Genomic DNA, 115,343 nt, shown 5'->3' with positions numbered 1-115,343 from the left:
ACAACCAAAAGATGAAAATAGACTTGTCTTTTTTTGCGTTCTTTTTGGTACGGTAAGCAATAAAAAGAGGTGAGCATATGCCAATTATTCGAACACTTAAAAAAAACTCCGTTGCACAAGCCGTATTTTATGGTGTTTTAACTGGGTTATTAGGCGTTATTGCATTTATCATTATATTAAAGTTGCCGCAAGAGCCAGTAGAACCAGGGGGACAAGGAGAAGTCATTAGTACTTCGCAGCAGCAGGAGACTGAAGTAAATGAAAAGGATCTAGTCAAGCAACAATTTTTTGCACTGCAGCATGGTGTCTTTTCAAGTTTTGAAAGCGCAGAGCAATTTTTAGCATCTTATTCAACGTTAAATAAAGCGGCAATAGTTCGCATCGGAGATCAATTTTTTGTTTGGTCAAAAATTGATAATGAAAAAGTAGAAGGTGCGACTCAAACGGAGCCGAGTTCATTTTATAAGCCGTTCGTTTTGTCGAGCAGCTGCCCAAATCAAGCCGAGAAGCAGTTGCCAAAAACATTAATGGATACAAAGTTGTTAACGCTTGACCGTGTGACAAGTGAACAACAAGTTGATTTACCAGAAGATTGGAGCACTATTCTACCAGAAATTCAAAAATTATCTGAAAATGTGAGTGTAATTCGTTTACATGCATTAATTAATTATTATGAACTCGTAGATTGCGTGAAAATTGATTTTTAACGGTGGTATAGCCGTCATTTTTTATAAATCATAAAAAGCAGCCATTTTTCAAAACTCCATTTGTCGTTTACTATTAACGATAGGAGGAATGGAAATGAATTTTACTACGAATGAACAACTTGTATTAGCATCGGCATCACCAAGAAGGAAAGAATTATTGGGGATGCTCGGCGTTCCGTTTGTTGTCCACACAAGTGATGTGGAAGAGACAAGTGTACAAGCTGATACACCACAGCAATATGTGAAAGAAGTGGCGCTATTAAAAACACGGGATGTTGCGGTCAAAAATCTCGGGCAATTGATAATAGGTGCAGATACGATTGTTGTTTTTGAACAGCAAATTTTACACAAGCCGAAATCTCATGAAGAAGCGATTCGACATTTAATAAAACTAGCGAATAACCGACATCAAGTGATGACCGCAGTAGCAATCATCCAGCCTGATGGAACCGAAACGACCTTTGTTGAGGAGACAAGCGTTGTGTTTAAAAATGTTTCGAAGGCGTTAATCGAGGCTTATGTGCAAACTGGTGATCCATTTGATAAGGCTGGTGGTTACGGCATTCAGACGAGCGGTGCATTACTCGTTGATCGAATTGAAGGAGACTACAATAATGTTGTTGGTTTACCAATCGCAACATTAGTTCAAACATTGCTTACTTTACAACTACTAAAAATCTAATTTTTTAGGAGGATGTAAATGACAGTATCGCCAATTATTAATATTAAAATAAGAGATGTCCACGAGGCGGATCGACCACGGGAACGACTCATTCGTCAAGGCGCAAAAAGTTTATCCAACCAAGAGCTCATTGCCATTTTACTTGGGACAGGTACGAAAAATGAATCGGTGTTGGCGGTGGCGAACCGTGTGTTATTAAATTTTGAAAAGCTGCATAATTTAAAACACGCAACATTGGAAGAAATGAAAGATATTAAAGGGATAGGAGAGGCAAAAGCGGTGTTATTACTTGCGGCAATCGAGCTAGGGCGTCGTTTAGCTTCAAAAGATTTAGAAGAGCGCTATACAATCCGTTCACCCGAAGATGCCGCGTCTTTTTTGATGCAGGATATGACCTCGCTGCAACAGGAACATTTTGTAGTTTTATTCCTGAACGTAAAAAATCAAGTGCTACATAAGCAAACGATTTTTGTAGGAAGCCTCAATGCCAGTATCGTCCACCCACGCGAAATTTTCCGTGAAGCAGTGAAGCGTTCAGCAGCAGCGATTATTTGTTCTCATAATCATCCAAGCGGCGTGCCGACACCAAGTCCAGAAGATATTGATGTGACGAACCGCTTGTATGAGGCGGGGCAAATAATTGGCGTGGATTTACTCGACCACGTCATCATTGGGGATCATCAATTTATTAGCATGAAAGAAAAGGGATACTTTTAAGTGGGAAAATTGTCATTTTGGTCATCAATCAAAATGACAATTTTTTTAGTGGACAAGCATAATACATACATTCTTTGAATATTTGTTAATTGTTTCTGAAAAACAATGCAACTAATAAAAATTTAATTCGTCAAATGACATTATTGTTTCGCTGTATTGTTAAATCTTACATAGTAAATTTTATTTGTTTCGTGGGGAAAATAGAAATACAATAGAAAAGTAGTGTTCAACAAAAAACATTCGACAAAAGTCGAGATGCGGTGCTTGGAACACTATAATTTTTTGAATCTATCCGTTATAATAGAGCGTATGATTTTAATAATGTCATCGAAGAGATAATTGCCTAAATAGAAAGGGAGTACTTAATTTGTTTGGATTAGGAAATAAGGATGTCGGGATTGATCTTGGCACAGCGAATACACTTGTGTTTTTGAAAGGAAAAGGGATTGTTTTACGTGAACCTTCAGTGGTAGCGAAAAATACAAAAACTGGGGATATCGTTGCAGTTGGTAATGATGCGAAAAATATGATCGGACGTACACCAGGTTCGATTGTTGCCATTCGTCCAATGAAAGATGGCGTAATTGCAGATTTTGAGATTACAACAGCGATGATTCAGTATTATTTAAAAGAGGCAATGAAAGCTTCAGGTTCAAACTGGAAAAAACCAAATGTGATGATTTGTGTACCATTCGGCATTACTTCAGTAGAACAACGCGCGGTAATTGATGCATCTCGTCAAGCGGGTGCAAAAGATGCATTTACGATTGAAGAGCCATTTGCAGCGGCAATCGGTGCGAACTTACCGGTTTGGGAGCCTACTGGTTCGATGGTCGTTGATATCGGTGGTGGTACGACAGAAGTAGCGGTTATTTCACTTGGTGGTATCGTAACGAGTGAATCTGTACGTGTTGGTGGTGACGCAATGGACCACGCGATTATTGCTTACATTCGCAAAACGTACAACTTAACAATTGGTGAGCGTACAGCGGAATCAATTAAAGTAGAAATTGGTACAGCTCGTTCAGAAGGAGCGATTGAAACGATGGACATTCGTGGTCGTGACTTAGTAACTGGTTTACCAAAAACAATCGAAATTACTTCAGAAGAAATTTCAAAATCATTACACGAAGCCATTGCAGCAATTTTAGACGGTGTGAAAAAGACATTAGAACAAACACCTCCAGAATTATCTGCGGACGTAATGGAGCGCGGTATCGTTTTAACAGGCGGTGGTGCATTGTTACGTAATTTAGAAAAAGTTATTAGTGATGAAACGAACATGCCTGTATTTATCGCAGAAGACCCGTTAGATTGTGTAGCTATTGGTACAGGTAAGGCGTTAGATAATATTGATTTGATTCGTGCGCAACAATTACGATAAGGAGGACTGGCAGTGCCACATTTAACAAATAAAAAATTAATCGTTCTATTAATAAGCGTAATTTTCCTTGTGGCATTGATTGGTTTCTCTCTACGTGATCGTCATAACGCAACATTACCCGAGCAAATTATTAAAGATACAGTTGGCTTTGCGCAATCAATCGTTGCAAAGCCAACAAACTACATAACAGGTATTTTTAGAAATATTGAATCGCTGTTAAATACGTATGAAGAAAACCAGCGCTTAAAAGTACGCCTTGAAGATTTTGCCGTTTTACAGGCTGAAGTGGGCTTATTAAAGGCTGAAAATAATTCATTGCGTGAGTTAACATCAATCGAGGAGAGTTTGCGTGATTTCGACCCGATTCAGGCGACGGTCATTGCGAGAAACCCGGATCAATGGGAAGAAAAAATCATTTTAAACAAAGGTACAGCAGATGGTGTTGAAAAGAATATGGCTGTCATGACTTCGCGAGGCCTCATTGGCAAAATTGTCATTGCGACACCGTTTACTTCTGAAGTGGAACTTCTTTATACGAATAATGAAAACTATCGTGTATCTGCCATTGTACTCGGAGAAAAAAATGAAGAAATTCACGGTTTAATAGAAGGTTATGATGAAGAGCGCAACGAATTATTATTAAAGCGAATTGATTCGAATTTAAAATTAAAAGTGGGCGAAAAAGTTCTGTCTTCTGGTTTAGGTGGTATTTTCCCGAAAGGTATTTTAATTGGTGAAGTGACCGAAGTAACGACGGACGACTTTGGTTTGACAAAAATGGCATATGTGAAACCTGCTGCAGATTTCTCTATGCTAGAAAATGTTATCATTGCTAAACGTGAAACGATTGCAATTGATGGCTCAGATGGAAGTGCAACGAATGGTGATTTAACGAATGGCCCTGCCCCTGAGGAAGATGAGGAGGAGAAATAATGCTCGTTCGATTTCTAATTCCAACTGTCGCCGTTCTGTTATTTTTACTTGAATCCCAATTCGCGATGTTCTCCCCGATTGAAATTAAAGGCGCAACCATCATTTTAGTTCCGCGCTTTTTAATTTTGTATTTAATCTTTTTAGCCATTTATTATAATCGCAAAAAAGCGATGATTTACGGACTTATTTTTGGGCTCCTTTTTGATGTTTTTTATATTAATATTATCGGGCTCTATACATTTTTATATCCCGCGCTTTGTTTTCTTGCTGCATGGAGCGTGAAAAGAATCCACCCGCACCTTGCAGTTTCTATTTTTATTGCTATTGTATTAATGAGTTTGTTAGAGTTTGCGATTTATGAATTTTTCTATGTTATTCAATTTACTTCGATGGCATTACAGCCTTTCTTGTACAACCGACTTGTGCCGACTATTTTAGCGAATTCATTGTTTTTAATGATGCTAGGTTGGGCATTCAAATATTTAATTAGCGCTCGTGTGCTTCAGCGTGCACAGGAGCATTCTTAATACAATGAAGCGTGAGGTGACATGTATAGTTATGAAAAAACAACTTGTCCATATTAAAGGGACAAAAGAAGGGTTAGCACTTCGACTAGACGATCAATGTTCCTACGCGGAGTTAATTGAAGAACTAGGAAATAAAGTTACAGACGGCCACCTTGATGGTAAAATAGATGTACAATTACATTTGGGGAAACGGTATTGTACACCCGAACAAAAACAGCAATTAATTACAGCGGTAGAGCAACAGCAAAACTTACGTGTATCGAAAGTGTTGAGTGATGTCATGACGATTGAGGAAAGCAAGGACTTAATTGAAGCGAATCGCTCAGAACAATATGTTGGCATTGTGCGCTCAGGTCAAATAATACGAACGCCGGGTGATATTATCATATTAGGTGATGTCAATCCGAATGGACGTATCGAAGCAGGCGGTAGTATTTATGTGATGGGCAAGCTAAAAGGAATTGCACATGCAGGCACGGGGGGCAATGTAGAGGCGATTATTTCAGCAGCTCATTTTGAACCGACACATGTATTAATTGCCAACCAAGTTGAAGTGATGACAAATGAAAGACAGTTTATTTTAGACCATACGGATCAATTATGTGCTTATATTGGTTCGAACGGTGAAATCTGTTACGATAGAATACAAGAAGTACGAAATATCCGACCGAATTTATCGACATATCGAGGAGGAAGCTAAATGAGTGAAGAAGATCTATTACTTGCTGAAAATATTGATGAAGCAATCGCTCAAAATGCAACCTTACATAAGAAAGGGGCCGCTAATGTGGGAGAGGCAATCGTTATAACTTCAGGAAAAGGTGGAGTAGGTAAAACAACTACGACTGCAAATTTAGGTACTGCATTAGCATTACAAGGGAAGAAAGTTTGTTTAGTAGATACAGATATCGGATTGCGTAATTTAGATGTGATTTTAGGGCTGGAAAACCGAATTATATATGATTTAGTGGACGTCATTGAAGGGCGTTGTAAAACGCATCAAGCACTTGTAAAAGACAAGCGTGTGGATGAAAAGTTATATTTACTTCCAGCAGCACAAAATACCGATAAAAATGCTGTAGTACCAGAACAAATGAAAGGATTAGTAGAAGAGTTAAAGCGTGAATTTGATTATGTATTAATAGATTGTCCTGCTGGAATTGAGCAAGGCTATCGTAATGCTATAGCAGGCGCTGACCATGCGATTGTTGTGACAACACCTGAAATTTCAGCTGTTCGTGATGCGGATCGTATTATTGGCCTATTAGAACAAGAACAAATTACACCGCCGAAGCTTATCATTAACCGAATCCGTAAACATTTAATGTCTAGTGGTGATGCAATGGATATAACAGATGTAACAACGCATTTATCGATTGATTTATTAGGAATTATTGTCGATAGCGAGGACGTTATTAGCTCTTCGAATAAGGGAGAGCCAATTGTTATGAATCCAAACAATAAAGCATCAGTTGGTTACCGCAATATTGCACGTCGTATTTTAGGTGATTCTGTTCCACTCATGACACTGGATGATGAACAACCAAAAGGGATGTTCGCAAAATTGAAAGCCATATTTAAATAAGAAGAGCGAAAAGTTGTCGATTTTTTCGGCAACTTTATTTTTTTTTTTAGAAAAATGAAGTTGTCTCAAGCATCCCCCCTGTGCCGACAAGAACACTGTACTGAATAAAGTTTCACCGAATATCGACCTGTCCAGCCCATCGTGATGAATCGGATTTTTAGATGAATCATATACTAGACAAAAAGGTGGGGTGAGTACTTGAAAAAATGGCAATGGATAATCGCGAGTGTCCTATTTTTTACGATACTAGGTTTTAACACATTCGGCGATATAACAGTGAAACGGACAATCAAGAGGGTCGTATATAGCTCGGAGGACTTAATATTTATGCGCGCGGTATTGTCGGATATCGCTTTTCCAGAAAATAAACAAGTGACAGTAAATGCGACTCCCGATGAATCAATTGAGCAGCTATTAGCTTATGCGATGATTGAACGGTATAATGATGGTTTTTTACTTTCATATGAAGAACCACTTTTATTGAAAGCTTTATATGACGGACTTATTGTTTTTACGGGACATACAAAATATAACGGGAAAACGATTTCCATTATCTATGAAGATGGTACAACAGTTACGATGGGGTATGTCGATCAGCTTTCGGTATTGCCTTATATGCCTGTTTCCAAGGGGGAAGTGATTGCGGTCAAAGAAAAAGGGAAGCTTTATATTCAAATTGAAAAAGACGGGGAAGTCTATAATATAGAACAAACAACGAAGTGGCTGAAAGAACAACATACATAATATGAAAATCACTATTCATCCACTTTTTTTATTGTTGCTTCTATTGTTTGTCCTATCGGGAAATATCGCACTTTATAGCGTAATCTTAATTTCGTTATTATTTCATGAACTAGGTCATTTTATGGCGGCTAAATGTGTTGGTGCGCAAATAAAACGCTGTGTTATCCTGCCTTATGGTGGAGAAATGACAATAAAAAATGAGCATCAACTATCTTTTAAACAATTAACAATTATCGCGCTCGGAGGACCGATTGCTACTGTTTTCGGAATTGTAGTCGCCTATACATTGCCACCGATTTTACAAGAAGGATTTATAAATGCTCAAATGATCTTGCTAGTAATCAATTTACTGCCGATTTGGCCGCTAGATGGTGGGAGAATCATTTGCTATAGCATATTACAAGTTTTACCGAAATCGGTCATATTTGAAACTTATTTATCGCTATCAATTGGTTTACTTACAGTCATTATTTTAGTATCATTAATGATGCTACCAGAATCTATTTCACTCACAATCGTAAGTCTCTTTTTATGGAGCAAAGTAATAGGTGAATGGCGAACAAGGAAATATCGATCAGCATTTGAAAAACTTGTAATGAATCGGTTGACTTGATAAGTTTCCTGTGGTAGTATTTTAATGTTATTGTTTGTAGCACCCGCTACAACCGCGCTGACAGGGTTCCAAAAGTATCGCATGCGATCACCTTGTAATGTAATAACAGGCGAGTCTTAGTATATATATAGGAGGTGCATTGGAATGTACGCAATTATCGAAACTGGTGGTAAACAAATTAAAGTTGAAGCAGGTCAAGAAATCTATGTTGAAAAACTAGGTGTGGCTGCTGACGAAATCGTAACTTTCGACAAAGTTTTATTCGTAGGTGGAGAAACAGTTAAAGTTGGTGCTCCAACTGTTGCTGGCGCTACTGTAACAGCGAAAGTTGTTAAAGAAGGTAAGCAAAAGAAAATTACTGTTTTCAAAATGAAAGCGAAAAAGAACTACCGTCGTAAGCAAGGTCACCGTCAACCATACACTAAATTAGTAGTTGAAACTATCAACGCTTAATTATAAGTGAGGTGACTGGACTATGATTACAGTTACAATTAATAGCGATGCAAATCGTAAATCGTATGGATTTGAAATATCAGGTCATGCATTGTCAGATGTTTATGGACGTGACTTAGTTTGTGCAGGTGCTTCTGCTGTTTCTTTCGGAGCAGTAAATGCGATTGCACATCTTACAGGCATTACACCAGACGTTGAGCAAGGTACAGAAGGTGGTTACTTAAAGGTAACATTACCAACCGACCTAGATACTGAAACAGACGACAAACTTCAGGTTATTCTGAACACAATGGTTACGCAGTTTTATACAATGACGGCGAGCTATTCAGAATACATCGAATTGAAATACAAAATGGTCTAGGAGGTGGAACATAATGTTATTATTAACTTTAGATCTACAATTTTTCGCATCTAAGAAAGGTGTAGGTTCTACTAAAAACGGACGTGACTCAGAATCAAAACGTTTAGGCGCTAAACGTGCTGACGGTCAATTCGTAACTGGTGGTTCAATTCTTTACCGTCAACGCGGTACAAAAATTTACCCAGGTACAAACGTAGGACGTGGTGGTGACGATACTCTATTCGCAACAGTTGATGGCGTTGTAAAATTCGAACGCATGGGCCGCGATAAGAAAAAAGTATCTGTATACCCAACAGCTCAAGAAGCATAATTCCGAAAAGGGCTGCATTTATTGCAGTCCTTTTTTTAAATCAACAATGTATATTATTTGCATAGTAACAAGGATCAATTCGCTCTCGGTATGGAGCGAATTGTGTTTTTTCTAAAGAATGGATAATTGAAATTTTCCTAAAGTATTTTGCAAAGAACGAGGACAAAGACATGGTGATTATTTTTAGGAAAAATGTCGACAAACTTGCTATACTAATAACGAAACTGTAAACGGAGTGAAAAAAGTGACCGTAAAATCTTTAACAGTAAATGAAGCACTGCGTTTTGCAAACCATGATTTTTTAAATCATCTTCATTTAATTCAAATGAATTTAGATTTACAGCGAGTAAATGAAGCGAAAGAAATTATTACGCAATTATCTGAACATTGTAAAATGCTTTCTAACATCAATCAACTCAAGTTACCGAAAACCGTACAATGGCTTCAAACCGTTAGTTGGTGTTATCCTGCCATACAAATGAGCCTGTCTAGTCAAGTCGAGGCACAAGTAAATAGCAAGTATGATGAGGCAATCGTTCAATACTTGGAAAATACAATTATTCATGTACACGAAAGTTTAGACCCGTATGAACAGCAGCAACTACAACTAAGCATCGAATCAAATGAAAAAGAGTGTGATATTACATTTCATTTGACGGGCAAGTGGGAGCACTCGTTATTCCATACAGAACAGAAGATTTTAAATGTGAAAACATATGAACACACGGATACATCGTGGAAATATGTTTTGAGCATATATGAGGAGTGAAATAAATGTTTGTCGATCACGTAAAGGTTTATGTTAGAGGTGGAGACGGCGGAGATGGAATGGTTGCATTCCGTCGTGAAAAATATGTGCCAAATGGTGGACCAGCTGGTGGAGATGGCGGTCACGGTGGTAACGTAATATTTGAGGTAGAAGAAGGCTTACGTACATTAATGGACTTCCGATATAAGCGTCACTTTAAAGCAGAGCGCGGGGAACACGGCATGAGTAAAGGGATGCACGGTGCTAAAGCGAAAGATACAGTTATTAAAGTGCCACCTGGTACAGTCGTGATGAACGCAGAAACAAAAGTAGTTATCGCAGACTTAGTCGAGCATGGTCAACGAGCTGTTATTGCGAAGGCTGGCCGTGGTGGTCGTGGGAACTGTCGTTTCGTAACACCGGCAAACCCTGCACCTGAGTTAGCGGAAAAAGGTGAGCCAGGACAAGAGTTAGATGTTATATTAGAATTAAAAGTATTAGCTGACGTTGGTTTAGTAGGTTTCCCATCAGTTGGAAAATCAACATTATTATCAGTTGTGTCTTCAGCTAAGCCAAAAATTGGTGCGTATCACTTTACTACGATCGTACCGAACTTAGGAATGGTTGAAACAGATGATGGTCGCTCGTTTGCAATGGCTGACTTACCAGGATTAATCGAAGGCGCACACCAAGGTATCGGTCTAGGTATGCAGTTCCTACGTCATATTGAACGTACACGTGTTATCGTCCATGTGATTGATATGTCTGGTATGGAAGGACGCGATCCGTATGATGACTATGTCACGATTAATAATGAATTAGAACAATACAACTTACGCTTATTAGAGCGTCCACAAATTATTGTGGCAAATAAAATGGACATGCCAAATGCCGAAGAAAATTTAGAAGAGTTTAAGAAAAAAGTTGGGGATGATGTGAAAATATTCCCGATTTCAGCAGTTTCTCGTCAAGGTTTAAAACCATTATTATTTGAAGCAGCTGATTTAATTGATGTAACACCAGAATTCTTACTGCATGAAATTGAAGATGAAGAATCGGATGCAACAGTGCTTTATAAGCACGAAGGATCAGGCGGCGACTTTGAAATTTCACGCGATGATGATGGTGCATTTGTCCTTTCTGGATATACAATTGAACGTCTATTTAAAATGACTGACTTTAGTCGTGAAGATGGGATTCGTCGATTTGCTCGTCAATTACGTGCAATGGGCGTTGACGAAGAGTTACGCAAACGAGGGGCAGAAAACGGCAACACAGTTCGTTTAATGGAATTTGAATTTGACTTTGTCGATTAAGAATTAGGGGGAAAACTATGAAAAACGTTGCAAATCAACGATATTATTTAGTGCGTGAAGACGTATTAACTGACGCGATGCAAAAAACTTTAGAAGCAAAGCAGCTGTTGCAAAATGGCTCTGTTGCCTCTATCTGGGATGCTGTAAAAGAGGTCGATCTATCTCGAAGCGCATTTTATAAGTATCGTGATGCCGTTTTTCCTTTTCACTCGATTGTTCAGGAACGAATTTTAACGATCTTTATTCAATTACAAGATCGTAAAGGCACACTTGCGAAATTACTTGAAACCGTTTCAGAGGCGCACTGTAATGTGTTGACGATTCATCAAACAATACCAATTCAAGGCCGTGCCAATGTAACACTGTCATTGGATGTGACAAGTATGTCCCATGATTTAGATGATCTAATTCGTAGTTTAAAGCAGCTTGAATTTATCGAGTCTGCTGAAGTGATTAGCTCGGGAGCACTATAACCTGATTCAATAAGTAAAGGGCGTCATGTTTCGCCCTTTCTTATTTAAATGAAATATACTGAAAATTAAATTATTGGAGGGTCCAACATGTCGGAACAAAATTGGGGAAAACGTATTGCTTATTTAGGTCCAGAAGCATCTTTTACCTATTTAGCAACGAAAGGTTTATTCCCGAATGAATGGCATATTCCATATACATCCATTCCAGAATGTATTGAAGCCGTTGCGGAAGGGAAAGTCGATTTAGCGGTTGTACCAGTGGAAAATGCACTTGAGGGCTCTGTTCCTTTAACGGTCGACTATTTATATCACGAGGCAAACTTATACGTGACGGCAGAGGTCATGTCGAAAATTCAGCAACATTTACTTGTAAATAAAATATATGCAGATGATTGGGAAGCGCTAGAAGAAGTTTATTCGCATCCACATGCACTTGCACAATGCCATAAATATTTATATTATAATCATTCGCTAGTAAAGCAAACACCCTATTCTTCAACAGCGGCAGCAGCAGAACTGGTTTCGCAAACAGAAGACCGTTGTATTGCGGCAATTGCGAATGAATCAGCAGCAGAAAAGTATGGATTACATATTGCACAAAAAAATATACATGATTTTCATTTCAACCATACGCGATTTTTTGTTTTATCTAAGGAAAATACGAGACATGCACTTGTCCCATTGCAAGCACAGCCAAAAACGACATTTATGTTGACGTTACCAGTAGATAATTCTGGGGCGTTGCATCAAGTATTATCTGTTTTTGCATGGCGCAAACTGAATTTAAGTAAAATTGAATCACGTCCGTTAAAGACAGGTCTCGGGAATTATTTCTTCATCATTGATATACTAGCAGATGAAGAGGAACCGATGATGAAAGGTGCAATGGAAGAGCTTCAAGCACTTGGTTGCACGGTGAAATCACTCGGTACGTACTTCACCTACGTCACACCGGAATGAGGTGGAAAAGTTGAAAAGTATTGTACTTTTTGATGGGGAATGCAATGTTTGTGATGCAAGTGTCCAATTTATTTTAAAACATGATGCACAAGGCTATTTTCAATTTGCTTCGTTACAAAGTGAATTCGGGCAAACATTATTGAAACAATACGGCATTTCAAATGCAATGAATAGCTTAGTACTCATTGATCAAGAAAAAGCATATACCCAATCCACAGCCGCATTAAAAATTGCCAAAAACTTAGATGGCTTGTGGAAATGGTGTTATGGCGCGATTTTAATACCACCAGTGATTCGTAACACTGCGTATAATATTTTAGCCAATAATCGTTATAAATGGTTTGGTAAAAAAGAGATGTGCTTACTGCCGACGAATGAACAAAGAAAACGTTTCTTATAAAGTGAAAAGGTTGCAACCTCATACGGGGGAGCAACCTTTTTGTGTGATATGAAAACTAATCCTAAATATGCCTCGTCTAATATGTAAGGAAGGAGGGCGGCAAATGGATAGTTACCTATTTCAAACGACAACAACCCAAACAAATGAAGAAATTATCGATGAATTAATGCAAATATATGGGCAAGATGTTTTACAGCTTATTGTGCAATACGTACATAATGTAACGATTGCAGAAGATTTAACACAGGAGATTTTTATAAAATGCTATAAGGCACTCCCGACATTTCAGCAACAATCCTCGATGAAAACATGGCTTTGGAGAATCGCAATCAATCATGCAAAAGATTATTTGAAAAGCTGGTATTACAAAAAAGTGGAACTAATCGAACAAACCTATTTACAGGCACAGCCGACACTTCAAAACGTAGAAAATATCGTTGTACAGCGAGATGAAGAGGATGCGCTCGTACATGCTGTCATGCAATTACCAATTAAGTACCGGGAAGTTATTTATTTATGTTTTTACGAAGAGCAAAAGATGAAGGAGATTGCCGATGTATTACAAATTAATGAGAATACCGTTAAAACAAGATTGCGTAAAGGTAAACAATTATTGAAGAAACAGTTGGAGGGTGAGTTCAATGGATGACCGATTAAAAAACTTGAAAAAGGCGATGAATAATTCCGTTTTCTCCAAGGTGGAATTTACAGCTACTCATCAAATATATGTTCACCAACAGTTGAATGAATCACAATTAGAACAACAGATTTTGACGTTGCTCGTGGATAAAAAATCTGGAATTGAATTAGCCCAGCTATTACATACAAAAGGTGTGCAGGAAATCTTCAATAATGAGGGTATTGTTTATACAATTTTACATGAACAAGAAAATAAGGGATACATCATTTCGCAGTGGGATGACGTAGGGGGGAAATACTATCAACTGACGAAAAGTGGATTGAAATGGCTACGTTCTCAAAATCGAGAAAAAAAGACCCTCTTTGCGAGAAAGCAACAATTGTTGGAGGTGCGTCTGAATGACCATTTCTGACTTTTTAAATACGGTGACGAGCTATATCCGTTCAAATGAGGCGAAAACACATGTGCGAAAAGAATTAAAACAACATATTGAGCATGCTAAAAAAGCGTGGCTACAAAAGGGCTACACAGAGGCAGAAGCGGAACAAAAGGCCATTGAAGAAATGGGGAGTGCAAGCCAACTTGGGAAATCGTTAAATAAAATCCACAAACCAAAATGGGATTGGCTATTAATCAGTTTAATGGTGGTCATTTTTCTTTTTAGCTTCTTACCGCTACTCAATATATCGTACGGATACTATAATAGTTCGGAATTAATTGAAAAGAAAGTGTTTCATATTCTTATCGGAATTGTTTTGATTTTCGTTTTTATGTTGATCGATTACAGAAAGTTACTGCGCTTTGATCTGTATTTTTATGCTGTGGGAATGGCTATTTTAATCCTTCTTCTACTGTTTCCAAATCAGTTCGTAAATGGTCAAGCATTTTTCGCGATTGGTCCGATTGTTATGCAAGTATGGACGGCTATCCCATTTCTATTAATTGCATGGGCAGGATTTTTTACGAGAAAGCAAAGGAGTATATGGCAGCTCCTCGCTTTATTTTTCATTTCATGTTACCCGATACTAGCCAATCCTGATTTGGAAGCATTATTAATTTACGGAATTGTCGTTGCTGTTTTATTTTTATGTAGTACTTATACGAAGAAGCAAAAAATCGTTCTATTTAGCAGTTTCCTTTTTATAGGGGGAGGTTTACTGACAATTTCGATTTCTCAAGCAGCGCCGTATCAATTGGATCGCCTTAATGGTTTTCTATCACCAGAAAAAAACGCAGATGGTTCAGGTTACTATTATTTGTTACTAGAGCGAGCTATAAGTGAAGCAGGATGGTTCGGAGCGAATGAAGTTTTGGTAATCCCTGAAAGCCATACTAATTTTGCATTTGTCCAAATTGTTCATGTTTACGGGCTTGTCGTAGGGCTTATCGTTGCTAGTATCTTACTGATAGTAGCAATTCGAAGTATATGGATTGCACGCTCCATACAAAATCCATTTGGTAAAATGCTAATTATTGGTGGTGTGACACTGTATGGTAGTCAATTAATGTATGCAATTTTAATCGCGCTTGGGTTTGTTCCGATTATCGTAATCCCAATCCCTTTCATTAGTTATGGGATGATGCCATTTATTATAAATGCATTTGTAATTGGCATCATTTTAAGTGTATATAGAAGAAAAAACTATCCAAAAAGTCAATTCACCTGACTTTTCGGATAGCTTTTTTAATTTTCGACTAATATACCGAGCGCTCTTAGCTTAGCCTCTGCCAAATTTAAGTTTTCCTCAGCTGTAGCGCTTATTACGTGTAAGTGGGTACCATCTGTTAAAGCGGAAAGGAATTGTGCATTCGTTTCTTGTACCCGTTTTATAAAATGCTCTACTTCTAAACGGTTGGATACCCGAATGGACGCCGTTAACTCTCCGTAAACTGGGTGCTCTACAACGACACTTTCTACTGTTACACCGCAATCAACTAACACGAATAGCTCTTCCTTTGCTTGCTCTGCGGAATGCATGCAAACGATTTTGCGTTCAAATCGCGTCTGTTGCAAATTATGCATATAAATATAGCCTTGGCTTGTTGAAACAATTGGCTCATTTCGCGCTTTCAATAAATTCATATCATTGACAATAACTTGACGTGACACATTTGTATGCTTGGCTAAATCAGTGCCCGTAATTGGTTGCGTTGCATTTTTTAATAAGGCAAGCAGCTCCTGACGTCGCTCTTCACCTAACATTTTTTTCATTACTTTCACCTCTTCTAAAGACAAACCTCTTAATCATAGTGTAACATATAGCGCAAATTGTTGGGTCCTTACGAATTCTTTGGAGGATAATAATTTGTACGAATATGTCTTTCCCTTGGTCACGGTTAAAAACCAGTTCGTGTATGAAAAATTGTGGCAACTGAGCAATTAGCGCATATGCTATTACGAGAAAAGGGGGAAATACGTGCGAGTTCATATTGTTCAAAAAGGTGATACATTGTGGAAAATTGCTAAGCAATACTCCATAGGCTTTGAGGATTTAAAGCGATTAAATGCGCATTTAGCAAATCCTGATTATATTGTACCCGGGATGGAAATTATTTTACCTGAAGGGGGAACAAAGAAGGAAAAAGAAGTGATGCACCAGGCTGTTGTTAAGGAACAGGAAAAGAAACCGATTGTGAAGGAAAAACCAATCACTCCGACACCACCACCAAAGCCAACGTTACCACCAACGCCGACACCAATCCCAGTTCCATTACCAGTTCCGCAAAGACCTTTATGGCAAGGGGATATTTATTTCCAACCCCCAGCGGTACCTGTACAAATCCCAAATTGGCAGAATACACATGTCCATTTCCAACCAACAATTGAAACTCCGATGATGCCGTTGCCGCAACCATTACCACAACCGCAACCACAGCCTGTGCCACCACCGCCAACACCGGCACCATTGCCATTGCCGACGCCAACATTACCACCGCCTGCACCAGCACCATTGCCACTACCAACACCAACATTACCATCACCACAACCGCCGATTTATATTCAGCCGCCTATGCATCAAAATTGTATGCCACAATGTATGCCGATGATGCCGCCTAATTGTATGCCACAGTGGATGCCACCAATGCATCACAACTGTATGCCGCCGATGATGCAACCAATGCCAATGCCAATGCCAATTTGTCCAAATTGTCATGGTCTAAGAATGGAAGAGCCGCCTGCATTTATGCCGATGTATCAAGAGGAATCCCCGATGGAACATTACCATGATAGAGATCAGCAAGTTCGCCATTATCACGAAGAAATGCCAAACTCATGTGGCTGCCAACATCAGCCAATGCCACTTCCGATGCCAATGCCGAATCCATGTGGCTGCCAGCAACCACCGATGCCGTATCCAATGCCGATGCCAATGCCAATGCCGAATTCATGTGGCTGTCAGCAACCACCGATGATGCCGTATCCAATGCCAATGCTACCGCAGATGCATCCACAAATGAATCCGATGCCACATCCGCCGAAGTCATGTCATTAGTCATTAAAGAAAATTGTTGGAAGTGGGAGTCAGCTAAAGGCGATTTTTTTATGAAGTATTATGAAGATGTGTATATCGCACAAAAAGTAAAAACGATTCATAAAAAGTTGAAAAATATACAATTTCCATATCATTTAAACGTTGAAAATAATGGGGATACACATATTTTGAAGCAACGTTGGTATGAAGGAAGAAGTGCAGACTTTAGTAAACTTTCAGATCGACAAAAAACATTGGAAGCGCTACAAGCTTTGCATCAAACGAATGATCAAATCCGTTGGCAAGAAATAGATTTATTGCCATACTATGACCTAAGAGAGAAATGGTATCGTCGGTTTGAAAGGTTCATTGAGCATGAGCGAGAATTGAAAGTGTTATTGCGTGATGATTATAAAAAAATTGTAGCAATGGCTTCAGATGCACTAAATCGAATCGATGGAATTAGTACAGAATTTGAAGAACGAACACTTTTGCATGGGGATGTTGTTCATCATAATTTCATGTTTGGAAAAGATGATGTGAAGCTTGTGGATTTCGATTTAGCGGCAATGGGAAAAAGAACAGATGAACTCATTTTGTGGCTTCACCGTGTATTACCTAATGTCGAATATGATTTGAAAAGTGTCATGCAGGAACATCCTTATTTGCAACATGTCCAGCAAAAAGCGCATTTTCTGCTATTTCCGAATGAAATAATGAGAGAGGCCTTATTTTATTTGAAATTATCACCACGTCAAAAACAAGGTTGTTATCCATTTATTAAAAACTTTTCAGGCGATGTACTTCGTCATGAAAAAAAGTTAAAGCAAATGGTGTTGGAATTAGCGTAAATATAATTGTTCTAAAAGTATATCAGTGTCACTTCATGAATTGATATGCTAAAATAGCGTAGACTGTCTTGATTTTAGGCAGTCTTTCTTCATGTAAAATGCAACGTACGTTCGGTTTTGATGGGGCAGTATGTTATAATGTAAGCATGAATGTGAGGGATTGGACATGTATGATTATTTAAAAGGACAAGTGACGAGAATTACACCAGAATATATTGTGCTGGAGCAGCAAGGAATTGGTTGGCGCTTATTTACGCCCAACCCATTTGTATTTAGACAATCTGCAAGTGAGCAGCAAATATTTGTTTCGATGCAAGTGCGTGAAGATGCTCAGCTATTATATGGATTTCATAGTTTAGATCAACGTGAATTGTTTAAAAAGTTAATTCAAGTATCGGGTATTGGTCCAAAAGGGGCGCTTGCAATTTTAGCGAGTGGTAATCCAACACAAGTGATTCAAGCGATTGAAATGGAAGATGAAGCGTTTTTAATTCGTTTCCCTGGCGTCGGAAAGAAAACAGCCCGCCAAATGATTTTGGATTTAAAAGGAAAACTAGGTGCGTTGCTTGATTCAGTCGAGTTGCCAAGTTCAGAAGAGGAATTGCCGTTATTTGGTGTTAATCCGAATCAGCATGAGCTAGAGGAAGCGATGCTCGCATTAACGGCTTTAGGCTATTCTGAAAGGGAGCTAGCAAAAATCAAACCGCAGCTTGAGAATGAAGAAGGTTTATCTACAACAGATAGCTATATGAAACATGCGTTGAAATTACTATTGAAAATGAAGTGATAAGGAGTGAAAACCATGTCAGACCGCGTACTTTCAAGTGAAGCATCTGAAGCTGAACAACAACTTGAGCTTTCTTTGCGTCCGCAGCGACTTGTGCAATACATAGGACAGCATAAAGTAAAAGAAAACTTAAAGATTTTCATTGAAGCTGCAAAACTTCGTCAGGAAAGTCTTGACCACGTCCTCCTTTATGGTCCACCTGGTTTAGGAAAAACGACATTAGCAATTGTTATAGCAAATGAAATGGAAGTTCAAGTGAAAATGACAAGTGGTCCAGCAATTGAACGTCCCGGTGATTTAGCGGCGATTTTAAGTTCGCTTGAGCCAGGAGATGTGCTATTTATTGATGAAATTCATCGTTTGCCACGGGCGATTGAGGAAGTGCTGTATTCGGCGATGGAAGATTTCTGCTTAGATATCGTTGTAGGTAAAGGTCCCGAAGCGCGCTCAATTCGGCTTGACCTCCCACCATTTACTTTAATCGGCGCAACAACGCGTGCAGGCGCTTTATCGGCACCATTGCGAGATCGTTTTGGTGTTCTCACACGTTTAGAGTACTATGATGAAGATGCTTTAGCTGAAATTGTTATTCGATCTGGTACATTATTTGATGTCGAGATTGGAGGGCATGCTGCGAGTGAAATTGCGCGGCGCTCACGAGGCACACCGCGTATTGCCAACCGCTTGTTAAAACGCGTGCGTGATTATGCCCAAGTATTAGCAAATGGAATTATTTCACCCGAGCTTGCGGCACAGGCTTTAGAGTTATTACAGGTGGATCCGAGAGGGCTTGATCATATCGATCATAAATTGATTCAGTCCATGATTGAGCGTTTTGGTGGAGGACCGGTTGGCTTGGATGCACTAGCTGCTTCGATTGGTGAGGAGCGCATTACAATAGAAGATGTGTATGAACCGTATTTATTGCAAATCGGATTTATTCAAAGATCCCCAAGAGGGCGTATCGCAACGGACCTTTGCTATAATCATTTTGGCTATCCGCCAGCACAAAAAGAATAGAAGGAAGTTTTGAATTTGAAAGTAGAAGATTTTGATTTTCAATTACCAGAAGAATTAATTGCACAAACCCCACTTTTAGACCGCACAGCAAGTCGATTAATGCTTGTTAATCCAAACTCATTAGACGTGGAACATCATACATTTGCCAAAATTTTAGATGAATTCCAAGCAGGAGATTGCCTTGTATTAAATGATACGCGCGTATTGCCAGCTCGTTTAATGGGTGTGAAACAAGATACGGGGGCTAATATTGAAGTATTATTATTAAAGCAAACGAATGATGACGAATGGGAAACGCTTGTGAAGCCTGCAAAGCGTGTTAAAATCGGGACTGTCGTAACATTTGGAGAAGGTTTGCTTACGGCAACATGCACAGGGGAGCTTGAGCATGGCGGTCGTCTATTTAAATTTGACTATGATGGCATCTTTTATGAAATTTTGGAGCAGTTAGGTGAGATGCCATTGCCACCATATATTCGTGAAAAGCTGGATGACCAAGATCGTTATCAAACCGTTTATGCAAAAGAGCGTGGTTCGGCAGCCGCGCCAACAGCAGGGCTTCATTTTACGGAGCCTTTACTTGAAGCGATTCGTGCAAAGGGTGTGGAAGTCGTATTCGTGACACTTCATGTAGGACTAGGTACATTCCGCCCAGTAAGTGTAGAATCAATCGAAAACCATGATATGCACTCAGAGTTTTACAGCGTGACAGAGGAAGCAGCTGCTACGATTAATCGTGTTAAAGCAAATGGAGGCAATATTATTTCTGTTGGTACGACATCGACGCGTACGTTAGAAACGGTTGCTTCAAAAAATGTTGGAAAAATTGTTGCGGATCAAGGTTGGACAAGCATCTTTATTTATCCAGGCTATGAATACAAAGCGATTGATGGGTTAATCACAAACTTCCATTTACCAAAATCGACGCTTGTTATGCTCGTTAGCGCGTTGGCAAGCAAAGAAACGATTATTAACGCGTATGAAAAAGCAGTAGAAGAAAAGTATCGCTTCTTTAGCTTTGGCGACGCGATGTTCATTCGTCCGAAGAAATAAAATGAAATAAGCCAAGTTTGAGCTGAAAAACAAAGTACTGTTTATACTTTAGTTAGAGAGAGGAATTAAATTTACAATGACACAATCACAACCACCAATTCGTTATGAATTAATTAAAACATGCGCGCAAACAGGAGCGCGTCTTGGGATCGTCCATACACCACATGGTTCATTTGAAACACCAACATTCATGCCAGTAGGAACTCAAGCAACAGTAAAAGCGATGAGCCCTGAAGAATTAAAAGAAATGGATGCAGGTATCATCCTATCGAACACATATCATTTATGGTTACGTCCAGGAAATGATGTTGTGAAGGAAGCAGGCGGATTGCATAAATTCATGAACTGGGATCGTCCAATTTTAACGGATTCAGGTGGCTTCCAAGTATTCTCACTGAGCAAGTTCCGTAAAATTGAAGAAGAAGGCGTTCATTTCCGCAATCATTTAAATGGGGACAAGCTGTTTTTATCTCCCGAAAAAGCGATGGAAATTCAAAATGACCTTGGCTCGGATATTATGATGGCATTTGATGAATGTCCACCATTTCCTGCCACATATGACTATATGCTAGCATCTGTAGATCGTACGACACGTTGGGCACAGCGTTGTAAAGATGCGCATCAACGTTCAGATGAGCAAGGTTTATTTGGGATTATCCAAGGTGGAGAATTTGAAGAGTTACGTAAACGTTCAGCAGAGGCACTAGTTGAGATGGATTTCCCTGGTTATGCGATTGGTGGTCTTTCAGTAGGTGAGCCAAAAGATATTATGAATCGCGTATTAGACTTTACAGCACCACTTATGCCAGCAGACAAGCCACGTTATTTAATGGGCGTAGGTTCTCCGGATTCACTTATTGACGGTGCGATGCGCGGAATCGATATGTTTGACTGTGTGTTACCAACTCGTATTGCACGTAATGGTACGTTAATGACTTCAGAAGGGCGCATGGTCATTAAAAATGCAAAATATGCAAAAGATTTCACGCCAATCGATGAAAACTGTGATTGCTACACTTGTAAAAACTATACACGTGCCTATGTACGTCATTTAATACGTACAGAAGAAACATTTGGCCTACGTTTAACGTCTTATCATAACTTACGCTTCTTGATTAAATTAATGGAAGATGTACGCCAAGCAATTCGAGAAGATCGTCTTGGTGATTTTAAAGAAGAATTTTTCGAAAAATACGGTTATAACAAACCGAATGCTAAAAACTTCTAATAATTCGTCTAAAACTTGAAATACTCTACCTTTTTAATGAAATTTTAGAGTTTTTTAGCGCAAAAAATAGCAGTTTTATACTATACTAAGTAAGTGAGATAGAGAAGGGGGGAAAAGATACATGGAAGGCATATTACAATTTGCACCGATTATTATCATGTTCGTAGCAATGTGGTTTATTTTAATTCGTCCAGCACAAAAGCGTCAAAAAGCGACGGTAGCAATGCAAAACGATTTGAAGCGCGGCGATCGCGTTGTAACAGTTGGTGGATTACACGGTGAAGTCGATGCGATTGAAGATACAGTTGTATATTTAAAAGTAGATGATAACACACGTTTAAAATTTGAGCGTCAAGCAATTGGACGCGTTGAAGCAGTTTAATTGGCTTTACGTAGAAGCTGTCTACTTTAATTAGTAGACGACAAATGCCAAATAATCAATTTTAATTCAGCCATAAAAAGCTTGCGGAAATTAATTTTCCGCAAGCTTTTTTGTATAGGAAAAGGCAAAATAGCAAACGCTTAACTGTAAAAAGAGGTGTTTTCGATGAATGATTATATGTTAATTATAGGTAAAACTGTCACGTTATATTTTATTATGCTCCTAGTTTTTCGTTTGATGGGTAAACGAGAAATAGGCGAATTAAGTATAGTGGATTTTGCGATTTTTGTATTAATAGCTGAGGTCGCAGCGCTGGCACTCGCAGATATACATAATCCGTTTATTAAAGACATCTTACCGATTGGTATCCTATTTGTAATTCAGTATGTGAATTCACTGTTCCTTTTAAAAAATAAACGTTTACGAGATTTTATAGAAGGCGATCCGTCCATGGTAATCCGGGATGGTTGGATTGTTGAAATTGAAATGAAAAAGCAACGCTACAATTTGGACGATCTGTTGCAGCAACTACGAGAGCAAGGTGTCGGCTCAGTTCAAGAAGTTGCGTATGCATTTTTAGAACAGTCGGGAAAATTATCGATTTACAAAAAAGACGACCCACCATTAATTATGCCCCTTGTAATGGACGGTTATATCGACAAAAGGCATTTGAGACTGATCAATAAGGATGAAGAATGGCTTGTGCATGAATTGATGGTGCTTGGTTATACAAATATGAAGGAAATTTTTTATTGTAGCTACGAAAATGAAAAATTGTTTGTGCAATTACGAGCGCGAAAAAATTGAACGAATATATTTTAAATCATCTAAGCGAACTTGTCTTGTGAGTAACAATAGTCCGACGATAATTGCGATGGTCATTAAGCTAGACTCTAGTAGGGGTAACCCTTGTGCAAAAATTGGCTGAATGAAACAAGTTAAAATAAATAACGCATATGGCACTAAAAATATTTGAAAACCAATCGCAATCTTTTTATGTTGGCGAATAGAAGCGATGTGTAAAAAAGATGTAATGAGGACACCAAAACCGATTGCGATAATGGCACCGCGCTCCTGTATCGTTTGTTGGGAAGCTAAAATAAATAATAGAAAGAGCTTACCGACCCCACCATAAATGGAATTCATCATGGCAGCACGCGCCTCATCTGCCGCTTGTAAAATAGCATGAAGAGGGCTTTGAATATAATAAAAATAAAAAATAGGTGCTAAAATTTTCATATAACCTCGGTTTTCTTCGAGGTGAAACAATTGAACAGCCAATTCATCCCCATGTAGAAAAAAATACGTAGCTGCAAGGCAACCAATGAGTGAGGATAGCCGGAGTGACATTGCAATACGCAAATTGACTAACTTCCAATTTTGCTTTGCAAGGGCACCACTAACCGCCGGAATTAATACGATGGCGAGTGCACTTGGAATGAAGGCAGGAAACAATAGTAACGGAATATGCACGCCTGAAATAATACCGTATAACGTCGTCGCTGCGGAAGCAGTTATTCCTGAGACGGCCAAAGCTTTTAAGAAAATAATCGGTTCTAAAAACCAAGTGAATGTTCCAAATAATTTACTCCCTGCAGAAGGAAGTGCAATTCTAAAGATGGGATTCGCCGGATATTTTCGTGTCGTTTGATTTTTCATTTGACGTTTTGATTTCCAATAATAAAAGGCTAAAAATAAGAAGGAAAATACTTCGCCAAGCCCAGTTATAGCCATTGCAACTGCAGCGGTTCTTGCAGGGGCATCAGGTGTCACAAATAGTGGGAGTAATAATACGATGAGTGCAATTCGGACACCTTGTTCAAGTAATTGTGCCCAAGCTGTCGGTGCGATTTTCGTAATTCCTTGTAAATAAGCTTTTATTAAACTTGAAAAAATGACAATAGGAATCGTGCAAAGTCCAATATAAAGTGTAAAAACGATATCTTCGTTATGTAAGAGTGTTTTTGCGATAAAAGGAATGCTAAATGCAACGATTGGGAAGAAAATAAGGATGGAAATAAACGAAATTTTAATAGCCGTTTTCATGACAGATTGAATATGCTCGTCTTTATTTTTTGCATAATACTCAGCAACGATTTTTGTAACGGCAATCGGAATACCTAGTTGAATGAGCGATATAAAGAAGATGAAGGTAGGGTAGGAAGTCATATATAAACCGACTGCTTCTTCACCCGCAATCCGCATAAATTGCATTCTGTAAACAAAGCCAAACAGCTTCGAAATTAAAATAACGAACATTAGAAAGAATGTCCCTTTCATGAATGAGCCCAATTATCTTATCCCTTCTCATTTTAAATTGATTCATATACAATATCTATATGCATGAACAACGGTAGTTAAAACTTTGAACGAGGAGTGACAATAATGGCAATTCCGTATGAAAGTTTATATAAAGAAGTTCAGATTGTTATAAATAATAAAATGGAGGAATTTCAATATTTCGGGTACGATGCCATTACGAAAGAAGATTTATGGAATTATTGTATTGAAAAAAAGTGGCGAAAAAAAGATATTAATGAATTGAGATTGCATGAAGTAGTAGCTACTATATTTACAGTTACTTCATCAGAATTAATTAGTTATGCACAAGTGAAAGGTTTAAAAGAAGATACATTTCAACTTCAAATTCCAGCTGAAGAAATGAATCATTTATTTCATTTAAAGCCACCAAACGATTCAGAACAATGAGGATAAAAATAATATAGAATTATTTCGTGATAATTTGACAGGTAACTCATCCTGTTTCATAATGATATTGTTATGCTTTTTGAAGTAATGGAATTATTCTTTTCAAAAAGCGATGAGGTAGTAGGTACATAGTTTTTGGAAGGTGCATTTGCTTTTCCATCGTGCATGCATGTGCGCGAAAATGAGGAGGATTTTTAAATGAAATTAGCAAACCGTATTATTACGTTTGTTCTTGTTGTAGCATTGCTATTTACTGGAATGGGCACAACGGTCGAAAAAGTTTTAAATAACGTAAGACTCGGGCTTGATCTACAAGGTGGGTTCGAAGTTCTTTACGAGGTAGAGTCACTTGTTGAAGGGCAAAAAATAACGCAAGAGGTTTTAACAGATACAACATCTGCATTAAACCATCGAATCAATGAATTTGGTGTAAGTGAGCCAAGCATTGCAGTTGAAGGAGAAGACCGCATTCGTGTGCAACTTGCAGGTATGGATGATCAAGCATCCGCACGTGAGCTATTATCAAGTACAGCGAATTTAACTTTCCGTGACGTAGATGATAATTTATTGCTTGATGGGACAGAATTAAAAGAAGGCGGCGCAAAAGGTTCGTTTGACCAACAAAACCAACCAATCGTTACATTAACATTAAAAGATGCAGCGAAATTTGCCGAAGTGACTGAAAAAGTAAAAAATATGGGTCCAGGACGCAATCTTTTAGTCGTTTGGTTAGACTTTGAAGAAGGTGTCGACTCATATGCAGTCGAGTCACAAAAGCCACCTGCAGATCAAAAATATCAATCTGCAGCATCTGTAACACAAGTATTAAATACGACAGATGTAATGATTTCGGGTAACTTCACAGTTGAAGAAACGAAACAATTCGCTTCAGTATTAAATGCAGGTTCGTTACCAGTTAAATTAACAGAAATTTACTCAACATCAGTCGGCGCACAATTTGGTGAGGACGCGTTAAAACATACAGTATATGCTGGGATTATCGGTGTATTAATTATCTTTGCCTTCATGCTACTGTACTACCGCTTACCAGGTTTTATTTCGATTATTACATTAGCGGTATTCACATATTTAGTATTAATCGTCTTTAACGGAATTAATGCCGTGTTGACTTTACCAGGTATCGCAGCGATCGTATTAGGTATTGGTATGGCCGTCGATGCGAATATTTTAACTGCAGAACGTGTTCGTGAAGAGTTACGAGTGGGCCATTCGGTGAAGGATGCCTTTAGGTTCGGCTCTAAGCAATCATTATCTGCGATTGTTGACGCGCAATTAACAACTTTACTAGCAGCTGCAGTATTATTCTTCTATGGTACAAGCTCAGTAAAAGGTTTCGCAACAACATTAATTATCTCGATTTTACTATCATTCGTAACGGCTGTTTGGGGTTCACGTGTGTTACAAGGCTTACTTGTAAACAGTGGCTACTTCAACAATCCGGCATGGTTTGGTATTAAAAAATCACAGCAACATAATATTGAAGATGGCGTAACAACGCTTGATTTAACAACAAAGTTCGATAAATTGGACTTTGTAGGCAATCGCAAAAAGTTCTATATGCTTTCTACAATCATTTTAGCGGTAGGTATCGGAATTTTAGCTGTTTTCAAATTGAATTTAGGAATCGATTTCTCAGGTGGTACACGCGTTGAAATTGGAGCGGATAGCAAATTATCGCAACAAGAAGTGGAAGAGTACCTAGAAGAAATTGGTTTTGCTAATAGCGATATTGTCATTTCTGGTGATGCGCAAAATATTGCCGTAACACGTTATAAAGAAGACTTTAGTCAACAAGAAGTGCTTGATTTTAAAGCGCAAGTGATGGAAAAGTATGGTCAAGAACCAAGTTTAAGTACCGTTTCGCCTACAGTAGGTACGGAGCTTGCTAAAAATGCAATGAAAGCATTAGCATTCGCAGCATTAGGAATTATCATTTATGTTGCAATTCGCTTTGAATGGCGCATGGGACTTGGTGCGATTATTTCATTACTACATGACGTATTCTTCATCGTAGTCGCTTTCAGTGTATTACGTTTAGAAGTGGACATTACATTTATTGCGGCGGTGTTAACGATTGTCGGTTATTCGATTAATGATACGATCGTAACGTTTGACCGTATCCGTGAAAATATTGATCGTCATGAAAAGATTTCTACAAAAGCAGAGTTGGCAAATATCGTGAACAAATCGCTTCGTCAAACGATGGGACGTTCAGTCAATACGGTATTAACTGTTATTATCGTTGTTGTAGCGCTTATTTTCTTAGGTGCTCCTTCAATTCAAAACTTCTCGATTGCATTATTAATCGGTTTATTAACAGGTATGTATTCTTCAATCTGTATCGCAGCACAAGTATGGTATACATTAAAAGCGCGCGAGATGGACAAAAAAGGTACTGCTGTTGTGAAAAAAGAGAAAAAACAATGGGGTTCAGACGAGCCACAAGTATAATCAATAGAGTAGGACTAGCAAGAAGTTGATGATGACTTCTTGCTAGTTTTTTTGTGAGGATGTAGCTGAAAAATGGATAGAAATCGAAATGTGGTGGATAGGATTTGAAATGTGACGGATAGACTGAAGAATCAGATAGGGAAATGCGAAATTTGCATTAAAATTAAATCTATTTAATCGATGCATCCATTTGATGATCTCCTGCTGCTTCATTTCCTGAACTGATTTCGGCTTGCTTGTTTAAATCCTTTTTTAAGCGCACAATTTCATTTTTCTTTTCATTGATAATTGAGCATGCCACGTCTAATTCTTTCTGTATGCTTTTTACTTGCTGACGGCTACTAAAAATACGGAAAAGTGAAAAACAAAGGCTAATAATAACCCCTGCGAATACCGAACCGAAAATGACTAAAACGAGCGGCCATCTTGCTTCGCCGAACACGTAATTGATTGGTACTTCTGTGACATTGACCGTGGCAAAAATGGCTACAGCAATAGCAAATAGAAGTCCGATTACTAAAACCCACTGCATTTTCAAAGCACTCATCTCCTCGCATCCAAATGGTATTTTAATCTCTTTAGTTTATTTCCTTAATTAGGTGTTTATTAAACCAATGGGGCGCTTTAATTGTGATTTCAAATCTTCTGGATGGGGGTTCCCCTACTTAACCTCCATTTAAACTACAATTTTTTGAGGAAATGTAACACTCTCTCAATTATTGGGGATTTTAACACATAAATTATTCGTTGTGAGTTATTATTACAGTAGAAAAGGAGATGATTACATGAAAAAGTTAACAATAGTACTCATTATACTTATTATTTTCATTGGGATCGGTACGGTGTATTATCGAAATTTGGATAATAATTATAGCGCATTAGAGGATTTCTATTCCTTCCCTATACCAAATGACGCAGTATTAGAGGAAGCGAACGATTATGCGAATAATTACTATTGGGAACCATCTACAGGCACTTCAATTCCTATGAAATACAGGCTAGTGATTTATAAAAATGGGTGGAAGAAGGCAGGGATAGATGGAAGTAGTGTTATTTATGAAAAGAATAATTATCAATATCAAATTACTGTGGTTTATGCGAAGGAATACATCGGGATTGGAAGGAACTAAACGAATTAAAAATTGAAAAGTCGCTTGAATGTTTGAACTTTTGGGCGGCTTTTTAACTTTGATTAAGGTTAACTATGAAGTGAAAAATATCCCCCCTTATCTACCTAACATAATTCTTTTCAAAACAAGTGCGCTTTTCGGTATAATGGACTGCATGAGGAAGTGAAAAAATGATTCAATCAAAAAAAGTTTGGACAGTAAATGAGCCAGATGATCAGGCTGTAAATAAAATGAGTGAAGCATTAAATATTTCAACAATTGCTTCAAAAATATTATTAGCAAAAGGCTGCGAATCTGTTGAACAAGCACAGCAATTATTAACAGTAGATGATAGCCAATACCATGACCCATTTTTAATGGCGGGCATGGAAGAAGCGGTTGCACGGATTGAGCAAGCGCTTGATGAAGGTGAGAAAATCGTTGTATTTGGAGATTACGATGCGGATGGTATTACTAGTACAACGGTTTTACTCAATGTGCTGCTCGATTTAGGAGCGGATGTTGATTTTATCATTCCGAATCGTTTTATCCATGGTTATGGACCGAACGAAGAGCTATTTCGTGAAGTGCATCAAAAGGGCGTACAGCTTATTATTACGGTCGATAATGGAATTAGCGGGAATGATGCGATTCGTGTCGCAAAAGAGCTTGGGATGGATGTTATCGTCACGGATCACCATGAGCCGGGGGATGAGTTACCAATAGCAGATATTATTGTACATCCGCGCATTCCAGCAGGGCATTATCCATTTGGTGAACTTGCCGGTGTTGGAGTAGCCTTTAAATTAGCACACGCTTTATATGGTGAGTTACCTGATCATTTATTCGAATACGTCGCGATTGGTACGATTGCGGACTTAGTACCGCTTGTTGGGGAAAATCGTTATTTAGTACAACGTGGATTAAAGGCGTTACAGCAATCGCCAAATGCTTGGGTACCAGCACTTTGTGAAGTAAGTAGTACAGTACAAAGGGAAATTAATGAAGAAACAGTTGGCTTTTATTTTGGTCCTCGCTTAAATGCGATTGGTCGTTTAGGCGATGCATCTCCAGGCGTTCATTTTTTAATGAGTGAGGAACGGGAACAGGCAAACCAACTAGCCAAGCAGCTGAATGATCAAAATACAGAGCGTAAAAAAATCGTGGAAGAGCTGACTGAGCAAGCGATTGCGATGATTGAAACGAACCCGATGATGAAGGATAATCTTGTATTAGTCGTGGCGCAAGAAGGTTGGAATCCAGGTGTTGTCGGCATTGTAGCATCGCGCATAGTAGAAAAATATTATCGACCTACAATCGTTTTATCACTCGACCGAGAAAAAGGTACGGCAAAAGGCTCCGGCCGAAGTATCGAAGGCTTCCATTTGTTTAATGAACTTGCAAAAAATCGCGATATTTTACCGCATTTTGGTGGGCATCCAATGGCGGCTGGGATGACGCTTCCAATGGACAAAGTCGATGAACTGAGAGAGCGTTTAAATGTACAAGCTAAGGCCGTATTAACAGAAGAGCAACTCATTCAAAATTTACAAATCGATTTGCCGATTGAACTGAGTGAAATTACGGTAGAGGCGATTGAAGATATTCGTAGACTCGCGCCATTTGGAACAGAATTTACAAAACCACTTTTTGCGATTCGAGGTGTGAAAGTAAAAACAATGCGTAAAATTGGCTCTGCTGAAAACCACTTGAAAATGGAGTTAGAAGATGCGTACGGAACGCTTGATACGATTGGTTTTGGTAAAGGTCATTTACATGATGAAATTTCGTATGGTGTGCCGATTTCATTAGTCGGTGATTTACAAATTAATGAGTGGCAAGGCAATAAAAAGCCGCAATTTATGATTCAAGATGTTCAAGTGAGTCAGTGGCAATTATTCGATATTCGTGGCAAAAGTCAAACGGCGAATTGGTTAGCAAAAATACCGCTTGAAACAACAGACTTCATTGCCTTTTCACAACAAACGAAAGCACATTTTGAACCGTTAATTCCGAAGTCGATTGTATGGATTACGGAAGAAAGCGCATTGCATGAACTGTCACCGAATATCGTGTTGCTTGATTTACCGAGTCAGACAACCGTATTAGAAAAGTTATTGAAAACGATTGCGGTGGAACGAATTTACGTTCATTTATATACAGCCGATTCACAATATTTTAACGGCATGCCAACGCGCGATCATTTTAAATGGTATTATGCATTCTTGAAAAAACGACCGTCATTCGATTTGAAAGCACATATTCAGCCGCTATCACAGCATATTGGGCTGAATGTTGATGTCATAAAATTTATGACAAAAGTGTTTTTTGAACTCAGATTTGTTACAATAGAGAATGGTTTGACGACTGTGAATGAAAATGCACCAAAAACGGCATTATCAGAAGCGCCGTCCTATAAAATACGTTCACAACAAATTGAATTAGAGCAAAAGCTATTATATGCTACGTATATAGAGTTAAAACAATGGTTTGATGAGCGAATGGGTTCTTGAGGAGGACAAAAAAATGGATTTAAAACAATTTGTGACAACTGTAGAAAACTGGCCGAAAGAAGGCATTAGCTTCAAAGATATTACAACGATTATGGATAACGGTCCAGCATACAAATATGCAACAGATCAAATTGTTGAATATGCAAAAGAAGTAGGCGCTGAAATTATCGTAGGTCCAGAGGCGCGCGGTTTTATTATCGGTTGCCCTGTTGCCTATGCACTTGAAATCGGATTTGCACCGGTTCGTAAGCCAGGAAAATTACCACGTGAAGTAATTTCGGCGGAATATGGTTTAGAATATGGAACAGATACGTTAACAATGCATCATGATGCTGTAAAACCAGGTCAAAAAGTATTGATTTGTGATGATTTATTAGCAACTGGTGGTACGGTAGAAGCAACGATCCGATTGATTGAACAATTAGGTGGAGTTGTTGTTGGTTGCGCGTTTTTAATTGAGCTTGAAGAGTTAAAAGGGCGCGAAAAAATCGCAAACTACCCAATGAAAACGTTAATTCAATATTAATTTCCATCCCCGTTTTTAGCAAAAGCTTGAAACGGGGTTTTTAGTATAGAATGTTAGTTATCATCTAAAGCAGTGATACTCCCTTTATGTCATTTTATGTTGAATATTTCACATATTTCAAGTTTATCTAAAACTAAATGACCTACTCCCTTTACATACGCTACCTATATTTAATACAATTGAATTTATACCAATTATGAAGAAAACGTGAAAATAAATGGAACAAGGTGGACAAAAAATGGCGAAAGAACAAATATTGGCGCCCGAAGATGTTTTCGAGCTCGCCAAATCCTATATGAATGAAGAACATGTTGCCTTTGTTGTAAAAGCGTACGAGGTGGCAAAAGAAGCACATAAAGAACAGTTCCGCAGCTCTGGGGAACCTTATATTATACATCCTGTTCAAGTAGCGGGCATTTTAGCTGAGCTTCAAATGGATCCAGAAACGGTAGCGGCAGGTTTTTTACATGATGTTGTTGAGGACACAGAAGTAACACGCGCAGATTTAGTGAACGCCTTTAGTGAAGAAGTGGCGAAACTTGTCGATGGCGTAACGAAGCTAGGGAAAATTAAGTATTTATCGAAAGAGGAACAACAGGCAGAAAATCACCGAAAAATGTTTGTTGCAATGGCACAGGACATTCGCGTCATTTTAATTAAATTAGCGGACCGTATGCATAATATGCGAACGTTAAAGCATTTGCCAGCCGAAAAACAGCGTCGTATTTCGCAGGAAACACTCGAAATTTTTGCGCCGCTTGCTCATCGTTTGGGGATTTCAAAAGTTAAATGGGAGCTGGAAGATACAGCATTACGTTATTTAAATCCGCAACAATATTACCGCATCGTCAGCTTAATGAAGAAAAAGCGTGATGAGCGTGAAGCCTATTTAGACAATGTAATGGATGAAATTAATTCACAGCTAAAAGAAGTTGAAATCGAAGCGGATGTTTACGGTAGACCGAAGCATTTATACAGCATTTACCGAAAGATGACGTTGCAAAAAAAACAATTCAATGAAATTTATGATTTATTTGCCGTTCGTATATTAGTTGATAGCATTAAAGATTGTTATGCGGTAATCGGAATTATTCATACATTATGGAAGCCAATGCCTGGTCGCTTTAAAGATTATATTGCGATGCCAAAGCAAAATTTATACCAATCATTGCATACGACTGTAATTGGTCCATATGGAGATCCGCTTGAAGTACAAATTCGTACGAAGGAAATGCATAAAATTGCAGAATTCGGTATCGCAGCACACTGGGCATATAAAGAAGGCAAAACGCTTGATCAAAAAGCTGAAAATATCGATCAAAAGCTGACGTGGTTCCGTGAAATTTTAGAATTCCAAAATGAATCATCAAACGCAGCTGAATTTATGGAATCGTTAAAATTCGATTTATTTTCGGACATGGTATACGTATTCTCACCAAAAGGGGATGTCATCGAGCTACCAGCAGGTTCTGTGCCGATTGACTTTGCCTACCGTGTTCATTCAGAGGTAGGGAATAAAACAATTGGTGCAAAAGTAAATGGCAAGATGGTACCGCTTGATACGCCGTTAAAAACGGGCGATATTATTGAAGTGCTTACATCGAAACAATCATTTGGTCCGAGTCGAGACTGGATTAAAATTGCACAAAGCTCCCAAGCAAAAAATAAAATTAAGCAATTCTTTAAAAAGCATGTGCGTGAAGAAAGTGTCGTTAAAGGCAAGGAAATGGTTGAAAGAGAAATTAAAGCACAGGAATTTGATGTGAAGGAAGTATTGACGCCTGAAAATATTAAACGTGTCATTGAAAAATTAAATTATACCCATGAGGATGACTTGTATGCAGCCGTTGGGGTAGGTGGCATTACTGCACAGCAAATTGTCAACCGCTTAGCTGAAAAGATGCGTAAGGAACGTGAGCAAGAAGAAGCGCTTGAAAAAATCGTGAAAAGCATGAACAATCCTGCTCCTAATAAACGGACAGAATCGGGTGTTATTGTAAAAGGTATTGATAATTTACTCATTCGCCTTTCGCGTTGCTGTACACCCGTTCCAGGAGATGATATTGTTGGTTTTATTACGAAAGGGCGCGGCGTCTCGGTCCATCGAGGAGACTGTCCGAATATTGAAGAGGATGGCATGGCAGAGCGTCTCATTGAAGTTGAGTGGGAAAATGAAGTAACGAATACTCGAAAAGAATATCCAGTTGATATTGAAATTTCAGCATTTGATCGTCCGGGTGTATTAAATGATGTCATGCATGCGGTAAGTGAAGCAAAAACGAATATTTTAGCTGTAACTGGACGTGCCGATCGGGATAAAATTGCGACGATTCACTTAACGATAGCAATTTCCAATATATCAGGGCTTCATAAAGTAGTAGAAAAAATTAAGCAATTACCGGATATTTATTCGGTACAACGCGTTATTAACTAAAAGATTGAAGGTTATTAAAGATGAGAGTCGTATTACAACGTTCAAAAGAAGCATCGGTTACAGTGGATGGAACAGTAACAGGAGCTATTCCTAAAGGTTATGTGTTACTTGTAGGCATTACGCATACCGATACAGAAGAAGATGTTGCGTATGTGGCGAAGAAAATTGCCGATTTGCGTATTTGGGAAGATGAGGAAGGGAAAATGAACCGTTCGATCTTAGAAGTGGGCGGTGAAATTTTATCGGTATCTCAATTCACATTATATGCAGACATTCGCAAAGGAAAACGCCCGAGCTTTATTGAAGCAGCAAGACCAGAACCCGCTGAAGTATTATGGCTTGCTTTTAATGAGCAACTGAAAATGCATGGTTTACAAGTCGAAACAGGTATTTTCGGCGCAATGATGGATGTTGCACTTATTAATGATGGTCCCGTGACGATCATCGTTGAATCGAAATGATTATCTAGCCGTTTTGATAACTCTAAAAAATAAGAGCTTGTTGATGTAAGGGAATCAACAAGCTCTTTTATTTGTCGTGCATTCATTTTTGACAATACTTCACAACTTCATCATACGCTAAATCTCCGCCAAAAATAGACAATGCGCTGCCAATTGTGACATGCAGTTTGCCGTTTGTGAGCTGTTCGAATTTTTGTAAATCCTCTAGAGAACGGACACCGCCAGCATACGTTGTAGGAATCGTTGTCCACTGTGTTAAATCACGCACTAAACTTTCTTGCATCCCATTGCGCTTGCCTTCTACATCCACCGCATGAATTAATAGCTCATCGCAGTAGTTTTCAATCTCTTTTATCGAGTGCGCATTCACTTCAAAGTCGCTAAATTTTGTCCACTTATCTGTAACGACAAACCATTTTCCGTCACGTTCCTTACAACTTAAATCAATGACGATGCGTTCTTTTCCAACAACGTCAACTAATTGCTGTAAGCGCTGCATATCGAGTAAACCGTCATGAAAAATAAATGACGTCACGATGACATGGGATGCGCCTGCGTCAATATATTTCTGCGCATTGTCCGCCGTAATACCGCCACCAATTTGCAAGCCGTTTGGATAGGCATTGAGCGCGCGAATGGCTGCTTGTTCATTACCAGGTCCAAGCATAATGACATGACCGCCTGTTAATTGGTCTTGCTGAAATAACGTTGCATAATAACTAGAATCCTGCTTTGACGTAAAATTTTCAATAACCGCTTGATCGGTATGTCCAAGCGTACTTCCAACGATTTGTTTCACTTTGCCTTCATGTAAATCAATACAAGGTCTAAATTCCATTTAGTTCACGAGCCTTTCTATTTCAACATCAGTTTCTATCATATCATTGACTGCTTGGAAATTGTTATAAAAATCTGATAGTTCGCTCGCGTTTTTAAGCTAGATTTGCTTCAGTTTCCCGCATTAACATGAAACAACAATGGATTTTTGATTCTGTAAAAGACAGGGCATTTTACATATGGTAAAATAAGCGTACAAATGAGCAAGAAAGTGGGCGTTAAAGTGGCGGAAAATCTCGATTTATTTGAACTGAATAAGCTGTTTATTCTTGGACGTCCCATCGTCACAATTTTTCATAATCCAACAAATATGTATTCCATTGTTCGTGTGAAAATACAAGAAACGAATTTACAATATGAAGAAAAAGAAATTATCGTTGTTGGATATGTTCCGCAATTAGCAGAAGATGAACTATACCGATTTACGGGTATCATGAAAAGTCATCCAAAATACGGCATGCAATTCCAAATTGAAACATTTGAAAAAGAGGTACCTTCAACTGAGCAAGGAATCGTTCATTATTTATCAAGTGATTTATTTGTAGGAATCGGTCGAAAAACAGCAGAAACGATCGTTGATAAACTTGGACTCGATGCGCTGACGAAAATTTTAGAAGATCCGAATGCGCTTGATGTCGTTCCGCGTTTACCTGCAGAGAAAAAGATGATGATTCGCCAAACAATTGAAGAAAATTTAGGGCTAGAGCGTGTTATGGTACGTCTAAATGAGTGGGGATTTGGTCCGCAATTAGGCATGAAAATATACCAAAAATACCGTGAAGAAACGATTCATTTATTGACGGAAAACCCGTATCGTTTAATTGAGGATATAGAAGGTGTCGGATTTATTCGTGCTGATGAGTTAGGGTCAAAACTCGGTATGACAGGCAATCATCCCGACAGAGTTAAGGCGGCCGTTTTTCATGTGTTAACGCATGCGGCATTGTCAGAAGGGCATGTATACCTAGATGCCGAAGTTGTCTTGCCTGCTGTTAAAAATATGCTTGAGCAAAGCCAGCGCGTTGAAATTCCGTATGAGGCAATTTCAAAGGCATGCATTGAAATGCGAGAGGAATCGAAAATTTGCGGAGAAGAAACGCGTCTTTATTTACCGTCGCTGTATTTTAGTGAAGTAGGAATTGCGAGTAAAATAATTGAATTAAAAAGTAAGAATGAAACGAGTGAACGTTTTTCGCGCGATGAAATTCGAAAAGCGATTGGTGGAGTAGAAGAAAATTATGGTGTGACGTATGCACCGACACAAGCGCAAGCGATTGAAACAGCGATGAATTCTGCTGTTATGATTTTAACCGGTGGACCAGGTACAGGGAAAACGACGGTCGTACGTGGGCTTGTCGAAGCGTACGCAGAGCTTCATGGTCTTTCATTGAACCCGAAAACGTATGCAGAGAAGGAAGAGCCGTTTCCGATTGTGTTAGCGGCCCCAACTGGACGAGCTGCAAAACGCTTAGCAGAATCGACGAGTTTACCAGCAATGACCATTCACCGCTTACTCGGATTTAACGGACAAGAAAAAGACGAGGAAACAGAGCGTGAAGTAACAGGACGTTTAATTATTATTGATGAAATGTCGATGGTCGATACATGGCTAGCGCATCAATTATTAAAGGCATTACATGAAGATGTTCAAGTTGTATTTGTAGGGGATCAGGATCAATTACCACCTGTTGGTCCCGGACAAGTGCTAAAGGATTTACTCGCTTCTAAGCAAGTGCCTGTTGTGGAATTAACGGATGTTTACCGCCAAGCAGAAGGTTCGACGATTATCGAAATCGCGCACCAAATTAAAAAAGGGATTGTACCGGATACATTGACGACGAAAACATCGGATCGTTCATTTATTCAAGCGGCAGCTTCCCAAGTTACCGATGTCGTTACCCAAGTTGTAAAAGGCGCGCTTGCGAAAGGGCAGGCAATTCGCGATATTCAAGTGTTAGCGCCGATGTATAAAGGTCCGGCTGGCATTGATGCGCTCAATAAAGAAATTCAACAGCTCGTCAATCCAAATGATGGGACGAGGAAGGAACTTGTTTTTGGCGATACCATTTACCGAATTGGCGACAAAGTGCTTCAGCTTGTCAATCAACCAGAAAGCAATGTATTTAATGGCGATATGGGGGAAGTCATTTCGATCATTCGTGCAAAGGAAACGATTGAAAAGCAGGATTTATTAATTGTTTCGTATGATGGCATTGAAGTGACGTACCAGCGTGCCGATTTGAATCAACTGACGCTCGCATATTGTTGCTCTATTCATAAATCACAAGGCTCCGAGTTTCAAACGGTTATTATGCCAGTAGTGCGCGGCTATTCAAAAATGTTGCGACGAAACTTACTGTATACAGGCATTACACGTGCGAAAAACTTTTTAATTTTATGTGGGGAGCCCGATGTTTTAGCGAACGGTTTAGCGAAAACAGATGATTTAACACGTTTTACAAGTTTAAAAATGCGTTTAAATCCGGTGGCAATGGATGATGATGTGCCACAAGTCGAAGTGCAGGAGAAAGTAGAAGCTCAACCAACTGCCGAAAAAAAACAACAGGAATCAACACACGAACAGTTAGGTTTATTAAATGTTTCACAGTCGCATAAAATTGGTGAAACCTTATTGAATCATTTAACGACTGAAACGGCTCCATATGTGCATCCACTTATTGGAATGGACAATGTCTCGCCGTATGATTTTATGGAGGAATAGTAAGGAGTTATAAATGGCGAAACATTATTGTGAATGATGTTTTGTATAGGTTGAACAAAAGATTCTATCCTTATCATGTAAGTGTTCTCATAAAACTTCTAATGAGGTATTAACTAGTTTAGGCTGGCTAAGCACATGAGGCGCACAGACAATGTTAGCATAAATCTGTACGACTCAACTTTGTGCTTCGTGCAAGGTCAGCCTCCATTTAAAAGTTGGCAATCTGAAACTTTCTATACAGGGTGCGTCGCTACCGTGGGAGGCGACGTTTTCTTAATTAGATTTTTATTCTAATTGGATGATTGTTTCATAAGTGCAACATATATGGTTTTTTTATTTTGAATAAGTGAATAAGTTGAATTTCTATGTAAAGTGAAGAGCAAAGGAAACAAATATAAATAATTTTAAAAAGAAAAGCCATGAGCATATCACGAATGACATTTCATGGCTTTTAAGCTTGCTTTAAAATTTGTATTTGAGAACAATACTAGGTCTTTTATCTATATGTTATAAACCCTTGTTGCACTGAGGGTACTGTTCGTTTAAATGTAATCTTCCACAAACTTTTAATCTATTTTAAATTTTTTCGTTCAAGCAAATTTCTATGAATTCTAAAAGATTTTTCGCTTCGATAGTACGATTTCCCCAATCATGCCAAAAGTACAAAATCTGCCCCGCCACTCCAACTTCAGATGGATCTGTATCAATGCAAAGATGATCACCACCGCCATTTGCTGCAATGGGAATCCATTTTGAATTCCAAAGTAATGGCTTGAGCTCTTTTTCAATATTGGGTTCTAAATCATCATCTGGATCGAATTCTTCCTGTAAGAAATTCCAAGTATCTATAATCTCAGAAATAGGCGATAGGGTTAAATTTCTCACAAAAGGATTCACTTCATTTTCCCAAACTTGTCCGTTATATACCTTGTAAAAGCTCTTCATTTCTTCAGGAAGTGTAACACCCAGTGTATGTTCGAGAAGTTGAAACTCTTCGTCATTTGCACCAGATTGAAGATTTAATGATTCTTTAAAGTTACTATTATTATTTGAACCACTTTCAATAATACGTTTCCATAAATGATTAGCTCGATCTATCATATTTTTAATCTTTCCTTTCAAGTCTCAAATGAGAAATTTCTTTATTCAAAGTAAATTTATTTCTATATACTTTTAGTTACTTACAGGAATAGTTAGTCATTCATACTCGGAGCCAAAGCTCAAGTAGCGATAGTGTTTTTGTTCTAAAAATGGATGCGCTAGTATACCTCTTCACTTAATGCGAGTAACTTGTCTTTGTTTTGAATTAAATAACCCCGATTTTGTTTCACAAGAATGCCGGCTTCACAAAACGCTGCCAATGTATATAATAAATGCCGGTAAGAAACGCCTAAAAACTCGCAAATTTCCGTGTGTTTTTCTTTATAAAAATCTTGATCGGAGCTGAGTAATATAAAGGCAGCTAGCCGATTATCTAATGGGTATGCTTGGTTTTGTGTATATTTCGCTGTTACTTTCATTTCTTTGTCACTTAAAAGCATACAAAGTTCGCGCAAAAAAATGACATCGGTTAATAATTGTTTTCTAAATTGTTGAATAGGAATCGCGAGGCATATTGTTTTTGTGACAGCTTGGATTCCTTTTGATACCCTTTCACTATCTAATAGCTCCATCTCTCCCATAAAAATAGGTGCGGTAATGAAATCGATTAAGGACACTTTGCCGTTTTTATGTGTCACATATAGTTTAGCCTTTCCCTCGACCATATAATATAAATATTCTGGGTGAGATCGTTCTTTAAAAATGAATTCCCCTTTTTCAAACTGATGAACAGCTAAATAAGGTGTTATATCAAATGAAAATAAGTGATTAATCGGGTACTGGTCAATGTAAAGATTCCGTAATGTATTCGTTAAAACTTTCAAATCGCTCACGACCTTTATAAAATATGAGATATCTCACATTATTGTATTAAAGAACGTGTTATCATTCAACGTAATGTATTGGAGGGGAATAAATTTTCATGAACAATCAGCGTTGGTTATCGCAAAATTTCTTTACATTTTTTATTACATGGGGCATCTTTTTACCGTATTGGACAGGTTGGCTAGTCAATGATAAAGGATTATCCGTATCAGAAGCAGGCATTATTATGAGTTTCGGCTTAGTTGCGCGCGCATTATCAACAATGTTTATCTTTCCGTATGTATCAAAAATTTTAAGCAATAAACAAGTATTATTATTTTTCACGACGATGTCATTAATTGTGACTGTTTTGTACATACCAATGGATTCATTCGAAGGTTTGTTTATTGTGACAATGCTATTTAGTGCAATGTTTCCTGCGTTATTGCCAGCAGTTGAAAGTGGAGCCTCGACGTTAATGCAACAAGGAAATGTTCATTACGGAAAAGCACGTTCACTCGGCTCGTTTGGCTATATTTTGTCGGTATTAGTTATTAGTATGTTTACCGGTACTTACGGGGAACAAATCATATTATGGTTTATGATTTTAGGTTTAGTTGCGCTATTGGCGATTCAATTACTACCGGCACCAAAAGTTTTATTAATGCGACCTGAGCGTGAGAAAAATGCGAAGTCTTTATCGATGACAGGCTTACTCGAAGTGAAAAGCTTTGCAGTCGTGTTACTCGTCGTCATTTTACTACAAGGGGCGCATGCTTCTTATTACAGCTATGGCTATATTTACATACAAAATTTGAATGTCAATCCATTTTATATTGGGGTTATTTTAAATGTCGCGGTCGTGTTTGAAATACTTTATTTTTTAAAGGCAGATTCGTTTTTATCCAATTGGCGACCTTCATCCTTATTAATTTTAGCCGCAGTTGGTGCAAGTGTACGTTGGATTGCGATTTATTTATTCCCGAGCATCCCGGTATTTGTTATGACGCAAGCGCTCCATGCTCTATCATTTGGGGTGGCGCACTATGCATTTATCCGCTACATTACGCAAAACTTACCGAAAGAGCAAATTCCGAACGCACAAGGAATTTATTCGGCATTTGCGATGAGTTTAAGTGCTGCTGTACTAACATTACTCGGTGGTGCACTTTATGAAATCGAACCAGGACTTGCATTTTTAGGGATGGCGATTTTCACTGTACCAGCCATTTTCCTACTTTTATTAACGCGTAATCGATTTAATTATTAACATCATTTTTTTGGTACCTTATTTTGAAATGAATAACATTCCAATTGACAGTTTGCCTGCAATTTTTTATAATGAGAAGCAGAATACATTGAACACGATGATGGAAAAAGTATGTTTTACAAACGTGTATAGAAAGAGATTTCAAGGCTGAGAAAATCTCCACAAGCGTAATTCAGAAAGCTACTCCAGAGTGCAGTTAATCCCTGCCGTTTGCTCACGTTACGAGCAACTGAGATATAGTGTCTAACTTTATTCAGCGGAAGTCCCTTGCCTTAAGATTTAGGGTTAAATCCAAATTTCCTATCCGTTAATGGGTAGGCAAACACAAGCTGAATCAAGTTAACGCCCCGGCGTATTTGATTGCATTATAAATTAGGGTGGTACCACGAGATAACAGTCTTCGTCCCTTTACTAGGGATGGAGGCTTTTTTGTGTTTACATCATCAATAATCGTTCATTACTAATTAGGAGGAAATACAGCATGCCAACAAAATCAATGACAGCAACAGAAATTCGTCGTCTCTTTTTAGAATTTTTTAAAGAAAAAGGACATCACCATGAACCATCTGCACCACTTGTGCCAATTAACGATCCGTCACTATTATGGATTAACTCAGGTGTTGCGACTTTAAAGCCTTACTTTGATGGTCGTATCATTCCGGATAATCCACGTATTACAAATGCGCAAAAATCAATTCGTACAAACGACATTGAAAACGTAGGTAAAACAGCGCGTCACCATACGTTCTTTGAAATGTTAGGAAACTTTTCAATCGGTGATTACTTCAAAAAAGAAGCAATTCACTATGCATGGGAATTCCTTACAGATGAAAAGTGGATGGGCTTTGAAGCGGATAAATTATCGATCACAATTCATCCAGAAGACCAAGAAGCATACGATGTTTGGCATGATGAAATTGGCATTCCAAAGGAGCGCTTAATCCGTTTGGAAGGAAACTTCTGGGATATCGGAGAAGGTCCATCTGGTCCAAACTCTGAAATCTTCTACGATCGTGGAGAAGTATACGGCTTTGGTGCACCTGAAGAGGAAATGTACGCTGGTGGCGAAAATGAGCGTTATTTAGAAATTTGGAACCTTGTGTTCTCACAATTTAACCACAATCCAGACAACACATATACGCCACTACCGAAGCAAAATATTGATACAGGTATGGGACTTGAGCGAATCGTTTCGGTTATTCAAAATGTACCAACGAACTTCGATACAGACCTTTTCATGCCAATCATTGAAAACGTAGAAAAATTTGCGAACCGCAACTATATGCGTCCAAATGAAGTAGATTTAAAAGAAATTTTTGGTTCGGCTGAAGATATTAATACACCATTCAAAGTTATTGCGGACCATATTCGTACAGTTGCTTTCGCAATTGGTGATGGTGCATTACCATCAAATGAAGGACGCGGATATGTATTACGTCGTTTATTACGTCGTGCAGTGCGCTATGCAAAACAAATCGGTATAGAAAAACCGTTTATGTTTGAATTAGTTCCAACTGTTGGCGCGATTATGGAAGATTTCTATCCACAAGTAAAAGAAAAAGAAGCGTTCATTCAACGTGTTATTAAAAATGAAGAAGTTCGTTTCCATGAAACATTAGATGGCGGTTTAGCTATTTTCAATGAAGTTGCGCAAAGCCAAAAAGCAAAAGGCGAAACAATTATTCCGGGTGCAGATGCGTTCCGTTTATATGATACATTCGGTTTCCCAATCGAATTAACAGAAGAGTATGCTGAAGAAGTAGGCATGACAGTTGATCATGAAGGCTTTGAATCAGCGATGGAAGAACAACGTAACCGTGCTCGTAATGCGCGTGCAGATGTTGATTCAATGCAAGTGCAAAATGAAGTATTAGCGAACTTAAAGCAAGAATCAACATATGTATACAATGTGCTTGAAACAACGGGTACTGTTGCAGCAATCGTTGTAGATGGTCAAGAAGCACAAGCGGCTACAGAAGGACAAGAAGCGTTAGTAATCCTTTCTGAAACACCATTCTACACGGAAATGGGTGGACAAATTGCCGATACAGGTGTCATTGAATCAGATGGCTTTAAAGCACTTGTAAAAGATGTTCAAAAAGCGCCAAATGGTCAACCGTTGCATACAGTGTTCATCGAATCAGGTGAAATGCATGTTGGAGAAACGATGACAGCGCATGTTGACCGTGAAAAACGTACACTTATTTTGAAAAACCATACAGCAACACACTTAATGCACCGTGCACTTAAAGATGTTTTAGGAGACCACGTTGCACAAGCAGGTTCTTATGTTGGTCCAGATCGACTACGTTTTGACTTCTCACATTTCGGCCAAGCTACGAAGGAAGAGTTAGCTCAAGTGGAACGTGCAGTGAACGAAAAAATTTGGGAAGATATCGAAGTAGTCGTACAAGAAATGGCGATTGACGAAGCAAAAGCGATGGGTGCAATGGCATTATTCGGTGAGAAATACGGTGATGTTGTACGCGTAGTAGCGGTATCAGATTATTCAATCGAACTTTGCGGTGGTTTACACGTGCAACGTTCGTCTGAAATTGGTTTCTTCAAAATTGTTTCAGAAGGCGGTATCGGAGCGGGGACACGTCGTATCGAAGCAGTAACAGGAAAAGCAGCTTACTTAGCTGTGAAAGAAGAAGAAGCGATTTTAAATGAAGCAGCGGCTTTATTAAAAGCAAATCCAAAAGATGTTGCAACACGCGTCGCATCATTACAAGCAGATTACAAAGAATTACAACGTGAGAACGAGTCATTATCTCAAAAAATGGCCAATGCGCAAGCGGGTGCAATCATTGATGCAGCTCAAAAAATTGGTGATGTCACTGTATTAGCAACACGCGTTGAAGCAAAAGATAATAATCAATTGCGTCAAATGATGGATGACTTGAAAGAAAAAATGGATGCAGCGATTATTGTCCTTGGTGCAGTAGCAGATGATAAAGTAATGCTATGTGCGGGTGTAACGAAAGATATCGTAGGTGGTCAGCACCATGCAGGAAATATCGTGAAAATGGTTGCGGAAGCATGTGACGGTAAAGGTGGCGGACGCCCAGATATGGCGATGGCTGGTGCGAAAGATGCAACGAAATTAGACGACGCATTAACAGCTGTTTATGAGCTTGTAAAAACATTCTAATTGTTTACGAGTACTTGAATAAAATATAGTTTATCGGTAAAAGTAAATAAGCATATTTGAAGTGCATGGATGAATAGGATATAATAGAGAAAATGGAGATGGTTCTATATTCCATCTCTCTATTGCTGAAAGCGAGGTGCTGGTCTTGAGTTCTTTCGATCAAACGATGAAATTTAGTTTTCCTGAAGAGTCAATGGAACAAGAAGTAAAGCAAGTGATGTTGAAGGTGTATTCGTCATTAGAGGAAAAAGGCTACAATCCAACTAACCAAATTGTAGGTTATTTATTATCTGGTGACCCGGCATACATCCCTCGCCACCAAGACGCACGCAATGTAATCCGCAAGCTAGAGCGAGATGAAATTTTAGAAGAGCTCGTAAAATTTTACATTAGAAAGAATACCGAGGCGGACAAATGAGAATTATGGGTTTAGACGTCGGCTCTAAAACAGTCGGCGTTGCAATTAGCGATGCGTTTGGCTGGACTGCTCAAGGCATTGAAACAATTAAAATTAATGAAGCAGTCGGCGAATTTGGCATACCTCGTATTAAAGAGCTTGTCAATGAGCATAGTGTAACAGAATTTGTTGTTGGGTATCCAAAGAACATGAATAATACAGTGGGACCTCGTGGGGAAGCATCTGAAGCCTATAAACAGCTTTTAGAAGAGACTTTCGGGTTCCCTGTAAAGCTTTGGGATGAACGCTTAACAACGATGGCGGCAGAACGTATGCTAATCGAAGCAGACGTAAGCCGAAAAAAACGCAAACAAGTCATTGATAAAATGGCAGCTGTCATGATTTTACAAGGATATTTAGACAGCAAAAACTAAATTTGCAGGTAAAACAGCAGATGGATCGAGGCTTGGCCTTAATATTATGAAGAGGTGACAATTAATGTCAGAACAACAACATCAAATTACAGTAGTAGACGAAAACGGTAACGAACAACTTTGCGAAATTTTACACACATTCGATTCAGAAGAATTCGGTAAATCGTACGTATTATATTCATTAGTAGGTGCTGAAGAAGACGCAGAAGGTGCTGTAGAAATTTTCGCATCATCATTTGTGCCAGCTGAAAACGGTGAAGATGGCGAATTAGAGCCAATCGAAACAGAAGCTGAATGGGATTTAATCGAGAGCGTTTTAAATGCGATTGAAGACGAGCTAGGCGAAGAATAATTTAACGTTTAACAGTTTGTAGGGAAATCCACATAACGACGGACAAGACCTCATACATTGTATAAGGGAAGTCTTGCTAAAACAGAGGAGGCAGTTGCTGACTCTGTTTTGCTATTTAGGAGGAAATCAACGATGGAAGAACAAATTTTTGTATTACAAACGGAAGATGGCGGGGAGCAGCAATGTCGCGTTGTTTTTACATTTGATTCAGATGATCATTCTTACGTTTTATTTTCATTAGTAGGCGACGAGGATGCGGGTGTATCGGCATTGCGTTTTGAATTAGATGAAAATGGCGAAATGGCTGATTTTGCAGACCTTGAAACGGATGAAGAATGGGCAATGGTAGAAGAAGTAATGAACACATTAATTAGCGAGTTTGGTGCAGATCAAACGAACTACTTCACGATTACAAATGATGAAGATGAAGAAATTATGTGCCAAATTTTACACCGTTTTGAACGCAACAATAAAGATTACTTGTTTTATGCAATCGTAGAAGATGAAGTACCAAATTTAGATGAAGTTTTTGCTTCTGCATTTATTGCTGGTGAAAATGGTGAAGTAGCAGATTTACTACCAATTGAAACAGATGAAGAGTGGGCAATGGTAGAAGAAGTATTAGCATCATTAGCGCAACAATAATCTTGTGAATGTGAAAATTTAGTAATGAGCAGGTCCTAAACAATTGTTTAGGACCTTTTCGATGTGTTAACAATATATTTTGAACTAAATAAGTCAGATTACGTCTGAAATTATGTCGCGAAAACTAGAAACTTGTATTAGTTTCGCTTGTTTGATTGTATCAAGTAGAAATATTTTGTATCATATGTAGAGAATAAGGGGGGACACCCGTGATAAAAGATGAACAAAAACAAGAAATGTTTAAAAAAATGAAAGATAGAAAGGGAGAAATTAAAATCGTGCGAAAAATTGTATTAGTTGTCGCGCTTATTGCTCTCATTCTACTTGCAATTGGCGGCTACTTTGCCTATAGCTATATATCTTCTGCATTGAAACCAGTAAATCCAGAATCAGATATAAAAATTGAAATTGAAATTCCGATGGGGTCTGGTATTACTTTAATTTCGAAAATTTTAGAAGAGCATAAAATCGTTCAAGATGCGCGCGTTTTTAAATATTATACGAAATTTAAAAATGAATCCGAATTCCAGGCTGGTAATTATTCATTAACACAGTCAATGACACTTGACGAAATTATTGAAAGTTTAAAAACTGGACGAGTTTATCGTGAGCCTGTATTTACAGTAACTATCCCGGAAGGCTTAACATTAGAGCAAGTTTCGAAAATCATCGAAAAAAATACGCAACATAAAGCAGCTGATTTTATGAAAAAAGTGACAGATGAAGCGTATATTAAGCAACTAATGGTCGATTATCCTGATTTATTAACAGAAGCGATTTTTGGCGAAAACGTCCGCTTTGCACTGGAAGGGTATTTATATCCAGCGACCTATTCTTTCTTTGAAGAAAACCCAAGCTTGGACGAAATTATTAAAAAGATGTTAAGTGCGACGGATTCAATTATTTCTGAATTCGAATCGGTACTAATTGAAAAAGAGATGTCTGTACATGAGCTACTAACATTTGCTTCCTTATTAGAAGAAGAAGCGACAGCGAAAACCGACCGTGAAACAATCGCGAGTGTTTTCTTTAACCGAATGGCCATTGATATGATGCTGCAGACGGACCCGACTGTACTTTACGCACTCGGCTCGCACAAGGATCGTGTATTGTATGAAGATTTAGAAGTAGAGAATGCCTATAATACGTATAAAAACGTAGGCTTGCCACCAGGACCAATTGCAGGTGCCGGGAAGTCTTCAATCGAGGCAACATTAAATCCATCACAAACGGACTATTTATTCTTCTTAGCGGATAAGGAAGGCACGAATCATTTTGCCAAAACCTATGAAGAACACTTAGTAAATATTGAGAAGTATTTACGCTAAATTGACATCTATAGGGGCTTGAGCCAACACGATGTTGTGAAAGGAATCGAATGCTTTACTTTCCTCTCTAAAGGCGGAATTAGTAAAGATAATTCGCATTCCTTTTCTTTTCATGCTATTATAAGTTGTGATTTTTTGTCCTAATATATAATTTATTGTAGGCGCAAACAACTAAGTTTCGTCTTTTTTCATGGAATTTCATGCATGGAAAAAGAATGCGCCTATAAACAGCTAAAAGGGGTTTAACGAATGGAATTATCAGATGCGTATATCGCTTCTTTCATATCGGATCGTGATGAATTACTGCTTGAAATGGAACGATTTGCACAGGAAAATCATGTGCCTATTATGCAATTAGCTGGTATTGAATCATTGAATCAATTACTGCGCATTCAAAAACCGCAAAGCATATTAGAAATCGGAACAGCAATCGGTTATTCGGCAATACGTATGGCACAAGCATTGCCACAATGTCAGATCGTGACGATTGAGCGAGATGAGGCCCGTGTTCAACATGCAAAAGCGTTTATCGCCAGGTCAGCAGAAGCAAATCGCATACAGGTAATTGAAGGTGATGCGTTAGAAGTAGAACTTGAAGAGATTCCATCTACTTTTGATGCCGTTTTTATTGATGCGGCGAAAGGCCAATACTTAAAGTTTTTCGAAAAATATTCACCGCTCGTACCATCGGGTGGCGTATTATATATCGATAATATGTATATGCACGGACTTTCAGACTTAGATATTAAAGAAGTACCGAGAAGAAAAAGAACGATGATCCGCAACTTAAAAACGTTTTCTGACTGGATTATGGCGCATCCGGATTATACGAGCGCATTTTTCCCAGTTGGCGATGGATTGTTAATTTGTTTGAAGAGGTGACGAAAGGTGAAGAAACCAGAATTATTAGTAACGCCACAATCGGTGGAACATATAAAAGCATTACTACAAGCAGGTGCGGATGCATTTGTCATAGGTGAACAAAAATTTGGCCTACGTTTAGCTGGAGATTTTACAGTAGCACAAGTAGAAGAAGCAACGGCAATCATTCATGCTGCAGGTAAAAAAGTGTATGTCGCAGTAAACGCGATTTTCCATAATGACCGCATTGATGCATTAGACGCGTATGTGTTAGAAATGCAACGAATTGGCGTGGACGCATTATTATTCGGTGATCCAGCGGTTGTCATGTCGGCTCGTGAACAAGGTATTACGATTCCTCTACATTGGAGTCCTGAAACGATTGCTACAAACTGGTTCCAAGTAAACTATTGGGGTGAGCGTGGTAGTAAGCGTGCCGTATTAGCGCGTGAGCTTTCAGTGGATGAAGTGATTGAAATTAAAGAAAATACAACGCATGAAATCGAAGTGCAAGTGCACGGCATGACATGCATGTTCCAATCGAAGCGTTCATTGCTAGGGAACTATTTCTTATATCGCGATGAAGCAATGGAAATTGAAAACCGTAAAGACCAAAAAAATATGTTCTTACATGACAAAGAGCGTAAAAATAAATACCCAATTTATGAAGATTTAAATGGTACACACATCTTCTCACCAAATGATATGTGCATTATCGAAGAATTAAATGAATTATTCGAAGCAGGTATTGATTCGTTGAAAATTGATAGTGTTCTTCACACATTTGACTATGTCGTAACGGTAACGAATTTATATCGTCAAGCAATCGATGCTTACTTTGACCAAGGTGAAGATGCATACGAGGACATTAAAACTGAGTTATTTGAGCAAATTGAGGCCATTCAGCCAGCTTTACGCCCACTGGACACAGGATTCATCTATAAAGAAACAGTATACTAGGAAGGGGAGCGTAACAGATGCTTCAATTAATTCAAAACGAAAAAATCCGTTCAACAGTAGACGGTCAAACAGTTATTACGAAAAAACCAGAGCTATTAGCACCTGCGGGTAGTTTAGAAAAATTAAAAGTAGCTGTGCATTACGGAGCAGATGCTGTATTTATTGGTGGACAAGAATTCGGTTTACGTTCTAATGCAGGCAACTTCACGATTGACGAAATGAAAGAAGGCGTTGAATTCGCCGAAAAATATGGTGCAGTCATTTATGTAACGACGAATATTTTTGCGCACAATGAAAATATGGACGGCCTTGAAGAATATTTACAAGATATTGAAGGTGCTGGTGTAAAGGGAATTATCGTAGCGGACCCTTTAATTATCGAAACATGTAAAAAAGTTGCACCAAAACTAGAAATCCACCTTTCGACACAGCAATCATTATCGAACTGGAAAGCTGTGAAGTACTGGAAGGATGAAGGTTTAGAGCGTGTTGTACTTGCCCGTGAAGTGGGTGGGGAAGAAATGCTGAAAATGAAAGAAAAAGTAGATGTTGAAATCGAGGCATTCGTACACGGTGCAATGTGTATTGCGTACTCAGGTCGCTGTACATTGTCGAACCATATGACAGCGCGTGACTCGAATCGAGGCGGTTGTTGCCAATCTTGCCGTTGGGACTATGATTTATATGAAAACAATGACGGGGAAGAAGTAGCATTGTTTAATGAAGGTGAAGCACCATTCGCCATGAGTCCGAAAGATTTAAAATTAATCGAATCAATTCCACATATGATTGAGCTTGGCATTGATTCATTAAAAGTAGAAGGACGTATGAAATCAATTCACTACGTAGCAACGGTTATTTCTGTATACCGTAAAGTCATTGATGCTTACTGCGCGGACCCTATCAACTTTAAAATTAAAAAAGAATGGTTGGAAGAACTAGCGCGCTGTGCAAACCGTGCTGCTGCGTCATCATTCTTTGAAGGCGAACCGAGCTACAAACAACAAATGTTCGGCTTCCATTCACATAAAATGAAGTGGGACTTCGCTGGTCTTGTGTTGGATTACGATGCGGACACACAAATGGTCACATTAGAGCAACGTAACTACTTCAAACCGGGAGATACAATTGAATTTTTCGGTCCAAACATGGAAACATTCGAACAAACTGTTGGACAACTTTGGGATGAAAAAGGCGAAGAGTTAGATGTTGCGCGCCACCCGTTACAAATTGTGAAATTTAAAGTCGAACAACCAGTGACAGAACTCGACATGATGCGAAAGGAGAATAAGTAAATGAAAAAGCGCCCAGTTGTTATCGGGATTGCAGGTGGTTCATGCTCGGGGAAAACGAGTGTAACGAAAGCCATTTACGATGTCTACCGTGAGCATTCAGTTGTTGTCATTGAACAAGATTATTATTATAAGGATCAAAGTCATATGACATTTGAGCAACGTCTTGAAACAAATTATGACCATCCTTTAGCTTTTGATAATGATTTATTAATTGAGCATATTCATACATTACTTGATTACGAAGCGATTGAAAAACCGGTCTACGATTACGTCAACCATACGCGTTCAGAAGAAGTGATTACCGTTGAACCACAGGATGTTATCATTATTGAAGGTATTCTCGTATTAGAAGATGAACGCCTACGTAATTTAATGGACATTAAGCTTTTTGTTGACACGGATTCAGATTTACGTATTATTCGTCGTATTCAACGTGATATTAAAGAGCGTGGACGTACGGCTGATTCGGTTATCGAACAATATTTAACAGCGGTTCGCCCAATGCATAATATGTTCATTGAACCAACAAAACGTTATGCAGATGTCATCATTCCAGAAGGTGGCGGAAACAACGTGGCAATTGATTTAATGGTCACAAAAATAAAAACAATTCTTGAATCTAATTCAATTGTGTAATATGATGAGTTAGTATTTACAATATTTTCATTTCATTTGACAAATTCAAATGTCAATTATATTAAGTATTAGTGAAATTCGGTTGCTAGTAATTACTGTGTAAAACGCCTTCTATACTTGGCCATTTGCACATAGTATGAACTAGTAGTCGGGTTTTCTATTATTTATGAATTAAAATCAATCAACGTTTGTTGGTAGAGCGTTTGTGCATCCATTAAAGCACATGCGCCATTTTATTATATTATTACTAAAAAAGAAAACGATTGCAAAAAAGATAGAATGCAACGGAAGTTTTCGAGCATTTACTAAGGAGTGGGAATTATGTCAAACGAAAAACAGTACCCTATGACGAACGAGGGGAAACTAAAACTAGAAGCAGAATTAGAAAGCTTAAAAACAGTAAAACGTCCGGAAGTAGTAGAGCGTATTAAAGTAGCTCGTAGCTTTGGGGATTTATCGGAAAACTCTGAGTATGATTCGGCGAAAGAAGAGCAAGGATTTGTTGAAGGTCGTATTTCTGCAATTGAACATATGTTACGCAATGCTGTAATCATTACAGAAGATGGTACAAGCAATGCGGTTGCATTAGGAAAAACGGTTACTTTTGACGAATTAATTAAAGGGAAGCGCGCAAACTTTGAGGAAAGTTATATCATCGTTGGTTCAGCGGAAGCAGATCCAGTAGAAGGTAAAATTTCAAATGATTCACCAATTGCAAAAGCATTAATGGGTCGTCAAGTTGACGATGTTGTAAAACTAGTAACACCAGGTGGAGAGATGGAAGTTGTTATTTTAGAAATTAAATAATTTTTAGGCAGTTAGAGAACTTGGCTAACTGCCTTTAATTTTGTTAAAATGGAACAAATATTGGAGGGGATTGGGTGGAACGAAAAAGACGTTTTCAAACACGAGCGCAATATACAGAAGAAAAGGCGAAATCATCCAAGTTTTACAAAATGGATAAAATGTTAAATTACTTAATTGCCGTAGTAGCAATTTTAATTGTTGTGACGCTCGGTTGGCTCATTTCTCGAGATGGAGAGCCTTCTGACCAAGCGGAACAGCAACAACAGGTAGACAAGCCCTCAGATGAGGAAGTAGCTCAAGGTGACGATGGTAAAGAGCAATCAACGAAACCAATCGACGAGCAAGATAAAGATGATGAAGAACAAGCAGTGGATTCCGAGCAAGGTGATGAACCGACAGATACAGTAGTGACACCTTCTACCGATCCTAACGTCAAAGAAGTGCACACGAATGCAAGTTGGCTAGCGTATCCGACAGAGCAAACAGGTGAGCATGTTTCTACTTTTGAAAAAGGACATATTGATTACGAAGAAAAACTGAAGGCCATTTTTAGTGTCCTTGATATTGAACAACAAAATAGTATTGTATGGAGAGTGGGAAATAACGGTAATGCGCAATCAGCAATTGCAACCGTCCATTCAAAAGATAAAGAAAAAATATACCGTGTCAGCATCGAATGGGTTGACAATGAAGGCTGGAAACCAATTCAGTATGAAGTGTTAAATTCATTACAATGATCACCCGGCGAAAATTGTTTTACAAAAATACTTACAGCAATAATGTTCAATATAAGCTAGTATCTTAGCTTTACCTTGACGAACGATAGAGGATTGCTTATTTTTAAAAGAGTGATTTATCTTCATTCAGCGGAAAACTCCTACTGAATTTAGATAAACCCTCGGCGAATGTCATAAATTAGCCGAGGTGTAATTGATATAACTGGAGGAATGAAATTTATGAAAATTGCTGTAATCGGTGCTATGGAACAAGAAGTAGAATTATTACGTGGGGCATTGCAAAATATCGAAACAATCACGATTGCTAATAGTGAATATACGACGGGTACATACGATGGCAAGGACGTTGTGTTATTAAAAAGTGGGATTGGTAAAGTAAATGCCGCGATGTCTACAACGATTTTATTACAACAGTTCAAACCAGATGTGGTGATCAATACAGGGTCTGCTGGTGGTTTTGATACAGCTTTAGAAGTGGGTGCGATTGTTATTTCTGATGAAGTTCGTCATCATGATGTAGACGTTACGATATTTGGCTATGAAATTGGTCAAATGGCGGGTATGCCAGCTGCTTATAAATCAGATGCTAAGTTAATGGAAGTTGCTAAGCAAGCTGTTACGGCGGTAGGAGAGCATCAATACGGAGTTGGCTTAATTTGCTCTGGAGACGTATTTATGAGCAATCCACAGCGTGTAGAAGCTGTACGTGAAGATTTCCCAACAATGAAGGCGGTCGAAATGGAAGCGGCTGCCGTTGCACAAGTATGTCATCAGTTTGATACGCCATTTGTTGTCATTCGTGCTTTATCGGATATCGCTGGTAAAGAATCAAACATTAGTTTTGAAGAATTTTTACCTGTAGCGGCAAAACATTCGACTGAAATTGTTCTAAAAGCGATTACAATTCTATAATTCAATATCCTTTCATAAATTATAGAGGGGTTACTGTTAAAAAAATCACAGTCAGTTTTTTTATTAAATGTTAGGGTACAAGGAGAGTATATACTATCGTTTTTTAAGGAGGCAAATCAGATGGTTTTTTTAATGACAATCGCGGTGGGCATTACAACAATTGCAGGTTTAATTATGTTCGCTGAAACAAGTGAAGATACAAAATAGTCCGCCCTGTTGTTTTGATGTACTGGATAATCTTAGTAGCATGAGCAAAAAAAGGTTGCCTCCTAATGGGCAACCTTTTTTGCATGCAGTAATTGTCTAAGGCTCCATCCGTTCATTATGCTTAAACTGTTGATACAGCTTGATGAGTGCCCTTTTTTCAATGCGTGAAACATAACTTCTCGAAATATTTAAATGTTTGGCAATTTCTTTTTGCGTAAGCGGTTCAAAATTTTGTAGTCCGTAGCGGTAAGAGATAATTTCCAATTCACGTGGTTCCAGTGTATTTAAATATTGGTAAAGCTGTGCAAAATGTTCTTTTTGCTCGATATGATCAATGGCGGAAGGTTCTTCAAGCTGCAGTAAATCACGAATTTGGAGGGATTGCCCGTCTTTATCGGTGCCGATTGGTTCAAAGAGTGACACGTCTTTTTGTACCTTTTTTTGCGAACGTAAATGCATTAATATTTCATTTTCAATACAACGTGCTGCATACGTAGCGAGGCGTGTTTTCTTATCTGGTGTGTAACTGCTTACGGCTTTCATTAATCCGATTGTACCAATGGAAATATAATCATCAAGGAGCTCGTGGGATGGATGGAATTTTTTTACGACATGGGCAACTAACCGCATGTTCCGTTCAATTAATTCAATTCGTGCTTGGTCATCGCCCTCCATAAAGCGGGCAATTGTGATGGCCTCTTCTTCACGGGAAAGTGGCTTATAAAATGCCTGCCCTTTTAAATAACCAAGCAGTGCGGGGATTTCAAGCCAAAGCTGAAGGAAAGAAGTAACTATAGCGCTCAAGCGATACATCCTTTCGTCTTTTCGACAGTATATGACGTAATTCGCGGAGAAATGAAAAAAAGTGTAAGAAGCAATTTGCTCTTACACTTTTTTTAATGTGAATGTACTAACCATTAAGATTGCTAAAACTGGGAATAAAATCATGTAAAACATCGGTGAGATCACTTCTGTAAAAAAGAATGAAAATGTCAACAATGTACCTGCTGCTGTAATTGGTAGTCCAACAAAGTAGCCTGTTGAATCCATGACATTAAAACGTGCTAGGCGCAATGCTCCTGCTGCGATATACATAACAGCCATCATCATACCCGTAACACCGTAATCAGTTAAAGCCATCTCATACATTAATAATGCAGGTGCTACGCCAAATGAAATAATATCGGCCATAGAATCGAGCTGTTTCCCAAGCTCGGATTCTTGATTGAATTTGCGTGCGACCTTGCCATCATAACGATCTAAAAATGCAGCGATAAATATTAATAATACACTATAACTATAAGATTCATTTAGTGTAGCCATTATCGCAGCGCCACCAAATGACATATTTGTAATTGTAATAATATTGGCAGCATTTGCCTTCATTTTTTTTACGGTTGAATCGACTTTTTGAAGTAGAAACATCGGAACACTCCTTTGCGGGGTAACTATTTTTCTATTATACTTGGAAATTTCGAAAAAGGTAAGAGCTTATTCATATTAGACACTTTCCATTAACGCCTATACATTATATAATTTATCTTTATACTGCATAATTGATAAGACAACATTGGAGGTCTATGGATGAAAGAAAAATTATATCAAAGCTTAATAGAACTTTCTAATGGTAAAACATCTTCTAAAATTTTACAATTAGCAGTTCAATCTGTCATAAGTAAAAAGCTTATTCGAAACTATAGTAACTTATACGAAATTAACTTAGAAGAAGTTTCAAAATCTACCGAACAATTTTCAAGCTTGCATGATTTTTTTACGCGTCACCTAAAAGAAGATGCACGACCGATTGATCAGCAGGTAGATTGTTTTTCAAGTCCGGTTGATGCAAAAATTGAAGCATTCGGTGAAATTGTTGACGGGATGACGTTTACGGTGAAAAATAAACCGTATTCACTAATGGATTTGTTAGGAAATGAAACACAGGCAAAGCGATATGAAAACGGTCAATATATTGTATTTTATTTGAGTCCAGCTGATTATCATCGGATACATAGCCCGATTGATGGGCAAGTAAAGCGACAATACGTACTCGGACGAAAATCATATCCAGTCAATCAAATGGGTTTAACATTTGGTAAAAAACCATTGAGTCATAATTATCGTATGATTAGCGAAATTGAATATAATAGCGAGCAGACGACTGCATTTATAAAAGTAGGGGCAACATTTGTCAATTCAATTGAATTAACGAATGTGACAACGACTTGGCAAAAAGGCGAAGAAGTAGGTTATTTTACATTTGGTTCAACAGTTGTCATGCTATTTGAAGAAAATGCTGTGCAATTCAATGAACAAGTTGTACAAGGAACAATGATTAAAATGGGAGAAGCCTTCGCAACTATGCTATAATCAATTACGCATAAAAGTAACTGTGTCCAGACTTAGAAGGATTTTCATTTGGGCTAACTAAGCACTAAAGAGAACTTTTTTCTAAATCTGTGGCATCTGCCGGGGCTAGCTTTTCTTTTGTTCAGTGTATATTGGAACACTCGCTGAACGAACGAAAAGGAATAAATTTTAGTAAGGGGTCACGACTTTGTATAATTTTTTACTACCAGATGAATATGTGAACAGTGTATTAGATATTACACCAGAAAAATTACAGCAACAAGGTATTCGTGGGATTATTACGGATTTAGATAATACGTTAGTGGAATGGGATCGTGCTGATGCAACCGATGAATTAGTCCAGTGGTTTGAATCAATGCGTGAGGCAGGGATTCGCATTATTATTGCATCGAATAATAATGAAGAGCGAGTAAAAAACTTTGCCGAGCCACACGGGATTCCATTTATCCACCGTGCCAAAAAACCATTAGGCGGGGCATATTATGCGGCGCTTGTCCAGTTACGTCTACGTCGACATGAAGTGGTCATGCTTGGAGATCAGCTTTTAACGGATGTAATGGGTGCAAAACGCCAAAAATTATATACGATTTTAGTGCGTCCAGTAGCACAATCAGACGGTCTTGTGACAAAATTTAATCGTTTTGTAGAACGACGTGTCTTCAATGATTTAAAGCGAAAAGGAATGAAAACTTGGTAATTTCTTCGGGAAAACCAAGGTGTGCATAAGCCCTAAAAGTTGGGGCGATGCATAATTTTAAGGAGGAACAAGTTAATGAATGAAATGCCACAATGTATTGGCTGTGGAGCAGGTATTCAAACAGAGGATACAAATGCGCTAGGTTATGCGCCACCCTCTTCATTAGAAAAGGAAATGGTCATTTGTCAGCGCTGTTTTCGTTTAAAAAATTACAATGAAATCCAACCAGTAAGTTTAACAGATGATGATTTTTTACGTATTTTAAATGGTCTTGGAACACAGCAAGGTCTTATCGTAAAAATTGTTGATATTTTTGATTTTAACGGTAGCTGGTTACCTGGATTACACCGTTTTGTCGGCAACAATCCAGTTTTATTAGTAGCGAATAAGGCAGATTTATTGCCGAAATCCGTCAAGGAAAAGAAAGTGATTAATTGGTTAAAGCGTGAAGCGAAAGCATTAGGCCTACAACCGATTGATGTGAAGCTTGTATCTGCTCATAAAGGGCAAGGAATGGCAGATGTCATTGAAGCGATTGAAGAATATCGCCGCGGTAAAGATGTGTATGTCGTAGGTTGTACAAATGTTGGGAAATCGACGTTTATTAACCGCATTATTAAGCAAGTAACGGGTGAGGGAGAAATTATTACAACGTCTCACTTCCCAGGTACAACGCTTGATATGATTGGAATTCCATTAGACGATGGTGCATCACTTTACGATACACCAGGAATTATTAATCATCACCAAATGGCCCATCACATTGACGCTAGTGAATTAAAATACATTATGCCGAAAAAAGAATTAAAGCCAAAAGTGTATCAGCAAAACGCTGGTCAAACATTATTCATCGGTGCATTAGCGCGTTTTGATTTTATTCAAGGCGAGCGCGCGGCATTTACCGTGCATGTAGCAAATGATTTACCAATTCACCGAACAAAGCTAGACCGTGCAGATACACTTTATGCTGAACATAAAGGTGAGCTTTTAGCACCACCAACTGCTGCCCATATTGACAAGTTACCTGAACTTGTACGCCATGAGTTTTCGATTAAAGAAGCGAAAACGGATGTCGTGTTCTCTGGTTTAGGCTGGATTACCGTGCAAAATGCGAATGTTGTTGTGGCAGCATATGCACCTAGAGGGGTAGAAGTATTTATTCGTCCGTCATTAATCTAAATTCTATTATATTATGGTATGTGAAAAGGATGCATCGATATGAAAAAATGGTTTGCAGTTATAGGGGATCCGATTGCTCAATCCAAATCTCCAGAAATGCACATGGCATGGTATGAAGAAGCAAATGTAGATGCCACGTATATTCCCGTGCACGTCAAGCCTGAAAATTTAGAAGAAGCAGTCGCATCACTTAAATTATTAGGTGCGAGTGGCTGGAATGTGACAATTCCACATAAGCAAACAATTATTCCGTTTTTAGATGAATTAGATGAGCTTGCCGATAAAATGGGGGCAGTCAATACTGTTGTCCGTACATCAGAAGGAAAGCTTAAAGGTTATAATACAGATGGTCCTGGTTTTGTTCGTTCATTGGAAGACGTTATTGGAGAAACACAGCGGGACGAGCCCATTTTGTTAATTGGTGCAGGAGGTGCAGCACGCGGCATCGCCTTTGCATTACAAATGGCTGGTTACTGTCATATTTCGATTGCCAATCGCACAGTTGAGAAAGCGCGGAACATCATTGACGAACTTGGAATGGGTCAAGCTTTGTCAATGAAAGAAGCGGAACAACAGCTCGAGTCGTTTAAAATATTTATTCAAACGACACCAGCTGGTATGTCAACGGGAAATTTCGATTTGCCTTTTTCACTAGAAAAATTCCCAAAAGGCGCAATTGCAGCAGATATTGTGTATAATCCATTAATGACGCCATTTTTGCACGCGGCACAAGCAAAAGATGCGACGATTGTGAACGGCTTAGGCATGTTCGTTCATCAAGGTGCGATTGCATATCAACATTGGTTGCAATCTTACCCAAATACAAATGTTATGATTGCTCGTTTAACGAAGCAATTAGGAGGAAATTAAATTTTATGTTAACAGGTAAACAAAAACGTTTTTTACGTGCGGAGGCACATCATTTATCACCGATTTTCCAAGTAGGGAAAGGCGGCGTAAATGACGCGATGATTAAGCAATTACGCGAAGTTTTAGAAGCACGTGAATTAATTAAAGTACGCATTTTAGACAACTGTGAAGAGGACAAACATGATGTTGCAGAAGCACTTGCAGCAGGTACTCGTGCAGAATTAGTACAATTAATTGGCTTAACGGTTGTTTTATATAAAGAATCTCGTAACAACAAGAAAATCGTATTACCAAAAGTTGTAACAAAGTAAGGTGAATCGGATGAAGAAAGTCGGTATTTTTGGTGGTACATTTAACCCGCCACATATCGGTCATTTAATTATGGCAAATGAAGTTTATGCGGCACTCGAGCTTGATGAAATTCGTTTTATGCCGAATGCAACAGCTCCACATAAAGAAGTTTCTAGCTCAGCGTCTAACGCGCAACGATTAGAGATGGTGGAACTTGCGATTCAAGGAATTCCACATTTTACGGTAGAACGCTTTGAAATGGAGCGCGGTGGTGTTTCCTATACGTATGAAACGATGAAAGCGATGCGCGAACGTGAGCCAGATATCGAATTTTACTTTATTATAGGCGGCGATATGATTGATTCGCTGCACAGCTGGTACCATATTGATGACTTAATGGAACTTGTACACTTTGTTGGTGTAAAACGTCCGGGGTCAAGAGCGAAAACCGACTATGAAATCATTATGGTAGAAGTGCCAGAAATTAATATTTCTTCAACATTTATCCGACAACGATTACAACAACAAGGTCCATTGCATTATTTATTGCAACCGGATGTAGAAGCTTATATTCGAAAGGAAGGTCTTTATGGAGCGACAACAATTGTTAGCGGCCATTAAAGGACGCATGACGGAAAAGCGTTACATTCATACGATTGGTGTAATGGAAACGGCCATTCAACTGGCACAGCAATATGGCGAGGATCCGAAAATGGCGGAAACAGCAGCCATTATACATGATATTGCGAAATTTGCGGATGTTGCTTGGATGAAGGACGTTGTAAAGGAACAAAAACTGGATGAGCGTTTGCTTGATTGGGATGCTGAAATTTTACATGGTCCAGTTGGCGCTTGGATAGCACAGACAGAGTTTAATATTGAACATGAAGAAATATTAAATGCCATTCGTTATCACACGACGGGGCGTGTCCATATGACCCCATTTGAAAAAATAATTTACGTAGCAGATATGATTGAGCCGAATCGCAAATTTGATGGCGTAGAACGTTTACGCGAACTTGCGAAAGAGGATTTACAAACAGCATTTATTGCATGTGTAACGCATACTTTAAGCTTTTTAGTGGAGTCGAGGCAAGCAATCTATCCGTTATCAATTGAATGCTTTAATAGCATAGTGAGAGAGGAACAACAACAATGAATGAAACATTATTAAGTATTACGTACAAAGCAATCGATGATAAACGCGGGGAAGATATCGTCGCTTTAAATATGCAAGGAATCTCTTTATTAGCAGATTACTTTGTAATTGCAGAAGGTAGTTCAGAGCGCCAAGTGCAAGCAATCGCTCGTGAAGTAAAAGACCAAGCGGAAGAGCAAGGCTTCATCGTGAAAAAAATGGAAGGCTTCGACAGCGGCCGTTGGGTTTTAGTAGATATGGGCGATGTTGTAGCACATATTTTCCATAAGGATGAGCGTGCTTACTACAACTTAGAGCGTTTATGGGGAGATGCACCTCAACTGGATGCACCAAATTTAGAAAATGACTAATCATTACGGACGTTTTGCACAAGTGTACGATGAGTTGATGACGGATATTCAGTATAGTGAATATGTGAAATGGATTTTACAGTATGCCCCTGTGGAAAAATTCCCACAAGTTTTAGATATCGGTTGCGGAACAGGTGCGATGGCATTATTGCTAAAAGATGCTGGCTATCAAGTTTCAGGAATTGATTTGTCAGAAGAAATGTTAGCAATTGCAGCTAGCCGTATTGGAGCAGTCGGCGCATCCATCCCACTTTTTGCGATGTCGATGGACGAGCTTGAAGGATTTGAAAATTTGGACGTTGCGATTATTCCGATTGATTCGATTAATTATGTAACAGACGAAGAAAAAGTTGCCGAAACGCTTCAACGAGTTTTTGATAGCCTTCGAGAAGGTGGTCAATTATTTTTTGATGTCCACTCTTTGTTTAAAATGGATGAAATCTTTTTAGATGGACCATTCACATATGATGATGGAGAAATTACGTATGTTTGGCACACAGAACCGGGTGAATTTGCGCATTCTGTTTATCATCAAATGACGTTTTTTGTACGCTTTGAAGGGGATAGTTTCGACCGTTTTGATGAAGAACATTTCCAGCGTACTTTTGCAATCCAAACATATAAAAATTGGCTTGAGAAAATTGGTTTTTCACAAGTTGAAATTACTGCAGATTGGAAGTCGGAAGCACCGACAGAACAATCTGAAAGAATTTTCTTCCGCGCCGTAAAATAAAAATATCCCTTCGCAAAATTAAATTTGCGAGGGGATATTTTTTATAGCCAAAAAAGAACTTTGAGCGGTTTTGGAAAATTTCTCTTTTCAATGAGAGCATGTCTTTGTATAGTGAGAGTAAGCTCCATATTAAAACCTTTTAGAAAGGGTGTTTTTTGATGCAACCATTTCTAGAAAAGTATGCAAAACAATGGCTCATTCCGGGCGTGCTCCTCGCTGGATGTCTTGTATATTTTTTATTTCTTCAACCTTCTAAATCTGCTTCAATCGAGCCAATTTCTCTTTCTCCTAACGAACTACAGCAACCCCCTTTAATCCAATCAGAAGTAAATGAAACTGAAAATAATCCACCAATCAAGCAATCTTTCGTCATTGATGTGAAGGGGGCAGTTGCTTATCCAGGTGTCTACACCTTAACAGAAGATGAGCGCATAATGGATGCAATTGAAATGGCAGGTGGTTATACAGAACATGCAGACCCAACGCTCATTAACCATGCGCAAAAGTTGCAAGATGAAATGGTTATTTACATCCCAAAAGTGGGAGAGGAGATGAATGAATCGATTGGACAGCTCATACAAATGCCCCAAGCGGGTTCTAAGGGCGCATTGGCTTCTACGAATAGTTCGGGAAAGGTAAATATTAATCAAGCATCTGAGAGCGAGCTAACGACTTTACCAGGGATTGGACCATCCAAAGCAACGGCCATTATTAGCCATCGTACAGAAGTTGGAACTTTTCAAACAATTGAGGATTTAAAAAAAGTTTCTGGCATCGGAGCAAAGACGTTTGAACAACTTAAAGAGCTAATAGATATTAAATAATGCTGTGAAACAATGACATTGCATCGCGGCGGTTCAACGTTTAAACTGAAGGAGAAGTGAAAAATTTTGGAGGTTATTATATGGAGCGTATTACATGGGATCAGTTTTTTATGGCGCAAAGTCATTTGCTCGCTATGAGAAGTACTTGTACAAGATTAGCTGTTGGAGCGACGATTGTACGAGAAAAACGTATCATTGCAGGGGGCTATAATGGGTCGATTTCAGGGGACGAGCACTGTATCGATGAAGGGTGTTATGTTGTGGACAGCCACTGTGTGCGTACTGTACATGCCGAAACGAATGCATTATTACAATGCGCGAAGTACGGAACACCTGCCAACGGAGCAGACCTATATGTAACGCATTTTCCATGTTTACCTTGTACGAAAACGATTATACAAGCAGGGATAAAAAATGTGTATTATGCGAAGGATTACAAAAATAACCCTTATGCAATGGAGCTTTTCCAAAAAGCAAATGTTCATGTTGCCCATATTCCATTTGATGAAGCAAAAATTGACTTTCTTCAAGATGAGAAATATGCCTTAACATTTGAACTGTTAGAAAAGTTGCGTGAACTCGGTGCTAGTCAAGAGGAATTGATCCCTCTTGAGGAGAAGATGCATGAATTATTTGGGAAGCTTGTTCAAGCATAATTGGCTTTTTTACGCCTTATCGATTTGTATTAGTGCGCTTGCTGCATTTGAATCGGTAAGGCTTTTATTATTACTCGGTTTATTATTTGTGTTTGCACTGTATAAAAAACTACAAAAAATGCATCTCATATTACTTATGATCGTAGGGGGCGTATTTTTCAGTTATTTTAGCTTTACGGCGCAAAAACTAGAAAAGCCTGTAACGCTACCGGCCGTCATGACATGGACAGATGAATACAAAATAAATGGGACCATGCTACGCGGAATTATGAAAGACGAACAGCGTGAAAAAGTTTATGTCACCTACAAAATCAATAGCCAAGTGGAAAAAGAAAAACTTGCAGGCCAATCACTAGCTGGTATGCAATTTTTAGTCGTAGGTGAGCAAGTTAAGCCTTCTTTACCCGCGCATAAATACGGTTTTTCAATGGCGCGCTATTTGCAAAGTAAAAATGCGCGGGGGATTGTTGAAATTTCTTCCTTCACTTATTTAGGAAAAAAGCGTCACGTCTTGCAACCTATTTATGAGCAGCGTTTTCGATTAAAGGAACATATAAGCCGGCAATTTCCTGACTCTCTTGTAGCAGAAGCGCAGGCATTATTAATTGGCTTACAAGAAAATGTTGATGAGGAATTAACCCGCGCCTATCAAAAATTAGGAATTACCCATTTATTTGCGATTTCTGGCTTACATGTGGGACTCGTTTCATGGCTTTTTTTTCAAATGATGTTGCGACTTGGTGTACGTAGAGAAACGGCGAACATCATTTTACTCATCCTTCTTCCAATTTATGCGATGCTGGCGGGAGGAGCCCCTTCTGTATGGCGTGCGGTGAGCGTCGTCGAGTTCGTCATGCTTGCCCAATATGCACGTTGGAAAATATCAATTGATGATGCGTTAGCTATAAGTTTTATCGTATTTTTATGCATTGAGCCCGGTGCGATTTTTCAAGTCGGCTTTCAATTATCCTATTTAGCGACATATAGCCTCGTTTATTCAGGTCGGATTTTATCCCGCTACTCTAGCTGGTGGATTCAATCATTTTTAATTACATTTGTTTGTCAATTACTCGTTTATCCACTATTATTATTTCACTTTTTTGAAATTAGTTTATCCTCATTTATTGCCAATATTGTTTTTGTCCCGCTATTTTCCTTTGTCATTTTACCAATCAACTTGTTATTGCTCGTGTTAACCTTCCTTCCTATACCTATTTCAACAGTTATTTTTATGCTTTATGAACCATTGCGAAATGGCTTGACTGAACTCATTTTCATTATTCAGCAGCCCATTATACAAATGTGGAATCCTGGCAAACCGTCGCTATTTTGGCTTGTTTTATTGTATGCAAGCGTTCTTTTAGCCTTCTATTTGCTTGATTGTCGCGCAAAGTTAATCAAAATTGTAGCCGTATTACTCATTCCGGCAAGTCTTTTCCATGTCCAATCATATTTGCATGATGATTTGAAAATTGCCTTTGTAAATGTCGGGCAAGGAGATTGTATCGTCATTGAATTACCGTATCGAAAACAGGTAATTGTTATTGATTCAGGCGGATTATTACGTTTTGATCAAGAGGCGTGGCAGTCACGTCAGCAACATTATGAGGTAGGGCGTCAAGTAGTCGTACCGTATTTAAAGGCGCGCGGAATTCAAAAAATCGATACATTTATTTTAACGCATGCCGATGCAGACCATGTAGAAGGGGCGGAGGAACTATTGAAAGAAATTATTGTGAAAGAAGTACATGTGACACCTAATTCAATTACTAAACCTGTCATGAATGATTTTATGGAAGAAATGATGCCGAAAAATATGATTTTGAAAGAGCAAATGGCTGGACAATCTTGGGAGGAAGCAGGCGTTCAATTTTACTATTTATGGCCACAGGAAACAGAATATGAGGGGAACAATGATTCGCTTGTATTGCTAGTGCAAAAAGACGATTTTCGCGCATTATTTACAGGAGATTTAGAAAAAGAGGGGGAGCAAGCATTAGTTAAACAATATCCGCAAATACTTCAAAATATAACGGTGTTGAAAGCGGGACATCACGGCAGTAAAACATCGAGCATTGAAGAATTTGTCCAGCTAACGAATCCGCAGCTAACCATTTTTATGGCTGGAGAAAATAATCGTTACCGTCATCCACATCCAGAAGTAGTTGAGCGCTTTGAGGCACGAAAAATCCCTTATTTCATAACAGGCTATGATGGTACTGTGGAACTCATCGTTAAACAAGTTAAAATCACAGTAGAAACGTCGAACGCGTTGTTTAGGTAGGATAGAACATAAAAAAACGGAACAACTCCTGTCCACTTTGTTGGTGGTTTTAGGAATGGCTCCGTTTTTTGTGGAAATGCACGAAATCCACAAAAAGTTGATCGCATTTCATACAATGATGCACGAAAAGGACCAAGTAAGGAAATTAGCGAGTAAAGAATTCAACAACCATCGCAATAATAAATATTACGACGAAGAAACCTGTGCCGATTGCGAATCCGTAACCAGCATCCGGGAAGTCGTTACCTCGCATTGCACGGCCACGGCCCTCGAACGGGTTTTCAGATACGTAATTTGGATCTTGATGTCCTGCCATAAGTAATCCCTCCTAATCACACATAATTATAAGACAATCCTTTTTAAAAAGCTATATGGAATCCTAAAAATTCCATTGTTGACATCTAACTTTAGGACTTAAAGTATTCACATTCGCACAGTTCGAAAAAATGTGTATACTAGAGTTTACATATAGTACAAGGAGGTTCCCAAAATGTTTACAAAGGTTTGGCAAGGTTTTGAAAAAGGGAATTTCGCTCCTGTCTATTTACTTGTTGGAGAAGAATCCTATTTCGTTGACGAAACGATTAAGCGATTAAAAGCAGCGCTCAGTAAAGAAGAGGAAACAGAAGTGATGACATTCGACTTAAACGAACAGCCAATTGATTTTGTCATTGATGAGGCCGATACGATTCCTTTTTTCACAGAACGTAAGCTAATTATTGCCAAAAATGCATCCTTTTTAAAAGCGACTGAAAAAGGGAAAGAAAAAATAGATCATGATGTAAAGCGTCTTGAAAATTGGCTAGCAAATCCAACAGATACGGCAGTAACCATTTTTATAGCACCGTACGAAAAACTAGATGAGCGTAAAAAAGTAACGAAGCTCATGAAAGAAAAAAGTGTTGTGCTATTAGCAGAAACGCCACAAAATAATGATTTAAATGCGTGGATTCGTAGCGAAGTTGCAAAGCATGGCAAGGCAATTACCGAAGCGGCCATTCAAAAATTAATCGAAATGGTCGGTCCAAATATGTTACAACATCAAATGGAAATTGAAAAAATGGCCTTATATTTAGGTGGAGAACCTGAAATTTCGGTGGAACTTGTTGAGGATTTGGTGGCAAAAACATTAGAGCAAGATGCGTTTAAAATGCTAAATGCCTACTTAAATAACAAGCAAGAGGAAGCATTAATCATCTACCATGATTTACTGCGTCAAAAAGAAGAACCGATTAAATTGGTAGGGTTGCTGGCAAATAATATTCGAACGATGATTCATGTCTATTATTTGCAGAAGAAGGGTTATCACCAGCAACAAATTGCGAAACAATTAAAAGTACATCCGTACCGCGTACAAATGGTTTCAAATCAACGAAATCGCCCGACGGATCAAAGATTGTTACAGGCGCTGTACACACTTGCAAATGTTGATTTACAATTAAAAACAACCGGTGGCAATCGTGAGCGCCACTTAGAATTATTTTTAATGAAACAGCTATAAAAAGATTGAAGCATGGGAACCCTTTTAATGTGAGGTGGTTTTCATGTTTTTTTGCATGGGGAAAAACATGAATTGGAGCAACGAAAAAAGCCAACTGTTCTGTACAGAACAGTTGACCTTAATTACTTAAAATTAAGCTTTTTTCGCTAAACGAGACTTTTTACGAGCAGCCGCGTTTTTGTGAATAAGACCTTTAGTTACAGCTTTATCTAATGCTTTAGAAGCAGCTAATACTAATTCTTGTGCGTTTTCAGCGCCAGTAGCTAATGCAACTTCAGCTTTTTTCACTGTAGAACGCATTGCTGATTTAGCGTTTGTGTTTGCAGCGTTTGCTTTAGCGTTAACTTGTACACGTTTAATAGCAGATTTAATGTTTGGCATATCTTTCACCTCCTAGATTGTAGGTATAAGATTGAGTATCTTCTCACTTTTTTCATGTGTCAATACAACAAAAATCATTCTACCAAAGGATTGAGGGAATTGCAATACATAAATGCAAAGAATATTTACTTGACAGTTTGAACACACTTCAATTGGAGGTGCTTTTATGAAAAATATTGAATGGAATCGCACAGATTTAATTGATGAATCAGAAGAAGTCGTTTTACACCAAACGGCACAACAAAAGGACACACTTGAGCAAAGCCGTGGGATTGAAATTGAAGAGTGGCAAGAAAAACGTGTGAAAGTCACGAAAGTCAATGTCAATGCACTGGGGGAAGAGCAGATTGGGAAAAAGAAAGGAACGTATATAACGCTTTCAATCCCAACTTTATCAACAGAGGATAATGAAGGTTTCTCGCAAATGAGAGAAACCTTGCTTCAGTCTTTAGATGAGTTGCATAAAAAAGTGCCACTTACGGCGGATTCGAAAATTTTAGTTATCGGTCTCGGAAATAAAACGATTACGCCAGACGCGATTGGACCGTATACGATTGATTCTATGCATAAAAAGCAATCGGAATTAGAAAAGCCATCATTTATTTTATATGCACCTGGTGTTACAGGACAAACAGGGTTTGAAACGAGTGATTATGTAAAAGCATTGGCCGAACAAATTAAGCCTTCATTAGTCATTGTCATTGATGCATTAGCGACAAGTGGAAGTGCAAGATTGTGCAGAACGATTCAGCTTACAAATACCGGGATTCATCCAGGGGCAGGTGTCGGCAATCAACGCAAGGAAATATCAGAGGAAGAATTAGGTGTACCTGTAACGGCAATCGGGATTCCAACAGTTGTAGAAGCACCTATTTTAATCGCAGACGCAATTGATGTCGTATTTCGTTCGATTGCTGCGAAAATTTCGGAAAAAGGAAAACCATCTAGTAAATTATCTGTAACAAATTGGACACCATCGAATGAAGAAGTAGATTTAAAAGTGATTGAGCCTATATTTGGTGAGTGGGCAACTTGGACAACAGAAGATCGCCGTCAGCTTTTCGAAGAGGTATTCATGACGCACCCGGAAAGGCTAGTTGTTACACCGAAAGAAGTCGATTTTTGGTTAATTCAATATGCCTATTTATTAAGTGAAAGCTTGTTTGAATGGGTTTCAAAGATGCCACACGGACAAAACTAGCTTGTATTATTTTTAATTCTTAGCTCCTAAAAAATACTAGAGAAATGTTCTAATTTTCACCCTATTTCCATATCGTAGTGGAGAAAGGGTGTTGTACATGGAAAAAATGAAACGCTTAAGCTTTTTATTATTATTTTTATTTGTGTTGCCAATTGCAATCGGGCAGCTACCTTTTCCAAATAACAAAGTTGCAACAGCACCAGAGGAACAGAAATATATGGTTTATGCAGCGCCACAGAATGTTACGGAAGAGGAACTAGTCAATGAAAATCCAGATCCAGACCTAAGCGCAGAACCAGATTTAGACCCGATACAACAGCTACAACCTAGTACGCCTTTCAATGTACTTATGTTGTATACACATTCTCATGAGTCTTATAAGCCAATCGTAGAGCAAACAAAAGGCTTAACAGCATCGTACGATCACTACGACGATCAAACGAATATTTTTTCAATGCAAGATATGATGAAAAATTACTTACAATTAAATGGTATTACCCCAAGTGTACTAGATTTTGATGTGATGGGAAATGGTGCAAAGTTAAATCAATCGTATAAAATCGTTCGCCCCGTTCTAGCTGAACAACTGACGAAACAAAAATACGATTTAATTTTGGATTTGCATCGTGATTCCGTGCCTGCCAAAGCGACAACTTTAGTTCGAGATGGAGAAAGCTATGCGAAAATTGCGTTTGTAGTAGGTGCAGAGCATTCGGGTTATAAATCGAATTTAGCTTATGCGACAAAGCTAAGTGAGCAATTAAATCAAATGGTACCTGGCATTTCCCGCGGCATTATAAAAAAAGAAGGCGAGAAAGTTAACGGGATTTACAATCAGGATTTATCACCGGTGATGTTATTAATTGAATTCGGTGGGATTGATAATAACGAACAGGAATTGGAGCGAACAATGGCAGTTCTCGCAAAGGCAATTGCCAAAGCATTTGTTGAAACAGCAATTTAAGCATTTTTAGATGTTAAAAGACATCTTCAAAAAAATTTGATTTCATTAGATTGTTGTTGACTGTTGTAGTTTCACGTCAGTTCATAGTATAATTTAAAAGACAAATTGCCTCTAGCGGTCAATTGTACAGTTGTGCATGGAGCTAGGGGCCGTATTTTAGTGGAAAAGGTAAGTAGTTATTCATCTACATACGTAATGACACCGTCTCGAATGTAAATGGAGAATAGGTGTTTTTTCTAATTAGGAGAGGACAAACACATGAACCGAGAACAACGTTTAAAGCGCCAAGAGAATATTCGAAATTTCTCGATTATCGCACATATTGACCACGGGAAATCTACATTAGCTGACCGTCTTTTAGAGGCAACAAAAACGGTAACGCAACGTGAAATGAAAACACAATTACTAGACTCAATGGATTTAGAGCGTGAACGTGGTATTACAATCAAATTAAATGCCGTACAAGTGAAATATAATGCAAAAGATGGAGAAACATATACGTTACACTTAATTGACACACCTGGACACGTCGATTTTACGTATGAAGTGTCTCGTTCATTAGCTGCATGTGAAGGAGCGATTCTTGTTGTAGATGCTGCACAAGGTATCGAAGCCCAAACACTTGCAAACGTTTATTTAGCTTTAGATAATGATCTTGAAATTTTACCAGTTATTAATAAAATTGACTTACCAGCCGCAGATCCAGAGCGTGTTCGTCAAGAAGTAGAAGATGTAATCGGACTTGATGCATCGGATGCAGTACTAGCATCAGCTAAAGCGGGTATTGGTATTGTTGATATTTTAGAGCAAATTGTTGAAAAAGTACCAGCTCCAACAGGTGATCCAGATGCGCCGTTACAAGCGCTTATTTTCGACTCTGTTTACGATGCTTACCGAGGCGTAATCATTTCAATCCGTATTGTTAACGGTACAGTAAAAGCTGGCGATAAAATTAAAATGATGGCGACAGGCGCAGAATTTGAAGTAATTGAAGTCGGCATCCACTCACCAAAAGCGACGCCACAACAAGAGTTAACAGTTGGAGATGTAGGTTACTTAACGGCCTCTATTAAAAACGTACAAGACACGCGTGTAGGGGATACGGTAACATTTGCTGGAACTCGTGCAGCAGAAGCACCATTAGCAGGTTACCGAAAATTAAATCCAATGGTATATTGCGGACTTTATCCAATCGATACAGCAAAATACAATGATTTACGTGAAGCATTAGAGAAACTTGAATTAAATGACTCAGCGCTGCAATATGAGGCAGAGACATCTCAAGCGCTAGGATTTGGTTTCCGTTGTGGTTTCTTAGGTTTATTACACATGGAAATTATTCAAGAGCGTATCGAACGTGAATTTAAAATTGATTTAATTACAACAGCACCGTCTGTAATTTATGAGGTACATTTAACGGATGGAGCAAAGATAAAAGTAGATAACCCGTCTATGATGCCAGATCCGCAAAAAATCGATCGCATTGAAGAGCCATACGTAAAGGCGACAATTATGGTACCAAACGATTTCGTAGGGGCCGTAATGGAACTTTGTCAAATAAAACGTGGAAACTTCATCGGCATGGATTATATCGATGCGACACGCGTTTCGATTCAATATGAAATGCCATTAGCAGAAATTGTATATGACTTCTTTGATTATTTAAAATCAAATACGAAGGGCTATGCTTCATTTGACTATGAATTAATCGGCTATAAACCATCGAAATTAAGTAAAATGGATATTTTATTAAACGGTGAACAAGTCGATGCATTAAGCTTTATCGTGCACAAAGACTTTGCTTATGAGCGCGGAAAAGTAATCGTAGAAAAATTAAAAGAATTAATTCCTCGTCAGCAATTCGAGGTACCAGTTCAAGCAGCCATTGGTCAAAAAATCGTGGCGCGTTCAACGATTAAATCGATTGGTAAAAACGTATTAGCAAAATGTTACGGTGGTGACATTTCACGTAAACGTAAATTACTTGATAAGCAAAAAGCGGGTAAGAAGCGTATGAAGCAAGTAGGTTCAGTAGAAGTTCCACAAGAGGCTTTCATGGCGGTTCTGAAAATGGACGATTCGAAGTAATTCAGCAATAGCAACGGTTACAGTGAGTTTCTTTTATTAATAATAAGGCTTTGGATAGGATTTCCCAACCAATTCCCCACCGTATCAAAATTTTGAACGGTGGAGATTGGTTGGGGGTCCTATTTTTTTATTTACAAGGTATTCCCGTAATAAACGACTTTGCCATAAATTTTTAACTCTTCCATAACAACCATAGCAAATGGGATGTCTTTAAACGAGCTGTCCGTCGATTCAGATTTGAATAGCAAATAGCCATCTAGTTCGTTTGGAGCAAACCGTTTGAGCGAATATTCGTTATTGTAACTGAAAATAACGAGATCCCCGTCTTTATATTGAACAAGCGCTAAAGGCATTGCAATGACTAAGCTTCCATGATGGATGACTTTATTCATCGACTCTCCGTTCAAATCGATACTTTCAAAATTACTCAAATCACTAATTTATAAAAATAAAATGAAAATGGGTGAATTTTATTAAAAATAAACATAAAATCATTATTTTTAATAAAGAAAAGATAAAATGGTCAAAAAAATAGCGTAACTGTTATTGCAGGATATAAAAAATGGATTCTTTTTGACTTTATAAATCTGATTATTCAGAAAAATAAAGTATACGATTTCACTATATGAAATATAATCCATTAACTAGAAATTTAAAATTGCTACTATGTTTATAACTTAATTGATTAGGAGGTTTGATGTGATGGATATAAAGCACCTTCGACAGACGTTCGGCAAATTTGCAACAGGTGTAACAGTCGTTACTTGGTTTGATGGTGATGATATAAATGGCATTACCGTAAATTCATTTACATCGGTGTCATTACAACCAGCACTTGTACTCGTTTCGATTGATAAAAAAGCAAATTCTTTAACTCAAATGCAAAATAAAGCGTTTACAATTAATATTTTAGCGGAAGATCAAGAAAAAATAGCTTGGCAGTTTGCAGGCCGTGAACAGCAAGGATTAGAAATTAAATGGGAAAAGGGTGGCATTGCTCCGAGGCTTTCAAATGCCGCAGCCTTTATCGAATGCAAGCCGTGGAAGCAAGTAGATGCAGGAGATCATGTCCTTTTTATTGGAGAAGTTGAAAGCTTTGAGCGTACCGATGAACATGCATTAACTTTTTATGAAGGCAAAATGGGCTCTACAAGAAAAAATTGCAAAGTAGAAACTTCAATCTAGAAGGGACTGAAAAAATGGGCATTCGAACAGGTCAACAATATATTGATGCATTGAAATCAAGAAAACCAGAAGTATGGTTAAACGGAAAACTTGTGGAAAGTGTTTATGATGAGCCATATTTCCATCAACCAATACAAGAAATTGCGAAGTTATTTGATTTACAATCAGATCCTAATTATCAGGATGAATTGACTCATATTTGTAAAGAAACAGGCGAACGTGTAGCGAATTCATTTTTATTTGCAAAATCATATGAAGACATTATGAAGCGTAGTCGTGCGTTCGAAATTGTGGCAAGACAAACATTTGGCTTGATGGGTCGCACGCCAGATTTCTTAAATACGGTCGTCACATCACTAGCACAAAATTCATGGTTCTTAGCGAAGTACAATCAAGACTGGGCAAAAAATATTGAAAATTATTACCGCCATTTACGCGATAATGACATATTCCTAACGCATGCCATTGTCAACCCACAAAATGACCGGAGTAAAACTTCACAGGAACAAGCGGATCAATTCACGCATTTAGGTGTTGTAGAGGAAACGACGCAAGGAATTATTGTGCGCGGAGCAAAAATGCTTGCGACATTGGCAGCAATAACAGATGAAGTGATCATTTATTCGTTCCCAGGATTTGCACCAGGAGATGAGCGTTATGCATTAGCATTTGCTGTGCCGGTTGATGTGGAGGGGTTAAAAATCATCTGTCGTGAGCCGCTTCAAGATGGTACACGTTCAACATTCGATCATCCTTTAGCATCTCGTTATGAAGAAATGGATGCGTTATTAATATTTGAAGATGTTCTCGTACCTTGGGATAAAGTATTCCTCTATAACAATGTAGAAGCAGCGAATTTACTGTATCCAATGACAGGAATTGCCGAGCAACCAGCGCATCAATCGGGTGTCCGTGGTTATGTAAAGCTTGCCTTTGCTGTTGAAGTTGCATGTAAAGTGGCGGACTCAATCGGTGTTGATCAGTTCCTAAATGTACAACGTGATTTAGGTGAACTCGTTCAATCGGTTGAAGTCATTCGCGCATTACTACGTACAGCAGAGCATGAATTTACGATTACACCACAAGGTGAGGCACGTTTAAATCCTGAGGCACTTGAAACCATTCGTGGTATGATGCCAGAAATGTATCCACGTGCAATTGAAGTGATGCAAACAATTGGCGCTGGTGGCTTATTAATGATGCCAACAGAAGCTGATTTTGATAATCCTGAATTACGTCCGAGTATTGATAGTCATTATGGTGGACGTGCAGGCGTCGATGCAGAAGAACGCATTAAAATCTTTAAACTTGCATGGGATTTATGCGGCGAGGCATTTGGTATGCGCGCACTTCAATATGAGCGTTATTACACAGGTGACCCTATCCGTAAGCGAGCAATTTACTATACCAAGTTTAAAAACCAGCATAAGTTCGAATTGGTAGAGTCAATTCTATCAAAAGAAAATGGCAAAGCTGTCAAACAGTCCACATAAAAATGTAGGGGTGGTGAAGCGAGATTGATCGGATCTGTTGCAAAGTTAGCGACGATTATTGAGTTATTTACGGATGATGAACCTTCGTTGAGCAACAAGGAAATAGCGGATAAATTAAATTCACCACCGAGCTCCACGCATCATTTTTTAAAAGCGATGTGCCAAGAAAGAATTCTCATTCAAGGGAGTGACCGTCGTTATCGCTTAGGTTGGAAAATTTTAGAGTGGAGCAACAAGGTCATGTATTTTCAAGATATTAATGCAGAAGCAGGACCGATTATTAGTCAATTGCTAGCCCGTTTTAAAGGAACATCTCATATTGGTATGTTTGATGATGGCAAAGTCCGTTTTGTGTTCAAAGCGATGTCACCTCATGTGGATGTTGTGCCAACTTTAGTTGGGAGAACAAGGTTTCCTGCACATGCAACGAGTATAGGTAAGGTGCTACTGGCATACAATAAATCGTTTATGGCGCCTATGCTGGCAGGGGGTATGCTAAAAGCCACACCGAACACGATTGTTTGTATTAAAACATTGGAGGAAGAATTAGCGCTTGTACGGGAACGTGGCTATGCGATTAGTGACGGAGAAAATGAAACAATAACATATGGGATTGCAGCACCGATTAAGTCGTACAACGGACAAGTGGTAGCCGCCTTAAATTTAGTTGGTGAAAAAGCCTATATGGAAAAGGAAAAGCGTCACATTACACAGGAAGTTGTGCGTGCAGCCAACTTAATTTCAAGGGAAATCGGTTATATGACAATCAATTATTAACGATTATAAGGGGGAATTTTTTATGACGAAGGAAACAGTGAGCAAATTAAAAGCGAGATCATTAAATTTATGGAAAATTATTGAGGATAATAAAGACCTTTTAAAACCACCTGTTAATAATAAAGTGCTATGGGAAGACTCAGAATTTCTCATTATGTTAATCGGAGGTCCAAATGCGCGTCGTGAATTCCATGTCGATCCTTCTGATGAAATTTTCTACCAAATTCAAGGTTCATGCTATGTGGAAGTCATTAATGATGCAAACAAGCGTGAAGTTGTGGAAGTAAAAGAAGGAGAAATGTTTACGCTTCCGGCAAATGTTCCCCATTCTCCACATCGTGTAGCCGACACATATGGAATTGTTATTGAACGGAAACGTAAAGAAGGCGAATTAGAGGATTTAGTTTGGTTATGTAGTGAATGTGATCATGAACTATATAAGGCTCGTTTACAAGTGACAGATATTGGGCGACAAATTGCAGAGGGCATTTCATTCTTTAATGGGTCAGAACAACTCCGTACATGTACGAACTGCGGTCATGTAATGCCTGAAACGGTGAGTGAATGGCAATGCGAATAGATTTTCATACGCATATTTACCCAGAGGACTTACCCGATTTAGCGAAAAAATACGGCAATGATCGCTGGCCGATATTAGAAAATAAATGTTCCTGCGGGGCAGATATAATGGTGTCCGGCAAGGTTTTCCGCGCAGTTGATGCTCAAGTATGGGATGCGGAAAAACGTATTGAAGATATGGATAGAGAGCGTGTCGATATGCAAGTTTTATCACCTGTCCCTGTAACATTTTCATATTGGGCACCTGTCGAGCAAGCGCTGGAATTAGCCGTTTACCAAAATGATTTTATTGCGCAAACAGTAAAGCAATATCCAAATCGTTTTATCGGATTAGGCACAGTGCCATTACAAGATGCGGAAGTTTCTGTGAAAGAGCTCATTCGTTGTAAGGAAATAGGTTTAGCTGGTATTGAAATTGGAACGAATGTGAATGGTCAAAATTTAGATAGCGACTATTTACTACCATTTTTCAAGGTAGCTGAACAGTATGAAATGCCATTGTTCGTGCATCCATGGGAAACGATGGCAAAAGATCGTACGCCTGAACACAATTTCATGTACACAATCGGCATGCCAAGCGAAACAGCATTAGCTGCAGCGAGCTTACTGTGGAGCGGTGTGATGGAAAAATGTCCAAATTTAAAAGTATGCTTTGCGCATGGTGGAGGGTCTTTCCCTTATATATTACCGCGCCTTGATCAAGGATGGAAAGTATGGCCGGACATACGGAAGACGGAGCATCCACCAAGCTATTACACAAAAAACTTTTACTTTGATTCATTAGTATATGAACCACAAAATCTTCAATATTTAATTGATCGGTTCGGAGTAGATAAAGTCATTATGGGCTCTGATTACCCGTTCCTACTTAGAGAAATTGACCCAGGGAAAGTCATTGATGAATATGGCGCATTGTCAGATGAAGACCGTGCAGCCATCCTTGGAGAAAATGTTCTTTCCTTTTTGAACATTGAAAGGAGCAAAATCTATGGTAAATCAGTTGAAAACGCCTGAAGACCGTTTGCAAGAACTAGGAATTGAATTAGGGCAGCCCCGCTCAGCTGTTGGAAATTACGTCAGCTGTGTGCGTACGGGTAATTTACTCTTCACATCTGGGCAAGGTGTCGATCAATTCCACGGCAAGTTAGGTTTGGATCTTTCGGTTGAGGAAGGCTATGAAGCTTGTAGACATTCGATGATTAATCTCATTACCGTATTAAAAAATGAATTAGGTGACCTGTCGAAAGTGAAACGCGTCGTTAAAATTTTTGGTATGGTCAACTCAGCTCCGGACTTTACACAGCAACCAAAAATAATGAATGGTGCATCGGATTTACTCGTTGACGTTTTTGGTGAGAAAGGCAAGCATGCACGTTCAGCAGTTGGGATGGCACAGCTTCCGAATAATACAGCAGTTGAAATTGAAATGATCGTAGAAATAGAAGAGTAGTGCAGGGGCGGCTTTAAGGAAATCGTACAGGAGACGGTATTTTCTTAAAGTCGTTCTCACGATTATGGAAGGGGTGACCTGTGTTATGCAACCAACGAAAATTGAAACGAAAAGTATCAATTGTCGCAATTTTATTAATGGTCAATTTGTCGATGTCCAAGATGAAATGAAGTTCGAAAATATTAATCCCGCGACAGAAGAAGTCGTCGGATGGATTGCCGAGGCAACGAAAGAGCAGGTAGACGAAGCGGTTGCTGCGGCAAAAGTGGCATTAAAAGGACCGTGGAAAGATTTCACAACAAAAGAACGTTCCCAAATTCTTCGCCGTATCGGGGATTTAATTTTGAAAAATGTTGAAGAACTCGCGGCATTAGAAGCTACGGATACTGGAAAGCCGTATTTATTAGCATTAGAAATGGATATAAAGCGCTCAGCTCATAATTTCCACTTCTTTGCGGATTATTTAACATCTTTAGGCAATGAATCTTACAACCAAGATAATATAGCGCTGCATTACTCGGTTACCCGTCCAGTAGGGGTTGTGGCCATGATCAATCCATGGAATTTACCGCTGTTATTGTTAACTTGGAAATTAGCGCCATGCTTAGCGGCGGGTAGTACAGCTGTTATGAAGCCAGCCGAGCTAACGCCGATGACAGCTACACGCTTAGTTGAACTTTGTAAAGAGGCGGGTGTGCCGGACGGTGTAGTCAATCTTGTGCACGGTTTTGGTGGCAATTCTACAGGTGCTTTTTTATCTGAGCATCCAGATGTAGACGCGATTACATTTACAGGTGAAACACGCACAGGTACGACAATTATGAAAGCCGCTGCACCGACACTAAAAAAAGTTTCGTTTGAGCTCGGTGGCAAAAATCCAAACATTATTTTCGCAGATTCGGATTTAGATGAAGTAATTGAAACGACTTTAAAATCAAGTTTTATGAACCAGGGGCAAGTGTGTTTATGTGGTTCGCGCATTTATGTAGAACGTCCCATTTTTGATGCCTTTATCGAAAAGTTTGCTGCACGAACAAATGAGTTAAAAATAGGAGACCCGTTTGAAGCGAGTACAACTATCGGTTCAGTTGTTGGGAAAGAGCATTATGAAAAAGTGATGGGCTATATCGATATTGCGCGCGAAGAAGGCGGTCAAATACTAACAGGGGGCGGACGTCCAGCTAATATCGACAAAGGCTATTTTATCGAACCTACGATTATTGTCGGTCTAACACAAAATTCGCGCTGTGTAAAAGAAGAAATTTTCGGTCCGGTCGTTGCGGTGTTGCCGTTTGATACAGAAGAGGAAGTACTCGGCTATGCAAATGACACGAATTACGGCTTAGGTGCGACAATTTGGACCAATGATTTGCGCCGTGCCCATCGTGTTGCCGGTCAAATTGAATCTGGCATTGTATGGGTGAATACATGGTATTTACGCGACTTACGAACGCCATTCGGTGGCATGAAGCATAGCGGTATTGGCCGTGAAGGTGGGGCACATAGCTTCGAATTTTATTGTGAAGTGTCTAATATTACGATCAAATTGTAGGGGGAATTAGGAACATGGTTGTTAATTTAATCGAATGGTCACATAAATTATTATTGGCTGAACAAAATCAAAATGGCATTCAGCCGCTTACCCAATCACTCGAAAATTTAACAGTGAAAGATGCGTATTTAATTCAACTTGAAACGATTAATGAAAAAGTAGCACAAGGGCATCGCGTTACGGGCAAAAAAATCGGACTTACTTCTAAAGCAATGCAAAATTTATTGAATGTGGATGAGCCGGATTATGGGCATTTACTTTCCAATATGGAAATAACAGATGGTACGACTTTACGAAGTGAGTATTTAAAACCGCGCGTAGAGGCAGAAGTAGCGTTCTTTTTAAAAGCGCCTTTAAAAGGACCAAATGTAACAGTTGCACAAGTGATTGAAGCAACAGATTACATAGTTGGTAGTCTTGAAATTGTCGATAGTCGTATTGAAAATTGGAAAATCAAGCTGTTAGATACGATTGCAGACAATGCATCTTCGGCGAAATATGTATTAGGAGATATTAAACGTGACGTTGCACAAGTCGATTTACCAGCGATTGAAATGGACTTTTATAAAAATGGTGAGAAGGTAAATGCCGGTAAAGGCGCAGATGTATTAGGAAATCCCGCTGCCTGTGTTGCTTGGCTAGTGAATCGCCTTGCTGACTTTAATATCGGGATGGAAGCTGGGGAAGTCGTGTTATCCGGCGCTTTATCTGCGGCTCTTGATGCAGAGGTTGGCGATGTTTTTGTCGCTGATTTCGGCGAATTATTAGGTAAAGTCCAAGTTGAATTTAACTAGATTCAGCTAGCTTAATAAGGGGACTCAGGCTAACATCTCTTGTAAGCGAGCACGAAGAAAATCTAGACGCAATTACGCTAAGACATAATTGATAAAAAGGGTGGTACCAAAATGGAGAAAATTAAAGTAGGCATTATCGGTTCAGGGAATATTGGAACAGATTTAATGATAAAAATCCAGCGATCACCGTATTTAGAAATGTCGGTTTTAATTGGCATTGACCCGCAATCAGAAGGGTTGAAAATGGCGCAAGAAGCGGGTATTGAAACGATTTCAACTGGGATTGAAGGTTTTCTTGAAAATCCAGAACGCGCAAAAATATTGTTTGATGCGACATCAGCAAAGGCGCATCAACATCATGTAAATGCTGTGAAAGGATTGGATATCCGGATTGTGGATTTAACACCAGCGGCAATTGGTCCATTTGTAGCACCGACGGTTAATTTAACGGAACATCTCGAAAAAGAAGTTGTCAATATGATCACATGTGGTGGGCAAGCAACGATTCCAATTGTTCATGCGATTAATTCGGTTCAACCAGTCGATTATGCAGAAATCATTGCTACAATTGCCTCGAAAAGTGCAGGACCAGGTACGCGTGCCAATATTGATGAGTTTACACAAACGACAGCACGTGCGATTGAGCAAGTCGGTGGTGCGAAAATTGGGAAGGCCATTATTATTTTGAATCCAGCCGAGCCACCACTACTCATGCGCGATACGGTCATGTGTTTATTAAAAGAGGACGGGGATGCAGAAGCTATTTCAGCTGCTGTACGAAATATGGTAAGTAGAGTAAATGACTTCGTACCAGGCTATCGCTTGAAAATTGACCCGCTCATTGAAGGAAAAAAAGTAACGGTATTCCTTGAAGTAGAGGGACTAGGTGATTATTTGCCAATTTACGCGGGGAATTTAGATATTATGACGGCGGCTGCATTAAAAGTAGCAGAAGAAATTGCGAAGTCGATGTTAGAAGGGGCGGAAGTGCAATGAAACCCATTTACATTACAGAAGTAGCATTGCGTGATGGAAGCCATGTTGTTGGACATCAGTTTACTTTTGAGCAAGTACGTAAAGTAACGCAAGGGCTGAGCAAGGCAAGGGTGCCTTACATCGAAGTAACGCATGGTGATGGTTTAGGCGGGTCGTCTTTACAGTACGGATTTTCTAAAGAATATGATATTGAATTAGTGAAAGAGGCAGCCGAAGTAGCGGGAGACTCGGTCGTTACCGTGCTATTAATTCCGGGCATTGGGACAATTGAAGATTTAAAACTGGCGTATGAAGCAGGTGCGCGCGCGGTTCGTGTAGCGACACATGTGACCGAGGCTGATGTCTCAAAGCAACATATTGAAACAGCGAAAAATTTAGGAATGGAAGTGTTTGGCTTTCTTATGATGGCCCATTCAGCACCTCCTGCAACAGTTTTACAACAAGCATTATTAATGGAGTCTTACGGTGCAGATGGTGTGTACGTAACAGATTCTGCTGGTGCGATGCTGCCATCCGATGTACGGGATCGTATCCGATTACTAAGCGAAAATTTACAAGTCGAAGTGGGCTTCCATGCTCATAATAACTTGAGTTTAGCTGTTGCGAATACGCTCGTTGCCATTGAGGAAGGTGCGACGCGAATTGATGGCAGCATTTGCTGTTTAGGCGCAGGAGCGGGTAATACGCAAACGGAAGTATTAGTGGCGGTGTTACAACGTATGGACATTGAAACGGGCATTGATTTATATGAAATGCTCGATTTAGCCGATTATGTGCGCAACGAAATATTACCGCAACCACAAGATATTACATCGGGGAGCTTAGTGATGGGCTATGCAGGTGTATATTCGAGCTTTTTACGTCATGCCAATCTCGCAGCAGAAAAGGTAGGGATTGATGCGCGTGATATTTTAGTAGAGCTAGGAAAATTAAATGTTGTTGGCGGTCAGGAAGATACAATCATCGAAGTAGCACAAAATTTAGCGAGGGATAAGGTTGGTGGCAAGCAATGACTTTATTTAACTATGCTTCACAAGTTGCGACAGCACAAAAAACGAAGCAGGCAATCGAAAAAATTACCGTTTCAAAGCCTGATTTAACGGTCGAGCAAGCATACGAAATTCAAAAAATTAGTATTGAACAAACGTTAACATCAGCTAACCGTTTTATTGGCTGGAAAATGGGGTTAACGAGTGTCGCAAAGCAGCAACAAGTAGGGGTAGATTCACCCATTTATGGTCGTTTAACATCTTCTATGAATTTAACAAAAAATGAACTAACGGCTGCTGAATATATCCATCCACGTGTAGAGGCAGAAGTCGCTTTTGTGTTCAAAAAAGCATTGTTTGGCGCGAACCTAACACCACTGGATGTATGGGATGCAGTAGAAAGTGTGTATTTAGCACTGGAAGTAATTGATAGCCGTTATCAAAACTTCTCCTTTACATTGCCAGATGTCATTGCAGATAATGCTTCATCGACAAAAATTTTATTAAGTGCACAAGCATTTTCACCGTATGCACTGGATTGGTCTGCGGTTGAAGTCACGTTAAAGCAAAATGGTGAAGATAAGTTATTTGGACAAGGTGCAGCCGTACTTGGGCATCCAATTTATTCTGTCATTGAATTATTGACGATGTTAGAGCGAGAAGGACGTGGCATCACACCAGGTCAACTCGTATTAACCGGTGGAATTACAGATGCAATCGCAGTGGAAGCGGGCGACGTCATTGAAGCGGATTACGGCGCGTTAGGTAAACTGACGCTGAATGTGAAATAGAGGTGTAAATTTTCGATGCCTATCGTACAAATCCAATTACTTGAAGGACGGACAGATGAACAAAAGGAAAACATCATTGCGAAAGTAACAGAATCTCTTGTCGAAGCCGCGGAAGTGTCACCTGAACAAGTTCGAGTCATCATTACTGAAATTTTACCAAAGCATTGGGGCGTTGCAGGTAAATCTAAAAAATAATGATTTAAGAGGAGAATGCATTGATGAAAAAATTACCGAAGTTCCTTCAAATCGGATTATTCTTTTTAATGGCATTGGCATTAGTGGCATGTAGCTCAGATGATAAAGATTCAACAGCGCAAAAACCAGATGAAGATGCAGGGGAAAAGGTTGAGACGTCGGTAGCAGGTGATGCGAGCACGGAATTAGATTTACCGACAAAAACATTTAAACTGGCGCATATTACAGCGACAGATCATATGTGGCATTTAGCTGCAGAAAAATTCAATGAAGAATTGCAGGCGCGCTCTGGCGGCAAAATGCAAGTGGAAATTTATCCAGCAAGTCAGCTAGGCACAGAAGCAGATATGGTACAGCAAGTGGAAGCGGGTTCGATTGACTTTGCGTTAATTACAGCGGCGTATTTAAGTGCTCGTACACCGGACTTAGCGGCATGGTTTACACCGTATGCATTTAATTCATTACAAGATGCGTATGAAATGAGCCAAGGAGAACTTGGGAAAGAAATGTTAAAGCAAATTGAAGGTACGGGATTAAAACCATTAGATTATTTATTCGCAGGTCAGCGTGTCATGATTACGAAAGACAAAGAAGTGACAAAACCGAGCGATTTAAAAGGCTTAAAAATGCGTGTCACACCATCGCCGCCACTGACTTACTTCTATCAATCAACAGGTGCAGCACCAGAGGCGTTACCGTTACCAGAAGTTTATTCAGCATTACAAACAGGTGTTATTGACGGAATGGATATGGACTTAGATGCGACGATTACAAATAAATATTCTGAAGTAGCAAAATATGCGACGGTAACAAATCACATGGTATGGCCATCAATCATTTTAACGAACGAAAAAGCTTTCAATGATTTATCTGCGGATGCGCAAAAAATCATTACGGAATCATTAGTTATCGCTTCAAAATATGCAGTAGATACACGTGCTTCACAAGAGGAAGATTTTAAAAAGCAATTGGCAGATCAAGGTATGACTGTAACGGAATTAGGGGCAGATGTATACGCTGAAGAAATCGAATCATTTGATGCTGAATATAGTGCTAAATCTGATTTAATGAAACGCTTTATCGAAGCTGCACGAAACTAGTTTCTAGGGGGGATTTGAGTGGTACAATTATTGACTAAATTCAGTAATTTACTAACGAAGCTGGAAGAAGTAATTATGACGATTTTAATGGGTGCTTTAGCAATATTGATGATTGTCGCGGTTTGTTATCGTTACTTCCTAAAAGATCCGATCCCTTGGGCTGGCGAAGTTTCTATTTTCTTATTGATTTGGACATCTTTTATTGGGGGAAGCTGGGGCCTGAAATATGGCACCCAGGCTTCCGTTACTTTTCTCTATGATGCGATTTCAGACAATAAGAAAAGGTGGCTACGCAGTGCACAGGATTTAACGATGATTGTATTTTTAGGAATTTTAATTTATTACGCGGTTCATTGGATGATGCTCCCCTCTATGCTTATTCAAAAATCGAGTGCGCTCCAAATTCCGATGTGGATTCCATACAGCGCTGTACCAATAGGACTGGTCTTTGCTTTTGTTCACATTTTGACTCGCTTTATTAACAATCTAGTGAATGGTGAGCCTGAAGTAGTAGAAAAAGTAGAAGGAGGCGTGAGTTAAGATGACATTTTTAACGATCGCCATTTTCTTTCTGCTATTAATTATGGGGATTCCAATCGCAATGGTTTTAGGTATTATTACGATTATTTATTTCTTATTAAATGGACAAGTGATGTTGCTCGATTCGACACCACTTCGTATGTATTCAAGTCTTGAAAACTTTGGTTTACTCGCGATTCCATTATTCATGTTAATGGGCGAAATTATGAATGAAGGTGGCATTACGACGCGCCTCGTCCAATTTGCCCGCGTACTCATTGGTCACTTTAAAGGTGGGCTTGCCTATGTGACAGTCGTGGCGAATATGTTTTTGGCGTCTATTTTAGGCTCTGCCAATGCACAAGCTGCGATGATGAGTAAAGTAATGGTGCCGCAAATGGAAAAAGAGGGCTATAAACGTGAATTCGCAGCATCTATTACATTAGCCTCTTCCATTATTGCCCCGATTATTCCACCTAGTATGATTTTTATTATTTATGGCACGCTGTCGAGTACGTCTATTGGGGCGTTGTTTATGGCTGGAATCGTACCTGGTATCATTTATGGACTTGTATTTATTGGGGTTATTTCTTTTATGGGTTATAAGCAAAACTTTCCGAAAAGTGAGCGTGCGCCATTAAAAGTCATATTAAAAAGTACATTTCAAGTACTACCAGCATTATTAATACCTATAACAGTTGTTGTCGGGATTTTAAAGGGCATCTTTACAGCGACAGAATCCGCAGCTGTTGCTTGTTTAATTGCGATTGTTGTGGGGCTATTTTTTTATCGTGAATTAGATTTGAAGAAAATACCGAAAATGTTAATTAGTACGGTAACAAACACTGCCACAGTTACGTATTTAATTATTATGGCAAATATTTTTGGGTGGATGATTGCATTTGAACGCATTCCGCAATTATTGGTAGATAGCATGTTAAGTATTACAGAAAGTCCATGGGTATTTTTATTGCTTGTAAACCTATCATTACTTGTCGTCGGCATGCTACTCGACGGCATCGCAGCACTCATTATTTTAGTACCTGTATTAATGCCGCTTGTACTCGCATTGAATATTGATCCAGTGCATTTCGGGGTCATTATTTGTATCAATTTAACACTCGGATTATTAACACCACCAGTTGGGACGGGGTTATTTATCGTGTCTTCGATGGCAGATGTGAAGTTTGAGACACTCGTGAAAAGTGTATTCCCATTCATCATTATTTCATTTATTGTTTTATTATTCCTTACATATATACCGGACTTAGTGCTCTTTGTTCCGAAAATGTTAGGGATGTAGAAAGAGAGGGGTTCTTATGGAAAAGTTGCTGCAGCAAGGTAAAATAATGGTACTCCTCATACTAGTAGGTCAGTTTTTTACTGCATTTGTTGGCAGGAGCTTAAGCACTTTCATGGTATTTATAGGAGAAGATTTAGCATTAACAAAAGTGCAGTTGGGTCTGTTTCCAACTGCACTTTTTATTGGACAATTTTTAGCGACGATGCCAATTGGTTATGTTGCGGACCGTGTGAATACGAGACTGTTAATGATTTTGTTGATGAGCGTCGTTGCGGGTAGTTTTTTAGTTTTTGCGTGGATGGATAATTTTTATCTAGCGTTTATTTTTATTTTAATTGCTGGACTTGCTTATGGTGGGATGCATCCGGTGACGAATAAATTACTTGTGTACGAATTTTCACCATCCAAATTAACATTGCCAATGGGTGTGAAGCAAATGTCGATTACACTTGCTTCGGCAACAATTAGTATTTTACTTCTGCCGTTAGCGGTAGTGATTGGTTGGAGGTGGGCGATGACAATAGCGGTACTAGTGCTTGTCATTGTATGTCTCGTTAGCAGTATTTATTTTATCCGTTTACCGTGGACAGAAAAGCCAGTCCAATCAACAGAACGACTTTGGACGCTGGTAAAACAATTAAGCAAATCTAAAATGTTATTTTTCACAAATAGTTCTGCTTTTATCTTAATGGGTGTACAAATAACGTTTAACACGTATTTAATTTTATTTTTAATTGAAACAAAACATTGGCCAATTTATGTCGCAGGTCTTTGTTTAGCCTTATCGGAGTTATGTGGCGCGGTGGGGAGGGTTTCATGGGGTGTTATTAGCGATCGTTTTTTAGCTGGGAATCGGTGGCTTGTTTTGTTTGGGATTACACTGATTAGCACAGGCAGCTTGGTAGGTCTTTACTTTAGTCAATCTACTATTTTAATTGTCATTTTCATTGCGTTTATTGGTTTCGCGTTGTCAGGGTTTAATGGTATTTGGATGACGCTCGCAGTAGAAAGTGTTGACCGTTCGTTAAGTGGTTTTGCAAGTGGCTATAGTGTAACGGTTGCCTCGATCGGTGTGTTTTTAATACCGCCATTTTTCGGGTATTTCATTGAGCAGGGGGGTTACTTATTAGCAGGTATTTTTGTAAGTAGTTTATTTCTACTTTGTGCACTACTGATGATTTACGCGATGCGAATTTTCAAAGTGACATAGAGGGCTTTTCCATGTTTTAAGTTTCAAACTTTGTTACAGTAGTTAATGAACAAATAATTGTTAAAATGGGGAAATACAATGTCTACTATTATTAATTTTCTTCAATATAAAAATGTGCAGCTTGAAAGACAGCTCGAAAAATTATTTCAACGGGCGAATTCACCGCGTGATCAACTCGACGCATTATTACAAAACAAGGATTTACAACTAGAAGATCATAAGTTGTTCTTGGCATTTCTTGCTTATTTAGAAGAGCAGCAACTCGACGCACAGCATGTTTTTAAAGATGTGTTAAAGCTACCAAAACATCAATTTGAAGCGAAATATAATATGAAATGGTCACAAGTGATAAAGTTAAGTGTCACATTTCTTACAATTTTGCGTACAAATGACCCACAAGGCTATAAACAATTCGTCGACTAAGCTTGTCGGAACATAGAGACATTCGTTATAATGGGAAAATGAGTGAACAAGATAGAAAGGGGCTATTTGTCGATGAACGAAGAACAACGACTAGCCAGTCAACAAGTAAAGCAACCACAACAAGAAAAAGACTATAGTAAATATTTTGAGAAAGTGTTTACAGCTCCTTCATTAAAAGATGCAAAAAAACGTGGGAAAGAAGAAGTGAAGTACCACAAAGATTTTGATATCGAAGAGAAGTTTTTACATATGGGTGAGGGACGTAAATTTTACATCCGAACTTATGGTTGTCAAATGAATGAACATGATACAGAAGTAATGGCAGGTATTTTCATGCAGCTTGGCTACACATCTACGGAGCAGATCGAGGAAGCGGATGTCGTGCTATTAAACACATGTGCCATTCGTGAAGGTGCGGAAAATAAAGTATTTGGTGAGCTCGGCTTCTTGCTTAAATATAAACGACAAAATCCAGAAATGTTAATCGGTGTTTGTGGATGCATGTCACAAGAAGAATCAGTAGTCAATCGAATTTTAAAGCAGTACCAACATGTCGACATGGTTTTCGGTACACATAATATTCACCGTTTACCACATATTTTAAACGAAGCGTACATGTCTAAGGAAATGGTCGTAGAAGTATGGTCAAAAGAAGGCGATGTTATTGAAAACCTACCGAAAAAACGTCTCGGTTCGATCAAAGCTTGGGTAAACATTATGTACGGCTGTGACAAATTTTGTACATACTGCATCGTACCGTATACGCGCGGGAAGGAGCGTTCTCGTCGACCAGAAGAAATTATTCAAGAAGTACGTGAACTCGCAGCGCAAGGTTACAAAGAGATTATGTTACTAGGTCAAAACGTCAACGCTTACGGAAAAGATTTTGAAGACATCACGTACCGTTTAGGCGATTTGATGGATGCAATTCGAACAATTGATATTCCGCGTGTTCGTTTTACAACAAGTCACCCGCGCGACTTTGATGATCATTTAATTGAAATACTCGCTAAAGGTGGAAACCTAGTTGAGCATATCCATTTACCAGTTCAATCAGGTTCTAATGAGATTTTAAAAATTATGGCGCGCAAATATACGCGTGAGCACTTCCTACAATTAGTAGAAAAAATCAAAACAGCGATACCAAATGTTGCATTGACGACAGATATTATCGTCGGTTATCCAAATGAAACAGAAGAGCAATTCCAAGAAACACTCGATTTATATCGTGAAGTAGGCTTTGAAATGGCGTTTACGTATATTTATTCGCCACGTGAAGGTACACCTGCTGCTAAAATGACGGATAATGTGCCGGATGAAGTGAAAAAGGAACGATTACACCGTCTAAACCATGTCGTGGCAGAATATTCGGCTAAAGCATTAAAAGAATTAGAAGGTCAAATTGTAGAAGTGCTTGTAGAAGGTAGCAGTAAACGACGTGATGACGTGCTTGCGGGTTACACGCGTAAAAATCGATTAGTGAACTTCAAGGCAGATCCGAAATACATCGGGCATCGCGTGCTTGTGAAAGTGACAGAAGCAAAAAGTCACTCATTATTAGGTGAATTTGTGGGAAAAGTAAAAGAAGAGGTGGAATTAATCAAATGACAAAATTATATTCAAAAGACGATATCGTCGTAAAAGCAAAAGAAATTGCACATATGATTGCCAACACAGAAGAAGTAGAATTTTTCAAAAAGGCAGAAGAACAAATTAACGAAAACCAATTTGTTCGTGAAAAAATTGCTTCATTAAAAACGTTACAAAAACAAGCAGTCAATTTCCAACACTTAGGAAAAGAAAAAGCTTTAAAAATGATTGAAGGAAAAATTACAGGAATTGAAGAAGAAATTGATTCACTTCCGGTTGTCCAACAATTTAAACAATCCCAAACAGATGTGAATGAATTACTGCAACTTGTTTCAAATGCCATTGCTAATAATGTAACAAATGAAGTAATTGAAAATACAGGCGGCGATATTTTAAAAGGTGAAACTGGATCAAAAGTGCGAAAAAGTGTACCTGGATCTTGCTCATAATAAAAAACGATAACAAAGCAGCTCTCAAGGGGGCTGTTTTTTTGTTCTTAAAATTGCTTTTCGTTACTAGCTGAAAAGTAATAAAAACGAATTATTTTAAAAAAATGTTGTAAAACAGTGGAAAAATGCATGCCAATTTATCGTATTTATTAGAAAAATTTGCTATAATCCTTAAATAGTGGAGCTAATTAGGAAGGACTAACGGAAATGTACAAATATTACAATCAAAACTTCGACAAAGATGATATGTATTTTTGGTTGTGTCAAATGGCGAGGCAGTTTGAGTCAGGTGTTGTAGTAATCAATCCAGCTAAAGGCAATGTAATTGATTTTGTGAATCAAGTCTTTATACGCATGACAGATTACAGTGAGTCAGAATTAATCGGTAAAAAATTAAATATTTTACATGGTCCTTTAACAGATGTCCTAAACGAAGATGCGATTCAAGAATGTATAGAAAATGGGCTCTCGTTTACAACATCGTCTTATCATTATCGAAAAGATGGTTCAACATTTTGGAATGAAATAAGCATTTTACCTCTAAAGGATCTCGACGGCGAGCTTCAATATTGTCTTTTAATGATGAAGGACGTTACGGATGCAATGAAGGTAGATGCACTACTTGAGCTAGAAAGAAATATTTATTATAAATTAGAAAATGGCGACCCACTAGAATATGTTTTAGGTGAAATTTGTAATCATGTAGAAATAACTTTTAGAAATCAATGTCACTGTACGATTATTTTAATTGATGAAAATAGAAAAGTAACAGAAGTTTATGGTGGTTCAACAAAAACCTTTGAAATGACAAAGTATCAAGCTTTCTTTATGGGCAATGATAGTCATGATTTTTCATTAAGTTTAGATCGAAAAGCGACATTTATTAAAAATATAAAAAGTACAATTTATTATGAACAATATAAACATTTAATTGATAAAGAAAATATTGTCTCACTATGGGGTCAGCCGATTTTTAACAAGGAAGAAGAAGTTATCGGCTTTTTTTCGATTTATTTTGAGCAAGAGATGGAACCTCAGGCAACGGATTATAAATTTATTATTACGAATGTTGCTCCGATTGTTTCGCTCGCGGTCAAATATTACAATCAAAAAAATGCAATTCATTCGCTCGCTTTCTATGATTCTGCAACGGGCTTAAGTAATTTTGAAGGATTTAAAAGTAAAATGACAGCTGATTGGGAAGCGGGTATGGAAAATAGCTATTTGTATATTATTGAGCCGAGTGAATATCAAAATATTGTCGATTTATATGGTCGACAAGGTGGCGATAAAATATTAGTAAAAATAGCAAAACGCTTACAAAATATTTTTGCGGAACATAAATTATTCATCGCGCGCTATACAAACTCGGCGATTATTATTGCATCCAAGCTAAAAAATAGTGATTTACAATTTACACAAGCTGAAATAGATCACTTATTATTTGAGCCGTATTGCATTAATAATAAAGATGTATTCATTACATTGAAAGTGGGTACGTCAAAAGTTTGCCTTGAAACACCAATTGATCAAGCGATTCGTCAAGCGGATACAGCATTGTCTATCGCATTAAAAAGTGTAGGAACTGTCATTAAAAAGTTTGAAGTGGAACAGGTGGAATCCGTAGCGAATGAAATGAATGTTTTGGCGAATATTGCAAAAGGTTTGAGGAAAGATGAATTCATGCCAATGCTCCAGCCAAAAGTGGATATAAAAACTGGGGAGATTAATAGCTTTGAAGCGTTAGCACGATGGATTTCTCCTGAACTTGGTTTTGTTTCACCAGCATTATTTATCCCTGTCGCAGAAAACACAGGAAATATTTCTGAAATAGATCGCGCTATTTTTAAGAAGGTTTTACAATGGCAAAAAGATCGACAAGAAAATAACTTACCGATGTACCAAGTATCTATAAATATTTCGCCAAATCATTTTTATCACCCGGCATTCGTAGAAAATGTTAAGGAGTTAATTGAAAAGTATGGCGTGGAACCGAAGTATATAAAATTTGAAATTACGGAAAGTATCGAGTTAGATAATGTGATGCGGGCGAAGAAAATCATAAATGATTTGATGAGGTATGGCATCGCAACGTCTATTGATGATTTTGGGGTAGGGTATTCATCTTTAAGTTATTTGCAGGAGCTTCCATTTGAAGAGATTAAAATCGATAAAAGCTTTGTCGATAATTTAGCTGACCCACGTATGCATGCGGTCATTAAAACAATTATTCATCTTTCTAGAAATTTAAATATGCGCTGTGTTGCTGAAGGTATTGAAACAGAAGAGCAGCATAAAGAACTCCTACAACTCGGCTGTAACAGTGGTCAAGGTTATTATTATTTTAAACCAATGCCACTTCATGAAGTCGATGAATTATTACAAAAGAAGGCGCAAATTCAAACTCAAACATAAGTAAAAAATGCAGCTCCCATTTTGAAGGGAGCTGCATTTTTTACGTGAGCCTTTCTATAAGAAAGCAGCTATAAAGCAGGTTCGGATGAATTTTTTCCATTCCATTGTGGATTCCATCAGGATTATTTCACCCTTTAGGCAACAGCCGCATACACTATTTCGAGTAGTTAAAGAAAGGGGAGATTTTCGGTGAAGCGTTTACGTCAAATTGTGACGAAAGCCGTGATTGCCAAAGGGAAGAAGCGTACGGAATGTTGCGAAACGCTCTGTCCACCGAATGCGCCGACAAGTATTCTCGGCTGTTGGGTTATTAATCATCATTATACAGCAAAGCGTATTGGGAAGTATGTTGAGGTTTCAGGGAAGTTTGATATTAACGTATGGTATGCGTATCATAATCATTCAAAAACGGCCGTATTTACTGAAACAGTTTCATATAAAGATCGTATTAAACTAACATTCCGTGACAATGATTGTAAAGATTCAGATGATGTGAAAGTTTGTGTATTACAAGCACCAAACTGTATTGAAGCGGTTATTACAAAGCATGGGGATAAAATTAATGTGAAGATTGAACGTGAATTTTTAGTGGAAATTATTGGGGAGACGACGGTTGTTGTGAGCGTGCACCCAATCGACTGCGAAGATGACTGGAAGTTTGATGAAAGTTCGACACAATCTTGTTCTTCAAGCTCATCTTCATCTTCTTCCTCTTGCTCATCTTCCAGTTCGCCCGATTATCCATGTGAATCTTCATCGTCCTGTTAAAAGGAATTGTCAAAATCTAAATAGTGCGAACAACTTGCTCAAAGCTATCATCAGCTTGAGCTTTTTTTATTTTCATTCAGCGGGCGTCTATACGCACGCTAAATAGGGGAACAAAAGCTAAAACGGTCACGTCTTGTTGACCTAAAGCCCCCAGCGGATGTCAAGAATTTTGAGGAGAGCCATTTGTACAAGCACAATTCAAAATGCTGACGCAATTATGCTGAGGCGTAATTAATTGCGCAAGGAAGGCAAATCATTACGCAAGTGGTATAATAAAAATACAAGTTTATCATTATTTAGTGCGTGTTAAAACGCATGGCAAACGTAAAGATACTGAGGCGTAATGAATTAAGTGAGGGAAATTAAGAATGACAACATATACACCGATGATGCTCCAATATTTAGATGTAAAAAAGGACTATAAAGATGCCTTTGTATTTTACCGATTAGGCGATTTTTATGAATTATTTTTCGACGATGCAGTAAAAGCATCCCAACTATTAGAAATTACGTTAACTGCACGTTCGGGCAATACAGACAACCCGATTCCAATGTGTGGAGTGCCACATCACGCCGCACAAGGTTATATTGAAACGCTTGTAGCAAAAGGATTTAAAGTCGCGATTTGCGAGCAAACGGAAGATCCGAAACAGGCAAAAGGTGTTGTCAAACGTGAAGTCGTACAGCTCGTGACACCAGGAACGATTATGGAAGGGAAAGCACTTGATGGGAAAACGAATCACTTTATCGCAGCAGCTGAAAGTTTATCTGAAAACGAAATGGCATTTGCTTATTTAGATATTTCAACAGGTGAAGCGAATGTGTCATTGATTGAAGGGCATGTGAAAGAATTAATTCAGCAACTTCAAGCGTATGCCATAAAAGAAGTGATCGTTACCGAGCAATTGCAGTTAGAAATAGCTGATTATGCGATGAATGCAGGCATAGTCGTATCACTTGAAGATCAGGAAATGGACGAGGGACGTGCCGTACAATATGTACAAAATATCCCAAGTGCACTACAAGTGGTCGCGAAACGATTATTGCAATATGCGGAGCGAACTCAAATGCGCTCTTTGTACCATATTCAAGCATTTACTTATATAGAAGAAAAAACGACATTAAAAATTGATACGAATTCCAAACGCAATTTAGAGCTCATTCAATCGATCCGTGGTGGTGATTCAAAAGGGACACTTTTATGGCTTTTAGATGAAACGGTGACGGCAATGGGTGGACGTAAATTAAAGCAATGGTTGCATCAGCCACTTGCCAATAAAACGGCGATTGAAGCAAGACAGGAAGTAGTAACGGAATTACTAGAAGAATTTTTTGTTCGTGAAGAGTTACAGCAACTTCTAAAAAATGTGTATGATTTAGAACGCTTAGCGGGGCGAGTAGCATTTGGTTCGGTAGGCGGTCGAGATTTGGCGCAGCTGAGAGAATCATTACGCCAAGTACCAGCCATTCAAGAAAAACTCGTACAAAGTGGCCGAGCGCAATTAATTCGATTAGGCGAAAATTTTGATTTATGCCATGATGTCGAACAATTGTTAACGGATGCGATTACCGATCATCCGCCGATTTCGATTAAAGAAGGGGATGTCATGCGAGATGGTTATAATGAACAACTCGATCAATACCGAGACGCCTCTCGAAACGGCAAAGACTGGATTGCGCAATTAGAACAAAAAGAGCGTGAATTAACCGGCATTAAAAACTTGAAAATCGGTTATAATCGCGTGTTTGGTTATTATATTGAAATTACAAAATCACATTTAATCAATACCGATTTAACACGTTTTGAACGAAAACAAACGTTAGCGAACGCTGAGCGATTTATTACGGAAGAGTTAAAAGAAAAAGAGGCGCTTATTTTAAATGCAGAAGAGCAAAGTTTAGCGCTAGAATATGATTTATTCGTCGCTTTACGTGAACAGTTAAAAGCATATATTCCGCGTGTACAAGCTTTGGCGGCCCAAATTAGTGAACTAGATGTGTATATGAGTTTTGCCAACGTAACGGATAAATATCGTTTTACGAAACCTGTATTTCATGAAGGACGCGCACTGAAAATTATCGAAGGGCGTCACCCAGTCGTGGAAAAAATGCTCAATAAACAAAGCTATGTCCCGAATGATTGTTTATTAGCGGAAGATAAAAATATGATGCTCATTACAGGTCCAAATATGTCGGGTAAAAGTACGTATATGCGCCAAGTTGCACTTATTGTTGTACTTGCGCAAATGGGTTGCTACGTGCCAGCTCAAGAAGCGGTTTTGCCAATTACCGATCAAATTTTCACACGCATTGGCGCAGCGGATGATTTAGCGGCTGGTCAATCGACTTTCATGGTGGAAATGATTGAATCACAACATGCCATCACGCATGCGACGAAAAATAGTTTAATGCTGTTTGACGAAATTGGGCGTGGTACTTCGACGTATGACGGCATGAGTCTAGCGCAAGCGATGATGGAATATATTCATACGGAAATTGGTGCGAATACATTATTTTCAACGCACTATCATGAATTAACGGATTTAGAAATGCAATTAGATCGCTTACAAAATGTCCATGTTAGTGCGACGGAGCAAGATGGGCGTGTTGTCTTTTTACACAAAGTGAAGTCAGGTGCGGCAGATAAAAGTTACGGTGTGCATGTGGCGGAACTGGCTGAAATGCCGCAGCCTATTTTACAGCGAGCACGTGCTTTATTAGCGGAATTTGAGGCGAAGGATGCAAGGCAAGAAGCGGTGAAAAACGAGGGACAGTCTGTATTCATTGAACCAGTTCCCCAACCTATACAAACCGTACGAGAGCCTGTGGAGCAACTTGCATTATTCCAAATGACTGATGCACCTGCAATTTCAGAAGCGGAACAACAAGTGTTAGATGCGATTTCGAAATTAAATGTAATGGGTACAACACCGATGCAAGCAATGACCGTTTTATATGAGTGGCAACAAAAACTTTTAGAAAATAAATAAGGAGGATGCTAGATGGGGAAAATTCACATTATGGATGAATTATTATCCAATAAAATTGCGGCTGGGGAAGTAGTGGAACGTCCTTCATCGGTCGTCAAAGAACTTGTCGAAAATGCAATTGATGCACATAGTACATCGATTGAAATATTCCTCGAAGAAGCGGGATTAAGCAGTATTCAAGTCGTTGATAATGGCAGTGGAATGGATGAAGAAGATGCGCTCAAATCCTTTTCCCGTCATGCAACTTCCAAAATTGAGAAGGAACAAGATTTATTCCGCATTCGTACACTTGGTTTCCGCGGGGAGGCATTAGCATCGATTGCTTCCGTTTCGAAATTCACGCTACGTACTTCGGATGGTGAAGGGGGTGTCCACCTTTATTTAGAAGGCGGACACTTGAAAGAACATAAGCCTACTTCATTAAGAAAAGGGACAGATATTACAGTTGCACAATTATTTTTTAATACACCTGCGCGCTTAAAATATTTAAAAACTTTACAAACGGAGCTCGGGCATACGATTGATTTTATTAACCGTATTGCGCTCGGCTATCCAACAGTAGCGATTAAACTTGTTCATAATGGACAAACGCTCCTGCAAACAAATGGGCGCGGTCAAGTACAGCAAGTGTTAGCCGCAATTTACGGCACGCACAACGCAAAAAAGATGATCGCCTTTGAAGGGACAAATCAAGATTATAAAATTCACGGTTTTGCCTCCTTGCCAGAGGTGACGCGCGCATCGAAAAACTATATGTCGTTATTTGTGAATGGTCGTTGGGTGAAGCATTTCGTCATTCAAAAAGCGATTACTGATGCATATCATACCTTTTTACCTATTGAACGCTTTCCGATTGTGTTACTTTACGTGGAAGGGGACCCGCAATTAACGGATGTGAATGTGCACCCTGCAAAGCATCAAGTACGGGTAAGTAAAGAACCTGAGCTATTAAAATTAATTGAAGATACACTGCGTCAAACGATTCGCGATGTGATACGTGTGCCAATCGCTGAGAAAAAGGAAAAACCGGTTCGCGTGCCAGGCGAGCAGATGAATTTATGGAATCCATCGAAAACACCAGCCGCTACTTTGAATGAAACGAAAATGGATGAAATAGTCGAGCGCTTAACAAATGAGCAACAATCATTCGTCAAGGAGCCATTTGCACCAGCCCCATATTATGAACAAGTAGAGCGACCGAAACCTTCGGAAACAGTTGAACTGCCCTTCATAACACAGGCGATTCCGCAACAAAACGAACCGTTCCAGCATGAAATAATCGAGGAACAGTTGCCCGAATCACCAAAGCAACCATTCCCGCAGTTAGAAATTGTCGGTCAAATCCACGGGACATATATTGTAGCGCAAATGGAAGATGGGTTTTATTTAATTGATCAGCATGCAGCTCAGGAACGAATTAAGTATGAATATTTCAAAGAGAAAGTGGGCGAAGTGAACGCAAATGAGCGGCAAGCGTTACTCATGCCACTTACTTTCCATTATGCTGCAGACGAGGCACTCCTACTAAAAGAATCCATGAGTGCGCTAGAAGAAGTCGGTGTGTTTTTAGAAGAGTTCGGGCATGCTTCATTCGTCATTCGTGAATATCCAACTTGGTTTCCAAAAGGTGAGGAACAAGAAGTGATTGAAGAACTGATTGAACAAGTGCTAAAAACGAGGAAAACGGATATTAAGAAATTACGAGAAGCCGCGGCCATTATGATGAGCTGTAAAAAATCGATTAAAGCCAATCATTTTCTTGATAAAGAGCAAATGGAGCGCTTAATAACGGATTTACGAGCAGCGGAAAATCCATTTACTTGTCCGCATGGGCGACCGGTTTTAGTTCATTTCACAACGTATGAAGTTGAAAAAATGTTTAAACGCGTTATGTAACCGAAAATGAAAGGGTGATAAGTGTTGGATAAAAAATCATTTTATTTACGAATGACTGATCGGCACGAAGTATTTGTCACAACGTATATACCTGCTGTACAAGCGATTGGACATGTGCATATTTTACACGGGATGGCGGAGCATTCGGCGCGTTATGAACACTTTGCGAATTTTTTATGTGATGAAGGTTATTCTGTATCTATGCACGATCACCGAGGGCACGGTGCAACAGTGGAGCACAATGGTCAATTTGGATTTTTTGCTGAGAAGGATGGATTTGAGCGTGTTGTCAAAGATGTTTTTGAAGTGATTGAAACACTGCGTAAACAGTTGGATATGAAATCACTCACGTTATTTGGACATAGTATGGGCTCCTTTATTGCCCGCCGCTTTATCCAACAATATAGTTATTTGCTCGATAAAGTAATTTTAAGTGGGACAGGTGCAGTCACGCCACTTCATTTAGCTGGTAATGTATTAGCGAAGCAACTTGTAAAAGCAAAAGGCGCAACTGTGGAAAGTCCATTATTAGATAAATTAAGTTTTGGCAATTTTAATAACAAAATTCCAAACGCCCAAACATCCTTTGATTGGCTTTCGACAGATGAAGAACAGGTGCAAAAATATATTCAAGATGAAAAATGCGGATTTATTGCGACGACACAATTTTTCGTGGATTTAACAGATGGCTTATTAATGCTAGGTAAAGTCGGTGAAAATGCAAGAATCCGCCCATCTTTACCGATTCTTTTAGTGAGCGGCAGTGAGGATCCAGTTGGTGATGCCGGAAAAGGTGTCATTCAAGTAGGACAACAGCTTCAAGAAGCGGGATTAGATCATGTAAAGGTGTATCTCTTTGAAGGGATGCGTCATGAAATTTTAAATGAGCGTAATAAACAATACCCTTATAAAATAATAGTACGGTGGTTAAACGATGAAAACTAATTTAGACGTAGTGGCGATTATTGGCCCTACCGCATCAGGAAAGACAGCACTTAGCATCCGATTGGCTAAGGAAATGAACGGCGAAGTAATTAACGGAGATTCGATGCAAATATATAAGCGAATGGACATTGGAACAGCGAAAATTACAGAACAGGAAATGGACGGTGTGCCGCATCATTTATTAAGCTTTAAAGAGCCTACTGATAGCTTTTCTGTGGCGGAATATCAAAAGCTGGTTCGTGAAAAGATGGCGGAAATCCAGTCGCGTGGCAAGTTACCGATTGTTGTCGGTGGAACAGGTTTATATGTTCAGTCGGTGCTCTATGATTTCCAGTTTACGAAGCAAGAAGTAAATGAAGAAGCGCGCAGTAAATATTATGATGAATTAGAACAGTTTGGCCCAGAAGTGATGCATCAAAAATTGGCGCAAGTCGATGCAGAAGCGGCGGCGCAAATTCATCCGAATAATACAAGAAGAGTCATTCGTGCACTAGAAATGGCGGAATTAGCAGGGGTTTCTCGAGCAGAAGACCAGTTTAATCGTGGGGATGTGCCTCTTTACAATCATTTAATTATTGGCATGAACATGGACCGTGAAAAGCTGTATGAGCGCATAAATTTACGTGTGGACCTCATGCTTGAAGCGGGCTTAGTAGAGGAAGTATATGCGCTTTATGCCGATGAAATTCGAGATGTCCAATCCATTAAAGCCATTGGTTACAAGGAATTGTATGCTTATTTTGATGGATTACTCACTTTAGAAGAAGTAACCGAACAAATTAAGCAAAACTCAAGACGTTATGCAAAAAGACAATTAACATATTTTAGAAACAAAATGGATGTCCAGTGGATTGGCAATGATTGGGATAAGCTGAAAACTTTTTTCTAATTCGTGAAGGAAAGTATCGCCCACTTGCCGAATGTTTATTATGTAATGAATAAATAGAGAAGAGGGGGACTTTCATGAAACCAATTAATCTACAAGATACATTTTTAAATAGTTTACGAAAAAATAATATTTTTGTAACCGTCTTTTTACTAAACGGGTTCCAATTAAAAGGCATCATTAAATCATACGATAATTTTACCGTGTTATTAGATTCAGATGGCAAGCAACAATTGATATATAAGCACGCCATTTCAACATTTATCCCTGCAAAACCAGTGGCGCTCGGAGCGGATGAAGAATAAAAATTCGCAGTTTGTCATTGTATCTATTATAATGACAATTGACACTGAAGTAATGGGGGATTATTAAAATGAAAACATTAACAACAGATGAATTATTAAACTTATTAGATGCCAATGAAGATTTACATGTCATTGATGTACGCGAAGATTTTGAAGTGGGAGAAGGCGTAATTCCAGGTGCCGTACATATTCCATTAGGCTCGATTCCTGAACGTACAGCAGAATTAGATACGTCAAAATCGTATATTGTTGTATGCAAAGGTGGCGTACGTAGTGCCAATGCATGTGAATATTTAGCGGCTCAAGGGTTCGACGTAACGAATCTTGAAGGCGGTATGCTTGCGTATGATGGCGAGCTAGAGTTTAAATAATTGATTAAGTAAAAAGCGCAGTGGCGGATGGAATAAATCGTCATTGTGCTTTTTTGTGCGTCTAAAAAGCGAGTCAATGCCCAACCTGTTATTACAATCAATTTATATGGACTTGCAGCATGCTTGTTGATAGGGAAGGGATCATCGGGAAGCTTTTTGTGGGGCGATGCTGTTTATAAATGAAATAGTAGGATAACAACATTTCGTCAAAATATGTGCGAGTTCATGTATAATGAGGGAGGATTAAAAAGTTAAGAATGGAGATAGTTACAATGGCATTTCAATCAAAATTAACGAATGAAACACTGACACTTGCATCACGTATGGAGGAAAAAGTGTTTGATTATCATAAAAAAGTGGATGAACAAGCATTTTTCAATCAGCAAAAAGTACTTGCGGCATTTCGCAATAATCAAGTAAGTGATTTCCATCTACACCCTTCTAATGGCTATGGTTATGATGATGAAGGGCGCGATAATTTAGAACGCGTATATGCAGAAGTATTTGGAGCAGAAGCCGCAATTGTTCGCCCGCAAATTATTTCGGGTACACATGCGATTACATTAAGTTTATTTGGTGTATTACGCCCAGGAGATGAACTTGTTTACATTACGGGCAAACCGTATGATACGCTGCAATCGATTGTAGATGGTGGTGACAAAGATACGGGTTCTCTGAAAGATTATAAAATCGGTTATTCTCATGTAGATTTAATTGATAATAAAGCAATTGATTGGCAAGGTGTCCGCCAAGCAATCAATGAAAATACGAAGATGGTTGCGATTCAACGTTCGAAAGGATATGCAAGTCGCCCTTCATTTACAATTGAGGATATTCGCGAAATGGTTGTTAAAATTCGCGAAATCGCACCACAAGCCGTAATTTTTGTGGACAACTGTTACGGTGAATTTGTTGAAACATTAGAACCAACAGAAATCGGTGTAGATTTAATGGCCGGATCTTTAATAAAAAATCCGGGTGGTGGATTAGCTAAAATTGGTGGTTATATTGCTGGTCGCGCGGATTTAGTAGAAAAATGTGCGTATCGCATGACGTCACCAGGCATTGGGGCAGAAGCAGGCGCGACATTAAATACATTAGCTGATTTTTATCAAGGCTTTTTCATGGCACCGCATACAGTTGCGCAAAGTTTAAAAGGAGCGATTTTTACTGCAGCGATGCTTGAAGAGTTAGGAATGACAACGGCTCCTCATTATAGTGAACAACGTACGGATTTAATTCAGTCGGTGTCATTCCAAACAGCGGAGCAAATGGTGGCATTCTGTCGAGAAATTCAAGCTGCTTCGCCAATTAATGCCCATTTCGCACCAGAGCCTGCATATATGCCCGGTTATGAAGATGATGTCATTATGGCAGCTGGAACGTTCGTGCAAGGTTCAAGTATTGAGCTAACAGCAGATGGTCCGATCCGCCCACCGTACACAGCGTTTATTCAAGGTGGCTTAACATATGAACATGTAAAATATGCGATTTGTTTAGCGGTGCAAACATTGAAGTGAGACCGATATTCGCTAATTTTCGCATGGATTTTCTACTTCGAAAAAACTCATGTCAGCTTTCCTTACATAGAATTGACAATGAATTTTCCATGTTTTAAGATAAATCGTGAACAAGGAGGTTGAATGCATGTGAGTAGTGAAATACGGCGCACAATGCCGTTATTATCGATGAGTATTGTGATGCAATTAACGGATTTATCCGCAAGACAAATTCGCTACTATGAAGAACATCATTTAATTCAGCCTCACCGAACAGCAGGAAATCGACGCATGTTTTCATTAAATGACGTGGATGTACTATTAGAAATAAAAGATATACTTGAACAAGGTGTGAACATGGCAGAAGTAAAAAGAGTGTTCGCAAAGAAAAATGAATCCGCAACAATTGCTGCGAGCAAAGAAATATCAGATTCAGAGCTTCGTGAAATTATGCGTGAAGAGAGGCGCCAAGCCCATCACATGCAAAAAACGTCCATTCGTCAAGGGGATTTATCACGTTTCAATCGAAAATGATGACGTGTAAATTATAAAACTACCGAATTTTTCGGGGAAGAAACCATTTTAGGAGTGTGGAACACAGTGGGAAAATATACGAAGGACGATATTAAACGTCTCGTGCAAGAAGAAGAAGTAAAATTTATTCGTTTACAATTTACAGATATTTTAGGAACAATCAAAAATGTTGAAATTCCAGTAAGCCAATTAGATAAAGCATTAGATAATAAAATGATGTTTGATGGTTCTTCAATTGAAGGTTTCGTTCGTATCGAAGAGTCTGATATGTATTTATACCCTGATTATGATTCGTTTATGGTATTCCCATGGACTGCTGAAAAAGGTAAAGTAGCACGTTTCATCTGTGATATTTATAATCCAAATGGCACACCATTCGCAGGAGACCCGCGTAACAACTTAAAGCGTGTACTAAAAGAAATGGAAGAAATGGGCTTCACGGATTTCAACTTAGGACCTGAGCCAGAATTCTTCTTATTCAAATTAGATGCAAAAGGTGAACCGACTTTAGAAGTGAATGACAATGGTGGTTATTTCGACTTAGCACCAACAGACTTAGGTGAAAACTGCCGTCGTGATATCGTTTTAGAGCTAGAGGAAATGGGCTTTGAAATTGAAGCTTCTCACCACGAGGTAGCACCAGGTCAACACGAAATTGACTTTAAATATGCAGATGCGATTACAGCATGTGATAATATACAAACATTCAAGCTAGTTGTTAAAACAATTGCACGTAAGCACGGTTTACATGCAACATTTATGCCAAAACCATTATTCGGTGAAGCGGGTTCAGGCATGCACTTTAACGTGTCTTTATTTAGAGGAAAAGTAAATGCGTTTTATGATGAATCTACGGAGCTTGGTTTATCGGAGCAAGCGATGCAATTTATGGCGGGTGTATTAGCGCATGTACAAGGTTTTACAGCGATTACAAATCCAATAGTTAACTCGTACAAACGTTTAGTACCAGGCTATGAAGCGCCTTGTTACGTAGCATGGTCAGCACAAAACCGTTCACCACTTATTCGTATCCCATCATCTCGTGGTGTATCAACACGTGTTGAAGTACGCTCGGTAGATCCAGCTGCCAATCCGTATTTAGCAATGGCTGTTATTTTAGAAGCAGGTCTTGAAGGGATCCGTCAACAATTAACACCACCACCAGCAATCAACCGTAACATTTACGTGATGAGCGAAGAAGAGCGCCAAGCAAACGGTATTGATAATTTACCAGCCGCTTTAGATGATGCATTGGCGATGCTTGCAAAAGATGAAGTAGTAAAAAAGGCATTAGGTCGTCACATTTATGCAAACTTCAAGGAAGCAAAAGAAATTGAGTTTGAAATGTATCGCTCAACTGTTCACCAATGGGAACGTGATCAATACTTAAAAATGTACTAAGAAAAAAGCGTTGGGGCTGTTGGCTCCAATGCTTTTTAGATTAAACTTGCCCCTTGTAAAAAAATCTGAGAATAGTTTCGTTTATATTATAAATTGTAAATAAACGAGGGAATTACTTGTTTCCTGTCCACTCGTTGATTACACTTTAAAGTAGATAGAAAGAGGAGGTTATCTCGTTGAAAAAGAGTATTGCAATTGATATGGACCAAGTGTTAGCTAATTTTTATAAAAAGTTATGCGCTACGTACAACGAAAATTTTGGAACAAGCTTTACTGATGAGGAATTTTTACTGACAACACAGAAAGATTTATCAAAAGAGGATGGGGAAAAGCTATTTGGACTCATCAATGAACCCGATTTTTTCCGGGATTTAGAGTTGCTTGATCCTGATGCAATCGAGGTAGTTCGAGAACTTCAAGAACATTACGAAATTTACATCGCAACCGCTGCCATGGATGTACCAGGTTCATTTAATGCGAAATATGATTGGTTAATGCAATATTTACCGTTTTTAAATATACAAAATATAGTCTTTTGTGGAAACAAGGCAGTCATACATACGGATTATTTAATTGATGATAGCCCAGGACAACTACATGCTTTTAAAGGAACAGGTATTATGTATGCAATGCCTTATAATGCCAACGTAGAAGGCTTTGAGCGGGTGAATAACTGGCAGGAGATTCGCGCGTATTTTATGGAGAAATTGGTTAAGTAAAAGAAAAACGAGTGCTGGATGGCACTCGTTTTTTGTGTGGAGTAAATTTAAATGACAATCTAGAAATTGGCAATTTATTGAGGTATTATTATAAAAAGTGGAAATTATTGTTTAGAGGAAAAGAATAAATATTTAATGTAGACCTAATTGTTAAAACTGTTTATGTTATTAAATATATGAAGGAAAACATAAAAAGGTGGGTGTAATATGACAATTACTTATTCCATAATTGTAGGTATTTTCGGCTTGGTATTCGGCTCCTTTTTCAATGTGGTTGGTTTGCGCGTGCCGAAAAAGGAGTCCATTATTTCTCCCCCGTCTCATTGCACAAACTGTCAACGTCAGCTAACAATTTTTGACCTTATTCCCGTTATTTCGTATGTATTATTGCGCGGGAAATGTCGGGGTTGTGGCGTGCGTTTTTCGCCAATTTATATGATAACGGAGCTTTTGACAGGAGGGTTATTTGCCTTTGCCTATTGGAAAATTGGATTACAGCCTGAGTTAGCAGTAGCACTGTTATTTATTTCATTACTTATGATTATTAACGTATCAGATATTGCGTATATGATTATTCCAGATAAAGTATTATTATTTTTCCTTCCGTTATTAATACTTGCCCGTGGATTTGCACCACTCGAACCTTGGTGGGATAGTTTATTAGGGGCAATTATTGGCTTTGGTATTTTACTATTGATCGCAGTCGTGTCAAAAGGGGGCATGGGTGGAGGAGACATAAAATTATTTTTCGTCATCGGAATTGTGCTCGGAACGGTACAGACGCTGTTGATCTTATTTTTAGCGGCATTCATCGGGATGGTCGTTGGCATTGTTATCCTCATAATAAATAATAAAGGTAGAAAGACACCTGTCCCATTTGGTCCTTCCATTGCGCTAGCAGCAATCTTAGTCTTTTTTTACGGTGAGCCTATTTTACAATGGTATGGTTCTTTGTTTTAATTTCTAAACTTTCGCACAAATCTAATAATTAGTGGTATGCTACTAATATCAAATTAGGGGGAGGACATTTATGAAACCTGTTATTGGCTTAACGATGCATCCTGTAGAAGGAAAGAAAGAGATTAATAATACATATATTAATGCGATACAAAAAGCAGGTGGCACACCTATTTGTTTGCCGATTATTAATGAGGAAAATGTTGAGCAAATACTAAATATTGTGGACGGAATTGTATCAATTGGTGGCTATGATATCAATCCGTTAATTTTTGGGGAGGAACCTCATTATAAGCTCGGTGTTGTCATCGATGAACGTGATAAAAGTGATATGCTTATTATGAAGTGCGCATTTGAAAGAGAGCTACCGATTTTAGGCATTTGTCGTGGTGAGCAAGTGATGAACGTGGCATTTGGTGGAACGTTATATCAAGATATTGATACGCAAGTGGAAAATATCTTAAAGCATACACAAGTTTCGCTACGACATGAAGTTACGCATACAGTAGTGCTTGAGCAATCAAAGCTGCAGCAAATTGTCGGGGCATCCTCGATTTTAACGAATTCATTCCATCATCAAGCTGTTGCGAGAGTTGCTGACGGGTTTATCATCAATGCTCGTGCAAAAGACGGAGTTATTGAAGGAATTGAGCATCCAACACATCCGTACTGTATTGGCGTTCAGTGGCATCCAGAAGGACTTGAAAATGATGCGCCATCTGACAAATTATTTAAAAGTTTTATAGAGGCATCGACAAAGTAATGATGAAAAATCCGCAAAACATTTCCAAACGTTTTGCGGATTTTTTAATTTAATTCACGTTGCGGTACAACCCTACAACTTTTCCAAGAATCGTTACTTGGTTGACGATAATCGGATCCATCGAACTATTTTCAGGTTGTAAACGGTAATATGTTTTTTCCTTATAGAAGCGCTTTACTGTTGCTTCATCATCTTCCGTCATAGCGACGACAATTTCTCCGTTACTTGCAGCAGAGCATTTTTTGACAATCACGTAATCTCCATTTAAAATGCCAGCCTCAATCATAGATTCTCCCATAATTTCGAGCATGAATAATTCATCCTCGGAAGAACCGTATGTATCGGGTAGCGGGAAGTATTCCTGAATATCTTCAATCGCAGAAATAGGAAGCCCAGCCGTTACTTTGCCGATTAATGGCACATGAATAACGCCTTGCTTTGGTATAGTTGGATCTCCCTGTTCAAGAATTTCAATGGCACGGGGTTTTGTCGGGTCACGACGAATGAGCCCTTTACTTTCTAAACGAGCTAGATGCCCATGGACAGTTGAACTTGAAGCTAAACCAACTGCTTCACCGATTTCTCGGACAGAAGGTGGATAGCCTTTTGTACGAACTTCTTCTTTTATAAAAGCTAAAATGGCTTCTTGCCTCTTTGAAATTTTTGTCAACGCACTCACCTCTTTAATAAGTAGTTTTATTAAATTCAGTATACCAGTATGCGAACAAGAATGCAAACATAGGTTCGAAAAGGGGTTGACAAAAACGTACGTTCCCATTATTATAAGAACATATATTCCGAACGTACATTCCATAAGGGGCGATTTATTATGAATAAAATGAAGTTAAATAGCTTTACAACAATGTTTATCTTATTTTCATTCCTGTTTCTTGCATTTATTTTAGTGAAAGATGAGCGTATTACTGCATACGAACACATTACAATTGAACAAGGAGATACTTTATGGTCGTTAGCCGGGCAATATCGTGGTAAAATGGCAGAGCATGATTGGATTGTCGCAGTAAAAAAAGAAAATGCATTGCGCGATGAAAAAATTATTAGTGGGCAGCTTCTCTTAGTACCTATCGTGAAAAACTCCAAACATATTGTAGGGCTATCCGAATCTCCAGAAATACATACTATTAAAGTAGCGAGTGAAAATAATGAATCAAAATAAAGCAGTCATTTATTGTCGTGTTAGTACCGACAAAACAACACAAGAGACTTCATTAAAACGACAACAAGAGGAATTGACGCGCTATGCACAGTCACATAACTATACAGACTTGCAAGTATTCCTCGATCAACAAAGCGGCTATGAAGTGGACCGAGATGGTTTACTCGACATGCTTGATTATATGAAGGCATTCGATATTAAAGCGTTATTTGTTCAAGATGAAACACGTTTAGGACGTGGGAATGCGCGCATGGCAGTGCTACATCTTATTCAAAAACAAGAGGCAACCGTTTATTCGTTAAATGATGCGGGTCCATTAGCATTAAATGAAATGGATACGATGTTACTCGAAATTTTAGCAGTTGTAGAAGAATACCAACGCCGTATGCATAACGCCAAAATTCGACGTGGCATGCGCCGTGCAGTTGAAAATGGGTATAAGCCGGAAAATAATTTGAAAAACAGAGGCAATCAAGAAGGCAGAGAACGTAAAGAAGTGCCCATCGAAGAAATTGTAAATTTACGTCAAAAAGGGCTTACTTTTTTAGAAATATCAAATACGTTAACAGGACTTGGCTATCAGGTAAGTAAGGCGACTGTCCATCGACGTTATATTGAACATATTGACAGACTTGAAGGGTAATCGCTTGCACTTCAAGTCTTTTTTTCATACCTTTGTAGTATTGCATATTAATGTATAAATGAAAGGTGAGAATAAAATGTTATCAAAACAAAAATTAGCTCGAATTAATGAATTATCGAAGTTAGCAAAAGAAGGCAAGTTAACGGAAGAACAGGCGAAGGAACGTACGGCTTTAAGAAAAGAATATTTAGATGTTTTCCGTTCAACAATGCGCGATACGATTGAGCATGTAAAAGTTGTAGATGAAACAGGAAATGATGTAACACCTGAAAAATTAAAACAAATTAAAGAACAAAATAAATTTCTTAATTAATAGCATTATCAATTACGCCTAAGCGTAATTGTGTCCAGACTTTTTTCGAGTTTACTCGAAAAAATCCTCTAAAAATCTGTGACATCCGCCGGAACATTAACTTGATTCAGCGGGGGGACCTCTATTTTATAGAAGGATTAGCTTTCTATGCCTGGTGTTTTGCATATGGTATAAAAAGGATTTGCTGAAGCAAGTTAAATAATATGACATAATTATCATTAAGTATGACATAATTTATAAAACGTTAGGATAAAGGATTGTTTTCTTGCCCGTTTTTGTCTAAACTAAATAGGAATAAATAACGCACGAGAAAGGATGTCACATAATGACACAACATATGGATCAGTTAGCAATTAACGCTATCCGTACACTATCAATCGACGCAATTGAAAAGGCCAACTCAGGTCACCCAGGATTACCAATGGGTGCGGCTCCAATGGCTTATACTTTATGGACAAAGCAATTACGCCATAATCCTGTAAATCCAAAATGGTATAACCGCGACCGTTTCGTATTATCAGCAGGTCATGGTTCAATGCTGTTATATAGCCTTTTACACCTTGGTGGATACGGTTTAGAAATGGAAGATATTAAAAACTTCCGTCAATGGGACTCATTAACTCCAGGACATCCAGAATACGGTCATACAGTAGGTGTTGAAGCGACGACAGGTCCACTAGGTCAAGGGATTGCGATGACAGTTGGTATGGCAATGGCAGAACGTCATCTTGCAGCAACTTACAATAAACCAGGACATGAAATTGTGGACCATTATACATTTGCACTTTGTGGCGATGGCGACTTAATGGAAGGTGTAGCTGCTGAGGCGATTTCACTAGCAGGTCACTTACAATTAGATAAATTGATTGTGTTATACGATTCAAATGATATTTCACTAGATGGTGATTTAGAAAAGTCATTCTCAGAAAACATCCAAAAACGATTCGAATCATATAGCTGGAACTACTTAAAAGTACAAGATGGTACGGATGTAGCAGCACTAAATTCGGCAATCGAGCAAGCAAAACAAAACACAGGTGGTCCAACAATTATCGAAGTGAAAACGGTAATTGGCTTCGGTTCTCCAAACAAATCGGGTAAAGCTGATTCACACGGTGCACCACTTGGTACAGATGAAGTAGTCTTAACAAAAGCAGCATATGAGTGGGCACATGAGCCATTCGATGTACCTGCAGATGTATATGACACATTTAAAGCAGCAGCGGACGTACAAGGGGTACAACCAGAAGCAGCTTGGAATGAATTATTTGCAAGCTATAAAAATGAATATCCAGAACTGGCACAACAATTTGTGAATGCAATGGAAAATAATTTACCGGAAGATTTCGCATCAGAATTACCTGTATATGAAGCAGGAAAATCAGTTGCAACACGTTCATCTTCAGGTGATGCAATTAATGCCATCGCGAAAAAATTACCATCATTCTTCGGTGGTTCAGCTGACTTAGCAGGTTCTAACAAAACAACAATCAAGGGCGCTGGAGATTTCTTCGCTGAAACACCAGAAGGCCGCAATATTTGGTTTGGTGTACGTGAATTTGCAATGGGTGCTGCAATGAACGGTATGGCATTACACGGTGGGGTTAATGTATTTGGTGGTACGTTCTTCGTATTCTCTGATTATGTGCGTCCAGCAATCCGTTTATCTGCGTTAATGGGCTTACCAGTAACATACGTATTTACACATGACTCTGTAGCAGTAGGGGAAGATGGTCCTACGCATGAGCCAATCGAACATTTAGCTGCATTACGTGCAATGCCAAACTTATCGGTAATCCGTCCAGCAGATGCAAATGAATCAGCTGCAGCATGGAAATTAGCGGTATCAAGCGAATCAACGCCAACTGTTTTAGTACTTTCTCGTCAAAACTTACCAGTATTAGATGCGTCATTAGAGACAGTTTATGACGGTGTTGATAAAGGTGCTTACATCGTATCACCTGCAACAAAAGAAACAGCGGATGCGATTTTAATTGCTACAGGTTCAGAAGTAGGCTTAGCTGTTGAAGCACAAAAAGCACTATTAGCACAAGGAATTGATGCATCGGTTGTATCAATGCCAGCAATGGATCGCTTCGAAAAGCAATCAAAAGAATATAAAGAATCAGTTTTACCAAAAGCGATTACGAAACGTTTAGCAATTGAAATGGGTGCTTCATTCGGTTGGCATAAATATGTTGGCTTCGAAGGGGATGTCCTTGCGATTGACCAATTCGGTGCATCTGCTCCAGGTGAATTAGTCATTGAAAAATACGGATTCACAGTAGAAAACATCGTTGCTAAAGTAAAAGCATTATAATACCTTTCAGCGGAAGTCAGCCACTTTTATAGTTGGTGAGATAAGTGCTTTATAAAAATGCCATTCGCCTCTAAGCGAGTGGCATTTTTTGGGAGCTATATGGCTGTGTGCGTGCTTAAAAGGACTGACAATGGTACGATAGAACTTGAAAACGCAATTTAATGGCAAGGAAGTGAATCGCTAAATGACAACAAATTCAATCCAAAAAGAAATTACAACATATATTGAGCAACAACTTTTTCACCTCACTCAAAAAGCACAACTTACAACATTTGAGCAAGCAATCCAGCAAAACGTGAATGAAAAACGTAATTCTGCAAAATCAACTGAGGATTTTTATGATCGACTTATGTTAAATATTGCATACTTTGTAGACAATAAAGTGGCATGGGGAAAACTGATTGGTGAAACATATGGTGCTGGTCAAGTTCCAAAAATAGCTACGATTGAAAGTGAATTAATGGCGCAACAAATGCGGATTCGCCAAGATATCGCTGAAAAAATGGATGATTATACGAAAGCCTTTCATCAACAATATGTCGCGTTAAAAGTGACCGATGAGGATGTCATTTATGATTATGCTTATGCATCGCTCGAGCACACACTACGCATCGATTTTTTAACGTATATTACTGTTAATAAAGCGACGATTTTAACAAAAGGGAATATAGAAGAAACATTAAAAATGATGGATGGCTATATTGCGTATTATGCAGATCAATTCGTCAATCAAATGAAACTTACATAAAAGGAGAAAACAATGAAATCACCTTATATTTATAAACATTTAGCACCACGTATAGAAGGAGACAAGCATCCAGCGATTTTTCTTTTGCATGGTTTAGGGAGCAATGAGCAAGATTTAATCCAATTAGTGGAGTCATTTTCTACGCAATGCCATATTTTCAGCTTACAAGGACCAATTGAACACCGTCCAGGATACGCTTTTTATACATTTGAAGAGGAAGGCAAACCTGCGCGAAGTATTTTTGACAAAGTAGTTAAAGTGACGGAAGATTTTATTCATGAAGCGATTGAAGTATACCAATTAGATCCGACGCAGATTTATATTGTCGGTTTCAACCAAGGCGCAGCTATTGCCCAGTCTTTAGCGGTTGTTATGGGGAATGAGATTCGAGGAACGGCAGCACTTAGCGGCTATTTACCTGAATTTGTTGCGTTGGAATATAGTAAAAAAGCAATGGATCAATCAAAAATCTTTATCTCTCATGGAGAATATGATTACGATTTCCCTCTTGTTTGGGCTGAGCAAAGCGCCGCATTTTTCAATGATTATGGCACAAATGTTACGTTTAAAACGTATCCGGTTGGTCATGGTGTAAACGAGCAAAATATACAAGACTTAGTTGCGTTTATAGTAGCCGATTTACCGACGAAATTAGCGTAAAAATGTGCGAAACTTCAGCTAAAAGAGCATAATAAAGCTGTCTCAAACGTCATAGGAATGACTTTGATGACAGCTTTTTATTTGTATAAAATTAGTATACTTCTTGTAAATCGAGTAGTTGATCAATTTTTTGTAATGGCATCGGCTTGTAAAAATAATACCCTTGCCCAGCAGGACAGCCCATTGCTTGGAGCATCATTAATTGTTCTTTTGTCTCGATGCCCTCTGCTATGGCACGCATATAAATGTTTTGTGCGAGTTGAATAATTGTTTGCACAACGGCATAAACACCCGGGTCTCTCATTGAATTGATGAAACTGCGATCAATCTTGATTTCTGAAAAAGGTAAATGCGGCAAGTAGCTTAATGAAGAAAAGCCTACACCGAAATCATCAATTGAACTTTCAATGCCAATTTTTTTTAGTTTCTGCAATATCTCTTTTGCTTTCGTAAAGTCAACAAGCTCAATACTCTCAGTTACTTCGAATCGGATATATTTTGCAGGTACATCAAATTGCTGGAAAGTACTTTCAATTTCTGATAAAAAATCTACGCCATAAAAATAATCGGGTGAAATATTAATGGCAATGGGATAAATCTTTTTCCCTTCATCTATCCGTTTTTGCAACCAAGAAAGTATCGTTTTAAAATTTAAACAATCAATCTCTCTAATTTTTCCGGACTTTTCGGCGATTGGGATGAATATTGCTGGTGAAACTTCGCCAAGAACATGCGATGTCCAACGCGATAATGCTTCAAACCCTTCAATTTCTAACGTGTCAATATTAATTTTTGGCTGTAAATGAACGGTGAATTCATCATTTTGAATGCCGTAAACAAGCTGATTGAACGTTTCCATTTCTTCAGCTAATTTTTTATTGCTATCTTCCTCGAAAAATGCGATATTAGTGCCGTTTAAAGAACGTGCTTTTGTTAAGGCAATATCTGCTTGATGAATACAATCTTCCACTACAGATGTATTGTGAAAATGACTGATGCCAATTTTTACAGTAATATAATTACGCTTACCATTATATTGATAAGGGTCGGTTGTTAATAGCTGGATGCGTGATTGATTGACAGCAAGATGTTGAAATGACCCTTTTTTAGCGATAATAATTGAATTAGAAAATCGTGCAATAAATTCCTCGCCAGACGTCGAACTCTGTTGTAGTCGTTCAACCATTTGACGTAATAAATCATCCCCAGCTTTACGCCCATATAAATCGACTAAATTATTAAACTCACTTGGGTGTATTAATGTAATAATCCCTTCGTAGCCGTTATCGATCCATTGCTTCAACGTTTTTTGAAAGTAAGGGATATTTGGAAGATTCGTATCCATATCATAAAAAGCCAGTCTGCGTAATTCTAATTTTTGCTCGGCATAATTGACCGCTAATTGAATGAGTAAAGTTAATCGGTTTAAATAGTCTAAATCATCTTGCTTTAACTCCGTATTTTCTTCGTGCAGTAATGTTAAAACACCAAAAATTTGTTGTTGTGGTGTCAATATTGATTTTGTCCATGACGTTTTAACTATGTTAAGTTGATGTTCTTGAAATTGTTTCTTCACATTATTAGAAAGTACGAGTTTATTTAAATGAACTTGCTGTGTATTAGAACAAATAGTAGGTGAAATTTTAGGGATTTCGAGTTGCTGAATAATATGTAAGGGTAATGAATGCGAGCCAATCGATTTTATTTTATTATGATTTTCAATTAAATGGATCGTGCAATAAACGTTTCTAATATAGTAGTTTTCTATCTTTTCAGAAATTAATGTCAAGATTGATTGCAAGTTATCCCCATTATCAATTTCTGCATACACTTCATGCTCAAGTTTTGAGAGCATTTTATTAAGTGCTTGTGTTGTATGGTCTTCGCAAGTTAAAAGTAAATATTGAATCGCATTAAATTGATCGCGAATCGGATGTACCATTATGTGGTTCCAAAATGCAGAACCGTCTTTTGAATAGTGCAAAAGGGTAAATGAATTGGATACACCCTCTTTTAAGGAATGAAGTAAATCACTACATGTGTCCAAATTGGTTTTTTGTCCATTAAACATTGTGATGCTTTGCCCAAATAATGCGTCATTATTATAACCAGTTAGTTGAAGAAAATCATTATTAACATGTAAGATGGGAAAACTTTTTTCATGAAAATCAAGGATGATAGTCCCTTTAGAGAGTTGGTCACTAAAACTTTTTAACCGAATCAATAGGCTATTCCGTGATCGAGGCATCAATGGATTTATTTGCACGGAAGCTCCCCCTTAAATAATAGGTCGATTTATTAATATTAGTATAACAAATTTCCTATAAAGTTAAAGTGTATTTGTAAAAGTATGAAGGAAATGTTTCTGATAGTAATAAAATACTGTTAAATTTCAAAGTTTATACAAAAAAGAGGAGATTTTTAGAAGTGTTAAAAGAAAAGCCATCACGCTCTTTATGAAAATGGGAAGGGATGGCTATGTAAAATTGCTCTTAAGCTTTAGTAAGTTCTCCTTAATAAAGTCGATAGAGTGCGTGCAATGCATCTTTGCCTTGTTGCTCCACGAGTTTTTCTTGATATAAATACATATTTATCACGGTTAACTGCTCATTTAATAGGTCATTTTCAAACGATAAGATAACTTCAATACGACCATCTTCACGAAGCTGTTTCTTCACATCATCCTCAAAATTATATTCCGCAAATAGTCCATTATCTTTCCATGTACCCGTAATGAGTAATTTATTTTGTTCGTCTTTTTTTTCATAATGCCACTGCACGTCACGTAAAATGTTTTTGAAAAGGTCGTTCAATGTAAATGTTTTATTCTCAAATTGAATTTCAACAGCGCGAACGGAATGGACATCTAAAGACATCGATGTCGCCGCTTCATTTGCTTTGGAATTAATTCCAGCAGCTGCATTTTTTAAATCGCCAAGCGTTTGAGAACAGCCTACTAATAAGATGGACAAAAACAGCAGGCTGCAAATTGTAAGGAAATTTCGCATAACAATCCTCCATTATTCGTATGTATACATTCATCTTACTAGAATGGAGGAACTGTAACAGCGAGAATTCATAGTCGTTTGTGAACGATTTGTAACAGTGCTTATAAATAAATATGTACGAACGGAGCGGTATTAAATAAGGGGATTGCGGGTATGTTAGAACTAACAGCGAATCGAATAGAAATGGGCGTACAACATCATCATTCCAAGTGGAAAATGAAAGGATTGATACGATGAGAATCAATGATGAAATGTTAGATAAACTGGGGACTTATTTTGTCTATCATGAAGTGTATAACCGCTATGGCATCACATTTGAAAGCTTCGTAGATCGTTGGTCAAGAGGAATCATAGATATTTAACTTGATTCAGCAAATGTATTTGTACCGAAAGCGCAGCGGCAGGTACAGAATTTCTCCATTTCTATAGGTTTGTGGATGAATGCTAAAAAATTCAATTCTATTCAGTGGGGCTCTAACCTCCAGCTGAATCAAGTTAAGCCCAGGCGGATGTCACAGATATTTAGAGAAAGTTTTTCGAGCAAGCTCGAAAAAATCTGGACGCAATTACGCCGAGGTGTAATTGATTACATGAGGAATTTTGCGTATTGGAAGATGATAATGGCTTTACTAACTATAACTATTTCACGATAGCTGACAAGAAAGCGTACCTACTTAGAGGGCGCTTTTTTGTATTGAAAATGGGCTGTGTTAATCACCTTTGAAGTGAGCTTTGAGAATCATATATTAACGAAATTTTCATATATAGGAAATGAAGGATTCGTTCTGTGGATAAATCACAACTGTTATATATTACTTGAGAAACTTATTGATGTTATATAACAACATTGATATAGTGTGAATATTAAATTATATTAATAGGGGTGAGAGAATGATTACGTTTTTAGTTTCTATTGTGCTGTTAATCATTGGTTACTTTACGTATGGAAAGTTTGTAGAAAAAGTATTTGGAGAGCAAGAACAACGACCAACTCCAGCGTATGTTAATGCGGATGGAGTGGACTATGTACCGATGTCTACACCAAAAAACTCATT

General features: G+C 38.5%; 122 protein-coding genes and 1 other annotated feature (1 of these 123 running past the window's edge). Of the genes, 108 read left to right on the top strand and 14 right to left on the bottom strand.

Annotated features, from left to right (window positions below; translation table 11 throughout):
• The first annotated feature begins 77 nt into the window (after positions 1-77).
• The 21 genes from MHI10_RS14775 to MHI10_RS14675 all read left to right on the top strand — a co-directional run bounded on the left by MHI10_RS14775 (position 78) and on the right by MHI10_RS14675 (position 15,220).
• Positions 78-707, top strand: a complete 630-nt coding sequence (locus MHI10_RS14775) for a translation initiation factor 2 (protein WP_340786691.1) — start codon at positions 78-80, stop codon at positions 705-707.
• Positions 708-801: 94 nt separating this feature from the next.
• Positions 802-1,389, top strand: a complete 588-nt coding sequence (locus MHI10_RS14770; RefSeq protein ID WP_340786690.1) for a Maf family protein — start codon at positions 802-804, stop codon at positions 1,387-1,389.
• Positions 1,390-1,407: 18 nt separating this feature from the next.
• Positions 1,408-2,106 carry a RadC family protein gene (gene radC, locus MHI10_RS14765; RefSeq protein WP_340786689.1) on the top strand — a complete coding sequence of 233 codons (699 nt, stop codon included), beginning with the start codon at positions 1,408-1,410 and terminating at the stop codon, positions 2,104-2,106.
• A gap of 367 nt (positions 2,107-2,473) precedes the next feature.
• Positions 2,474-3,490 carry a rod shape-determining protein gene (locus tag MHI10_RS14760; RefSeq protein ID WP_340786688.1) on the top strand — a complete coding sequence of 339 codons (1,017 nt, stop codon included), beginning with the start codon at positions 2,474-2,476 and terminating at the stop codon, positions 3,488-3,490.
• Between the two features lie 12 nt (positions 3,491-3,502).
• The gene (gene mreC, locus MHI10_RS14755; protein ID WP_340786687.1) at positions 3,503-4,423 is read left to right on the top strand and encodes a rod shape-determining protein MreC; all 921 of its coding nucleotides are present in this window, start codon (positions 3,503-3,505) and stop codon (positions 4,421-4,423) included.
• Positions 4,423-4,950, top strand: a complete 528-nt coding sequence (mreD, locus tag MHI10_RS14750) for a rod shape-determining protein MreD (protein WP_340786685.1) — start codon at positions 4,423-4,425, stop codon at positions 4,948-4,950. Before mreC ends, mreD begins: the two co-directional genes overlap by 1 nt.
• Positions 4,951-4,981: 31 nt before the next feature.
• Positions 4,982-5,650, top strand: coding sequence for a septum site-determining protein MinC (locus MHI10_RS14745; protein ID WP_340786683.1), 669 nt, complete (start codon positions 4,982-4,984; stop codon positions 5,648-5,650).
• Between the two features lie 87 nt (positions 5,651-5,737).
• The gene (gene minD / locus MHI10_RS14740) at positions 5,738-6,535 is read left to right on the top strand and encodes a septum site-determining protein MinD (RefSeq protein ID WP_340789254.1); all 798 of its coding nucleotides are present in this window, start codon (positions 5,738-5,740) and stop codon (positions 6,533-6,535) included.
• 198 nt (positions 6,536-6,733) lie between these two features.
• On the top strand, positions 6,734-7,279 hold the full coding sequence (locus MHI10_RS14735; RefSeq protein WP_340786681.1) for a hypothetical protein: 546 nt from the start codon (positions 6,734-6,736) through the stop codon (positions 7,277-7,279).
• Between the two features lies 1 nt (position 7,280).
• Positions 7,281-7,892: a site-2 protease family protein gene (locus MHI10_RS14730; protein WP_340786680.1), complete on the top strand. Its 612-nt coding sequence runs from the start codon at positions 7,281-7,283 to the stop codon at positions 7,890-7,892.
• A 40-nt stretch (positions 7,893-7,932) separates the two neighbouring features.
• Positions 7,933-8,019: a sequence feature (ribosomal protein L21 leader region), on the top strand.
• Positions 8,020-8,036: 17 nt separating this feature from the next.
• Positions 8,037-8,345, top strand: a complete 309-nt coding sequence (gene rplU, locus MHI10_RS14725) for a 50S ribosomal protein L21 (RefSeq protein WP_099424678.1) — start codon at positions 8,037-8,039, stop codon at positions 8,343-8,345.
• Between the two features lie 22 nt (positions 8,346-8,367).
• A complete protein-coding gene (locus tag MHI10_RS14720; RefSeq protein ID WP_340786677.1) occupies positions 8,368-8,706 on the top strand; it encodes a ribosomal-processing cysteine protease Prp in 339 nt (112 codons plus the stop codon).
• Between the two features lie 13 nt (positions 8,707-8,719).
• Positions 8,720-9,016, top strand: a complete 297-nt coding sequence (gene rpmA, locus MHI10_RS14715; protein WP_099424676.1) for a 50S ribosomal protein L27 — start codon at positions 8,720-8,722, stop codon at positions 9,014-9,016.
• Between the two features lie 244 nt (positions 9,017-9,260).
• Positions 9,261-9,785: a Spo0B domain-containing protein gene (locus MHI10_RS14710; RefSeq protein ID WP_340786673.1), complete on the top strand. Its 525-nt coding sequence runs from the start codon at positions 9,261-9,263 to the stop codon at positions 9,783-9,785.
• Between the two features lie 5 nt (positions 9,786-9,790).
• The gene (gene obgE / locus MHI10_RS14705) at positions 9,791-11,080 is read left to right on the top strand and encodes a GTPase ObgE (protein WP_340786671.1); all 1,290 of its coding nucleotides are present in this window, start codon (positions 9,791-9,793) and stop codon (positions 11,078-11,080) included.
• Positions 11,081-11,097: 17 nt separating this feature from the next.
• Complete coding sequence (locus MHI10_RS14700; RefSeq protein WP_340786670.1) at positions 11,098-11,553, top strand: ACT domain-containing protein; 456 nt, start codon at positions 11,098-11,100, stop codon at positions 11,551-11,553.
• A gap of 87 nt (positions 11,554-11,640) precedes the next feature.
• Positions 11,641-12,513 carry a prephenate dehydratase gene (pheA, locus tag MHI10_RS14695; RefSeq protein ID WP_340786668.1) on the top strand — a complete coding sequence of 291 codons (873 nt, stop codon included), beginning with the start codon at positions 11,641-11,643 and terminating at the stop codon, positions 12,511-12,513.
• Positions 12,514-12,523: 10 nt separating this feature from the next.
• A complete protein-coding gene (locus tag MHI10_RS14690) occupies positions 12,524-12,913 on the top strand; it encodes a thiol-disulfide oxidoreductase DCC family protein (protein ID WP_340786666.1) in 390 nt (129 codons plus the stop codon).
• Between the two features lie 103 nt (positions 12,914-13,016).
• Entirely contained in the window at positions 13,017-13,562 is a 546-nt protein-coding gene (locus MHI10_RS14685) for a sigma-70 family RNA polymerase sigma factor (protein WP_340786664.1), read from the top strand.
• Entirely contained in the window at positions 13,555-13,965 is a 411-nt protein-coding gene (locus MHI10_RS14680) for a helix-turn-helix transcriptional regulator (RefSeq protein ID WP_340786661.1), read from the top strand. The genes MHI10_RS14685 and MHI10_RS14680 overlap by 8 nt, the downstream gene beginning before the upstream one ends.
• The gene (locus tag MHI10_RS14675; RefSeq protein ID WP_340786660.1) at positions 13,952-15,220 is read left to right on the top strand and encodes an FtsW/RodA/SpoVE family cell cycle protein; all 1,269 of its coding nucleotides are present in this window, start codon (positions 13,952-13,954) and stop codon (positions 15,218-15,220) included. Before MHI10_RS14680 ends, MHI10_RS14675 begins: the two co-directional genes overlap by 14 nt.
• Positions 15,221-15,237: 17 nt before the next feature.
• Here MHI10_RS14675 and MHI10_RS14670 read toward each other — a convergent pair whose 3' ends face one another.
• Entirely contained in the window at positions 15,238-15,765 is a 528-nt protein-coding gene (locus tag MHI10_RS14670; protein ID WP_340786658.1) for a transcription repressor NadR, read from the bottom strand.
• Positions 15,766-15,970: 205 nt separating this feature from the next.
• On the opposite strand from MHI10_RS14670, the gene MHI10_RS14665 reads away from it, so the two are divergent.
• The 8 genes from MHI10_RS14665 to MHI10_RS14630 all read left to right on the top strand — a co-directional run bounded on the left by MHI10_RS14665 (position 15,971) and on the right by MHI10_RS14630 (position 23,154).
• Complete coding sequence (locus tag MHI10_RS14665; RefSeq protein WP_340786656.1) at positions 15,971-17,047, top strand: LysM peptidoglycan-binding domain-containing protein; 1,077 nt, start codon at positions 15,971-15,973, stop codon at positions 17,045-17,047.
• On the top strand, positions 16,942-17,877 hold the full coding sequence (locus MHI10_RS14660; protein WP_340786653.1) for a phosphotransferase: 936 nt from the start codon (positions 16,942-16,944) through the stop codon (positions 17,875-17,877). The genes MHI10_RS14665 and MHI10_RS14660 overlap by 106 nt, the downstream gene beginning before the upstream one ends.
• A 166-nt stretch (positions 17,878-18,043) precedes the next feature.
• On the top strand, positions 18,044-18,664 hold the full coding sequence (gene ruvA / locus MHI10_RS14655; protein ID WP_340786651.1) for a Holliday junction branch migration protein RuvA: 621 nt from the start codon (positions 18,044-18,046) through the stop codon (positions 18,662-18,664).
• 15 nt (positions 18,665-18,679) lie between these two features.
• A complete protein-coding gene (gene ruvB / locus MHI10_RS14650; RefSeq protein WP_340786649.1) occupies positions 18,680-19,684 on the top strand; it encodes a Holliday junction branch migration DNA helicase RuvB in 1,005 nt (334 codons plus the stop codon).
• 15 nt (positions 19,685-19,699) lie between these two features.
• Positions 19,700-20,737: a tRNA preQ1(34) S-adenosylmethionine ribosyltransferase-isomerase QueA gene (gene queA / locus MHI10_RS14645; protein WP_340786648.1), complete on the top strand. Its 1,038-nt coding sequence runs from the start codon at positions 19,700-19,702 to the stop codon at positions 20,735-20,737.
• 76 nt (positions 20,738-20,813) lie between these two features.
• Entirely contained in the window at positions 20,814-21,965 is a 1,152-nt protein-coding gene (gene tgt / locus MHI10_RS14640; protein WP_340786646.1) for a tRNA guanosine(34) transglycosylase Tgt, read from the top strand.
• A gap of 121 nt (positions 21,966-22,086) precedes the next feature.
• Positions 22,087-22,347, top strand: coding sequence for a preprotein translocase subunit YajC (gene yajC, locus MHI10_RS14635; protein ID WP_340786645.1), 261 nt, complete (start codon positions 22,087-22,089; stop codon positions 22,345-22,347).
• 165 nt (positions 22,348-22,512) lie between these two features.
• A complete protein-coding gene (locus tag MHI10_RS14630; RefSeq protein ID WP_340786643.1) occupies positions 22,513-23,154 on the top strand; it encodes a DUF421 domain-containing protein in 642 nt (213 codons plus the stop codon).
• On the opposite strand, the gene MHI10_RS14625 is transcribed toward MHI10_RS14630, so the two are convergent.
• The gene (locus MHI10_RS14625) at positions 23,134-24,606 is read right to left on the bottom strand and encodes a putative polysaccharide biosynthesis protein (protein WP_445683189.1); all 1,473 of its coding nucleotides are present in this window, start codon (positions 24,604-24,606) and stop codon (positions 23,134-23,136) included. The two genes, MHI10_RS14630 and MHI10_RS14625, sit on opposite strands and share 21 nt — an antisense overlap.
• A gap of 126 nt (positions 24,607-24,732) precedes the next feature.
• Between MHI10_RS14625 and MHI10_RS14620 the strand changes: the two genes are divergently transcribed.
• Both MHI10_RS14620 and secDF read left to right on the top strand, forming a co-directional pair.
• A complete protein-coding gene (locus MHI10_RS14620) occupies positions 24,733-25,056 on the top strand; it encodes a post-transcriptional regulator (RefSeq protein WP_340786639.1) in 324 nt (107 codons plus the stop codon).
• 198 nt (positions 25,057-25,254) lie between these two features.
• Entirely contained in the window at positions 25,255-27,528 is a 2,274-nt protein-coding gene (gene secDF, locus MHI10_RS14615) for a protein translocase subunit SecDF (protein ID WP_340786637.1), read from the top strand.
• 169 nt (positions 27,529-27,697) lie between these two features.
• Here secDF and MHI10_RS14610 read toward each other — a convergent pair whose 3' ends face one another.
• Positions 27,698-28,060, bottom strand: coding sequence for a LapA family protein (locus MHI10_RS14610; protein WP_340789252.1), 363 nt, complete (start codon positions 28,058-28,060; stop codon positions 27,698-27,700).
• Between the two features lie 253 nt (positions 28,061-28,313).
• Between MHI10_RS14610 and MHI10_RS14605 the strand changes: the two genes are divergently transcribed.
• The 5 genes from MHI10_RS14605 to dtd all read left to right on the top strand — a co-directional run bounded on the left by MHI10_RS14605 (position 28,314) and on the right by dtd (position 34,571).
• A complete protein-coding gene (locus MHI10_RS14605; RefSeq protein ID WP_340786636.1) occupies positions 28,314-28,658 on the top strand; it encodes a hypothetical protein in 345 nt (114 codons plus the stop codon).
• Positions 28,659-28,828: 170 nt separating this feature from the next.
• Entirely contained in the window at positions 28,829-31,150 is a 2,322-nt protein-coding gene (gene recJ / locus MHI10_RS14600; RefSeq protein ID WP_340786634.1) for a single-stranded-DNA-specific exonuclease RecJ, read from the top strand.
• A 13-nt stretch (positions 31,151-31,163) separates the two neighbouring features.
• Positions 31,164-31,676, top strand: coding sequence for an adenine phosphoribosyltransferase (locus MHI10_RS14595; RefSeq protein WP_340786631.1), 513 nt, complete (start codon positions 31,164-31,166; stop codon positions 31,674-31,676).
• 238 nt (positions 31,677-31,914) lie between these two features.
• Positions 31,915-34,110: a RelA/SpoT family protein gene (locus MHI10_RS14590; RefSeq protein WP_340786630.1), complete on the top strand. Its 2,196-nt coding sequence runs from the start codon at positions 31,915-31,917 to the stop codon at positions 34,108-34,110.
• A 20-nt stretch (positions 34,111-34,130) separates the two neighbouring features.
• A complete protein-coding gene (gene dtd / locus MHI10_RS14585; RefSeq protein WP_340786627.1) occupies positions 34,131-34,571 on the top strand; it encodes a D-aminoacyl-tRNA deacylase in 441 nt (146 codons plus the stop codon).
• A gap of 82 nt (positions 34,572-34,653) precedes the next feature.
• Here the strand turns inward: dtd and hisA are convergent, their stop codons facing one another.
• Positions 34,654-35,409, bottom strand: coding sequence for a phosphoribosylformimino-5-aminoimidazole carboxamide ribotide isomerase (gene hisA / locus MHI10_RS14580; RefSeq protein ID WP_340786625.1), 756 nt, complete (start codon positions 35,407-35,409; stop codon positions 34,654-34,656).
• Positions 35,410-35,631: 222 nt separating this feature from the next.
• Here hisA and recD2 point away from each other — a divergent pair, with 222 nt between their 5' ends.
• A complete protein-coding gene (gene recD2, locus MHI10_RS14575) occupies positions 35,632-38,130 on the top strand; it encodes an SF1B family DNA helicase RecD2 (protein ID WP_340786624.1) in 2,499 nt (832 codons plus the stop codon).
• A 576-nt stretch (positions 38,131-38,706) separates the two neighbouring features.
• Here recD2 and MHI10_RS14570 read toward each other — a convergent pair.
• Positions 38,707-39,231: an SMI1/KNR4 family protein gene (locus MHI10_RS14570; RefSeq protein WP_340786622.1), complete on the bottom strand. Its 525-nt coding sequence runs from the start codon at positions 39,229-39,231 to the stop codon at positions 38,707-38,709.
• Positions 39,232-39,389: 158 nt separating this feature from the next.
• Positions 39,390-40,055, bottom strand: a complete 666-nt coding sequence (gene yeiL, locus MHI10_RS14565; protein ID WP_340786621.1) for a transcriptional regulator YeiL — start codon at positions 40,053-40,055, stop codon at positions 39,390-39,392.
• 98 nt (positions 40,056-40,153) lie between these two features.
• Between yeiL and MHI10_RS14560 the strand changes: the two genes are divergently transcribed.
• From MHI10_RS14560 to mtnN, 14 genes are all read left to right on the top strand, one after another.
• Entirely contained in the window at positions 40,154-41,305 is a 1,152-nt protein-coding gene (locus MHI10_RS14560; RefSeq protein ID WP_340786619.1) for a 3-phenylpropionate MFS transporter, read from the top strand.
• Positions 41,306-41,786: 481 nt separating this feature from the next.
• Positions 41,787-44,459 carry an alanine--tRNA ligase gene (gene alaS / locus MHI10_RS14555; protein ID WP_340786617.1) on the top strand — a complete coding sequence of 891 codons (2,673 nt, stop codon included), beginning with the start codon at positions 41,787-41,789 and terminating at the stop codon, positions 44,457-44,459.
• A gap of 145 nt (positions 44,460-44,604) precedes the next feature.
• Entirely contained in the window at positions 44,605-44,877 is a 273-nt protein-coding gene (locus MHI10_RS14550; protein WP_057988217.1) for an IreB family regulatory phosphoprotein, read from the top strand.
• Positions 44,874-45,290, top strand: a complete 417-nt coding sequence (gene ruvX, locus MHI10_RS14545) for a Holliday junction resolvase RuvX (RefSeq protein ID WP_340786614.1) — start codon at positions 44,874-44,876, stop codon at positions 45,288-45,290. The genes MHI10_RS14550 and ruvX overlap by 4 nt, the downstream gene beginning before the upstream one ends.
• Positions 45,291-45,354: 64 nt before the next feature.
• The gene (locus MHI10_RS14540) at positions 45,355-45,642 is read left to right on the top strand and encodes a DUF1292 domain-containing protein (RefSeq protein ID WP_099424640.1); all 288 of its coding nucleotides are present in this window, start codon (positions 45,355-45,357) and stop codon (positions 45,640-45,642) included.
• A 132-nt stretch (positions 45,643-45,774) separates the two neighbouring features.
• A complete protein-coding gene (locus MHI10_RS14535; RefSeq protein WP_340786611.1) occupies positions 45,775-46,287 on the top strand; it encodes a DUF1292 domain-containing protein in 513 nt (170 codons plus the stop codon).
• A gap of 236 nt (positions 46,288-46,523) precedes the next feature.
• Positions 46,524-47,615, top strand: a complete 1,092-nt coding sequence (gene mltG / locus MHI10_RS14530; protein WP_445683228.1) for an endolytic transglycosylase MltG — start codon at positions 46,524-46,526, stop codon at positions 47,613-47,615.
• 249 nt (positions 47,616-47,864) lie between these two features.
• Positions 47,865-48,497: an O-methyltransferase gene (locus MHI10_RS14525; protein ID WP_340786605.1), complete on the top strand. Its 633-nt coding sequence runs from the start codon at positions 47,865-47,867 to the stop codon at positions 48,495-48,497.
• 6 nt (positions 48,498-48,503) lie between these two features.
• Positions 48,504-49,436: a peptidase U32 family protein gene (locus MHI10_RS14520; protein ID WP_340786603.1), complete on the top strand. Its 933-nt coding sequence runs from the start codon at positions 48,504-48,506 to the stop codon at positions 49,434-49,436.
• A gap of 17 nt (positions 49,437-49,453) precedes the next feature.
• Positions 49,454-50,731, top strand: coding sequence for a peptidase U32 family protein (locus MHI10_RS14515; RefSeq protein WP_340786600.1), 1,278 nt, complete (start codon positions 49,454-49,456; stop codon positions 50,729-50,731).
• A complete protein-coding gene (gene udk, locus MHI10_RS14510; RefSeq protein WP_340786598.1) occupies positions 50,732-51,367 on the top strand; it encodes a uridine kinase in 636 nt (211 codons plus the stop codon).
• A gap of 321 nt (positions 51,368-51,688) precedes the next feature.
• Positions 51,689-52,174 (top strand): transcription elongation factor GreA, encoded by a 486-nt coding sequence (gene greA, locus MHI10_RS14505; RefSeq protein ID WP_340786596.1) that lies wholly within the window; start codon positions 51,689-51,691, stop codon positions 52,172-52,174.
• A gap of 74 nt (positions 52,175-52,248) precedes the next feature.
• Entirely contained in the window at positions 52,249-52,911 is a 663-nt protein-coding gene (locus tag MHI10_RS14500; protein ID WP_340786593.1) for a YrrS family protein, read from the top strand.
• A gap of 219 nt (positions 52,912-53,130) precedes the next feature.
• Positions 53,131-53,823, top strand: a complete 693-nt coding sequence (gene mtnN / locus MHI10_RS14495; protein ID WP_340786591.1) for a 5'-methylthioadenosine/S-adenosylhomocysteine nucleosidase — start codon at positions 53,131-53,133, stop codon at positions 53,821-53,823.
• A gap of 303 nt (positions 53,824-54,126) precedes the next feature.
• Here the strand turns inward: mtnN and sigK are convergent, their stop codons facing one another.
• On the bottom strand, positions 54,127-54,834 hold the full coding sequence (gene sigK, locus MHI10_RS14490; protein WP_340786588.1) for an RNA polymerase sporulation sigma factor SigK: 708 nt from the start codon (positions 54,832-54,834) through the stop codon (positions 54,127-54,129).
• An 81-nt stretch (positions 54,835-54,915) separates the two neighbouring features.
• Positions 54,916-55,455: a CDP-diacylglycerol--serine O-phosphatidyltransferase gene (gene pssA, locus MHI10_RS14485; RefSeq protein WP_340786586.1), complete on the bottom strand. Its 540-nt coding sequence runs from the start codon at positions 55,453-55,455 to the stop codon at positions 54,916-54,918.
• Positions 55,456-55,614: 159 nt separating this feature from the next.
• Here pssA and MHI10_RS14480 point away from each other — a divergent pair, with 159 nt between their 5' ends.
• The 12 genes from MHI10_RS14480 (at position 55,615) to MHI10_RS14425 (ending at position 65,440) form a co-directional block, all read left to right on the top strand.
• A complete protein-coding gene (locus MHI10_RS14480) occupies positions 55,615-56,397 on the top strand; it encodes a phosphatidylserine decarboxylase (protein ID WP_340786585.1) in 783 nt (260 codons plus the stop codon).
• 187 nt (positions 56,398-56,584) lie between these two features.
• Positions 56,585-57,094, top strand: coding sequence for a YqeG family HAD IIIA-type phosphatase (locus tag MHI10_RS14475; RefSeq protein WP_340786584.1), 510 nt, complete (start codon positions 56,585-56,587; stop codon positions 57,092-57,094).
• A 75-nt stretch (positions 57,095-57,169) separates the two neighbouring features.
• Complete coding sequence (gene yqeH, locus MHI10_RS14470) at positions 57,170-58,273, top strand: ribosome biogenesis GTPase YqeH (RefSeq protein ID WP_340786582.1); 1,104 nt, start codon at positions 57,170-57,172, stop codon at positions 58,271-58,273.
• Positions 58,274-58,312: 39 nt separating this feature from the next.
• Positions 58,313-59,143 (top strand): shikimate dehydrogenase, encoded by an 831-nt coding sequence (aroE, locus tag MHI10_RS14465; RefSeq protein WP_340786581.1) that lies wholly within the window; start codon positions 58,313-58,315, stop codon positions 59,141-59,143.
• 5 nt (positions 59,144-59,148) lie between these two features.
• Positions 59,149-59,454 carry a ribosome assembly RNA-binding protein YhbY gene (yhbY, locus tag MHI10_RS14460; RefSeq protein ID WP_340786579.1) on the top strand — a complete coding sequence of 102 codons (306 nt, stop codon included), beginning with the start codon at positions 59,149-59,151 and terminating at the stop codon, positions 59,452-59,454.
• A 10-nt stretch (positions 59,455-59,464) separates the two neighbouring features.
• Positions 59,465-60,055 (top strand): nicotinate-nucleotide adenylyltransferase, encoded by a 591-nt coding sequence (locus tag MHI10_RS14455; protein WP_340786577.1) that lies wholly within the window; start codon positions 59,465-59,467, stop codon positions 60,053-60,055.
• Positions 60,024-60,593, top strand: coding sequence for a bis(5'-nucleosyl)-tetraphosphatase (symmetrical) YqeK (yqeK, locus tag MHI10_RS14450; protein ID WP_340786576.1), 570 nt, complete (start codon positions 60,024-60,026; stop codon positions 60,591-60,593). The genes MHI10_RS14455 and yqeK overlap by 32 nt, the downstream gene beginning before the upstream one ends.
• On the top strand, positions 60,590-60,943 hold the full coding sequence (rsfS, locus tag MHI10_RS14445; protein WP_340786575.1) for a ribosome silencing factor: 354 nt from the start codon (positions 60,590-60,592) through the stop codon (positions 60,941-60,943). The genes yqeK and rsfS overlap by 4 nt, the downstream gene beginning before the upstream one ends.
• Positions 60,936-61,676, top strand: a complete 741-nt coding sequence (locus MHI10_RS14440; RefSeq protein ID WP_340786572.1) for a class I SAM-dependent DNA methyltransferase — start codon at positions 60,936-60,938, stop codon at positions 61,674-61,676. The genes rsfS and MHI10_RS14440 overlap by 8 nt, the downstream gene beginning before the upstream one ends.
• A gap of 158 nt (positions 61,677-61,834) precedes the next feature.
• Positions 61,835-62,500: a helix-hairpin-helix domain-containing protein gene (locus MHI10_RS14435; protein WP_340786570.1), complete on the top strand. Its 666-nt coding sequence runs from the start codon at positions 61,835-61,837 to the stop codon at positions 62,498-62,500.
• Positions 62,501-62,580: 80 nt separating this feature from the next.
• Entirely contained in the window at positions 62,581-63,156 is a 576-nt protein-coding gene (locus tag MHI10_RS14430; RefSeq protein WP_340786568.1) for a ComE operon protein 2, read from the top strand.
• On the top strand, positions 63,125-65,440 hold the full coding sequence (locus MHI10_RS14425) for a DNA internalization-related competence protein ComEC/Rec2 (protein ID WP_340786566.1): 2,316 nt from the start codon (positions 63,125-63,127) through the stop codon (positions 65,438-65,440). The genes MHI10_RS14430 and MHI10_RS14425 overlap by 32 nt, the downstream gene beginning before the upstream one ends.
• Before the next feature lie 145 nt (positions 65,441-65,585).
• Here the strand turns inward: MHI10_RS14425 and MHI10_RS14420 are convergent, their stop codons facing one another.
• Entirely contained in the window at positions 65,586-65,756 is a 171-nt protein-coding gene (locus tag MHI10_RS14420) for a YqzM family protein (protein ID WP_340786564.1), read from the bottom strand.
• A gap of 174 nt (positions 65,757-65,930) precedes the next feature.
• Here MHI10_RS14420 and holA point away from each other — a divergent pair, with 174 nt between their 5' ends.
• Complete coding sequence (holA, locus tag MHI10_RS14415) at positions 65,931-66,941, top strand: DNA polymerase III subunit delta (protein ID WP_340786562.1); 1,011 nt, start codon at positions 65,931-65,933, stop codon at positions 66,939-66,941.
• Positions 66,942-67,073: 132 nt separating this feature from the next.
• On the opposite strand, the gene rpsT is transcribed toward holA, so the two are convergent.
• Positions 67,074-67,322, bottom strand: a complete 249-nt coding sequence (gene rpsT, locus MHI10_RS14410; RefSeq protein ID WP_340786561.1) for a 30S ribosomal protein S20 — start codon at positions 67,320-67,322, stop codon at positions 67,074-67,076.
• 166 nt (positions 67,323-67,488) lie between these two features.
• Here rpsT and gpr point away from each other — a divergent pair, with 166 nt between their 5' ends.
• From gpr to lepA, 3 genes are all read left to right on the top strand, one after another.
• Positions 67,489-68,523, top strand: coding sequence for a GPR endopeptidase (gpr, locus tag MHI10_RS14405; RefSeq protein WP_340786558.1), 1,035 nt, complete (start codon positions 67,489-67,491; stop codon positions 68,521-68,523).
• Between the two features lie 97 nt (positions 68,524-68,620).
• Positions 68,621-69,487, top strand: coding sequence for a stage II sporulation protein P (spoIIP, locus tag MHI10_RS14400; protein WP_340786555.1), 867 nt, complete (start codon positions 68,621-68,623; stop codon positions 69,485-69,487).
• A gap of 258 nt (positions 69,488-69,745) precedes the next feature.
• On the top strand, positions 69,746-71,575 hold the full coding sequence (gene lepA, locus MHI10_RS14395) for a translation elongation factor 4 (protein ID WP_340786553.1): 1,830 nt from the start codon (positions 69,746-69,748) through the stop codon (positions 71,573-71,575).
• 131 nt (positions 71,576-71,706) lie between these two features.
• Here the strand turns inward: lepA and MHI10_RS14390 are convergent, their stop codons facing one another.
• Positions 71,707-71,982, bottom strand: coding sequence for a S24 family peptidase (locus tag MHI10_RS14390; RefSeq protein ID WP_340789250.1), 276 nt, complete (start codon positions 71,980-71,982; stop codon positions 71,707-71,709).
• Positions 71,983-72,277: 295 nt separating this feature from the next.
• On the opposite strand from MHI10_RS14390, the gene MHI10_RS14385 reads away from it, so the two are divergent.
• The 33 genes from MHI10_RS14385 to MHI10_RS14225 all read left to right on the top strand — a co-directional run bounded on the left by MHI10_RS14385 (position 72,278) and on the right by MHI10_RS14225 (position 105,419).
• The gene (locus tag MHI10_RS14385) at positions 72,278-72,760 is read left to right on the top strand and encodes a flavin reductase family protein (protein WP_340786549.1); all 483 of its coding nucleotides are present in this window, start codon (positions 72,278-72,280) and stop codon (positions 72,758-72,760) included.
• 14 nt (positions 72,761-72,774) lie between these two features.
• Positions 72,775-74,253, top strand: coding sequence for a 4-hydroxyphenylacetate 3-hydroxylase family protein (locus tag MHI10_RS14380; RefSeq protein WP_340786548.1), 1,479 nt, complete (start codon positions 72,775-72,777; stop codon positions 74,251-74,253).
• 24 nt (positions 74,254-74,277) lie between these two features.
• The gene (locus MHI10_RS14375) at positions 74,278-75,030 is read left to right on the top strand and encodes an IclR family transcriptional regulator (protein ID WP_340786547.1); all 753 of its coding nucleotides are present in this window, start codon (positions 74,278-74,280) and stop codon (positions 75,028-75,030) included.
• 22 nt (positions 75,031-75,052) lie between these two features.
• On the top strand, positions 75,053-75,610 hold the full coding sequence (locus tag MHI10_RS14370) for a 3-hydroxyanthranilate 3,4-dioxygenase (RefSeq protein ID WP_445683188.1): 558 nt from the start codon (positions 75,053-75,055) through the stop codon (positions 75,608-75,610).
• Complete coding sequence (locus tag MHI10_RS14365) at positions 75,595-76,623, top strand: amidohydrolase family protein (RefSeq protein WP_340786545.1); 1,029 nt, start codon at positions 75,595-75,597, stop codon at positions 76,621-76,623. The genes MHI10_RS14370 and MHI10_RS14365 overlap by 16 nt, the downstream gene beginning before the upstream one ends.
• The gene (locus MHI10_RS14360; protein WP_340786542.1) at positions 76,598-77,059 is read left to right on the top strand and encodes a RidA family protein; all 462 of its coding nucleotides are present in this window, start codon (positions 76,598-76,600) and stop codon (positions 77,057-77,059) included. The genes MHI10_RS14365 and MHI10_RS14360 overlap by 26 nt, the downstream gene beginning before the upstream one ends.
• 85 nt (positions 77,060-77,144) lie before the next feature.
• Complete coding sequence (locus MHI10_RS14355) at positions 77,145-78,611, top strand: aldehyde dehydrogenase (RefSeq protein ID WP_340786540.1); 1,467 nt, start codon at positions 77,145-77,147, stop codon at positions 78,609-78,611.
• Between the two features lie 14 nt (positions 78,612-78,625).
• On the top strand, positions 78,626-79,405 hold the full coding sequence (locus MHI10_RS14350) for a 2-keto-4-pentenoate hydratase (RefSeq protein ID WP_340786538.1): 780 nt from the start codon (positions 78,626-78,628) through the stop codon (positions 79,403-79,405).
• Between the two features lie 111 nt (positions 79,406-79,516).
• The gene (locus MHI10_RS14345; RefSeq protein ID WP_340786536.1) at positions 79,517-80,401 is read left to right on the top strand and encodes an acetaldehyde dehydrogenase (acetylating); all 885 of its coding nucleotides are present in this window, start codon (positions 79,517-79,519) and stop codon (positions 80,399-80,401) included.
• Positions 80,398-81,414, top strand: a complete 1,017-nt coding sequence (gene dmpG / locus MHI10_RS14340; protein WP_340786534.1) for a 4-hydroxy-2-oxovalerate aldolase — start codon at positions 80,398-80,400, stop codon at positions 81,412-81,414. Before MHI10_RS14345 ends, dmpG begins: the two co-directional genes overlap by 4 nt.
• Positions 81,411-82,181, top strand: coding sequence for a 2-keto-4-pentenoate hydratase (locus MHI10_RS14335; protein WP_340786532.1), 771 nt, complete (start codon positions 81,411-81,413; stop codon positions 82,179-82,181). Before dmpG ends, MHI10_RS14335 begins: the two co-directional genes overlap by 4 nt.
• Before the next feature lie 15 nt (positions 82,182-82,196).
• Entirely contained in the window at positions 82,197-82,376 is a 180-nt protein-coding gene (locus MHI10_RS14330) for a 2-hydroxymuconate tautomerase (protein WP_340786530.1), read from the top strand.
• Positions 82,377-82,399: 23 nt separating this feature from the next.
• A complete protein-coding gene (locus MHI10_RS14325) occupies positions 82,400-83,476 on the top strand; it encodes a TRAP transporter substrate-binding protein (protein WP_340786529.1) in 1,077 nt (358 codons plus the stop codon).
• Between the two features lie 18 nt (positions 83,477-83,494).
• Entirely contained in the window at positions 83,495-84,016 is a 522-nt protein-coding gene (locus MHI10_RS14320; RefSeq protein WP_340786528.1) for a TRAP transporter small permease, read from the top strand.
• A 1-nt stretch (position 84,017) separates the two neighbouring features.
• On the top strand, positions 84,018-85,298 hold the full coding sequence (locus MHI10_RS14315) for a TRAP transporter large permease (RefSeq protein ID WP_340786526.1): 1,281 nt from the start codon (positions 84,018-84,020) through the stop codon (positions 85,296-85,298).
• A gap of 16 nt (positions 85,299-85,314) precedes the next feature.
• A complete protein-coding gene (locus MHI10_RS14310) occupies positions 85,315-86,508 on the top strand; it encodes an MFS transporter (RefSeq protein ID WP_340786523.1) in 1,194 nt (397 codons plus the stop codon).
• A gap of 78 nt (positions 86,509-86,586) precedes the next feature.
• Positions 86,587-86,931, top strand: coding sequence for a hypothetical protein (locus MHI10_RS14305; protein ID WP_340786521.1), 345 nt, complete (start codon positions 86,587-86,589; stop codon positions 86,929-86,931).
• 72 nt (positions 86,932-87,003) lie between these two features.
• Positions 87,004-88,539, top strand: a complete 1,536-nt coding sequence (gene miaB, locus MHI10_RS14300) for a tRNA (N6-isopentenyl adenosine(37)-C2)-methylthiotransferase MiaB (protein WP_340786518.1) — start codon at positions 87,004-87,006, stop codon at positions 88,537-88,539.
• On the top strand, positions 88,536-88,970 hold the full coding sequence (locus tag MHI10_RS14295; RefSeq protein ID WP_340786515.1) for a RicAFT regulatory complex protein RicA family protein: 435 nt from the start codon (positions 88,536-88,538) through the stop codon (positions 88,968-88,970). The genes miaB and MHI10_RS14295 overlap by 4 nt, the downstream gene beginning before the upstream one ends.
• 207 nt (positions 88,971-89,177) lie before the next feature.
• Complete coding sequence (locus MHI10_RS14290; RefSeq protein WP_340786514.1) at positions 89,178-91,385, top strand: EAL domain-containing protein; 2,208 nt, start codon at positions 89,178-89,180, stop codon at positions 91,383-91,385.
• Positions 91,386-91,574: 189 nt separating this feature from the next.
• Positions 91,575-92,153, top strand: a complete 579-nt coding sequence (cotE, locus tag MHI10_RS14285) for an outer spore coat protein CotE (RefSeq protein ID WP_340786512.1) — start codon at positions 91,575-91,577, stop codon at positions 92,151-92,153.
• 368 nt (positions 92,154-92,521) lie between these two features.
• A complete protein-coding gene (gene mutS, locus MHI10_RS14280) occupies positions 92,522-95,143 on the top strand; it encodes a DNA mismatch repair protein MutS (RefSeq protein WP_340786510.1) in 2,622 nt (873 codons plus the stop codon).
• Between the two features lie 12 nt (positions 95,144-95,155).
• Positions 95,156-97,039, top strand: coding sequence for a DNA mismatch repair endonuclease MutL (mutL, locus tag MHI10_RS14275; protein ID WP_340786509.1), 1,884 nt, complete (start codon positions 95,156-95,158; stop codon positions 97,037-97,039).
• Positions 97,040-97,063: 24 nt separating this feature from the next.
• The gene (locus tag MHI10_RS14270; protein WP_340786506.1) at positions 97,064-97,984 is read left to right on the top strand and encodes an alpha/beta hydrolase; all 921 of its coding nucleotides are present in this window, start codon (positions 97,064-97,066) and stop codon (positions 97,982-97,984) included.
• Complete coding sequence (miaA, locus tag MHI10_RS14265) at positions 97,974-98,873, top strand: tRNA (adenosine(37)-N6)-dimethylallyltransferase MiaA (RefSeq protein ID WP_340786503.1); 900 nt, start codon at positions 97,974-97,976, stop codon at positions 98,871-98,873. The genes MHI10_RS14270 and miaA overlap by 11 nt, the downstream gene beginning before the upstream one ends.
• A gap of 74 nt (positions 98,874-98,947) precedes the next feature.
• Entirely contained in the window at positions 98,948-99,175 is a 228-nt protein-coding gene (hfq, locus tag MHI10_RS14260; protein WP_340786501.1) for an RNA chaperone Hfq, read from the top strand.
• A gap of 68 nt (positions 99,176-99,243) precedes the next feature.
• Positions 99,244-99,546 (top strand): rhodanese-like domain-containing protein, encoded by a 303-nt coding sequence (locus tag MHI10_RS14255; RefSeq protein WP_340786499.1) that lies wholly within the window; start codon positions 99,244-99,246, stop codon positions 99,544-99,546.
• Positions 99,547-99,818: 272 nt separating this feature from the next.
• Positions 99,819-101,066 (top strand): methionine gamma-lyase family protein, encoded by a 1,248-nt coding sequence (locus tag MHI10_RS14250; RefSeq protein WP_340786496.1) that lies wholly within the window; start codon positions 99,819-99,821, stop codon positions 101,064-101,066.
• A gap of 129 nt (positions 101,067-101,195) precedes the next feature.
• Positions 101,196-101,579 (top strand): MerR family transcriptional regulator, encoded by a 384-nt coding sequence (locus MHI10_RS14245; RefSeq protein WP_340786493.1) that lies wholly within the window; start codon positions 101,196-101,198, stop codon positions 101,577-101,579.
• A 66-nt stretch (positions 101,580-101,645) separates the two neighbouring features.
• On the top strand, positions 101,646-102,980 hold the full coding sequence (gene glnA, locus MHI10_RS14240) for a type I glutamate--ammonia ligase (protein WP_340786490.1): 1,335 nt from the start codon (positions 101,646-101,648) through the stop codon (positions 102,978-102,980).
• A gap of 176 nt (positions 102,981-103,156) precedes the next feature.
• Positions 103,157-103,699, top strand: a complete 543-nt coding sequence (locus MHI10_RS14235; RefSeq protein ID WP_340786489.1) for a 5' nucleotidase, NT5C type — start codon at positions 103,157-103,159, stop codon at positions 103,697-103,699.
• Between the two features lie 207 nt (positions 103,700-103,906).
• The gene (locus MHI10_RS14230; RefSeq protein ID WP_340786488.1) at positions 103,907-104,659 is read left to right on the top strand and encodes a prepilin peptidase; all 753 of its coding nucleotides are present in this window, start codon (positions 103,907-103,909) and stop codon (positions 104,657-104,659) included.
• 70 nt (positions 104,660-104,729) lie between these two features.
• Positions 104,730-105,419 carry a gamma-glutamyl-gamma-aminobutyrate hydrolase family protein gene (locus MHI10_RS14225; RefSeq protein ID WP_340786485.1) on the top strand — a complete coding sequence of 230 codons (690 nt, stop codon included), beginning with the start codon at positions 104,730-104,732 and terminating at the stop codon, positions 105,417-105,419.
• 49 nt (positions 105,420-105,468) lie between these two features.
• Here MHI10_RS14225 and lexA read toward each other — a convergent pair whose 3' ends face one another.
• On the bottom strand, positions 105,469-106,089 hold the full coding sequence (gene lexA / locus MHI10_RS14220; protein ID WP_340786482.1) for a transcriptional repressor LexA: 621 nt from the start codon (positions 106,087-106,089) through the stop codon (positions 105,469-105,471).
• 159 nt (positions 106,090-106,248) lie between these two features.
• On the opposite strand from lexA, the gene yneA reads away from it, so the two are divergent.
• The 6 genes from yneA (at position 106,249) to MHI10_RS14190 (ending at position 111,280) form a co-directional block, all read left to right on the top strand.
• The gene (yneA, locus tag MHI10_RS14215) at positions 106,249-106,596 is read left to right on the top strand and encodes a cell division suppressor protein YneA (protein WP_340786479.1); all 348 of its coding nucleotides are present in this window, start codon (positions 106,249-106,251) and stop codon (positions 106,594-106,596) included.
• Entirely contained in the window at positions 106,583-107,239 is a 657-nt protein-coding gene (locus MHI10_RS14210; protein ID WP_340786476.1) for a YneB family resolvase-like protein, read from the top strand. Before yneA ends, MHI10_RS14210 begins: the two co-directional genes overlap by 14 nt.
• Before the next feature lie 76 nt (positions 107,240-107,315).
• Complete coding sequence (locus tag MHI10_RS14205; protein ID WP_340786473.1) at positions 107,316-107,552, top strand: DUF896 domain-containing protein; 237 nt, start codon at positions 107,316-107,318, stop codon at positions 107,550-107,552.
• Positions 107,553-107,877: 325 nt separating this feature from the next.
• Complete coding sequence (tkt, locus tag MHI10_RS14200; protein ID WP_340786471.1) at positions 107,878-109,872, top strand: transketolase; 1,995 nt, start codon at positions 107,878-107,880, stop codon at positions 109,870-109,872.
• A gap of 184 nt (positions 109,873-110,056) precedes the next feature.
• On the top strand, positions 110,057-110,620 hold the full coding sequence (locus MHI10_RS14195) for a DNA helicase (RefSeq protein ID WP_340786469.1): 564 nt from the start codon (positions 110,057-110,059) through the stop codon (positions 110,618-110,620).
• Between the two features lie 12 nt (positions 110,621-110,632).
• A complete protein-coding gene (locus MHI10_RS14190) occupies positions 110,633-111,280 on the top strand; it encodes an alpha/beta hydrolase (protein WP_340786467.1) in 648 nt (215 codons plus the stop codon).
• Positions 111,281-111,371: 91 nt separating this feature from the next.
• Here the strand turns inward: MHI10_RS14190 and MHI10_RS14185 are convergent, their stop codons facing one another.
• Both MHI10_RS14185 and MHI10_RS14180 read right to left on the bottom strand, forming a co-directional pair.
• Entirely contained in the window at positions 111,372-113,546 is a 2,175-nt protein-coding gene (locus MHI10_RS14185; RefSeq protein ID WP_340786464.1) for a bifunctional diguanylate cyclase/phosphodiesterase, read from the bottom strand.
• A 247-nt stretch (positions 113,547-113,793) separates the two neighbouring features.
• The gene (locus tag MHI10_RS14180; RefSeq protein WP_340786462.1) at positions 113,794-114,288 is read right to left on the bottom strand and encodes a 23S rRNA methyltransferase; all 495 of its coding nucleotides are present in this window, start codon (positions 114,286-114,288) and stop codon (positions 113,794-113,796) included.
• Between the two features lie 233 nt (positions 114,289-114,521).
• Between MHI10_RS14180 and MHI10_RS14175 the strand changes: the two genes are divergently transcribed.
• Both MHI10_RS14175 and MHI10_RS14170 read left to right on the top strand, forming a co-directional pair.
• Complete coding sequence (locus MHI10_RS14175) at positions 114,522-114,650, top strand: hypothetical protein (RefSeq protein WP_256376294.1); 129 nt, start codon at positions 114,522-114,524, stop codon at positions 114,648-114,650.
• A gap of 529 nt (positions 114,651-115,179) precedes the next feature.
• A protein-coding gene (locus tag MHI10_RS14170) for a carbon starvation CstA family protein (RefSeq protein WP_340786461.1) crosses the window boundary here: on the top strand, positions 115,180-115,343 show its 5' end (the start). Its footprint extends 1,288 nt past the window's final position; the window shows 164 of its 1,452 coding nt (coding positions 1-164); the start codon lies at positions 115,180-115,182; the stop codon falls past the right edge of the window.

It is taken from the genome of Solibacillus sp. FSL K6-1523 (genome assembly GCF_038005225.1).
Taxonomy (GTDB): domain Bacteria; phylum Bacillota; class Bacilli; order Bacillales_A; family Planococcaceae; genus Solibacillus.
This window is presented reverse-complemented; position numbering and strand designations above follow the sequence as displayed.

What these genes read in the sequence shown, in the direction of transcription:
- MHI10_RS14775 (WP_340786691.1), top strand. Translation starts at nt 78, where the DNA reads ATGCCAATTATTCGAACACTTAAAAAAAACTCCGTTGCACAAGCCGTA.
- MHI10_RS14770 (WP_340786690.1), top strand. Translation starts at nt 802, where the DNA reads ATGAATTTTACTACGAATGAACAACTTGTATTAGCATCGGCATCACCA.
- radC (WP_340786689.1), top strand. Translation starts at nt 1,408, where the DNA reads ATGACAGTATCGCCAATTATTAATATTAAAATAAGAGATGTCCACGAG.
- mreD (WP_340786685.1), top strand. Translation starts at nt 4,423, where the DNA reads ATGCTCGTTCGATTTCTAATTCCAACTGTCGCCGTTCTGTTATTTTTA.
- MHI10_RS14745 (WP_340786683.1), top strand. Translation starts at nt 4,982, where the DNA reads ATGAAAAAACAACTTGTCCATATTAAAGGGACAAAAGAAGGGTTAGCA.
- MHI10_RS14730 (WP_340786680.1), top strand. Translation starts at nt 7,281, where the DNA reads ATGAAAATCACTATTCATCCACTTTTTTTATTGTTGCTTCTATTGTTT.
- rplU (WP_099424678.1), top strand. Translation starts at nt 8,037, where the DNA reads ATGTACGCAATTATCGAAACTGGTGGTAAACAAATTAAAGTTGAAGCA.
- MHI10_RS14720 (WP_340786677.1), top strand. Translation starts at nt 8,368, where the DNA reads ATGATTACAGTTACAATTAATAGCGATGCAAATCGTAAATCGTATGGA.
- rpmA (WP_099424676.1), top strand. Translation starts at nt 8,720, where the DNA reads ATGTTATTATTAACTTTAGATCTACAATTTTTCGCATCTAAGAAAGGT.
- obgE (WP_340786671.1), top strand. Translation starts at nt 9,791, where the DNA reads ATGTTTGTCGATCACGTAAAGGTTTATGTTAGAGGTGGAGACGGCGGA.
- MHI10_RS14700 (WP_340786670.1), top strand. Translation starts at nt 11,098, where the DNA reads ATGAAAAACGTTGCAAATCAACGATATTATTTAGTGCGTGAAGACGTA.
- pheA (WP_340786668.1), top strand. Translation starts at nt 11,641, where the DNA reads ATGTCGGAACAAAATTGGGGAAAACGTATTGCTTATTTAGGTCCAGAA.
- MHI10_RS14685 (WP_340786664.1), top strand. Translation starts at nt 13,017, where the DNA reads ATGGATAGTTACCTATTTCAAACGACAACAACCCAAACAAATGAAGAA.
- MHI10_RS14680 (WP_340786661.1), top strand. Translation starts at nt 13,555, where the DNA reads ATGGATGACCGATTAAAAAACTTGAAAAAGGCGATGAATAATTCCGTT.
- MHI10_RS14675 (WP_340786660.1), top strand. Translation starts at nt 13,952, where the DNA reads ATGACCATTTCTGACTTTTTAAATACGGTGACGAGCTATATCCGTTCA.
- MHI10_RS14670 (WP_340786658.1), bottom strand. Translation starts at nt 15,765, where the DNA reads ATGAAAAAAATGTTAGGTGAAGAGCGACGTCAGGAGCTGCTTGCCTTA.
- MHI10_RS14660 (WP_340786653.1), top strand. Translation starts at nt 16,942, where the DNA reads ATGTGGCTGTCAGCAACCACCGATGATGCCGTATCCAATGCCAATGCT.
- ruvA (WP_340786651.1), top strand. Translation starts at nt 18,044, where the DNA reads ATGTATGATTATTTAAAAGGACAAGTGACGAGAATTACACCAGAATAT.
- ruvB (WP_340786649.1), top strand. Translation starts at nt 18,680, where the DNA reads ATGTCAGACCGCGTACTTTCAAGTGAAGCATCTGAAGCTGAACAACAA.
- tgt (WP_340786646.1), top strand. Translation starts at nt 20,814, where the DNA reads ATGACACAATCACAACCACCAATTCGTTATGAATTAATTAAAACATGC.
- yajC (WP_340786645.1), top strand. Translation starts at nt 22,087, where the DNA reads ATGGAAGGCATATTACAATTTGCACCGATTATTATCATGTTCGTAGCA.
- MHI10_RS14630 (WP_340786643.1), top strand. Translation starts at nt 22,513, where the DNA reads ATGAATGATTATATGTTAATTATAGGTAAAACTGTCACGTTATATTTT.
- MHI10_RS14625 (WP_445683189.1), bottom strand. Translation starts at nt 24,606, where the DNA reads ATGTTCGTTATTTTAATTTCGAAGCTGTTTGGCTTTGTTTACAGAATG.
- MHI10_RS14620 (WP_340786639.1), top strand. Translation starts at nt 24,733, where the DNA reads ATGGCAATTCCGTATGAAAGTTTATATAAAGAAGTTCAGATTGTTATA.
- secDF (WP_340786637.1), top strand. Translation starts at nt 25,255, where the DNA reads ATGAAATTAGCAAACCGTATTATTACGTTTGTTCTTGTTGTAGCATTG.
- MHI10_RS14610 (WP_340789252.1), bottom strand. Translation starts at nt 28,060, where the DNA reads ATGCAGTGGGTTTTAGTAATCGGACTTCTATTTGCTATTGCTGTAGCC.
- MHI10_RS14605 (WP_340786636.1), top strand. Translation starts at nt 28,314, where the DNA reads ATGAAAAAGTTAACAATAGTACTCATTATACTTATTATTTTCATTGGG.
- recJ (WP_340786634.1), top strand. Translation starts at nt 28,829, where the DNA reads ATGATTCAATCAAAAAAAGTTTGGACAGTAAATGAGCCAGATGATCAG.
- MHI10_RS14595 (WP_340786631.1), top strand. Translation starts at nt 31,164, where the DNA reads ATGGATTTAAAACAATTTGTGACAACTGTAGAAAACTGGCCGAAAGAA.
- MHI10_RS14590 (WP_340786630.1), top strand. Translation starts at nt 31,915, where the DNA reads ATGGCGAAAGAACAAATATTGGCGCCCGAAGATGTTTTCGAGCTCGCC.
- dtd (WP_340786627.1), top strand. Translation starts at nt 34,131, where the DNA reads ATGAGAGTCGTATTACAACGTTCAAAAGAAGCATCGGTTACAGTGGAT.
- hisA (WP_340786625.1), bottom strand. Translation starts at nt 35,409, where the DNA reads ATGGAATTTAGACCTTGTATTGATTTACATGAAGGCAAAGTGAAACAA.
- MHI10_RS14570 (WP_340786622.1), bottom strand. Translation starts at nt 39,231, where the DNA reads ATGATAGATCGAGCTAATCATTTATGGAAACGTATTATTGAAAGTGGT.
- MHI10_RS14560 (WP_340786619.1), top strand. Translation starts at nt 40,154, where the DNA reads ATGAACAATCAGCGTTGGTTATCGCAAAATTTCTTTACATTTTTTATT.
- alaS (WP_340786617.1), top strand. Translation starts at nt 41,787, where the DNA reads ATGCCAACAAAATCAATGACAGCAACAGAAATTCGTCGTCTCTTTTTA.
- ruvX (WP_340786614.1), top strand. Translation starts at nt 44,874, where the DNA reads ATGAGAATTATGGGTTTAGACGTCGGCTCTAAAACAGTCGGCGTTGCA.
- MHI10_RS14540 (WP_099424640.1), top strand. Translation starts at nt 45,355, where the DNA reads ATGTCAGAACAACAACATCAAATTACAGTAGTAGACGAAAACGGTAAC.
- MHI10_RS14535 (WP_340786611.1), top strand. Translation starts at nt 45,775, where the DNA reads ATGGAAGAACAAATTTTTGTATTACAAACGGAAGATGGCGGGGAGCAG.
- mltG (WP_445683228.1), top strand. Translation starts at nt 46,524, where the DNA reads ATGTTTAAAAAAATGAAAGATAGAAAGGGAGAAATTAAAATCGTGCGA.
- MHI10_RS14525 (WP_340786605.1), top strand. Translation starts at nt 47,865, where the DNA reads ATGGAATTATCAGATGCGTATATCGCTTCTTTCATATCGGATCGTGAT.
- MHI10_RS14515 (WP_340786600.1), top strand. Translation starts at nt 49,454, where the DNA reads ATGCTTCAATTAATTCAAAACGAAAAAATCCGTTCAACAGTAGACGGT.
- udk (WP_340786598.1), top strand. Translation starts at nt 50,732, where the DNA reads ATGAAAAAGCGCCCAGTTGTTATCGGGATTGCAGGTGGTTCATGCTCG.
- greA (WP_340786596.1), top strand. Translation starts at nt 51,689, where the DNA reads ATGTCAAACGAAAAACAGTACCCTATGACGAACGAGGGGAAACTAAAA.
- mtnN (WP_340786591.1), top strand. Translation starts at nt 53,131, where the DNA reads ATGAAAATTGCTGTAATCGGTGCTATGGAACAAGAAGTAGAATTATTA.
- pssA (WP_340786586.1), bottom strand. Translation starts at nt 55,455, where the DNA reads ATGTTTCTACTTCAAAAAGTCGATTCAACCGTAAAAAAAATGAAGGCA.
- MHI10_RS14480 (WP_340786585.1), top strand. Translation starts at nt 55,615, where the DNA reads ATGAAAGAAAAATTATATCAAAGCTTAATAGAACTTTCTAATGGTAAA.
- yqeH (WP_340786582.1), top strand. Translation starts at nt 57,170, where the DNA reads ATGAATGAAATGCCACAATGTATTGGCTGTGGAGCAGGTATTCAAACA.
- aroE (WP_340786581.1), top strand. Translation starts at nt 58,313, where the DNA reads ATGAAAAAATGGTTTGCAGTTATAGGGGATCCGATTGCTCAATCCAAA.
- yhbY (WP_340786579.1), top strand. Translation starts at nt 59,149, where the DNA reads ATGTTAACAGGTAAACAAAAACGTTTTTTACGTGCGGAGGCACATCAT.
- MHI10_RS14455 (WP_340786577.1), top strand. Translation starts at nt 59,465, where the DNA reads ATGAAGAAAGTCGGTATTTTTGGTGGTACATTTAACCCGCCACATATC.
- yqeK (WP_340786576.1), top strand. Translation starts at nt 60,024, where the DNA reads ATGGAGCGACAACAATTGTTAGCGGCCATTAAAGGACGCATGACGGAA.
- rsfS (WP_340786575.1), top strand. Translation starts at nt 60,590, where the DNA reads ATGAATGAAACATTATTAAGTATTACGTACAAAGCAATCGATGATAAA.
- MHI10_RS14440 (WP_340786572.1), top strand. Translation starts at nt 60,936, where the DNA reads ATGACTAATCATTACGGACGTTTTGCACAAGTGTACGATGAGTTGATG.
- MHI10_RS14435 (WP_340786570.1), top strand. Translation starts at nt 61,835, where the DNA reads ATGCAACCATTTCTAGAAAAGTATGCAAAACAATGGCTCATTCCGGGC.
- MHI10_RS14430 (WP_340786568.1), top strand. Translation starts at nt 62,581, where the DNA reads ATGGAGCGTATTACATGGGATCAGTTTTTTATGGCGCAAAGTCATTTG.
- MHI10_RS14425 (WP_340786566.1), top strand. Translation starts at nt 63,125, where the DNA reads ATGAATTATTTGGGAAGCTTGTTCAAGCATAATTGGCTTTTTTACGCC.
- MHI10_RS14420 (WP_340786564.1), bottom strand. Translation starts at nt 65,756, where the DNA reads ATGGCAGGACATCAAGATCCAAATTACGTATCTGAAAACCCGTTCGAG.
- holA (WP_340786562.1), top strand. Translation starts at nt 65,931, where the DNA reads ATGTTTACAAAGGTTTGGCAAGGTTTTGAAAAAGGGAATTTCGCTCCT.
- rpsT (WP_340786561.1), bottom strand. Translation starts at nt 67,322, where the DNA reads ATGCCAAACATTAAATCTGCTATTAAACGTGTACAAGTTAACGCTAAA.
- gpr (WP_340786558.1), top strand. Translation starts at nt 67,489, where the DNA reads ATGAAAAATATTGAATGGAATCGCACAGATTTAATTGATGAATCAGAA.
- spoIIP (WP_340786555.1), top strand. Translation starts at nt 68,621, where the DNA reads ATGGAAAAAATGAAACGCTTAAGCTTTTTATTATTATTTTTATTTGTG.
- lepA (WP_340786553.1), top strand. Translation starts at nt 69,746, where the DNA reads ATGAACCGAGAACAACGTTTAAAGCGCCAAGAGAATATTCGAAATTTC.
- MHI10_RS14385 (WP_340786549.1), top strand. Translation starts at nt 72,278, where the DNA reads ATGGATATAAAGCACCTTCGACAGACGTTCGGCAAATTTGCAACAGGT.
- MHI10_RS14380 (WP_340786548.1), top strand. Translation starts at nt 72,775, where the DNA reads ATGGGCATTCGAACAGGTCAACAATATATTGATGCATTGAAATCAAGA.
- MHI10_RS14370 (WP_445683188.1), top strand. Translation starts at nt 75,053, where the DNA reads ATGACGAAGGAAACAGTGAGCAAATTAAAAGCGAGATCATTAAATTTA.
- MHI10_RS14365 (WP_340786545.1), top strand. Translation starts at nt 75,595, where the DNA reads ATGGCAATGCGAATAGATTTTCATACGCATATTTACCCAGAGGACTTA.
- MHI10_RS14360 (WP_340786542.1), top strand. Translation starts at nt 76,598, where the DNA reads ATGGTAAATCAGTTGAAAACGCCTGAAGACCGTTTGCAAGAACTAGGA.
- MHI10_RS14355 (WP_340786540.1), top strand. Translation starts at nt 77,145, where the DNA reads ATGCAACCAACGAAAATTGAAACGAAAAGTATCAATTGTCGCAATTTT.
- MHI10_RS14350 (WP_340786538.1), top strand. Translation starts at nt 78,626, where the DNA reads ATGGTTGTTAATTTAATCGAATGGTCACATAAATTATTATTGGCTGAA.
- MHI10_RS14345 (WP_340786536.1), top strand. Translation starts at nt 79,517, where the DNA reads ATGGAGAAAATTAAAGTAGGCATTATCGGTTCAGGGAATATTGGAACA.
- dmpG (WP_340786534.1), top strand. Translation starts at nt 80,398, where the DNA reads ATGAAACCCATTTACATTACAGAAGTAGCATTGCGTGATGGAAGCCAT.
- MHI10_RS14335 (WP_340786532.1), top strand. Translation starts at nt 81,411, where the DNA reads ATGACTTTATTTAACTATGCTTCACAAGTTGCGACAGCACAAAAAACG.
- MHI10_RS14330 (WP_340786530.1), top strand. Translation starts at nt 82,197, where the DNA reads ATGCCTATCGTACAAATCCAATTACTTGAAGGACGGACAGATGAACAA.
- MHI10_RS14325 (WP_340786529.1), top strand. Translation starts at nt 82,400, where the DNA reads ATGAAAAAATTACCGAAGTTCCTTCAAATCGGATTATTCTTTTTAATG.
- MHI10_RS14315 (WP_340786526.1), top strand. Translation starts at nt 84,018, where the DNA reads ATGACATTTTTAACGATCGCCATTTTCTTTCTGCTATTAATTATGGGG.
- MHI10_RS14310 (WP_340786523.1), top strand. Translation starts at nt 85,315, where the DNA reads ATGGAAAAGTTGCTGCAGCAAGGTAAAATAATGGTACTCCTCATACTA.
- MHI10_RS14305 (WP_340786521.1), top strand. Translation starts at nt 86,587, where the DNA reads ATGTCTACTATTATTAATTTTCTTCAATATAAAAATGTGCAGCTTGAA.
- miaB (WP_340786518.1), top strand. Translation starts at nt 87,004, where the DNA reads ATGAACGAAGAACAACGACTAGCCAGTCAACAAGTAAAGCAACCACAA.
- MHI10_RS14295 (WP_340786515.1), top strand. Translation starts at nt 88,536, where the DNA reads ATGACAAAATTATATTCAAAAGACGATATCGTCGTAAAAGCAAAAGAA.
- MHI10_RS14290 (WP_340786514.1), top strand. Translation starts at nt 89,178, where the DNA reads ATGTACAAATATTACAATCAAAACTTCGACAAAGATGATATGTATTTT.
- mutS (WP_340786510.1), top strand. Translation starts at nt 92,522, where the DNA reads ATGACAACATATACACCGATGATGCTCCAATATTTAGATGTAAAAAAG.
- mutL (WP_340786509.1), top strand. Translation starts at nt 95,156, where the DNA reads ATGGGGAAAATTCACATTATGGATGAATTATTATCCAATAAAATTGCG.
- miaA (WP_340786503.1), top strand. Translation starts at nt 97,974, where the DNA reads ATGAAAACTAATTTAGACGTAGTGGCGATTATTGGCCCTACCGCATCA.
- hfq (WP_340786501.1), top strand. Translation starts at nt 98,948, where the DNA reads ATGAAACCAATTAATCTACAAGATACATTTTTAAATAGTTTACGAAAA.
- MHI10_RS14255 (WP_340786499.1), top strand. Translation starts at nt 99,244, where the DNA reads ATGAAAACATTAACAACAGATGAATTATTAAACTTATTAGATGCCAAT.
- MHI10_RS14250 (WP_340786496.1), top strand. Translation starts at nt 99,819, where the DNA reads ATGGCATTTCAATCAAAATTAACGAATGAAACACTGACACTTGCATCA.
- MHI10_RS14230 (WP_340786488.1), top strand. Translation starts at nt 103,907, where the DNA reads ATGACAATTACTTATTCCATAATTGTAGGTATTTTCGGCTTGGTATTC.
- MHI10_RS14225 (WP_340786485.1), top strand. Translation starts at nt 104,730, where the DNA reads ATGAAACCTGTTATTGGCTTAACGATGCATCCTGTAGAAGGAAAGAAA.
- yneA (WP_340786479.1), top strand. Translation starts at nt 106,249, where the DNA reads ATGAATAAAATGAAGTTAAATAGCTTTACAACAATGTTTATCTTATTT.
- MHI10_RS14210 (WP_340786476.1), top strand. Translation starts at nt 106,583, where the DNA reads ATGAATCAAAATAAAGCAGTCATTTATTGTCGTGTTAGTACCGACAAA.
- MHI10_RS14205 (WP_340786473.1), top strand. Translation starts at nt 107,316, where the DNA reads ATGTTATCAAAACAAAAATTAGCTCGAATTAATGAATTATCGAAGTTA.
- tkt (WP_340786471.1), top strand. Translation starts at nt 107,878, where the DNA reads ATGACACAACATATGGATCAGTTAGCAATTAACGCTATCCGTACACTA.
- MHI10_RS14195 (WP_340786469.1), top strand. Translation starts at nt 110,057, where the DNA reads ATGACAACAAATTCAATCCAAAAAGAAATTACAACATATATTGAGCAA.
- MHI10_RS14190 (WP_340786467.1), top strand. Translation starts at nt 110,633, where the DNA reads ATGAAATCACCTTATATTTATAAACATTTAGCACCACGTATAGAAGGA.
- MHI10_RS14180 (WP_340786462.1), bottom strand. Translation starts at nt 114,288, where the DNA reads ATGCGAAATTTCCTTACAATTTGCAGCCTGCTGTTTTTGTCCATCTTA.
- MHI10_RS14175 (WP_256376294.1), top strand. Translation starts at nt 114,522, where the DNA reads ATGAGAATCAATGATGAAATGTTAGATAAACTGGGGACTTATTTTGTC.